Origin of the sequence: Psychroserpens sp. AS72 (assembly GCF_038900375.1) — a bacterium.
Classification (GTDB): Bacteria; Bacteroidota; Bacteroidia; order Flavobacteriales; family Flavobacteriaceae; genus Psychroserpens.
This window is the reverse complement of sequence record NZ_JBBMRC010000003.1, coordinates 346029-461371: the sequence shown is the minus strand read 5'-3', so window position 1 is coordinate 461371 and position 115343 is coordinate 346029. Positions and strand designations below refer to the sequence as shown.

Below are 115343 nucleotides of genomic sequence, written 5' to 3'. Positions count from 1 at the left end.
AGATGATGATTTGTTTTTTGTTATTGAAAATGATGAGGAAAAAAAATATGCTATTCAAGGCTTAGATAGTTTTAATGAAGCCCTAGAAATTCCACTTGGAGTTTTAATATCAGATGGTGGTACTCACCAAATAATGTTAGATGGTGTTGAGAATTTTGAACATACAGTTTATTTAAAAGATAATGAATTAAATAGCATTCATAACTTAACCGATTCTAACTTCAATGTGAATTTACCTATAGGTAATCATTTAAATAGATATTCAATTGTTTTTGCACCTCAGGAAACTTTAGCAATCAATGATGAATCTGCTTCAGGGATGGATATTTTCTATAACGGTAATAAACAAATTATTATAAATAACTCTAAACGACTTGAAATTAATAACATTAAAATATATAATGTTTTAGGACAAGAAATTTTACGATTGAATTCAGAATTAAACCATCAGGATAGATTGCAAATTCCTTTTAATAATACTGAAGGTATCTACTTGATACAAGTAGAAACAAATAACCTCAAATTAACTAATAAAATTCTAAACTACTAATTATGAAAAATTTAAAACTACGATTGACAATATTAACTTTAGTAATCTTTACTAGCTTTAATTATAGCGCCTTATCACAAGTTGGTATAGGAACAGAACCTGATGATTCAGCAATGTTGGATATAAGTTCTACGGAAAAAGGACTGTTAACACCAAGAATGACTTCAGCACAAAAAGTCGCGATTTCAAGTCCTGCTGTTGGTTTAATAGTATTCGATACAGATGAAAGTGCTTTTTATTTCTATGATGGAAGTAACTGGAAGAAATTAGTTGATGATAATAGCTCAAATGATTATACAGGATGGGCAGATTATATTGATGGAACATATACTTCTGTAAGTCCATTATTGTTAATCGCTAATACTAAGGTGATTTTGCCTAATGATGCAAATACGATTAGAGATAGTCAAAAACCTGTAGATATAGCATCATTTTATGATCCAACAACTTCTAAAATAATAGGCAGAGATGGCGATGGTTTAAATATAATGATAGAATTTAAAGTAAGACCTACTGCTAATACAGATACAAAAATAACGGTAACAATAGATATTGGATCGCCTGTTGGTGAAATATATACAAGAGACTTTATTACGTCAAAAGGTGTTGGTGTAGAACATTTTTATTTGAGTTCTTTTAATGCATATACCTTAAATACTTGGGCAACAAATGGAGGAATAGTTAAAATTGAAAGTGATTACCCAGCAGATGTTTACGATATAAGATATGTATTCACAAGAACTCACAAAGCAAGATAATTATTTAAAATCTATTTGTCAATTAACAAATTGGATGTGTTTCTAGAAAACTTGAAAGGAATACATTAATAAAATTTATAAAAACAAACTTAACCTACTTATTATGAAAATTAAAAAACTACGATTAACAATATTAAGTTTAACAGTTTTTGCTAGCTTAAATTACAGCGCTTTATCACAAGCAGGAGTTGAAGACCCTCAGCTTACTTGGAATGGCTCAATATCATCAGATTGGGACAACCCAAATAACTGGACGCCAAATGAAACACCATCAGAATGGTCAGAAATAACGATACCATCAACAGCTAATGATCCTTTAATTACTGGAGTGAAAACTGTAGAAGATATAACTATTAGTAGTGGTTCTAGTATGACAATACCAGTTGGTGCTACACTAAATGTAAATGGTGATGTAAATATGTATTCTCAATCAAATTCATATGCAAGTTTAATTGTAAATGGAACAATTAGTATTTCAGGTACAGCAAAATACCATCGTTTTACTAATTCACAATCTAATAATAACGATTTAATTGCACCACCATTATCTGGACAAACGTGGTCTTCTTTTTTAACTAGTGATACTAATTATAATGAAGGCTTAATTTTTAATAACGGTGTACAGCCAATGACAACTTATCTTTTTGGACCTTTTGAAAAAGGGATTACAGATGATTATTTGTTATATAATGATAATAGTTCAGAAGTATTAGTCTCAGGTAAAGGCTATAGAACAGCATCAAATACAGTAAATGGTGACGCACTAATCTTTACAGGAACTATTGTAACAGGAGCAGTAACTACTACAATTGTAAATGATTTGACAGGTGCATATTCAGAATGGAATTTGATAGGAAATCCTTATCCTGCATATATCGAAGTTGAAGCTTTTTTGAATCATGTAGGCTCTGTTACAGGAGTAACTAATTTGAGTTTATTGAATGCATCATCAGCTGCTATTTATGGATACAGTGCCAACACAACAGGTACTGGAGACAGTTGGACGATTGTGAACTTAGCTACAGGTTCAACCCTTATAGCTCCTGGTCAAGGCTTTTTTGTAACGTCTAATTTACCAGTTGCTGATCTTGAGTTCACACCTGATATGCAAGTTGCAGGAAATGTTGATGATTTTATTCAAGGAAGATCATCAGATCCAATTAATTTTGTAAACTTAAAAATGCGTACAGCTACTAATAGCGCTTTAACATCTGTCTATTTTAACGATAATGCAAGTAATGGATTAGACGTGGGTTATGATGCTGTTATTTTTGGAGGTCAGGCTTCAAATTTCGGATTATATTCTCATTTGGTTCAAGACAATGAAGGTTTACCATTGAAGGTGCAGACTTTAAATTCTAACGTAGCTAATAATGTGATTATTCCATTAGGTATTAATGCGAATCAAGGTCAGCAAGTTACTTTTAGTTTAGAGGATTTTTATGTGCCAGCTTCTGTAGAAATCTATCTTGAAGATAATTTGAATGGTACATTTACTTTGTTGAATGAGTCAGATTATACATTTACAACAAATACAACTATTAATGGAACAGGACGATTCTTCTTGCACTTTGAAACTGATACATTGTCATTAGAAGATAATAGTTTAAATGCCTTACAGATTTTTACTAATCAAATCGATCGAACTATTGAAATCGAAGGAGTTTTATTGGGGGAAACAGAAGCTTCAATTTATAATTTACTTGGCAATAAGGTCATACAGCATGAGTTAGATTCTGCTGTCACTAAACAGGTTATAAATGCGAACAGATTAAGTTCTGGAGTATATCTCGTTCATATACAAAACGGAACTCAGAAGATTACCAAAAAAATCATCTTGAAGTAGTTGATTTGTGTTCTAAAAGAGGAATAATTTAAATCCTTTTAAAAAACGTATTAAAGATCCAATACGACTAAAATATTTTAGTCATATTGGATTTTTTTTATACCATATTTATTCAGTTAGAAAAGAAACTCTTATTATTTTAATGAATCACTTTCAAAATAGGTAAGTAACTGTATCCAAATATATTTATATAATATTTAGTATTAAAGTGAAGTGTTTTGTTTTTCTTTTTCTTTTTAATTATAATGATGTAATACCTCACTCAAAAACTACTTGTACTAGTGCACTTAAAAAGGCTTCATTGTACATGCTTCCAAGTTCAGTATCTTGTAAAACGATTCCAATATTAGTAGCTGTATTATTTTGTTGTTTTTTTTAATAAAACCAATAATGCTTAAATAAATTGATGATAGGAGTATCACAAAATAAGTTAATTGTACAATAGGACAAATCCCGTATTTATAGTTCAATATTAATTCGTGTGCTTTGATATGATTTATTTTTTTTATTAACTTTGAGAGTATGGCACTTAATTTAAAAGAATTTTTCCTTTCGAAACCTCATTTTAACAAACTGGTTAGTGATGACTATATGTTTGTAGAGTTTAATTGCCCAATTGAAATGGAAAATTTTAAGCTATGGACAGAAATACCTTTCTTAACCTATGTTGTGAGTGGTAAAAAAGACTACACTGCTTTAGATAAAACCTATAACGCAAAAGAAGGAGATGCACTTTTTATTAGAAAAGGTGTTTATAATACCAAACAATACTTTGAAGAAGATTATTGTAGTTTGCTGTTTTTTATAACAGATGATTTTGTTCGTCGATTTTGTAAAGAATATAAAGAATCAATTCCTAAAGTCTCTGTAGATTTTCTTAAAAATCAAATTTATGAGATTGATGTTAACGACCCATTACGTTCTCTTTTCTTAACAGTTTTTAATTATTTGAAAGTAGGGAAGGATATACCTAGAGGTTTAGTAGAAATGAAATTTAAAGAACTTCTTTTTAATATTTCATTAAACCCTTCAAATAAAGAGTTGATTGGTCTTTTTAATTCTATTCAACACGTTGAGAAAACAAACCTTATTGACGTAATGATGAAAAACTTTCAAAGTGATTTGAATTTGGAAGACTACGCACGATTGTCAGGAAGAAGCCTCTCTACCTTTAAAAGAGATTTTCAGAATCACTTTAAAGAAACACCAGGCAAATGGTTAAATAATAAGCGTCTTGAATATGCCAAATTACTACTTCAAAACGAAGAGCTGAATATTAACGATATCTGTTGGGAAAGCGGTTTTAAAAACACTTCACACTTCAATAATAGTTTTAAAGAAAAGTACCAACTTCCACCAAATCAGTACAGAAAGCAGTATTTTCAATAGTATATTCTATAGATTTTTTACACTTGAACTTTTTACCAAATTAATTGAACTTTAAAGAAAATCCAACACTTTAAAGTCAAGATACATTTGTCCTGTAATTAAAACTTAAAATTATGGACAGTGTATTTACTTTCATTCAAACCTACTATTTGAGCATTCTAAAAGTAGTATTTGCTATTTCTTTTATAGCAACATTCAGCTACGTGTTTTTTCAATATCTCATCATGAAAGCTTTAATAAAGTATATACAAAATATGCTGTAAGTACGTCATTATTAAAAATCAATAACACTATATAATGAAAAAAAATAATTCAAATTGGTCAAAAACAGATATAAAAACATACTTATTACTATTCTGTATAAATACCGATTTTACAAAATCAATACAAAATATAGACTATAATACATTTGAAATTAGGAAACCTATATTTGATAAAATCTATAATGAGTTTACTATGGATAATGATTATCAAAGCATTCAAAAAATTCGTTTAGCTTTAGAAAACAAAGCATATTCTAAAGAAGAATTACATACCTTATTTCTAGAAATTAAAACAATATTCTCATTGTCAAAAAAAAGGAATAACTTGATTATTAATTCTATTTTCACAAACCTAGAACGCATTTTAGATAGTGCAGCATAACTATTACATTGAAAAATAATCCGAATACTATGGAAAAGCATAGAAAAGCACCATTAGAAATATCATCAAAAGAATTTAAATCTTTAGGTTACAAATTAATCGAAAGTATTTCTGAGTTTAATGAAACTATAGCGAATAAACCTGTAACAACAGGCGAAAAACCAAAGCAATTACAAGGTCTGTTAGGTAATAAATCATTTCCTGAAAGTGGCATGTCTAATCAAACTTTATTAGGTCAAGCAACTGATTTATTGTTTAACCATTCCTTATTTAATGGTCATCCAAAATTTATGGGTTACATCACAGGTTCTGCTGCTCCAATTGGTGCTTTAGGTGATATGCTGGCAGCAACCGTAAACCCAAATGTTGGCGCATTTGCTTTGGGTCCAATGGCTACTGAAATTGAAAAACAAACCATACAATGGTTAGCTGAGTTTGTAGGTGTCTCTTCAGATTATGGAGGTGTGTTAGTCAGTGGTGGAAATATGGCAAACTTCACCGCATTTCTTGCTGCAAGAACAGCAAAAGCTCCATCTGATATAAAAGAAAATGGAATTAATTCTAATTCAAAAAAATTAATAATGTATTGTTCTAAATCTACGCATACATGGATTGATAAAGCAGCCATTCTGTTCGGTCATGGAACAAATGCCATTAGATGGATTGAAACAGATGCCGATAATAAAATGAATTTGGAAGCTTTAGAATTAGCCATCACTTCAGATATTAAAGATGGTCATGACCCCTTTTTTGTAGTAGGAACAGCTGGAGATGTAAGTACAGGTACTGTGGATGATTTAGAAGGTATTGCATCGATTTGTAAATTATATGACCTTTGGTTTCATGTCGATGGAGCTTATGGAGTTCCAGCAAATATTCTTCCAGAATTAGAAATGACATTTAAAGGGATTAAAGACGCAGATTCTATTGCTATCGATCCTCATAAATGGTTATATAGTCCGTTAGAAGCAGGTTGCACCTTGGTGAAAAATCCAAAACATTTAGTAGATGCTTATAGTTCACATCCTGAATATTATAATTTTGCGACCGAAAATGCGGAACAGAATTTTTATGAATACGGACTTCAGAATTCACGCGGATTTAGAGCTTTGAAAATATGGTTAATGCTTCAGCAAGTAGGAAGAAACGGCTATAGAGAAATGATTAGTGAAGATATTGAATTATCAAAACTATTATTTAATTTGTCTCATAGCCATTCAGAATTAGAAGCCGTAACACAAAATTTAAGTATCACAACATTTAGATATATACCTACAGAACTAGCGAAAGACATTAAAGATCAAGAAGCATATCTTAACAAATTAAATGAAACCTTAGTAAATAATTTGCAACAAGGCGGAAAAGTTTTTGTGTCTAATGCTATTGTTCATAATGCCTATTGTTTAAGGAGTTGTATCGTAAACTTTAGAACTTCTAAAAAAGACATTGAGGAAATCGTTGATATTGTAGTCGCTGAAGGACGAAAATTACATAAAGAATTACTATCAAAATAAGTCATTATAAAAACTTAAACCAACTGAAAACCAAGATCATCTGTAAAAAGATGGTCTTTTTTTTGCTTTGAACTTTTCACCAAACAATTTGAACTTTAGAGTAAATTCTACGCTTTGAAATCACAATACATTTGTACCAAACAAATATTAATAATTTAAATTTTTAAAACAATGATTACAACAGCAAACATTAAAAACGGAGTAAACGTGGATCAATTAGTTGAAACTATTGGTGCAGTACAAACCAACCCAGAATTGGCAAAATTCCAGTTCAGAGCAAAAAACAATTGGATAGATGGTGGACATTGTGTGTCTAATATCAAAGGATTCTATGGTGTAGGAGCAGAAGACGAATCTCGTCAAGAAACATTCTCCTTAGAATGTAGCCATCCTCAAGTATTATTAGGACAAGATGAAGCACCAACACCTCCAGAAGTAGTATTACATGCTTTAAGTTCTTGTTTAACTGGAGCGATGGTTTATCACGCAGCTGCCAACGGAATTGATATTGAAAGCGCTGAATCTAACATTAAAGGTGGAGTAGATTTACATGGCTTTTTAGGATTAGATCCTGAAGTACGTATGGGATTTGATGGTATCAAGTTTACATTAAAAGTGAAATCGGATGCATCTGCAGAGCAATTAGAGCAATTAGCAAAATTCTCACCAGTATTCGATATGATTACTAATCCAACACCAGTTTCTATTGAAATTGTAAAAGAGTAATTAAGGCACTCCTATTCTAAAAAAGGCTGCTCATTTTGTAGCAGCCTTTTTAATTCAATCAAAAACAAGTCAAAATTAACAATGAAAACACCAATTTATCATATAGTGAATGCAAATCAGGCGGTTGCAAAAATAGCGTATAAAACCAATGAGGTTTGTCCTATTTATCCAATTACGCCAGCATCTGAAATGAGTGAGTTGGTGGAACAATGGAGTGCCGAAAAACGACGAAATATTTTTGGTAGTATACCAACAACCTTCGAAATGCAAAGTGAAGCAGGAGTAGCAGGAGTCATGCATGGAGCTTTGCAAACGGGTTCATTATCAACAACGTTCACAGCATCACAAGGTTTATTGTTAATGTTGCCAAACATGTATAAAATTGCAGGCGAATTAACATCAAATGTCATTCATGTTGCTACCAGAAGTATTGCTACGCATGCACTTTCTGTATTTGGTGACCATAGTGATATTATGGCAGTTCGTCAATCTGGTTACGCCATGTTAGGTAGTGCTTCAGTACAAGAAGCGCAAGATTTTGCTTTAATTTCTCAAGCAGCGACCTTGCAATCTAAAGTGCCTTTTGTGCATTTTTTTGATGGCTTTAGAACGTCCCACGAAATCTCTAAAATTGAAATAATTCCTGATCGTATTATTCAATTTATGATGAATAATAAAGATATAAAATCACATAGAGAACGCGCCCTTAATCCTAATAATCCTGTAATTAGAGGAACTTCACAAGGACCAGATGTGTTTTTTCAAAGTAGAGAAGCCATCAATCCTTTTTATGATGTTTGTCCAGATATCGTACAAGATAAAATGAACGCTTTCGCGGAATTAACAGGAAGACAGTACAAGCTTTTCGATTATGTTGGTCATCCTGAAGCCCAACAAATTATTATTTCTATGGCATCTTCAACGGAAACGATTGAAGAAACCATCACCTTTTTAAATTCTAAAGGAGCAAAATACGGACTCATAAAAGTGCGCTTGTTTAGACCGTTTAGTACAAAACATTTAATCAAAGCGTTACCAAAAACAGTACAATCAATTGCTGTTCTAGATAGAACTAAAGAAGCTGGTTCAACAGGTGAACCATTGTATTTAGATATTATTCAGTCTGTGTCAGAAGCTTTTCAAACAAAAGAAATTCTAACGTTTCCAAGAATAGTTGGAGGACGATATGGTTTATCGTCAAAAGAATTTACACCAAATATGGTTGCAGCCATTTTTCCTAATTTGAAACAGGAGCAGCCAAAAAACAATTTCACAATTGGTATAAATGACGATGTGAAAAACACAAGTCTTGATTATTCGAGTAATATTCAATTAGATACAGTAATGTATCAAGCCATTTTTCATCAACAAAAATCTACTCAAGACATTTCAGAATTAGCTAAACTTATAGGTAGCCAAGATGATAATTTTGTGCAATCGTATTCAGAATGCGATTATAAAAAATCAAACTCCAAACAAAGTTCACATTTACGAATCGCATCATCACCAATAAAGGCACCATATTTAATTAATAGTGCCAATTTTATTGCGCTACAACATGTCAATTTCATTAATAGTGCCACAATCCTAAATAACATACAACCAAACGGCACACTTTTGGTTAATTCTTCATTAGCGTCTAACACATTTTGGCACGCACTTTCCGCAGAAATACAAGAAAAAATAATTGATAAAAACATCTCGTTATATATTATAAACTCAACTATTTTAAAGTCCGATTATGTCGTTAGAGATTATTCGATTTCTGCATTACAAGCCGCGTTTTTGGCATTGTATAATGAATTTATTTCTGAAGAATTACCTGAAGAAATCATTCAAAATATCATAAAAGTTGATACCGAAAATCAAACCAATTATAATGCTAGTGCTATTAAAAATCACAATGGCTTTTCCAGCACTATGTTAGGAAAGTTATTAGAGAACCAAGGCGATGATATTCCTGTAAGTGGTTTACCTAGTGATGGTACTTTTGCTAGTGATACCTCTAAATTTAATTCCATACAATTATCAGAATACATACCAATTTGGGATGCTGAAGCATGTACGCAATGTGGAGCATGCAGTATGGTTTGTCCGCAAGCAGCATTGCGAATCAAAGTGTTTGATGATGGTTTTTTAGAAACTGTTCCTCGTAATTTCAAGTACACCAGTTCTACTGAATTTGATTTATTAAACTACACCATTCAGATTAATTCAGAACATTGTAATAGCTGTCATAATTGTATAGATGCTTGTTCTGTTAATGCTCTTCATTTTAAAGAAAAACAGGTACATGATATTGATAACTGGAATTATTTTGAAACGATTCCAGAATTTGATAGAATAAAAATAGACGTCACAAAAGTAAGTCAACAACAACTGCAAAGACCATTATTTAAGTATTCAAATGGAGTAGAAGGTTGTGGAGAAGCACCATATTTAAAATTGCTATCGCAATTGTTTGGAGATAGGCTTTTGGTTGCAAATGCAACGGGATCAAGTTCAATTTTTGGTGGAGCATTGCCCACAACACCTTGGTCAAAAAACAATAAAGGTCAAGGTCCTGCATGGTCAAATTCACTTTTTGAAGATAATGCTGAGTTCGGACTAGGTTTTCGGTTATCAAATAATCAACAGGAAGCACAGGCAAGAGAGCTATTAAAAAAACTGAGTTCTAAACTAGATTTCGATTTGATTACTAATATTCTAAAAGCGTCTCAACAAACTGAAATTGAAATAAGTGATCAACGAGATCGAATAGGACTTTTAAAAGAACAGTTAAAAAACAGGACTGCTTTTGAAGCGAAACAATTATTACAAGTTGCTGATAGTTTAGTTAAAAAAAGTGTTTGGATTGTCGGTGGAGATGGTTGGGCTTATGATATAGGTTTTGGTGGATTAGACCACGTTATGGCTTCTGGAGAAAACGTAAATATTCTTGTTTTAGATAACGAAGTCTATGATAATACAGGAGGACAAACATCGAAATCGACACCATTTGGAGCCGAAGCAAAATTTTCATTTGATGGTAAACAAAAGCTGAAGAAAGATTTAGGATTCATGCTTATGAATTACGACAATGTTTATGTGGCTTCTGTGGCGATTGGTGCTGATCAAGAACAAACTTTGAAAGCCTTTAACGACGCTGAAAGTTTTAATGGACCATCTATTATAATGGCTTATTGCCATAGTGAATCTCATGGTATCGATATGAAAAATCCAAGTCAGTATCACAAAGCTGCAGTGGCTTCTGGACAGTGGTTATTGTATCGAAATGATCCTAGATTACTGAAGCCTTTTCAACTAGATTCTAAGCTTCCAACACTAAACATTGAAGCCTATTTAAAGCTAGAAAAGCGATTTGCGAAGTGTTTAACATCAGAAGATGTATCACATGATTTATTAGTCAATCAATTGCAAAAAAATGTAGACAAGCGTTTTAAAATACACCAATATTTGACAGAGTGATGAAAAAAGGATGTAATTCCATAGAAATGGATGACATGTATGTTGTAAATGAAGACATTACTAAAGTGTCTGAAAGAATTGTAACGCATTATTTAAATGCATTATACGAGAATGATATAGATGCAATGATGTCCAATTACACAAATAAATCAATACTTATTACCCTTGTTAAAACGTATAAAGGTCTCAAAGAAATTAGAGAATTTATGAGCGAATTAGCAAAACACTTTTCACACGACAATACTGTTTTAATCCTTGACAAAATGATTTTTGAAAACGAGGTCGCTTATATCGTTTGGCATGCACATTCACCAATATTTAGTATCTCAATGGCATCAGAGACGTTTTTTATTAAAGAAGAAAAAATTATAAAGCATACCTTTATTGGTCAATTAAGTAATGATAGCTTCGTAGTGTAAATTTTTATTGTCTGAAGGTGAGAGTTTATAAATACCTGTATGTTACTTTCTGTATTGGCAAGTAACTAGTTCATACGGCATCAAACTTTAGTAATAAAACTTACTGAAATCATGTATCTAAATTTGAATGTTTAGGTTTTATGGGCTATGACTATCTATATCTGATTCAAGAATAACCATTATAATGTAAAGCATTACATATCAATCAAAAAATCTGGACAGTAAATAGGGATAATAAAGAACACGAATACTAGAAATAAAATAGCCCAAAGTACCCACATTAAGAGAGGGAAAGTGATTAACTCTCCTTTTGATTTCGGACTTAGGGAATGTGCTATTAATCCATGAATTCCAAAGCTAAGGATCAAAAAATCAATACTTGAAATTACAATTAAATAACTTTTGGAAAATGATTCTTTTGAAATAAAAAGATAAATTCCTATAGCAATTGCTACTAAAATAACGATTCTAAATAGTCTTCTGGACATTTTATTACAGGTTTAAGTTGTTAATTTTATAAATGAAATATGCCATAATTCTTAGCGTTAAAGCTCATCAATGGAATTCTACCATAAGATTCCATTTTTTTAACTAAATCTCTATGAAATATTTTTGAAAACCCACCATTGTCTTCACATTCTAGCATGGCAATGATATCAGCATTTGCTTTTCCAAAGTATATTTTGAGATCCTCAAAAACAGCATCTGAATATATAATGTCTAACTCTATATTAGAGTATGTAATATATTTATGGATTTTATCTTCTATCTCTTTCTTTTCTTCTATTCCTACTTGTGATTTTTTTAATGAAGACACATGGACTATTTTAATCTTAGCATTAAGAGGTTCGGCAATTTCGGTTAGTTTATTTATGGCTCCTAAGTCTTCTTCTTCAAAAGCAGTAGCATAAATAATAGTTTCAATTTTTGTACGACTTGTATCTTCAGGAATAGAGAGAATTGGGCAAGGTGATTTTTCAAGTAGATGCATGGTTGTGTTACCCATGATAATTTCTCGCAATACGCTTCCGCCTTTTACTCCCATTATAATTAATAAGGGTTTTATTTTGTTAGCTTTTGAGATGATTCCGTTAACTACAGATTTATCTTCAATAGCTTCAACTGTGACATTCAGTTTCTCTAAATCTGTACCTAAATGTTCTTTGCAAAAATTATTTAGTTTTAAGTTATGTTTTCTAAAAGCATCACCTTCAATGTCTGGAAATGGATCTTGAGCCTTTAAGCTTAATTCATCTAATAATGTTGGATAATCAAAAATATGAATCACTTTTAATTGAGCTCCAATAGCTTTACTTAATGAATAAGCATATTTTAATGCAGCTACTGAGCGTTCAGAATAATCGGTGGCGTTTAGTATCGTTTTCATTGTGTCCTGAGTTGTTTATTTTAAAAGATCTAAATTATAACCTATTGAAGTACAAACAAATGATACATATCAGTTTATGTTTTTTTTATACTGATATAAGTCATTTCCTTTAAAGAACTTCAGGATTACCTTTGTGTTCTTAATTTTTCATTGAAACAATTTTAAAAATCAATAATATGAACGATTTTAGAAACAGACCAAAAGACAATTATATTCAAGAAGCAGATTGGGAAAAACTATATGTGCTTACAGAACATTGGAAGTCAGATCTTTTATTTTTTAGAGATGATTTAAGATTTTTACATCAACTTATTGATAAATATTTTTTGTGGATATCTAAAAAAGAAAATATAGATAAAGTTCGAGAGATTGAAGTCAATCTACTTGAAATAGATAAACAATGTGATTCATTATTAGAAAAAACAAATAAACATTTGCATCATCTAGCTGAGTTGATAGATGATCCGTTTACATATGTCTCAGATAAATTTAGAGACGAACATGAAATACTTGAAAATGAACTTGCTCAATTTGTAAAGGATTTCAGAAAAAATAGAAAAGAAGTCTTCACCATTACCGAACATATAATCGAAGGAGAGACTTTAGTGCGTCAACTTAATCGTCGTTCTAAATAGTTTGTTTAAAATTTAGTTTCACCAATCGCAGTAATCATGATATATGGAATTTAATTATTGCGATTTTTTATATGTTAAATCTCTGTACTGATTAATATCATTAAATCTTTGAATACTTCAAAGTAATTTTACTGTCATAAAACTATTATAAAAATGAAAAAGTACAAATGGTTAATTATCATCTTAATTATTGTGGTTGCTGTGGTAGGCTATTTCTATTTAAAACCAAAATTGGGATCTAAAACATTAAACTATACCTATACGACTCTACAAAAAGGAGATATAGAGTCTGATGTGTCGAGTACAGGTACATTAGAAGCGATTAATACTGTAGATGTAGGAACACAAATATCTGGTACAATTTCAAAAATTTATGTGGATTATAACGATAGAGTACAAGCTGGACAATTACTTGCTGTAATGGATATGAAAATGTTAAATACGTCCTTAGAATCCGCAAAAGCTAATTTAGCTGTTAGTCAAGCGCAATTAAATCAAGTTGAAGATCAATATAAAAGAAATCAAATATTGTTTGAAAAAGAGGTTATTTCTCAACAGGAATATAACACGTCAAAATTTAGTTATGAGCAAGCTGTAAGCTCCAAAAAAGCAGCACAAGCATCTTTAACAAACGCTCGCGTTAATATTGGGTATGCTAAAATTATGTCACCTATCAATGGAATTATTATTGAAAAAACTGTTGATGAAGGACAAACAGTTGCTGCTAGCTTCTCTACACCAACCATGTTTATTATTGCTGAAGATTTATCTAAAATGCAAATTTTAGCAGATGTTGATGAAAGTGATATTGGTTATATCAAAGATAGTATGCAGGTTCGTTTTACCATACAAACTTATCCTGAAAAAGAATTTTTCGGAAAAGTAAGTCAAATCAGATTACAGCCTATAGAAATCAATAATGTGGTTAATTACCAAGTTGTTATTGATATCGATAATGAAGGAGGCTTATTAATTCCTGGTATGACGGCAAATATTGAGTTTATTACTGCTAAAGCAAAAAATGTATGGCTCATTAATAATTCTGCTTTACGTTTTAGACCAACTGAAGATATGCTCTTAGACATTAAACCCATATTAGAAGAGCGATCTAAAACAATGCTGCCAGATTCGCTTCAAGTCAAATTTAATGATGACATTAACAATGAAGAGTTGTTTACACCCACTAATTTTAAGAAAAATTTGCCCAATAATATTAATGGTTTCTTTTTTAAAAATGACAATGGTGCCTTAGATTTTAAGTTTATAGAAACTGGAATTAAAACGGGTTTGCAATCTGAAATAATACGGTTTCTAGATGGTTCTGAAATATCAGAAAACATCAAAGCAATCAACGGAATTAAAGCAAAAAAATAAATGATATGCCCTTAAAAAAAGTCATAGAGACCAAAAAGCTAAGTCGCGTATTCAAAAACGGTGAGATTGAAGTGCATGCACTTACAGATATCGATATGGTTATTGAAGAAGGTGAATTTGTTGCAATTATGGGAGCTTCAGGTTCAGGTAAGTCCACGTTATTGCATATCATTGGTTGTTTGGATAGAGCAACGTCTGGAGAATATGATTTAGATGGTGTACGTGTAAATTCATTAAACAAAAATCAATTGGCAGATGTGCGAAACCAAAAAATAGGTTTCATTTTTCAAAGTTATAATCTATTGTCTAGAACCACTGCTTTAGAAAATGTAGAATTGCCTCTTATTTATGATAGAACAGGTCAATTTTCTAACTCAAAAGAACTTGCTAAAAAGGCATTAGAACAAGTTGGTTTGGCAGATCGAATTTATCATAAAACCAATGAGCTTTCTGGTGGTCAGCAACAGCGTGTTGCTATTGCCAGAGCTTTAGTTAATAATCCAGCGCTTATTTTGGCAGACGAACCTACAGGGAATTTAGATAGTAAAGCCAGTATCGATATTGCAGACCTTTTTGTTCAATTGAATAATGAAGGAAAGACGATTGTAATGATTACACACGAACCAGAAATTGCTCAATTTGCTAAACGCATGCTTTATTTAAGAGATGGACGTATTATATCTGATAAAATTATTGAAAACAGAAGCACCAAAGCATTTGCAATGAAAGAATTAGAAAAACCTGTAAGTCCTTAAAAACAAAACTATGAGAAGGTTTTTTAAAATATTCAAAGTGGCTTTTAAATCCATAAATAAGAACCGAACACGGAGTTTATTAACCATGCTCGGAATTATTATAGGAGTTGCTGCAGTTATTATGACTATTTCCGCAGGAGAAGGAGCCACATTGCAGGTTGAAAATCAGATTTCTGGGTTAGGAACTAATTTATTGATGATCCAGACCAAGTCGGAACATAAAGCTGGAATAAATGTGAGAATGGGACGACCTATAGATGAGAAAGATTTTGATATGCTTCAAAAAAATTCTGTTTGGATGCCTCAATTATCGCCTTTGGTCGCTATTGGTGCACAAGCTATTGGACCAAGTGGCTATAAATCTACGATGGTTTATGGTGTGTCTTATGATTATTTTTATATTACCAGTAGAGCGATTCAATCAGGAAGTTTTTTTACTGAAGATGATGTACGAACCGCAAAAAAGTATTGTGTTATCGGACAGACCATTCGAGAAGAACTTTTTCCTGGAGAAGATCCTATTGGTCAACAAATACGCATTGATAAAGTGCCTTTTACTGTCATAGGCTTGTTAACAGAAGAAGGTTCAGGAGGTATGCAAGATATGGATGATATTATAATAGCGCCTTATACCACTGTGCAAAATAGACTGTATGGTCACCAAAGAGGTTATACCATGATTATGGCAAGCGCGTTGAGTGAAGACCATATTGCTGATGCCGAAATGGAAGCTACTGAATTGTTACGAGAATCTCATAAAATAAAAGATGAAGATGAAGACGATTTTGAGATTATGACGCAAATCGAACTTCAGGAAATTACAGGAAATATTACAGGGATTTTAACCATTTTATTAGGAGCAGTTGCTAGTATATCATTGCTTGTTGGAGGCATTGGTATTATGAATATTATGTTGGTTTCCGTTACTGAACGAACACGTGAAATAGGAACAAGACTTGCCATTGGTGCAAGGGAAAGTGATATTCTTACTCAATTTTTAATAGAAGCTATTGTATTAAGTTTGGTTGGTGGTTTTTTAGGTGTTTTATTTGGAATTATTGGAAATCAAATTATTTATAAAGCAACCAGTTTTTATATTCCAACAGCCATGTATTCTATATTGATTGGCTTTGGCTTTGCAGCACTTGTTGGTATTACTTTTGGATACTTTCCTGCAAGAAAAGCAGCAAAATTAAACCCTATTGATGCCTTGCGTTATGAGTAAAACATATTATTAACTTAATAATTAAAACTTTTGATAATGAAAGATTTACACAATATTCTTACAGAAATTACACAGCTTACAACATCTATTGAAACCGATTATCCAGAGCTTTATCGGTCTTTAGATGAAAATCCACTGACATTGCCTGTAAGTAAACATCCACATATGGATAAAAAGGTAATGACCGAATATCTAGAAAGTTTAAAGCAAGTATTAGGTCATTATATAGCGGAAGAGAAAATTAAAAACAAAAAATCTAAATAGTATAACTATGGGAGAGATTGCAACATCAAATAGACAGATAACATTGTATTACAGTTCCAAATCTGTAAGAGCTAAACAAACTTTGGTTTATGCAAAAGCTGAAGGATTAGCCATTCAAGAGGTCGATATCTTAAAAACCAAATTAACAGGCACACAAATAGTAGAACTTGCTGATAGATTACATTTGCAAGTTGCAGATCTTGTTAACCAAGACCATCCAGCTTATGAAACTAAATTTGAGCACCACAATCTGTCTACAGATGACTGGATAAAGATGATACAACACAATCCGGAAATTATGAAACAACCTATTGCGTTACGAGGCGATAAGACAATTTTGGTCGAAACTCCTACTGATATTATTAAGATTTAATATCGTAACTCATAGTTCCTAAATAGAAAGTTATTTATGTCCCTTTTTTATACTAAAATCATACAAGAATGACATAAGTCATTTTATATCTTTTAGTAATTAATCACCTTTGATTAATAGAATAAAAATCAATTTTAAAATTTATACAATCATGGAAAAAGAAGTATTATACAATTCAAATATGCATTTTGAGCACGTACAATGGAAAGGAGAACTTGCCTTTTGGGAAGACGAACTAAAATTTTTTAATAATCGATTGAGTGAACTTGTAACACGATGGACAGATAAAGATGTACTTAAGCAATTAGAACATTATCAAAATGAATTTATCCTTCATGGAGGTGTCATAGACGATTTACAAGAATCTATTGAAGAACATGAAGAACGTATCGCTGGTCAAAGTATAACAGGTGAGGACGCAATTGATGTACCATTAGCTAAAGGACATGTGGAGTTTAGAAATCGCATGGAAACTCAAAGAGAAATTTACGCTAATCTTAAAAAAGAGTTTTTTAGGTTTCTTGAAAAGTATATGTAAAATCAATAGTATTTATGGGTAGTTTAAAACTTCCAAACAAAAGAGAAATTATAAGATATAATACCCTTTTTAGCGCGCTCACAAAGTACGGTTTTGAAGATGTCATGGCTAGTAGTAAACTTAAGAGATTAGTTCCAAATAGCTATCTTAAAAGTCATCCTGAGACTCAAAAACTATTGTCATTTACAACGTATGAGCGCATAAGAATGGTTTTGGAAGAATTAGGCCCAACCTACGTTAAACTTGGACAGATATTTAGCAATAGGGATGATATGTTGCCGCCAGGCTTAATTAAAGAACTGGAAAAATTACAGGATCATGTGCCGACACTAAAAAACTTCAACGTCAATGACGTTGTTGAAAAAGAATTGGGCATTACTAATTCAGAGCATTTTCAATCTATAAATCCTGAACCTCTTGCAGCAGCATCACTAGCACAAGTGCACAAAGCACAATTACTTACAGGTGAACACGTAGCTCTTAAAATTCAACGACCAGATATTAAAAGCATCATTGAAGCAGATATTTTGGTCATGAAACAAGTGGCTAAGAACCTGCAAAAGTATAGTGCTAAAGCCAAAGCTTTAGAACCTTTACGAATTGTAGATGCGTTTGAAAAAAGTATCAAAGAGGAACTTCAGTTTTTGCGAGAGGTTGGTAATATGGAACGCTTTGCTAAAGATTTTGAAGGTAATAATGCTATTTATGTCCCCAAAGCATATCGCAAGTTATGTACAGATCAACTTATTTGTATGGAATTTATTGATGGTATTAAAGTTTCAGAAATTGAAAAACTAAATACCTTAGGCATCAATCCTACTCAAGTGGCTAAAGTTGGTGTCGACTTATATTTAGAACAAGTTTTAGAACACGGCTTTTTTCACGCAGATCCACACCCTGGAAATATCTTTGTCATACCAGAAACTGAACAAGTTTGTTTTATCGATTTCGGTATGATGGGAACTATTATGCCAAATGATCAAGAAACACTAAGCGATCTTTTACTGTACTTTCTTCAAAAGAATGTCAAGAAAATTATTCCATTATTAGAGAAGGTAGCCGTAAAAGTAGAAATTCCAGATTATAAAAAGTTAGAGTACGATTTATATGAGTTAATTGAGGATGTGAGTAATACTGCACTTCAGAATATTAAATTAAGCAGCATTCTCGATCAATTTAAAACAGTTTTATACGAAAATAAAATAACCTTACCTCATTATTTATATATGCTTATAAGGGCTTTGGTTATTATTGAAGGTGTAGGTCTCAAACTAGATCCTGCATTTAATATGACAGATAATCTGCAACCATATACGTCTAAAGTTACAAAAAAACGCTTTAGCCTTAAACGGTTATTTAAAAGAAATCTCAACCGTTTTCAAGATATTAATGAACTTGTAGATACACTGCCTGATGATATAAATACCATCTTAAAAAAAATTAAAGAAGGTAAATTAGTCATTGTTCATGAGCATAAAGGACTTAAAGAATTACAAGAGGCATCGAGTAAAGCTGTTAACCGTTTGGTATTTGCAATTATAATTGCCGCTTTATCCATTGGATCTTCAATATTGGTCATTGCAAAAATGCCACCTTTAATTAATGGTATTCCTTTATTGGGAGCCATCGGATTTGTATTATCTGGACTATTGGGCTTTTATATTGTTATCTCTATTTTTAGAAATAATCAATTTTAATAATTGATTTATGGACGCATTTCATAGCATAACTGAATTTATAGACACCTACATTCTAGGAGTGCTCATCAGTATGGGAATTGGTCTAATCATTGGTCTAGAACGAGAATACGACAAACTTAAAGAAGAAAAAGGAATTGCAGGTATTCGAACCTTTCCTATAGTTACTATTCTTGGTTTTTCATTAGGCAATCTTACAGAGCTATTTTCACCTTGGTTATTGATTGTAAGTCTAGCTGCATTTATTATGTTTTTAGCAGCTAATCAGTTTTCTCAAAAACAAGAGGAATATGGACACGGACTTACAACCAACTTAGCCTTAATCGCAACCTTTATATTAGGCGTAATGGTGTCGGTCGAATATTACAGAGATGCCGTCGCAACAGCAGTTATCATCGTAACTTTACTATCTCTTAAAACACGATTCCGTTCGGTTATTAGTAATATTACTTCCGAAGAACTTTTTGCATTCATTAAGTTTTCAATAGTCGCTTTGTTAATTCTACCGTTTCTTCCAAATAAAACCTATGGTCCAGATAACCTATTGAATCCTTTTGAAATTGGTTCCATAATAGTCATCGTTTCTTTCTTAAATTTTATCGGTTATTTTCTAGTCAAATTTATAGGCTCAAAAAAAGGAATCATACTCACTGCGATACTTGGCGGACTTATATCAAGTACTGCTGTAGCTTGGAATTATGCCTCAAGGAGTAAAGAATCTCCAGAACTTTCAAAAAAATATAGCGCAGGAATCATCGTTGCATCAGCCATTATGTTTCCACGATTGGCTTTGTTAGCTTACATTTTTAACCATAAAATACTCATTAATTTAGTGCTTCCTTTTGGGTTATTGACAGCCATTTGTGTAATAGCTACATTGCTATTAATGCGTAGAGACGACCCAAAACCAGACACCAATATTAAACTTGGCAATCCCTTAAATATGTTAAATGCCATAAAATTTGGAGCAGTTTATGTCATCATTAGTTTTGCCGTGTTTTATAGCAATCAGTTTTTTGGAGAAAGTGGTTTGTATTATTCCGCTTTAATCGCAGGTCTGGCAGATACAGATGCCATTACCATTAGCATGTCAAAATTCTCTCTAGATGGCAATAAATTAACGCTCGCCTCCTCTGTAATCATTGCGGCTACTATCAGTAATATGTTAGTAAAATTGGGCATAACCGCTTTTAAAGGTTCCAAAACAGCAGGCAAATTTGTTGGTTATGCTTTTGGTAGCGTCATCCTTGTTGGAATCATTTATATACTTGTTATTAAAAGCTAGTTTCATTTTAATATTTAAAAGTAGGGCGTGACCACAAGGGTCAGGCTTTTCGTTACAATTCCTCGCATCTCCTGCGTCGAGCTGTGGGATTTCCACTGCAATCCTTCACGCAAATACCGAAACTTGATAGTCATAATTAAAATCAACTTTTTTTCATCATGCTGACCTAGGTCAGTGCTAGTCTTCATTCAGAAAAGTAATTTTATACTGTAAATATTGATAGTGACTTTATGGGTTTTCTGTCAAATAAATGGTAATACAATGAAAAAATTAAATGCACAAGAAGCAAAAGAGATCGGCAATAATTTGGGTATTAATTGGAATGACATCCCAATAGATCAATTCACCAAAGGCATAAATGTCGAATTTGAACATGGGACAAGATATCCAGAAACTAATATTACAAATGATGATAAAGCCTTAACAGGAAAAATAGCTTGGGCTCATTTAAAAGAGTTTCCAGATTACTATACACGCTTAGAAAAAATGGAAAACGAAGCTGAAGCCTTTTGGAACGTAAAAGAGACCAGTTAACTTATTAGGGAATAAAGAATTAAGAAAAAAAAACAATATTTTAAAACAATAAAAATGGCAAATATTATCGTCGTTTCTTTTAAGGAAGAAACAAAAGCTATAGATGCTTTGCACAAAATTAAAGAATTGGATGCTTATGGAGATATTACACTCTATGAACATATGATGATTCGTAAAAAAGACAATAACCAATATGAAGTTTTAAACGATCAAACAGATGGAGAAGGCTGGAGAACATTTACAGGAATGGCTTTTGGTGGTCTTATAGGAGCATTTGCAGGACCTTTAGGATTAGTTATCGGATTGTATACAGGTACAGTTGCTGGTGCTATTTGGGATTTTAGTCGCTATGATTTTGAAGAAGACTTTATTAAAAAAGTCAGTAATAAAATGAATGTAGGCACAATTGCTATTATTGCTGAAGTTGCAGAAGATAGTTCAGTGTTTGTAGATGACGCTCTTATAGGATTAAGTTCAGAAATTATTAGAAGTGAAGCAGGATTAGAATTTGATGATTATGTAGATGATCAAATTGAAGATTTAGAAGAAGCCATTGAAGATGAACGCGAAAAACTTAAAAAAGCAACTGCAGAAGAAAAAGCAAAAATTAAATCAAAAATTGCCAACCTAAAAGCGAAGCGTAAGGCTGAAATAGCTGAGTTGGAAGTAAAACGAAAATCTGCTTTAAAAGACATTAAAAACGAGACAAAAGCTCGAATTAACAAATTAGAAGCACGTCTTGAAGGGTATAAAGATGCTATTTCAGAATCCTATAGTAACGCAAGAAAGAATAGACTAAAAAAGCGTATCAAAAGAGAAGAAGAAAAACTATACCAATTGCATAGCGCGTTGGGAGAAGATTCTGTTGATTAATTATTGACGAATTGATATGCATCATAACTCTAAAATTTAATTAAAATGGGAAAGCTAATACTAGTAAGACACGGAAAAAGCTTTTGGAACATAAAGAACATCTTTACGGGTTGGACAGATATTGATTTGGCACCTGAAGGCATTGTTGAAGCTAGATTAGCAGGAGAAATTATTAGAAGTCAAAATATAGCGATTGATATTTGTTTTTCATCCTATCTAAAAAGAGCAATACGAACAGCCACAATTATTTTAGAAAATGCTGATATGATGCATATTGATGTCTTGAAAAGTTGGAAACTCAACGAGCGAAATTATGGTGCATGGCAAGGCAGGAACAAAGACGAAGTAAGAAAAGATGTTGGAGAAGATTTGTTTTGGGCAATTAGAAGAGGTTATAGTACACCACCTCCTAGTTTATCAGTGGATGATGAAAGACATCCAAAATTTGATCGTAGATATCAAAACCTTAGCATAGGCGATTTACCAATAGGAGAGTCCTTGGAACAAACAAAACAAAGAGCTGTTCAATACTATTTTGAAGCCATTGTTCCAGAATTGGTAAAAGGAAAGACTGTTTTGGTTTCGGCACATGGCAATTCTATTAGAGCATTAATTGGACATATAGAAAACATGGCTCCAAAAGAATATCCTAAAGTAGAAGTCCTTACAGGAGTACTAAATGTATTTGAGTTTGATAATGCTATGAAACTAAAGGATAAATATGCGTTAACCCAGGATAGTCTAGTTGCCATTTAACTAATGAGTTATGAAAACAAATATGTTATCCTCATTGGTAATAGTAATTATGATAGGAATCATATCAATAGGCTGTGGATCTACCTCAACTGAAAAGTCAAAATTAACTAAAGAAAACACAGAGGACGCAAATGCGAACTTAAATCAAGTAAAAAAAGAGTCTCAAGAAGAATTTAAAGTAAAAGCAAAAGTAGATTGGAAAACATTTAATAAAGCATCTCAAAAGGCAATTAAAAAACAAGAAATTCAAATTGAAAAAATAAAACTAAAAATTTCAAAAGTCAATAAAGAAGAAGCGCAAAAGTTCTCTTCAGCATTGGATACATTAGAACAAAAAAAGAATAGTCTCAAACAACGATTGGCTCAAATTAATAAAAAAATTAAGACAAATATGAAGCACATTAATGAATCTGATGAAGTTATAAAAAGAGCTTTTGAAAAATCATTTGTTAATGATATGAATGAGCTTATAATTGGAATTAGAGATTTTTGGAAAACAAATAGTATTAATAAATAAAATTTAAAACAATTAATTATGAAAAAAAATATTTTATCCTTAATCATAATAGCATTTATGACAGGAACAGTTTTAACAAGTTGTGGTGAGACATCTAAAAAAGATGCAAAAACAGTCAAAGAAGATGTGAAAACACTCAATAAAGATCTAAAAAAAGGCGCAAAAGACACAAGTGAAGAAATTAAAACTGCAGTAAAATCAGATTGGCAAAAGTTTAAAACATCATCTGAAACTGCAATTGAAAACACAGAAAAACAGATTGAAATCTTAAGAGGTGAAATTGCTAAAGCGAGTAAAACTGAAAAAGAAAAATTGACAAAAAGTTTAGACAAGCTAGAACAAAAAAATAAAGAACTTAAAGAGAAATTAGCGAAAAGAGGTGAGGAGTTTAAACAAGACATGATTACTTTTAATGCAAAGGCTAAATCTGATGAACAAAAATTTGAACGTGAGTTTACGCACGATATGGATGAACTAGGAAGAGCTTTGAAAGATCTTTTTAAAAATAATGTAGAGTAACTAAAATCATATAATTATGGCAACTACGATTTTAAGTTCAGCACAATCTGCAGTAAAAAATTGGTGGATATCTCTTTTAATAGGTATTCTATACATTATTGCTGGAGTCTGGGTGTTTCAAACACCTTTAGCAAGTTATGTGTCATTAAGCATTATTTTTAGTGTGTTTATCTTTGTGTCAGGCATATCTCAAATTGCATTTTCCGTTTCTAATAGAAACGAGATAAATAATTGGGGTTGGTATCTAGCTGGAGGTATTCTAGATATTATTATAGGTTTATTACTCATTACACATCCATTAATGACGATGGCAATTCTTCCTTTTTATGTTGGTTTTTGGTTATTGTTTCAAGGATTTATGGACATTGGATTATCATTTCAGTTTAAGTCTGCTGATGTTCCAAATTGGGGCTGGTTACTGTTTTTAGGATTTCTTACTTTAATATTTTCATTTCTATTATTAGCTAATCCAGTTTTTGCAGGTTTAAGTATTGTGTATATGACTGCTATGGCATTTCTAACTGCAGGTGTTTTTAGAATATTTCTGGCATTTGGTTTGAAAAAAATTAAGAAGGATTTCAGTTCATAATCCAAAAAGATTATTAACAGCTGTGAAATCTATTAGCAGCAAACTTAGTAGTTTAGAAATCAAGAGTTTCTATTGTGTATATTTGTGAAATGAAATTAAGAAACACTGCTATTACTGTAATTGGAGATAAGCTTTTTTGGTTAGGTTTGTTGTTTTTATTGGTGTGGATTAATACTCTAATTGGCACTACAGACATTAACAATTGGCTTATAGAAAATACCTTAACAGTAATAGCACTGCTTTTTTTAATTCTTACCTACTCGAAATATCGTTTTAACAATATTAGCTATGTCTTAATTTGTGTTTTTTTATGTCTGCATGTGTATGGATCAAAATACACCTATGCAGAGAATCTATTTGGCTATTGGTTAGAAGATGTATTTCATTCTACAAGAAATCACTATGACAGATTGGTGCATTTTAGTTTTGGATTACTATTGTATTATCCGTTGCAAGAATGTTTTTCAAAATGGATTAAAATTCCGAAGAATTTAGCATTAAAACTACCTGTTTTAATCATTCTATCTACAAGCGCTCTATATGAAATTATTGAATGGTTAGTAGCAGACGTGTTTTTTGTAGAAGAAGGCATTTCCTATTTAGGCACTCAAGGTGATGTCTGGGATTCACAAAAAGATATGGCAGTCGCCTTTTTAGGTGTTATACTAGCTGCTTTGATCTACCATGGATATTTCAGTATTAAAAAAACTCAAGAAAATAGTCTAGACTGACCTAAGTCATCATAATTGGTTATTACATCCAATACCTTTATGTGATTATTAATTTAAAATCATATAAAATGAAAAAGCCAAACATCGGAATTTCAGCAGAAAACAGACAAGCTATAACAGACCACTTATCAAAGATATTAGCAGACGAATTTGTATTGTATTCAAAAACTTTAAATTTCCATTGGAATATTGAAGGTCCAGATTTTCATGCTGTACATGTTTATTTGGAAACCTTATACGAAGAACAACAAGACGTTGTTGATACTGTAGCAGAAAAAATACGAATGATAGGTCATTACGTACCTGCAACTCTAGAAAAATATTCACAATTAACACATCTTACCGAAAAAACTAAGGGTAAAAATGATAGTCAAAGTATCTTCGCAGAATTGCTAGAAGATCACGAAAGTATTATTATGTTCCTTAGAGAAGAAATAAAACCTATTGCAGATAAATGGCAAGCTGATGGTATTAGTGACTACCTTACTGGACTTATGGAACAGCACGAAAAGACAGCTTGGATGTTGAGATCACATTTAAAGTAAGCATTATAAATTTATAAATGCATCTTATTTAAAAATCCAGACGGTATGTATACTGTTTGGGTTTTTTAATTAAAAAAATAGTAATCCATAAAATAGTCCACTGTGTTAAAATTATCAGAAAAAATAATTAGACTGATTTGGGTCAGTGTTGGTACTTTACATTCATGATATCTTTGATGTATAATTATTGTTTAATTTAAATCATAAAAATTATGAGAACAGATTTAAGTATTAAAGAAGACATCTTAGACGAATTAGAATGGCAACCAAGTATTGATGAAACTCAAATTGGTGTTGTTGTAAAAGATGGCATTGTAACACTAACAGGGACTGTAGATAGTTATGTTAAAAAGCGTGAAGCAGAAAAAGCAGCTAAAAGTGTCGTAGGTGTAAAGGCTGTAGCCGAAGAGATTGAAGTACAGTATGGTACTTCTTCACACAAATCAGATGCAGAAATAGCCGAAGCTGCAGTTAACGCCTTAAAATGGAACATTTCTGTACCTTCAAACAAAATTGACGTTAAAGTTGAAGATGGTTGGGTTTATCTTTCTGGAGAAGTGATGTGGGATTTTGAAAAAAATGCTTCTAAAAAAGCGGTTGAAAACTTACCAGGTGTAAAATATGTATTAAATAATATTACACTAAAAAACACAGTGGAAGCCCAAGACATTAAAGACAAAATTAAAAAAGCATTCGAACGTTCTGCAGATATTGATTCTAAAGGCATTACTGTACAGACTGAAGGTCATAACGTTAAATTGACAGGTAAAGTTCATTCGCTAAAAGAAAAAGATGATGCAAGACGAACAGCTTATTATGCACCAGGAGTATGGAGTGTTGATAATGAGTTGGAAGTTGTGTATTAATTTTTTAGAATTTATAAGACACAAAATTAATGTTGTCTTATAGAAAATCACCCTAATGCATTTTATGTGCTAGGGTGATTTTTTTTGACACTGACTTGGGTCAGTAAATATTATAATTTACTGCAGTAATTTTATATTGAATTAAGAATTACACAATTTAAAATGTATGAATTATGAAAACGGATTTAGAAATCAAAAATGACGTTTTAGACGAATTATCGTGGCAACCCAATATCGATGAAACCCAAATAGGTGTAGTTGTAAATGATGGTATTGTAACACTCTCCGGAATTGTAAGTGACTTACCAAAAAAGATTAGTATTGAAAATGCAGTTAAACATGTAGCTGGAGTAAAAGCCGTTGCTGAAGAAATTAAAGTAAAATATACAGATAGCGATAAATACTCTGATGTAGAAATTGCGAAAGCAGCAATAAGTGCTTTAGAATGGAATGCTTCTGTACCATCTGAACAAATTATTGTTGAGGTTGAAGACGGTAAAATCTATTTAACAGGAGAATTAGAATGGGCTTATCAAAAGGATTTTGCAAAAAGAACCATTGAACATTTATATGGTGTAAAAGAAGTCATCAACAACATTCAATTAAAACCAAAAGCAACTCCTGAAAACGTAGAACACCAAATTAAAAAAGCATTTGAGCGCTCAGCAAATATTGATGCTAAAAATATTAAAGTTACCATCAATAATCAGGAATTAACACTAAGTGGAACAGTACATTCTGTAAAGGAAAAAGATGATGCAGAAATTGCAGCATATAATGCACCAGGAATAACTAATGTTATCAATCAATTGGAAGTTGACTATTACCCAATCTATTTATAAAAACAAATAAAATTTATTAAAATGAATTATAAAAATGTAACCATAGCAGGAAGTGGTGTTTTAGGATATCAAATCGCCTTTCAAACCGCATTTCATGGATTTAATGTAACCGTTTATGATATTAATGATGCTGTTTTGGAAAAAGCAAAAGCAAAATTTAATGCCATGTGTGAAGCTTTTAAAAAAGATTTAAATGCAACACAAGAACAGCTAGATAAAACGCGTCAAAACTTAAGCTATACGTCTAATTTAGCTGAAGCAGTAAAAGATGCAGATTTACTAATTGAAGCGGTTCCAGAAAACCCAAAAATAAAAATAGAATTTTACAATAAATTAGCTAAAGTAGCTCCGGAAAAAACAGTGTTTGCAACAAATTCTTCAACACTTTTACCGAGTCAATTTGCAGAAGCAACAGGACGTTCTCACAAATTTTTAGCCTTACATTTTGCTAATACCATTTGGATTCACAACACAGCAGAAATTATGGGTCATGATACTACAGATCCAAAAGTTTTTAAAGATGTCGTCGCTTTTGCTAAAGCTATTGGTATGTTGGCTTTACCGCTGCATAAAGAGCAACCAGGATATATTCTTAACTCTTTATTAGTACCTTTACTAAGTGCTGCTACTAACTTATTAGTAAATGAAGTTGCAGATGTGCAGACTATAGATAAAACGTGGATGAAGGCAACTGGAGCACCTGTAGGACCTTTCGCAATCCTTGATGTTGTTGGTATTACTACAGCTTATAATATTGATAAAATGGCAGCAGAGAAAACTAATGATACCTTAAAAATTAAAACAGTACAATACCTAAAAGAAAATTTTATAGATAAAAATAAATTGGGTGTTTCAACAGGAGAAGGTTTTTATTCATACCCAAATCCAGCATTTAAGGATCCAGATTTTTTGAAATAAGACGACATTCACTTTAATTACTACTTAAAAAAAGCGGATATTATATTTATGTAAAGGTCTTTATGAAAACACATAAAAAACTAAGTGAATTAGCAGCAACTGCCATTTGTGGAAACGATATCAGTTCATCTGTGTTATATGTGTCTGCATTGGCTATCGCTTTTGCTGGCCAATATGCATGGATTACTTTACTTATTGTGTCTTTGGTGCTTTTTTTATTTAGAAAAATTTATGGAGAAGTCGTCGGTGCATTACCATTAAATGGTGGTGCTTATAATGCGTTATTAAACACAACAAGTAAATTTATGGCGTCTTTTGCAGCCACATTAACGTTGTTGTCTTATATGGCTACTGCAGTTATTTCAGCTAACGAAGCCATTCATTATTTGCATCATTTAATTCCTGGGATTTCTATAATAATTGCAACCATAAGTCTACTTAGTTTTTTTGGAGTGCTAACAATTATAGGCGTTTCAGAATCCTCTAAAGTGGCTATCGGAATTTTTCTATTTCACTTATTCTCTTTTGCGGTATTAAGTGGTTTTATTTTTTTCTTCTTGATTAATAATGGCATTGGCTTATTTTTTGAGAATTGGCATTTTCCAACGACTTCCGGAAGTATAACTAAAGCCATTTTTCTTGGTTTTGCTGCGTCCATGTTAGGGGTTTCTGGATTTGAAAGCTCAGCCAATTTTGTTGAAGAACAAGAAAAAGGTGTGTTTCCTAAAACACTAAAAAATATGTGGATTGTAGTTAGCGTATTAAATCCGTTGACTGCATTATTTGCACTGTCATTATTTGCAATTCCATTATTACAAAGTGATGCGTATCAAAATACACTGTTAATAGAAATGGCATCTCATGTTGGAGGCAATTGGCTGGCTATTTTAATAAGTATAGATGCCTTTTTGGTGCTTAGTGGAGCAGTATTAACAAGTTTTGTTGGCGTTTCTGGGTTGTTAGAACGTATGGCTTTAGACCGAATTTTGCCACAGTTTTTTTTAAAGAAAAATAAAAGCGGAAGTTCTTATCGTATTATACTTGTTTTCTTAATCTTAACCATTTCTGTTTTATTGATTACTAAAGGTGATGTAAAACTCTTGGCTGGTGTTTATACCATTTCTTTTTTATCAGTAATGACATTATTCGGAATAGGGAATGTACTTCTTAAAGTGAAACGAAACAGTTTACCACGTCCTGAAAAAGCAAGTTGGATGGCAATACTTGTAGCTATTACTGCTGTAATTATTGCATTGATAGGTAATATTGTGATGCCACCAATAGAAGGTGGTGCAAGTAATGTAACCGTCTTTTTAGATTATTTTATTCCTGCCATTATTTTTACAACGATAATGCTGAATAGAACTCTTTTATTAAAAGTGCTCCTAAAAATAATCCATACAGTTTTTGATCCGGTTCGTAGTTTTGTAATGAAAACAGATAGTAAAATATTGAAGGTAATTGATACTATTAATTCTCAGGAGTTTGTTTATTTTACTAAAGATGATGATGTAGAAACACTAAATAAAGTGCTCCTGTATATTCAAAAAAATGAACACACAAAAAGATTGAAAGTTGTGACTGCGACAAAAAATGGTAACCTGATTACAGAGCAATTTAGGAACGATATAGATGTTGTGGATAGAGAATATCCATTAATTAAAATCGAGTTTATAGAATTAGATGCTAATTTCGGTCCAGAATTAATCACCAAATTATCAAAAGAATGGAGCATTCCAATCAATTTTATGTTTATAGGTTCTCCTGGAGATCATTTTCCTTATAAAATTGAAGAATTGGGTGGTGTACGATTAATCATTTGATTGAAGGTTTAGTATGAGAATATCTAAAATTTAAAAACTAATGTATTAAATTTCAAGAAAATCACTATTCCATAATTTTTAATGCAAACAAATAATTTTAATATAACAGGGTTGACCAATAAAGAAGTGCTGGAGGCACGTTCAAAGTATGGTTATAACAAATTGGAGGCTAAAAAAGAGTATTACTATTTTGAAGCTATTAAAAGTTTAGTAAAAGAGCCTATGGTTATTTTACTATTGGTTGCATCCACCATTTACTTTATTAGTGGAAATTTTGGAGATGGTATTTTCCTTACCTCAGCGACAATACTTGTCGCTGCTATTTCTTTATACCAAGATTCTAGAAGCCGAAATGCTTTAGAAAAACTAAAAACTTTTTCAGAGCCTAAATGTAAAGTCATTCGTAATGGCAAAACCGAAGACATAACAAGTGAATTATTAGTTGTTGGAGATAGTCTTATCGTGGAAGAAGGAGGTACTGTCGCTGCAGATGGTATTATTGTACACTCTAATGATTTTTCAGTAAATGAATCTATTCTAACTGGAGAATCTTTATCCGTTTATAAAGACAAAACTAAAGCAGATCATCAAGTGTATCAAGGCACATTGGTTTCAGGCGGATTGGCAATTGTTACGGTTACTGCTATAGGAAATGAAACGCAATTAGGTAAAATAGGAAAAAGCCTAGAAGGAATACAAAAAGAAAAAACACCTTTAGAATTACAGATTAACAATTTTGTAAAAAAAATGGCTATCGTTGGAGCTGTTGTTTTTATAATTGTTTGGGCAATAAATTATTTTCATTCTTATAATATATTAGATAGTTTACTTAAATCTTTAACCTTGGCGATGAGTATTTTACCAGAGGAAATTCCAGTAGCTTTTACCACGTTTATGGCTTTGGGATCATGGAGATTGATGAAATTGGGAGTTATTGTTAAACAAATAAAAACAGTTGAAACTTTAGGTAGTGCTACTGTTATTTGTACTGATAAAACGGGTACTATTACAGAAAATAGAATGAGTCTCGCTAGACTTTATACGGTATCTTCTGATAAAGTATTCAAAATTGATGAAAATTTAGGTGCTATAGAAAAGGAACTGATTAGAGTATCCATGTGGGCAAGTGAACCTATTCCTTTTGATCCTATGGAAATAGCGTTGCATAGCGCTTATAAAAACACTAGCCAAATAGATGAACGTTCCCAATTCAAGCTTGTGCATGAATATCCTTTAGGAGGAAAACCGCCTATGATGACACATGTGTTTGAAAATAATCAAGGAAAAAGAATCATTGCAGCAAAAGGAGCACCAGAAGCCTTAATTGCGATTTCAAATCTTTCAACTATTGAAAAGGAACATATAAATGAGGCTATTAAAACAATAACAGCTGAAGGGTATCGTGTGCTGGGTGTCGCTGAAACTCATTTTAAAGGAGATAATTATCCGGAGAAACAGCAAGATTTTGATTTTGAATTTAAGGGAATCGTTGCTTTTTACGATCCTCCAAAGAAAAATATAGCATCAGTACTAGAAGATTTTAGTTTGGCTGGAATAAAGGTTAAAATTATTACTGGTGATAATGCATTAACCACTAAAGCCATTGCCAAAGAAATTGGGTTTAAAGGTTTTGATAAAAGTATATCTGGTGACGAATTAATGCTACTTAATGAAACTGAATTACAGCAAAAGGTAGAAGACACCACAATATTTACAAGAATGTTTCCGCAAGCGAAACTAAAAATTATCAATGCCTTAAAAGCCAATAATGAAATTGTAGCCATGACTGGCGATGGTGTTAATGATGGACCTGCTTTAAAAGCAGCGCATATTGGAATTGCTATGGGTAAAAAAGGTACCGAAATTGCCAAACAAGCAGCATCTTTAATTTTATTAGACGATGATCTGTCAAAAATGGTTGATGCTATTGCAATGGGAAGACGAATTTATGCCAATCTAAAAAAAGCAATTCAATATATTATATCTATTCATATCCCTATTATTTTAACTGTTTTTATTCCTTTAGCCTTGGGTTGGGCGTATCCAAATATATTTTCTCCAATCCATATTATTTTTTTAGAATTGATTATGGGTCCAACTTGTTCTATTATTTATGAAAATGAGCCGATAGAAAAAAATACGATGCTTCAAAAACCTCGTCCGTTTACAGTTACGTTTTTTAACGGAAAAGAGTTAGTGACTAGTATCGTGCAAGGTCTAATGATTACCTTGGGAGTACTTATTGTATATCAATATGCCATCCAAAATAATTATAGCGAGTCACTTACGCGCAGCATGGTTTTTACTACTTTAATTGCTGCTAATATATTTTTAACTTTGGTTAACCGATCTTTTTATTATTCAATTTTGACTACCTTGAAATATAAAAATAAGTTAGTCCCATTGATTATTGGCATCACCATTATTATTACAGCATCATTACTTTTTATAGCACCATTGACAAAATTCTTTAAATTTGAAACTTTAAACCTTGCTCAACTATTAATTAGTGTGGTAACAGGTTTTTTAGCTGTAATTTGGTATGAAGTAGTTAAATGGAACAAACGAAAAAAAACAGAAAACAGTACTAAGATCTAGAGATATAGAAGCAATTGATTGAGATATTCAATTCAAATTTTATAAGTGTTTTCAGAAAATAGACAAATAGATTATTAGAGCTGTTTTAGAAAAATTAGAGAGAGATACTTCAGTTTTAGAAATAAATTGTTAAAGATTTAAAATTTCCGAAGATATTGAAAAAGAAGGAGTTAGTGTTGGTGTTTTTATAAGTGCGGTAAAATTAAATGAAAAATTATAATCTCTAAAAGAAAAGGAAATGGCTCAGAAAACTGTTTGTTTTTGACGTTGAATTTATAGCGTAGAAAATGAATTAGAAGTTGTTGATTGAGTCTTAATAAATATACGATATGAAAATTGTGTCTTGGAATGTAAATGGTATAAGAGCCATAGTGAAAAAGGATTTTTTTGAATCTTTAGAAAAATTAAATCCAGATATTTTGTGTTTACAAGAAACTAAAGCTCAAGATAATGAGGTAGAAAAAGCCTTATTACCAATAAGTGGTTATAAACAGTATTATAATTCCGCAGAAAAAAAAGGATATTCTGGAACAGCTATTTTGAGTAAAACTAAACCGCTATCTGTTATCAATGATATTAATATTTCAGAGCATGATGCTGAAGGAAGAATACAGTGTGCAGAATATGACGGTTTTTATTTAGTAAATGTTTATGTGCCTAATTCTGGGCAAAAATTAGATCGTTTAGACTATAGACAACAATGGGATGCTGATTTTTTGAAGTATTTAAAAAATTTGGAGAAAAATAAACCTGTTATTGTTTGTGGTGATTTTAATGTAGCGCATCAACCAATGGATTTAAAAAATGATAAATCTAATTACAATAAAACAGCAGGTTATACTCAAACTGAAATTGATGGAATGGATAATTTTATCAATTCGGGATTTGTAGATAGTTATAGATTGTTACATCCTGATACAGTTGCGTATACCTTTTGGAGCTATCGTTTTAAATCTAGAGAACGTAATACAGGGTGGAGGATTGATTATTTTTTGGTAAGTAATTCTCTAGTGGGTAACATAAAATCAACACAAATACTACCGGAATACTATGGATCAGATCATTGTCCAATTAGTCTCGAAATCACTTTGTAAAGCACTTGATTATTTAATGTAACTCATTAAGGAATTCTTTTAAAACATCTACTTGAAAGTTTCCTACAAGTGGTGAGTTTTTATCTGCATTCATTATTACCAAACCATAACCTAAATGCGATAGTTTACAATCTTGAATAATTTCTTCATTTATTCCACTATATACTGGCATAAAATGTTTGTTTGTCTCAATCCCAGAAGTTTTTGCGATTTTAATGGCTGTTGCTACTGCATCTGTAATTTGGTCAGGAGATAATCCTTTATTTAAAAGATCACTGGCTAAATGTGTCATATGTAGACTGTGATACATGTCCATAAAATTATGAATCGCATCAGCCTCATTATATGTTTTAGTATATATTAATAATTCCATAGTAGTTATGTTTTTCTATTTTAAAAAATAACTACTGAAGAAATTGCGATTAATCTAGAATGCATTTCTTCAGTAGTAGGATTAGTTATAGACCTTTTGCATAGTCAAAAACAATTCTTTTAAAAGATTTAAAATCATTTGTAAACGTGTTCATTCTTGATAAAAGATGACGGTGTTTTTCTCTGTAATCATTATCAGATAATCCTTTTTCTCCCAATTCAATTTTTGATAATAATTGCTCGTGTTCAACAATGCTCTCTCTTAAATCATTAAACAAATCTGTGTGGATTTTATCTAAGTTTTTTAGCATGCTTTCATATTCTGAATTGTTTTTTTCTGAAGCTTCTTTTTTCTTTAATAAATCATTAAAAAATCTAATCTCATCTTTCCAGAAATCTATGGTATCTAGCCATTCTCTGCTTTCAAAGTGTAAAACATCTAGTCCTGCACCTAATAAATATTGCGTTTTTGGATTTGAAGTTGCTGTATTCATAATGGTATATTTTAATTAATTATTTCTAATTTATTTACTAATAGCGATTATTCATTTGTAGAATATCTATTAAAAAGACTTAGTTGTAAAGCTTTTTTAGCATCCTTTAAAAGTTGTTCAACTTCGTCTACAGTATTATTTCTTATTTGTGCAATTTCTTCTAGACTTAATTCTTGATTTGTTGCTAATTCAAAAACATTTCGCATGGCATTTGGTAAATTATGTAATACCATAGCAATATGATTTTTAACGTTTTCGTCCTTTAAGTTTTTATCTATTTTTTTAACCAAATCCTTTTCGTCATCTTCAATAAATACATGGTTTAAAGTGTAATCATTATGATTGTAAGACATGTCTTCTAATTCTTCAATCAATAGTAAATCTCCACCACCATCTGTACTATACTTTTCTTCCATTGCATCCCATTCTGGTTTAGAATAGTCGTCAATATTTTTAAAGAATAAATCATCAAACTCTTCTTCACTACTAATGTCATCTAATAATGAATTGGTTGTTTTAAATAACCATAAATAAAAATCTTTTTCATGTTTAACCTCTTCTATATGATCATAAATTTCAATAAAGAGCTGATCTATGATATCATCTGCCTTATACTTGTTTTTTGAGAAATGACCTTTTCTAATAGCAGTATTCAATTGTGTATTCACATACTGTCTTATTTGAGGCATTATTTTTAATACTAATGCATTAAAAGATGTTTGATCACCTTCTTTTTTTAGTTTAATAAGATCAGGAAATGAGTTTGTTACGAATACACGGAACTCCTTTTTGTTTTGGTAATAAGAAATATTTGTTTGCATGATATATTGTCTTAATTATGTTATATGTAAAGGTGTGAACTTAACGCTTGGTATGAAATGATTTAAATCAGTTTAGACTAAAATAAAGTTCTGATTTTATGTTTTTTCAAAATGTCTTCTAATTGTTTTAGTTCATTTTCGAAACCTCTAACTATTATTAAATAGTTACCATGATGTAATGACTTCAAATAAAATGTAGTGCTCTCTTGATCTATCCCTAAACCTCGAAAAATGCCGTAAGGACCAGTTAACATCGTACCAATTTTTTTGAGTTCTATTTCTTGTAAAAACATAGACACAAGAAATCCAGTGATGAAAATGATTCCAATTTCAGGGTTTGAAAGTATTCCAAAATCAATTGGATGCGTAAACATAGCTTTGCATTGGGTTTCCATATCATCTTCTACAGCCGCAAGTTCTTTTGCATCACTCAGATTTTCTTCATTAAACTTACCAATTATAGATACTTGTAGGTTACTATTCTCAGATAATTTAAGAGCTTTAACAACTTTTTCTATGTGCCAAAATTTTGGGTATGATTTTAAGAAAACACGCTTTTGGTTTGTTTCTTGACTTTTAGATTTCATTATAATTTAAAATTGGTACAATAATTTCTTCTGTAACACTAAATTAATATGAACTAAATTGAAAAGTAATGATGTACATCACTATTGATGATTTTTTGTAATCAGCTATCCAAATTCGGAAATTTGTTTTAGACTTTCTTTATCTAATAAAACAAGTCTTCTGTTTGTTTCTACATCAATTAAACCTTCATGTTTAAATTCTGTTAACATTCGTATAGCAGTTTCTGTAGCCGTACCAATTAATCCAGCAAAATCTTCTCTAGGAATACTAATACCTGTATGTTCACTATCTTTAATTAGTCCTTTCTGATCTAATTCTAACAATGCTTTGGCAGTTCTTTTTCGTACAGTAGAGTAGGCCATATCTACCAAGTGCTCTTGCATGTCTATTAAATTGTTAGAGATAATATCTATAAATTTATTAGAAACCTCTTTATTACCATACAAGAGTTTGGTAAAATCTGCTTTTGGGATTCCGCAAATCTCAGCATCTTCCAATACACTTGCTGTTTCTATGTATAAACCTTTATCACCAAGTAGCGATAACTGACCTATAAAATCTCCAGGACCATATAAGCCTGTAACAAATTCTTTTCCAGATTCGGTCGTTCTATATGTTTTTACATTTCCGCTTTGAATAAAATATAATTGATGTGCTGCAGTACCTTCTGTAAAAATGTAGTCTTTCGTTTTATATGTTTCAAGATTACGATCTTTAGACAGTTCTTCTAGTTTTAAGTAATCTGAAGCTTCGTTGATAAACTCGCTTATACCTTCAATATTTTTGGAGAATTCTTTCTTTAAAAAATCACTCTTTTTTATACGACATACGATAGCATCTAATAATTCATCCTCTTCAAATGGTTTGGTTAGATAATCATCTACACCAATATTCATTCCTTTTCTTATATCTTTTTTTTCCGATTTAGCCGTTAGAAAAATAAAAGGAATACTTGCTGTTTTATGGTTTTTACTTAAGCTTTCAAAAACACCATAGCCATCTAAAATTGGCATCATAATATCGCAAAGAATAAGATCAGGAGCATGTTTTATAGCTTTTTCTACACCTATTTTTCCGTTTTCCGCAGTAATGACCGTATAATTCTCTAACTCAAGAATATCTGCTGTATTTTCTCGTACGTCTTGATTGTCTTCAATTAATAGTATTGTATTCATCTTTATTTTTCATTTAAAGGAAAGGTTATATAAAATGTGGACCCTTTATTTAGTTCACTTTTAAAATTAATAGTGCCATCCATTAATTCGGTATATTGCTTTACAATATTTAGTCCTAATCCAGTGCCTTGAATATTGGAAGCATTATTTGCACGATAAAAACGTTGAAACAGATGATTTTGGTCTTCTGCAGGAATACCAATACCTTGATCTTTTATCTCTAAATGTACTAACTGGTTTTTAACTTCTATTGTAATGGTGATTTCTTGATGTTCTTCGGAATACTTTATGGCATTTGATATTAAATTGTAAAGGATATGTTTTAATAATTTAGCATCTAAAAACACGTTAATAACAGAATCTTCATATTGTAAATTAATAATCTGACCTTCTTTTTTGATGCCATCAATGTCTTCAATTAATGACTTAGAAAAATCAATTAGGTTGAATGATTCCGAATGCGAAGTTACTTTGCCTTCTTGTAACTTGCTTAATGAAAGGAAGTCGTTAAGTATAATGACCAGACTTTTTACATTAGATCTAATTTTAGTGACATATCCAATCCTTTTTTCTTCTTTTCCTGGCTCGTTTTGTTTTTCAATGAGTATTGCTGAAGACAGAATAGCACTTAAAGGCGTTCTGAATTCATGCGAAGCCATAGAGATGAACCTCGATTTTAGTTCGCTTAATTCACGTTCCTTTTTTAAAGTATTGAAAATTTCAAGTTCTGCTCTTTTTTGTAAGGTGATGTTATTATGGACTAACAATACACGTTCAATTTTGTTCTCTTTGTTAAATAAAGGAGTTGTGTTAACTAGGTAATATCTGTCTTGGAATGTGATTTCAAAAGAGAGATGTTCGCCTTTAAACGTCTTTTTAATGTTCTCCTTAACTATTGACTTTACATCTTCAGGAATTTCAGTAATTGTGTTAAATGGCGTTGATTTATTCACCAAATTTTCAAATCCTAACTCTTCCAGTTCTTCACCTTCAATAAATACAAGTGAAAAGGTGGAATCTATAACTGCTACAAACCCTCTTGGAAAATTATGAGAAATATCATTAAGCAATTGCATACTACTCAAAGCTTTGTTTTCAGCCTCTTTAGTTTCATTTATTTGGTCTTCAAGACTTAAGTTAGATTCTACTAATTTTTGAACAACTGTAGTCAATTCTTTGGTTCGTTCTGCTACTTTTTCTTCTAATTCTAGAGTGTAATTTCGTAGCTTTTCTTTACTCTCTTTTAATTTTTCTTCTGCTTTTTCACTCTCAGTAATATCTCGTATAATGCATAAAAAATTATTGTTGGTTGTTTTAACTATTCGAGATTCAAAATGTTTCAACTTGCCCATAATGGTAAGAGCGTATTCAACAATTTGATATTCATTGGTTTTTTCGCAATCGGTAAACCCCTTTCTTATTTTCTCGCAAACTTCCATAGGAAGGATTTTATCAATATTATTACCTATGTGTTTGTCGTATGGAACAATAAGTTGAAAGTCTTCAGGCGCATGAATCTCCAAGTGGTTTCCTTGTTTATCATAAAGTATCATGACGTCAGGTAAAGCTTCTAGTATGGCTTCGGTTTTTTCTTTACTACTCTTTAATTTTAATTCAATGTCTTTATGCCTTGTAATATCTTGGATGCTACCATATAGTTCTTTTGGGTTGCCTTCTGTATCGTATATAATTTCACCTTTTGCTAGAATGTGTCTTACAGTACCATCTGGTCTAACAATTCTTTGTTTGTGTTTATAAGGTGTTTTATTTTTTATAGCGTCGTTTATTGCTTGTATTGTGTTTTTTCTATCCTCTGGATGAATAAAACCTCTTACAGATTGGGAATTCAGCTTGTTATCTCCAGGAGTAAGACCAAGGATTCTGTAAAATTCGTCAGACCAACTTCTATCGTTAGTTTTTATATTCCAATACCAATCTCCTACATGTGCAAGGCGCTGGGCTTCTGCCATTCTGCTTTCACTAGCTAGTAAGGCTTGTTTTGCAGACATACGCTCTGTAATATCTATAATAAAAGCAATGACATACTGTTTATTATCAATTTCTGTAGGACTTAAACTTATTTCTAACGGAAATTGTGAACCATCTTTTTTTAAACCCCATAAATCTAAACCCATTCCCATGCTTCTTGTTTTTGGCTTTTTAGAATATTTGGTTCTATGGGATTCGTGGTTTTTTCTGAATTTATTCGGAATAAGATTTTCTACTGTTGTATTAATTAATTCTTGTGTGTTGTAACCAAACATCTGTTCGCTTGCAGGATTGGCTTTAATAATAACACCAGCATTATCAATAACCATTATACCTTCAACTGAAGACTGAAAAACACTTTTAAATAAGACGTTATCTTTTAATTCATCAATCATTTTTTATATTTTAAATACTTCCATTTGTCTTAATTTAGGTAAACACGCAGGATAGTTTTCTTGTATAAAACCTATTAATTGTTCTCGTAGTTCACAACGCATAGTCCAAGTGTCTGAAGCATTTTTTGCACTAAATGTTGCTCGTAGTTCTATTGTTTTTTCATTACTGTTTGTAACCAAAAGTGCTCCAGGTTTTTTATCCCATAAAGGATGCACTTTTAAAATAGCCATAAGTTTTGTTCTTAAAACAGAAACAGGAAAGGTATAATCTACATAGAGAAAAATAGAGCCAATTAATTCGGTAGAATTAAAGGTCCAGTTTACAAAAGAATGATCATTAAAATAATTAAGAGGCAAAACTAATCGTCTTTGATCCCAAGTTTTAATAACCACATAGGTTAGCGTTATATCTTCAACGGTTCCGTATTCTCCTTCTATAGCAACTTCGTCGTCTATTTTAATAGGTTGTGTAAAAGCGATTTGAAATCCGGTTATTAGATTAGCAATTGATTTTTGAGCAGCGACACCTGCTATAATTCCTATAACACCTGCAGATGTTAGTATAGTAGTGCCTAGTTTTCTTACACCAGGAATATTCCATAAAATAGCAGCTATAGCAAGTGTGAAAATAATAACAATAGAAAGACTTTTCATGAAGCGTAATTGCGTCAATACTTTTCGATCTTTAGTTTTATGGCTTCCATTAATAGTGAATTTTTTATTAACCACTTCCTCTAAAGCATTTAATAATGCAATTAATATCCAAGAGAAATTAATAATAATAAGACTTTCAATAATTTTATGCCAAAAGGAGTTTAACTCTAGAAAAGAAAGTGAACTGTAAATAAATATAATAGGAAGAAGAAATATTGCAGGTGCCTTTAAATGCTTTAATAGCTGAGCTTTTAAAACGTTTGGTTTTCTTTTGTTAGAGAATTTAATAAGTGAAAATAAAACCCATCGTAACAAAAGACCTATTACGATACAGCTTAAGATTACTAAACTATATGTGATCCAAGATTCTAGATTGAGTGTTGTTTTTATGTTGGTTATAGTCATTTGATTATGTGAAATAGGCTAGTGTTCTTTCATTTAAAAAGACTTAGATTATCATTACTTTTCTAATATATGTTTGTTTTCTTCTAAAACTTTTTTTGTAGCGATATAGCCCAAATTGAAAATAGCTTCTACACTGTTCATATCAAAAGTGCCATAATTAATTAATTCTTCAGGAGAAATAATCAAATCACAGATTGGAAACTTCAACATAGATTCTGAAGCGACTTTAATTTTATAAGCTCTTTCTACAACGCTATAAGAATGCTTTAAATCTTTAATGCTAATTTTTTTTAAAGGATTAACATATACACCAATTATTTTATCACAGTCTTTTTGTAAGGGTTCTACAGGAAAATTATTTAAAGTACCACCATCAATATAGAATTTACCATTAATCTCGGTTGGCGTAAAAACACCTGGAAAAGAAGCAGAAGCTATAATAGGTTTTATAAGTTGTCCTTTACTAAATACTTTTAGCGAGCCATCAATGACATTTGCTGCAGTTATAAATAGCGTTTTTTTTAAATCTTCAAAATTATCATTTGGAAGATAGGCTTTGAGATCATCATAAAATTTTTCTGAATTTATAAATCCAGGTTTATTACGTGCATATCTAGTAGTTTGGAATATGGATATGGTTTTGAAAAAACTCAGCATGTCAGACCAACTCACACCTGCAGCATATAAAGCTCCAATAATCGCTCCTGCACTTGTTCCTGAAATATGAGTTGGCGAAATACCAAACTCTTCTAAAGCTTTTATAACTCCTATATGTGCAGCTCCTCGAGCTCCTCCACCAGAAAGTACTAATCCTGTATTCATCTATAAGTTGTATTGGTTATCGTAAAGGTATTGAGCTTGTTGTAAATAAATAATGATTATTATCAGTTGCTTATAAAACAGGACTAAATACTTTGGCTAGACCTTCTTTTAAACGATCTGTTTTTGGTCTTTTAAGATGCTGTTGGTAGTCCATTTGGCTACTTTTATTGCAATCTTTTAGAAAATCATTCTTTAGCGCTGTGGTGATGTCTTTGTCGTAGATGAGCGCATTTACTTCGTAGTTTTGTTCAAAACTTCTAATGTCTAGATTCGCTGTGCCAATGGAAGTTAGGGCATCATCAGAGATAATGACTTTACTATGTAAAAATCCATCTGGATATAAATAGATTTTAACTCCTGATGCTAACAAATCTTCAAAATAAGAACGTACATTCCATTTGACTAGAAAGCTATCTGAATTAGTTGACAGTAATACTCTAATGTCAATACCACTCATGGCTGCTACCTGTAATGCTTGTAGTAAAGCTTCTCCTGGAATTATATATGGATTTGTGATGTAAACATAGTCTTTTGCGTTATTAATTATTGAAAAATAAAGTTGTTGTATTGAAGAAAAATCGGAATCAGGACCACTAGCAACAATTTGCGCTACTGATGTTCCTAGTGTTGCATGTTTTAATATGTATTTGGTGTTTAGTAAATGGTCTGTACCACTTGCAAAACTCCAATCCATTGTAAAAACAGCTTGTAAGCTATTGACTACTGTACCTTTTAATTGCAGGTGCATATCGTACCATTTTCCTAAAACTGGATCGCCAGATATATATTTGTCAGATACATTAATTCCGCCTGTAAAAGCCACAAGACCATCAACAATAACAATTTTTCGATGATTTCTATAATTAATAGAAGAGAGTAGTCTACCAAGTTTCATTGGTAAAAAACTGTATACTTCTATGCCTTCTGCTTTAAGACTATTTATGTATGAGTTGCTTAATGTTCTACTGCCTAATGCATCGTAAAGAAAACGGATTTCTACACCTTCTTTAGCCTTTCTTAATAATATAGATTTAAATGTTTCAGCTAAATCACCTTCTTCAAAAATATAATATTGAATATGAATAAACTTTTCAGCTTGCTCTAATGCTGAAAAAATAGCTTTGAAATTCGCCTTTCCATTTTTTAGTGGAATTAACTCATTTCCATCACTAGGTAAAAACTTCGATCCTTTTGTGATTAATTTAGCTAACTTAATGTGCTCTTTAATAGCCTTTGGAATGTTACTGTGTTTGTGGTTATCTAATTTACTGTAATACTCCTCGACATTAGCATAGTATTCTGAGATCTCTTTTGTTTTTTTAAGCGTATAAAATTTGTTTTTTCTTCTATTACGTCCAAGAATAAAATAAAAAAGCATGCCTCCAACAGGAACTGTGAAAATGGCCAATAGCCAAGCCAAGGTTTTAGTTGGTCTCACGCCATAAAGCAATAACCTTCCCATTAAAACAAATGCCAAAAGGAAATATAATATAATTGCTATTATCATAGTTTAGTGTTTGTTGCTCGCAACGATTTCAAATGTAATGAGACCAACATCAATGGTTGCTTTTTTCAAAACACCCATGTCGTAGTAGTAGATGTTTTCATTTCCCTTTGAGTTTATTTTTTTATAAGTATGGTTTCCCAATTCAATTATGGTATTAAAGCTACCATTTTGTTCCGAATAACAGGTATTAATGTTTACAGGTTCATTAAAAAACATCTGTACAGTAGAGTAGGAGATGGAATCATTTATGCGGTTTTCATACTTCCCGTTTTTAATAACTTGATAACTATTGTCTTCCCATTCTGTTTCTGTTTTAGCGTGTGGATTTTCATTAACAGTAATATTTACATCTGACTTCTCTAACAATTGAGCTTCAAAAGTCACGTCGTATTTATAATTGACACGAATCTCTTTCATAATTCTGGTGTTGATTGTTGTAGAACTTTGATAATGGATTTTAGAATCTGTGATTGTTCTAGAGGCTTTTAAGTTGCCGATTACTTTTTTTTTATGAACGATGTCAAAATAGATGTTGTCTTCTGAACGCTTTGTGTCGCTCCAAAAGTTTAACAAAACGATAAGGAGTATTAAGTTCTTAAGCATAAATTTTTACAATGGTTTTTAAGTAAAATATCCAATGTGCAAATTACCATATTAAAAAAGAAGAAAAGCTGATCTATATCATTTCAATACGCAACTCCTAGTCCTATTTTAGCTTATTAATACTTATTACTGCATTGGAGAATGTTGAATTACATTCTTGAAATTAATCTTATATTTTTATTATGAAACAATTATTTAAAAACACAACTTATTTGGTTTTATGTCTATTGGTTTTTTCATGTAATACTTCGAAAAAAGATAAAACAGAAACTGGTGATACTACGGAAGATGTAATGCTTCAAGACAAGCAACTGTATAGTATAGATACTGCTGGTGTTTCAGTTTTATGGACAGCTTATAAGTTTACAGATAAACTTGGTGTTAGCGGCAAGTTTGAAGACTTTAAATTTTCGGGAGTACATAAAGCTACATCTATTGATAATTTACTGAAGCAATCTAAAATATCAATCGTTACGGCATCTGTAAATTCTAATTCTGAAATAAGAGATCCGAAATTAAGAACTTCTTTTTTTAAAGTGTTTAATACGAGTACAATAGAAGGTGTAGTTTTAGAGGCAAATCAAGGTAAAGGAATTGTAAGTTTAAAGATGAATACGATGACACAACCTTTAGATTACACGTATGTTTATAAAAATGACACATTAGTAATGACTGCTAAAATTGATTTAAACACATGGCATGGAGAAGAGGCAATTCAATCTTTGAACAAAGCATGTTATGATCTCCATACAGGAACCGATGGAATTTCAAAACTTTGGCCTGATGTAGATGTACAAATAAAGCTTCCAGTTAAAACAAGATAGTGTTTCAATTTGTATAGTTATTGAAGACTTAAGCTATAGAAACAAAAAAGGAGGAGATGAATCATTTCATCTCCTCCTTTTTTATAGAAATTGTGATTAAGCAATTTCTATTTTCTTTGGCTTATGATTTTTAGCTTCCTCTTTTTTAACAAGATTGAAACTAAGAACACCATCTTTGTATTTGGCTTTTACATCTTCTTCTTTTACTGAATCTGGAAGTTGAAGCTTTTTCTGAAAAGAATTATAGCTAAACTCTTTACGTGTGTAGTTGTCTTCTTTTTCTTCTTTAGAGTTTGAGCTTTCAGCTGAAATGTTTAAGCAACCATTATCAACGGTAACATCAAAGTCTTTTTTAGCAAACCCAGGAGCTGCTAATTCAACTTCAAATGCATCTTTAGTTTCCTTAATGTTTAATGCAGGTTCATCGAGTTTCTTATTCCATAAACGGTTGTTGAAGACATCGTTGTTGTCAAAAAAATCTGATGTAATAAGATTTTCTAAAGGGTTTCTTTTAAATTTTACTAGTGACATAATTTTAAGATTTAAATTAAACAATAATTATAGTGCTAAATTATATCTAAAACAGAGTATATCAAATGATCTAGATCAGTGGAATGGTCTAATTATGAATGTTTAATATTTTTTTACTGTATAAATATTTAACCATGAATAGATGGGAACCTAACTATCATATTAATACTCAAATTTTGATTTATGTTACGGTATATTGGTTAAAATATTTGGATCAATTAAAGTATGAAATAGATGCTTATTACAGCTTATAGATGTCAATATGAGCTTTTTTATTGTTGTTTTTGTAAAACAACTTTCTGTATTATTGAAAAGTAACACAATATGCATGCTCTATTACAAGTGCTATGATGTATATTTACAAAAAAAATAATTCTAACAGATTTGTAATTATTGATAGGTTATTTTTTATCGTCATTAATATAAAGTTATTCTCTACATAACTTATTTTCATCAATAAAATATTTATATAAATAATACATGGATTTTACTAACCCTTTAGTTTACGGAGTTCCTTGTTTTTTAGGTTTTATCGCCTTAGAATTATCATATAGTAAAGTTTTTGATGATAAGAAACTTTATAATTGGAGAGATTTAATATCAAGTGTCTCACTTGGTGTAGGATCTGTAATACTTGGTGCTCTTATTAAAACAGTGTCTGTTATTTTTGTGCTTAATTTTGCTTATGACATTTTTAATCCAATGGTAAATGGCATTCGTACAAATATCATGGGATGGGAATCTTTTGGTTATGCTTGGTATATTTGGGTTATTTGTATGTTATTAGATGATTTTACCTATTATTGGTTCCATCGCCAAAATCATATGGTAAGGTTTTTATGGGCTGCACATATTGTACATCATTCTTCAGATAATTTTAATTTGGGTACTGCTGTTCGTAACGGTTGGTTTACTATTTTTTATAAGCCGTTTTTTTATGTTTGGATTGTTATTATTGGTTTTCCTCCAGAGATGCTTGTAGTATGTTTAGGAATTGAGGCTCTATGGCAATTTCAACTGCATACTAAGTATATTAAGAAAATGGGCTTTATAGAAAAGATACTTAATACCCATACCATGCACCAAGTTCATCACGCTAGAAATATTGAGTACATGGATAAAAACCATGGTGGTTTTCTCAATGTTTTCGATAGAATCTTCGGAACTTGGAAAGAACTTGACGAGACTATTGATATTGAATATGGAGTTTCTGTACCTCCAAACTCTTATAATCTCTATGTTATTTTAACGCATGAGTACAAAAATATTTGGGAGGATATGAAAAAATCGAAAAATTGGTATCACAAGTTTATGTATGTTTTTGGACCTCCAGGTTGGAGTCATGATGGGAGCACATTGACTATTAAACAAATGAGATTGGAGTTATCTAATTCTTCTAAAATATAAGAATTAGAATGACTTATGTCTAATTAATATTTAATGTTAGAATGATTAGTAGGACAGAGAGAAAGGTTACTTAATTACCAAGAACCTCAAAGTATAGTGCTATTCAGTTAAGTATTTGTAATAGATGAATTAAAATAGTTTAGGAAAAAAAAATTAACAACGTATTTAAGTTCTTTTTTGACTTCACTTAATTCGTATCTATATCTTTTAATTAATAAACAGGTATGAAAAGATTTTTCATAAAAAAGACACCAGAATTTTTGACTAACACTTAAAAATTTTCTGATGCCTAATTTTGAAAAAATAATGTTTATCTATTGAGCACTCCAACCGCCATCTAAAACAAAGGATGATCCTGTTATTGTTGTAGAGCTTTCTTTTGCAAGCAGAGTTGCCATATCTGCAATAGCTTCTAAAGGAACAAATTGTTTTACAGCCTGTTTTTTAAGCATCACCTTTTCAACAACTTCGTCTTCGGTCATATTGTGTGCTTTAGCTTGGTCTTTTATTTGACCTTCAACTAAAGGTGTTTTAACATAACCAGGACAAATAGCATTACATGTTATATTAAAAGGAGCTCCTTCTAAGGCTAATACTTTGGTCATACCAATTACACCATGTTTTGCAGTAACGTAAGCAGATTTAAACTCTGAGGCTCTTATACCATGTACAGAAGAGACATTGATTATTCTACCAAATTTCTGTGTCTTCATTTGTTTCCAAACCGCTTTTGACGCATAAAACACAGCGTTCATGTTTATTGCTATTATGTTTTCATATTTATTATTTGGAAACTCTTCAATTGGAGACACAAATTGGATTCCTGCATTATTTACTAAAACATGAAGCTCTCCAAATGTTTTTATGGTTTCAAAAACTAATTCTTCAATAGCTTCAGATTGTAATAAATTGGCATTAGAAAAAGCGACTTTAACTCTGTATTTATTACCAACTTTGTTAGCAATTTTTGCTCCATTGGCTTCTAAGCCGTGAAACATAATATTATAACCTTCTTTGGCAAATTGATGTGCGATGCCTAATCCAATTCCGCTCGTGCTTCCTGTAATAAGAACTGTTTTATTCATGCTTTAAAAATTTTTCAAGTTCTACATTGAATGCATCTGGTTGATCTATTACTACTCCATGTCTTGAGTTTTTAATAACTGCTAAAGTGGCATTTGGTAGTTTTTTGACATAGTCTTCTTTAAACGATACTGGTGTATAATCCATATCTGACGCAACTACAAGTGTTCTAGTTTTTATGTCTTTTAATTTGTCACCTAAACCCCAAGCCATTAACGTGGTAAAAGATTTATAGTAAGAATTGTAGTCATTATTCTTGCATCGCAATTCAAATTCGTTTCTTAAATCAATTTGATGCGTTTCTGGAAACATATTAAATGAAATCTCTTTGGCTAAAGGAGCTAGTCCTTTTGTTTCTAAAAATTCAGTTCTATTTTTTAAAAGATCTTCACCAATTTTCCCCATGTCATTAAAATCTGGACCACTATTTACAATCACCAGATTTTCTAAGTATTCAGGATGCTTAGAAGCCATTTCAAAAGCTACAGCTCCTCCCATTGAGAAACCAACAATTGTTGCTTTTTTTATATTTTTTTGATCTAGAAATTGCTTAACATCTTCAGTCATTAATTCTACACCATAATCATGTAATGGTTTTGTAGAATTACCATGACCTCTTAGATCCAATGTAATAACACGATGTGTTTTAGAAAAGAAAGGGACTTGTGCGTCCCAATCTTTTTTTGTTGATCCTAATCCATGAAGTAGAAGGAGTACGTTTCCATTTCCATAATCTTCATAATCAAGTTCTATAGTATTAACTTGTATTTTTGACATGATTTAGAAACTTAGTTATTACTTGATGATTTCTTATTAAAGAAATTCATTGTGTATTTTAATTCAAAAGATACTAGTGTTTCAATTACTGGAGAAGCAACAAACTCTCTAATGTCTGCATTAAATAAATTTGTTATACTTAAACCAAAAGATAGGTTGTCGTTAAAGTTATAACCTGCATTAGCATCTACTGTGAAACCTCCTAATTGTCCATAGTTCCATGTTCTTCCTACCTGTGCGTTTTCAACAATTTCATTTACTCCATCACCATCTTGATCTTGTGTTTCTGCTGCAACATTTATACCTGAGAAGAAATCATATTTTTGAACATATCTACCATACATTGCACCATAAAACTTGCCTTTATTGTAGTGAACTCCTAAACTGAATTTGTGATTAGGTGTGTTTATTGGTAATTCACTTTCTAAAACTTGACCATCTAAATTTCCGTCATTAGCTAGATCATTTTTATCTAAATCACGACCAAAATAAGAGTAGTTAAAAGACGATCTAAAATTATCATTAAAATAGTAGTTTAATCCAACGTCTAATCCATAAGTGTCAACATGGCCAAAGTTTAGATAAGTTAACACAAAAGAACCAGTAGAACCTTCAATAACATCTCCAATTGGTTGGTCGCCAATATGTGTTACATTATTACCATTTGCAGCATCTGCAATGTTTCGTAACGGACTAATAAAATTATCAGATTGATTGTAATATGCATTCGTATCAATAAATAATTTTTCAGTTAGTTTTCCTTTGTATCCAATTTCATATGAATTGATAGTTTCTACATCTAATTTTTGAATTTTAGTTCCGTCTGTTAAAGTAAATCCTTCACCATTTCCTAAAACGAGTCCTCCAAATAAGTTTCCTTTAAGGTTTAGAATAGAAGGTACAGCGATTCCTTTTCCGTAGGTAATTCTAAAAGTACCATTTTTAACTTTTTTAGTTATTGCTGCTTTTGGGATAAAGTTAGAACCATATAACTTATGGTTGTCTATTCTTCCTCCTAATAAAAATCCCCAACCAGAATCGGCTAATTTATATTCTAATTGTGTATAAATTCCTGTTTGGTCTAAATCTATTCCACCTTCATCTAAAAGGTAAGTACCTCTAGAATCTGCCATGTCTAATTGGTATTGTGCTCCAGCAGTTAAATAGAATTTATCCCAATTATTATTGTACTGTGCTTCTGCATTAAAACGTTTAGAAGCATCTTTAAAAACTGCACCACGATCTAGTGCAACACCTTCACCAAAATTGGCACCTGTTTGAAACCATTGTTCTGTAAATGAACGTTCACGAGCTTCTGTATCACTAAACCCATTTTCAATAAATGACACATAATTTTGTGTGCGTTGATTCATCGCATAGGTTTCATCTGTATTACTCCATGTGTAGTATGTATTAGCAAAAAAGTTTTTTGATACAAATTTTAATTGAGCTACATCGATACTCCAATCTTTTATTTGGTTTCGTCCAGCATTTGTAACACCAATGTTGTTGCTATTACTGTGTCCATAATAGGCAGATAACTCAGAGCTACTTGTAGGATTATAAAATAATGTAGCACCATATTTTTGACTATCAAAATCACGATCCAAGTCTAGTTCTTTGTATGCTGTTGTACCAACATAAACACTATCTACATAATCAAATTCTGTTCCTTGAGATCTTTCAAAGTGAACCTTATAAGCAAATTTATCATTGATTACTTGAGCGTGTCTCAATCTTGCCGTTAAGACACTTTGATTTCCACCACCAACAGCAATTGTTGTTCCTTCAGATTGTCTTGGGTTTTTAGTGATGGTACTTACAAGCCCATTATGAGCATTTGGACCATAAAGTGTTCCGTTAGGTCCAAGAAGAATTTCAACACGAGCAATATCATCTTTAGTTACTGTAGAAAAAGAACCCATTGGTAATCCTGTAGCAATTAGCGTAGATAGTCTATCATCTGTAACTTGTAAATTTTTAGAATTAAAAGCAGAGTTAAATCCTCTTATATTGATTCCTGTTCCTAAAACACCACTTCTTACAAAATCAACACCTTTTTGTCTTGCAGCTAATTCGCCAATATTAAAACTTGGAAATTCTGCTATATCTCTAGCACTAATCACATTTACTGTAGCTGGTACATCTGTGATTTTTTGCGGTTGTTTATTTGCAGTTAAAATGACTTCATCTAAAACACTATTAGATTCGTTTAATTTTACGTCTAATTTGGTTGCGTTTCCTGAAGTTACAGTAACACTTTGTTCTAAAGTTGCATAACCAATATAAGAAACAGACACATCATAAGTCCCTACTTCTATGTTTTCAATGGCGAAATTACCATCAAAATCGGTCATGGCTCCTTTATTTAAAACTTTAATTGAAACAGATGCTCCAGCTAAAGGTATTCCATTTGCATCTGTAATCAATCCTTTGATTGTTCCTGTTTCTTGAGCGGAAACAATAAAAGAACTAATGAGGGTAAATAATAAAAATAGTTTTTTCATAATACAAAAATGTTGATAAAGTTAGTTTAGTTGGCAATCTATTATGAAAAAGAAAATAAACACTTTCAAAAGTTCAAGGTTTTATGTGTGACTTTTTTAGCTGAAATAGAAATTATTTGAAGTTTGTGTCGTAAAAGGGTTATTTTTACTGTAAAAATTTAAATATGTGACTTTAACTCTAAAAATGCTTCAGGTAAATTATTTGAAAGCCTATCAATGACCTTTATCATCAATTGTTTTTGATTTTTTGTTGGAAGAATATTAATTAAAGGCGCTTTGATTTCTTCTAATAACCGTGAAGAATTTATTTTACCTTCCATGTATCTTGAAAGTGAAATACTCCAAGAGATGTTAGGTACATAATTACTTTGTTTTTGTCGTTCACTTTCTTTTTCAATAAGGTTAAATTTTGAAGATAGTTTTAGAACATCATCATATTTTTCTAAAATAATTAAGACATTAAAATAAGATGTAAAAAAATGATGCCAACGATGGTTTAAGACTTCATTTTTATATTGTTTTAAAAACGTTTTTGCAGTAGATTCTGCAAGATTATTTTTCTGAAGTTCAGAAAGCACACGTATTTGATAGGAGCAATAACCAATCTTTTGATGGTAATTATGTGTTTCTTTATATAAATCTTGGTGTTTTTCTAATAGAGTAAAAGCTTTTTCAGGTTTATTGTTTCGTAATAAAATAGCCACCAAATTATTCAAATACATTAAAGCGTCATTATTATTTTGTCTTATAGATAAATAGCCATAGAATTCTGCTTCTTTAAACTCATCTTGTTTAGAATGTAGTAAAACTCGACTCGCATAATAATTAGATAATAAACGTCTAGAGTACATTTCGCCTTGACTAAAGTAATAATCAATTTGATCAAAAATCACTTTTAACTTATCATTCTCATTATAATTGGTGTACATAAAAGCAAGTAAAACAAATGCTTGATATCTATTTTTTCCATCTATCTTTTCAGAATTAAAAACCTTTAAGAGCCACTTTTCTAAATGTTTAGTTTCATTTTTGTTAAGTGTATATTGATTTGTTATTTCTGCAGTAGCTTCGTAAAGTTTCTCTTTAGTAACAGTAGCTTCAAGGTAATTGTTTTTAAAATTATGTAAAAAATCTGCAACTATTTTATGGTCTTTGTAGCGCATTCTTACTAAAAGGTATGATTTGTACTCTTTAGCAAGCTCGTATAAATTTTGAAAATTAAATTCAATATTTTTATAGGCAGAAATATAATAAAGAAACTCTTTTTCTTCGTTTGAAGTTATTGCATCTGTAAGAATCTTTTTATTTAAAGACATCACCCAAGCAATTGTAGTATCAACATCTATGCTTGCTAACTTCTTTTCAATCCAGTCTTTTATATAGGAATATTTACGCTTATTAATTTCAGCATTAAATTCTACAGGTTTATTTTGAGATAGCGCGTTTGTAATGACTAATGAAATTATGTTGCGTTTTTCTATGTCAGTAAACTGATATCTCGATTCCAGATATTTAGCTTCATTAGGTAAAATAGTCTTGCTAAAGGCTGTGAATTTTTTAAGCTTTGTTTTCATTTCTCACTTACAAATTGTTGAATGAGTGAGTTTACTTCTTTTGGCTTTTCGTATTGTACAAAGTGACCAGCATCTTTTATATAGTTTACTTGTACAGATTTGATATGTTCTGAAGCAATTTTTCCAACATCTTCAATTGTCAAATTTGGATTAAAATACCGATTAGGAATCAGCGCATCCTTATCTCCAAATACAACAAGAGTGGGTTGGGAGATGTTTTCTAAATCTTTTAAAACAGGTTCATCTAACATGCCTGAAATACTATTAACAATCGCTTGGCAATGTGCATCAAAATCTGAAGCTTCCTTTATTAGTTTTCGGTCTTTTACCATTTTAGAAACGTCTTCTGGTTGTTCATGAAAATTGAGTGCGTAATTTTTTTCAATTTGAGAATCAGGTGTGTTTTTAACTGTTTCTTGTGTAAAATAAGATTTCATAAACGTAGCATTTACATCTGTAAATTGCTCTAATCCAGCAGGTGCTACTAAAATTAATTTTTCAATAGCATCAGGATATGCAGTTGCAAATTTAATACTGGCTTGTCCACCCATGGAATGACCAACTAGAATGATATTTTTAAGTTCAAGTTTTTCTATAAATTTATGTAAGATTTCAGCAAAATAACTAGGTGTGTAATCTGCTTTTGGTTTAGACGATTTTCCGTAACCAGGTAAATCTATCGCAATGCAAGTATACTCTTTGCTTAATGTTGCAATGTTTTTTGCCCAAGCATCAGAATTGCTGCTTAAACCATGTACAAATAATAGTGTTTTATCACCTTTTCCCTCTTTAATAAAACTGATATCTAAACTATCTATGGTAGTAATATGGGTTTTAAAATTATATTCTGAAAGTATATCTTTCATAAGCTTTTTTGAGTTTTGAGAAAATAAAGTGGTGTTAAACAATAGTATTAAAAGTAAAGTGCCAAATCGTTTCATTGTTGAGTTTTAATTTCGTTAAAATATTTAAAAAGTTTTTTTCTAGACACTTTTCCTAAACTGGTTAGCGGAATTTCATCTAAAATAAAGATATACTTAGGATGTTTAAAAGCAACTAGGTTTTTGTTAAGCTCCTCTCTAATTTTTATTACCGTAAGGTCGTCGTTAACTAATGTTACAAATGCCATTCCACATTCTCCCCATTTTTTATCTTTTATGCTTAAAACAACTGCTTTTTTAATGTCTTTAATGAGTTCTAATTGTACCTCAATTTCTTGTGGGTAAATATTTTCGCCACCAGAAATATACATGTCATTTTTGCGACCTTTCATATACAAAAAACCTTCGTCATCAGTGCAAGCAAAATCACCTGTGAATAACCAGCCTTTTTTAATTTTGTTACTTGTTTTGACTGAGTTGTTCCAATAGCCTGGTGTTACAATATCTCCTTTAATGCAAAGTTCCCCAACTTCATTTGGTTTTACTATTTCTCCTTTCTTATCTACTATTTTTACATCCAAATAAAAGTTAGGTTTACCGATAGAATTAGGTTTGAGTTGTGCCATTTTATGGTGTAAGGATGTAATGCTTGGTCCAGCTTCTGTTAATCCATAACCTGGTCTGATGTAGATGTTTTTTTCTGTTTTCCAAAAAGAAACAAGTTCTGAAGGTACTTTTTCGCCTCCAGAAATGATATATCGTAATTTTTTTAGGTTGACGTCTTTAAAAACAGGTGTTTTCTGCATCATGAGTAACATGGTAGGTAAAGCCATGAATAATGTTGTTTTATTAAGTTCTAAAAGACATAATATTTTTTCTGCGTCAAATTTTTCGAGCATACCAATATGAGCACCTTTGTGTAATAATGGTGTAACAAAAACATTCCATCCAGAGGTGTGGTAAGGTGGTAAAGTATTTATAGTAGAATCCCTAAACGTAATTCCTAATTGCATTGACGTGTTCAGACTATTCCAAAATAGCATTTTGTTTGTATAGATAACACCTTTAGGTAATCCTGTTGTGCCAGACGTATAGAAAATAAATAGTGGATTATCTTCTTTGATTTGGTAGCTTTTGATAGTAGAATCAATCGGGTTTTGATAATAATCTGCTAATTCGTCAAAAGTTAATAGGTTTAAATTTTGAATTGGTAATTGCTCTGCTTTATCCTTATGGTTGTTGTTATAAATAAATAAACTAGGAGTGCAGTCGGTTATGAGTTTCGTTATTTCAATTAGAGATAAACGATAGTTTAATGGCACAATGATTAATCCCATGCGTTGGCAAGCCACAAAAAGCACCATGTATTCTAAACCGTGATCTGCTAAAACTGCAATTCGATCACCTTCTTCGAGATTGAGTTCAGTGAATTTATGGATTAAGCGATTGGCATAAGTATTTAATTCGCTATACGTATAACTTTTGTTTAGGTCATACGATGTTATAGCAATTTTTTCTGGCGTGTAATCTGCCCATTTAGCTGTCCAATCTAGTCTGTCCAATTTCTATTTTTTTTGAATCTATTTTAAAAATTATATAACCAACAACAAGAGATGTTATTATGCCTATAGCTGCCGAAACTCCTGGATTATTTACAGGCTCTTGCATGTAAGGTGTTAGTCTTCCGTAATAAATGCCAAAATGCACAACAATCGCAGTAATACTAGCAATAAAAACTGATCTTGTGGATACGCTCTTTAAAAATGTGCCAAACAAAACTGGCACAAAAGCAGCAGCAAAGTAAGCATAGACACCATTTTGAGCAAAAATTGCCACACTCACATCTGGATTTTTTATTTGTTGCCAACTTAGTAAAAAGCTCACAATACCCAAAATGATAATTACCACTTTGTTTATAGTTATGGTTTTCTCGGTAAATTTATCTTTAAATAATGGATTAATAATATCTGTAGTAATAGTTATAGATAATGATTGGATTAAACTTTCTAAAGTAGATAATCCTGCAGAAATTAAACCAACAACAATTACCAATCCAACACCAACTGAAAATTTAGTAACCACGTAAGTTGGTATAATTTCATCCATTCTTAATTTTTTATCACCTACCATTAAATCTGGAAAGCTAATTCTTGCATATAATCCAACAATGACCACTAAAAAGAATACAACCATAAATGCAATACCACTAAATAAATAGGAGTTAATTTTACTTGAATCTTTTAATAACAATGATTTTGTTATAATATGAGGCTGACAAACAATAGCAACTCCAATGACAATTTGAGCTACAATGATTTCAAAATAATCTCGAAAAAGAAAACTAGATGTGTTTGTTGGTTCTGTTAGATTTGGATCAATAGCATTTAATTTATCAAAGAAACCAGTAACACCATCTGCAAAATAGTCGTATCCAGAACCAATTAAAATAATAGCAACAATAAACATTATAATTGCTTGAATAGTATTGGTGTAAACCATAGAGTTTGCTCCACCAAACATCATATAACCAAAAACAAATGCTGTAATTCCCATGAGTACATAAAAAGGCTCTGCATTAAGCGATTTAGAGATGACTTGAGTTAATCCAACATTAATAAGTACAATAAATGTTATGAGTAGTAGTGCAATTATTCCGAAGAAAAACGCATAGCTTTTACTGTTATAACGTTTACCAATCCATTGTGCCATGGTTGTAGCTTTAACTGCGTTGCCTTGTTTAATAAAGCCTTTTGTAAAAACAATTAATGAAATAAATGCAGCAATTGGTAATACGATAGCAAATGATATAACTCCAGAAATACCATAAAGAGCAATAAACCCTGGATTAATTATAAAGGTTGCAGCACTTGTCATTGATGCTGCTAACGATAAACCAACAACCCAAGAAGGAAATCCAATATTACCAACGGCATAATCTTTTATATTTGTGTTTTTACGAGCGCCTCTTACGACGAAAAATAAGATTACTGCAGCATAAACTGCTAGTAAAATCCACATATAGGTAACTAATTTGTCTGATGCTATCATTTTCAATTTTGTCTTTAAAACAAATAAAAAACTTTAATTAATTTTAGGTTTCATTATTTGCATTTATAAAGGTGCGACTTTAATATATTAAAACAATATTATTTGATATATAATAAATATATAGGCTTAGTTGCATGGTGTGACTTTTGTAATTTTATAAAACATTTATATATTGTCACAAACTAATTTTATAACTTTTTAGTGTTAATATACTTAAAAAGGTGTCATATAAATCATTACTTTTTCCATACATTTATCAGTGATTAGAAGGTCTTTGAATATATGAAGGTTTTTAAAGTAATCTATGTAAATCAATCGTTTTCATTCTTTTTAAACATTATAGATATGTTCAATTGTAAACGCTTAAAATTAACTTAATGAGTACTACCGAACAAGCCTTAAAAGAACGTATAAAAGAACTGACTTGCCTTTACGAGGTGTCATCTATTATCGTAAATGCAGATATTGATTTTATAGAAAACACATTAAATGCAATCGCATTTAGTTTAAAAAAAGCATTTCAATTTGAAACTGAAACTGAAATTTTTATTACTACAGAAACTCTAAAAATCGCTACAAATTCAATTGGCAACGATTCGGTTTTTCTTTCTTCGGAAATTAAACTCTTCAACCAAACTAAAGGCAAAATTGAAGCACATATGAGCGCTTCAAAATATAGCAAGAATGATTTTTTAAAGGAAGAGCAGTTATTATTAAATAGTATAACACTTAAAGTTGGTAGTTTATTAGAACGATTTGAAATTCAAAACAATGAAACTTCTCTAAAACGCCAAATGGAGCGTGCAGACCGTTTAGGTATTTTAGGAGAAATTACAGCAGGAATTGCTCATGAGCTCAATACACCTTTAGCTAATATTTTGGGCTTTGCAGAATTATTGAAAGATGATTTAGATCAAAAAAGTAAATCATTTGAAGATGTAGATAAGATCATTAAAAATGCAATTTTCTCAAGGGAAGTAGTTAAGAAACTGATGTTCTTTGCCTGTGAAATGCCACAGGAAATGAAACGTGTAAATTTAGTACCTCATATAAAAAATGCAATTAATTTATTAGATGCTACATTTAGAAAAGAGCAAGTTAAGTATATTGTAAAGATAGAAGAGGAAGAGTTGTGGTTAAAGGCAGATCCAATTCAATTAACTCAAATTATTTTCAATTTATTAATAAATGCCATTTATTTTACTCCTATAAACGGTTTGGTAACCATTGAAGCTAAACAAAACACAAAGGAAATTATTCTAAAAATTTGTGATGAAGGTATAGGGTTTAAAATAGAGGATTTAGATAAAATATTTGAACCTTTTTTTACAACCAAACCCATAGGTGATGGTTCGGGATTGGGTTTAAGTGTTGTTCATGGGATTGTAGCTTCTCATAAAGGCTCCATTTCCGCAGAAAATAATAAAAATAAAGGTGCTATTTTTACAGTAATACTTCCTAAAGAATAAATGAAGACATGCAATTACGCAAAGAAAATATACTTATAGTTGATGATGACGTAAATATTTTAGAATTATTACAGCGTCATTTGCAATCATGGAATTATCACGTTTTTAAAGCTATATCTGTTAAAGAAGCAGTTACTATTTTAAGAGACACACAGATAGATTTATTAATTACCGATTTAAAAATGCCAGAAGTAGATGGCTCTGAGCTCATAAAATTTGTGTCTGAGCATTATCCAAAATTGCCAAAATTGGTGGTTACTGGTTATCCATCTGTTCAAGATTCATTAGTAGCTATCAAATCTGGTGTGGTAGATTATTTGACTAAACCATTTACTAAAGAGGAATTGAAATCTGCACTGGATAAATCTATAATGACTTCGGAAGGAAAAGTAAAGCCATCAACAAAATCTTCCGAAGAAAAAAGCAAAGCTTACGGAGAAATTATAGGTAATTCTGAAAAAATAAATGATGTTATTCAGATTATTGAACGCGTAAAAGATAACAAAGCCACTATTTTTATTAAAGGAGAAAGTGGTACAGGAAAAGAATTAGTTGCGAGAGCAATTCACTATCAAGGTCAATTTTCTAGAGCGCCTTTTATCGCAGTAAATTGTGGAGCAATCCCAGAAAACTTATTGGAAGCTGAGTTGTTTGGTTACTTAAAAGGCGCGTTTACAGGAGCAGAAACCAATAGAGAAGGGTTTTTTCAAGCAGCAAATGGAGGTACTATTTTTTTAGATGAAATTGGAAATGCTTCACTTGCAGTACAATCTCGTTTATTACGCGTATTACAAGAAAAAGAAGTGGTTAAAGTTGGCGCTACAAAAGCTGAGAAAATTGATGTTAGAATTATTGCAGCGACCAATAGTGATTTAAAAGAGATGATTGAAAAGCAAACCTTTAGAGAAGATTTATTTTACAGACTTACAGTTGTTGAAATTGAAGTAGCACCATTGCGAGAACGAAAAGAAGATATTACCTTACTAGTTGATAAATTTCTTTTTAAATATGGAGTTGAGTATAAAGATAGATTTATAAAAATTACACCTGAAGCACTTACTCTTTTAGAGCGTTATGATTGGCCTGGAAATATTAGGGAATTAGAAAATGTCATTCAACGTGCGGTCATTATGTGCGATAAAATAATAGATGTTTCCCATTTACCAGAACATTTAAAATACAGTTTAAGTTTTTCTTCGGAAACGTTACAACCTTTAAAAGTCATCGAAAAACAATACATTGAAAAAGTACTTAGAGTAACCGGAAACAATAAAACTAAAGCAGCAGAAATTCTTCAAATAGACAGAAAAACCATTCGTCAAAAACTTTCAGAATAACGCTTTTTAACTGATACTTTTTTACCCAACTGGGTAATTATGTCTCAGTTTAATGTGTAGTACAATTTTATTATTAATATTTAAAACCCTTTGTTTATAAGGGTTTTTGTCGTTTTTGACCTTTTCTAAAAATATTATGGCATAAGCATTGCCTTTTGGTATGCAATAACATTAATTAGTTTTAATATGAATCACTTTAATATTTGTCCGACTTGCATGCATAGCAATTCATGTGTGTTAACAACACAAAAAGATAAAGTTTGGTCTTGTAGTGAGTTTGATGAAATTGGACCACCACAAGTTAATTTGAAGGATATGCAACAACCAGAACGTGCACTAGAATTAGTTTAATAAAAATAAAAATAAATAAAGAAAATGATTTTTAACGCATTTAAATCAGCAATGACAACTCGAAATTCAATAGAAAAAAAAGCGAATACTAGAGCTTGTAAAAGTAAATACATCACAGAAAAATACAACGAAAGATCTATAACTAATAGATATTTTAAATAGAAGATATTAAAAAAAATCATATGGCAACATTAACAGCAAATTTGAAAAAAACAAATAAAAAAGTACCTGTTAGAGGTATGATGGATAACGTTATGGAGCAGTTCAATAGTGCTGCAGACCAAATTAATTTACATCCAAACATTAGAAAAATTTTAAGTATTACCAATAATGAAATCATTGTAAATTTTCCAGTAAAAATGGATAATGGTGATGTAGAAATTTTTCAAGGTTATCGTGTACAACATAACAATGCATTAGGACCTTATAAAGGTGGTTTGCGTTACCATCCAACAGTAGATATTGATGCTGCAAGAGCATTAGCTATGTGGATGACTTGGAAAACCTCATTAGCAGGTTTGCCTTATGGTGGAGGAAAAGGTGGCATTAAAATAGACCCTTCTAAATATTCTCTATCTGAACTAGAACGAATTACAAGACGTTTTACGTTTGCTTTAGCCGATAATATTGGACCAGAACATGATATTCCAGCTCCAGATGTGAATACAAGCAGTCAAACAATGGCTTGGATTGCTGATACTTATATGAGTACGCGTCCACCAGCAGAACGTACAGCGAACCAACACGTCGTAACAGGAAAACCAGATGGAAGTGGTGGTTTAGAAGGTCGTGATAGAGCTACAGGATATGGTGTGTATTTATCAATTAAATTTTGGGCAGAAAAAAATGAAATGAACCTAAAAGGTAAAACATTTATTGTTCAAGGTTTTGGTAATGTTGGCTATTGGGCTGCACATTTTTTAGAAAAAGATGGCGCAAAATTAGTTGGTGTACAAGATGCTTTTGGTAGTATACAAAACCCAAAAGGAATTACAGTTGAGGATCTTTTCAATTATACTAAAATAAACGACGGAAGCATTGTAGATTTTCCAAATGCTAAGACTTTAGATAAAAATAAATTTTTCAATTTAAACTGTGATATCTGTATTCCTGCAGCATTAGGAAACCAGATTACTAAAGAAAATGCACCAAAAATTAAAGCAAAACTTATTGCAGAAGGTGCAAATGGTCCTACAAATGTTGAAGGAGAGAAAATTCTATTAGAAAGAGGTGTGACTATTATACCAGACATTTTATGTAATTCTGGAGGCGTTGTAGGTAGTTATTTTGAATGGTTACAAAACCGAAATGGAGAGATTTGGCAATTAGAGGAAGTAATAGCTAAACTAGATAAAAAGATGAAAGAATCTTTTAACAAAGTTTACGATTATGCTAATAATGAAGGTGTAGATATGCGTACTGCAGCATTTTGTATTGCTATTCAGCGTATTGAAAAAGCCTACATACAGAGAGGGATTTTTCCTTGATAATTAAAAATTAAAGACATGAAGTACGGAAGTTTAATATTAGAGAAAAAGGAATATGTGTATTTAAAACGAATACTAAATATTTCGGGATATGCCGAGGATCATGAGGTTCAAAAATCACTTATAAAACTATCAGAAGAACTTAAAACCGCTCACATAGTAGATAATGAAAGTATGCCTGATGATGTCATAAGGTTTAATAGCCTGGTCACAATTGTATTTGAAAATGGCATAGAAAAAAAAGTACAGCTTGTTATCCCTATTGATAAAAACGTAAAAGAGAATAAAATCTCTGTGCTTACTCCAATGGGAGCTGCATTGATAGGTTATGCTAAAGATGATAAGATTGATTGGGATTTTCCAGGTGGAAAACATCAAATAAAAATTAAAGATGTTAGTCGGCAAGAAACTTTAAATGGGATTGATTTAGTAATTTAAAAACAATAAGAGATGACAACTTTTAATACCGAAATATATGATCATGATAATGATTTAGATGTGACTCATAAAATCAACACAATTGAACTTGATAATTGGATCAATCATTTAAAATATATTAGAAAAGAATTGGTTAATCTTATCAATTTGTGTAGTAATGATTTAAATAAAAAACTGGATAATGATAGTGTGTTTGTACGATTTCAGAAGAAAGAAATAGAAAATGAAAATTTATTTAATGCACTTACTAAATATGCTGCTTCACGAAGTAACATAAGTGAGTGTGAAGATACACAATGTGATATGGTTTATATAACAGAGCATGAGTCATATCGAAGAAGTTATTTGTATCACTTAGATAAATATCAAAGACTTAAGGGCGAGTTTTTTGAAAAAGTTCAAGGAAAGTTTACGCTTTTAAATTTAATAGGTAGTTAATCTAAATTATTTGAATACAATTTCAGCATATAAAATAGATGTACATAGAAGATTATGTATACAAAAAGACTTGAGTGAATTGAGCTCTTGGATACATACTTTAGAGTGTTTTAATATAGAATTAGATCATCATAAGATTATCGAAAAACAGCTTATTAAAAACACATCTGTTTCAAGTAGTATTCAAGCTATTCGTAGAAAAAACATCTTAAATATGGCGAGTTTGTGTAAATACGAACAAGAGCTTAAAAAAGAATTTGAATATGGAAAACTTGAATATGATGCAGAAAGCTCTAAAAGACATAATCAAAAACGTGAAAACTATTTGAAATTTATAGAGGAGTGTAACATGTTTAAAAATCAATTCTATGTGTTACTTCACAAATATCATCGTAAATAGTAACTTAAAAGTAAAAGAATCCTATGATAAGAGGTAATTACGCAAAACTGTGATTGGTTAGTAATCAATAAAGGTTTTTGTTGGTTTTGTGTATTAACAACCGTGAAAGCGATTGCTTTCACGGTTATCCTTAAATAAATAACATTTAAAATTAATTTAAGATGAAGTCAATATTAATACCCACTGATTTTTCAGCAACAAGCTATCAAACCATCGATTATGTAATTGAGCTCTTTAAAAATGATAGATGTGAATTTTATTTTCTCAATGCATATACTTTAGATATTGCAGGTTTAAATGCCATAGAAATGCTTCAAGCAGATGATGATTGGTATGAAGAACCCAAACAAGAATCTTTAAATAAATTAGGGGAATTAGTAGAACGACATACTTTAAAATCTAATAATTTGAAACATGAGTTCAATGCAGTTTCAGAATGTGTAAAATTAGTTGACAGCATAAAAAATAATATTGATAAATTAAATATAGACTTAGTTATTCTATCTAGTAGTGGAGAAAAAACGATGACTATTACAAATCAAAATATTTTAGCAAAAATAAGATCTTGCCCTATTTTAATAGTGCCACCTCAAGCTTCTGTTTGTAAAGGATTGCAACTTACTATTGCATCAAATTTCAAACAAAAAATTAATACTAGTGATATTGATAGGTTTTGTGAGTTGTTAACCAATACCAATTTTAAAATAGAAATCTTAGTATTAGAAAATCAAAACACATTGTCTAAAGAGGTTGCCTCTAATTTAGAAACTTTAATTATTCATTTAAAAAAATATATAATTACTCCAATTGAATTGCAATATGCAAACTCACCTCAGGAGCTTAAAAAATATGCGCAATCTCACCAAGAAACGGTTATGTGTGTTGTTGATAAAAAACCAGATGTATTCAGGAAAATAGGGTTTTTAAAGTCTAAAGTAATTTCTACTATGAACCAGATGCGTACAAATGCAGTATTAACTATTCATCAATAAATTCTAGCTTTATGAGTAATAGGAAATTTTATAAACTAGCTATCGTAGTTGGACTAATAGCAATTGCTTTATTATCTTGGTTAGTGCCTGCGCCAATATTTTAAAATTAAAAATGTGTCTGTTTATTTTATAAATTTATGAGCAGTTAGTCTCCATTTTCACTTTTAAAGTTGATTAAAAAATCTATTTATCACAATAGATTTTTTTTTATAGTAATAACTAAATTCTTCTTTCCTTTAAATTAATTAACTATAATTCTAATAACATCGTTCTCTATCAAGTCTGCTTAATTATCAAAAAAGAATTGTAATTTGTAGGCGATGTAAAATTTTAAGATTATGAGTAAAAAAGCAGATCAAACAGCGTCGTTTATGGTTCGTTTTAATCAAATTATTTTTGAGGAAGATGGAGAATCTAAAGTGCAATGGCGAGGCAAAGTATCACATGTTCAAGGTGGTGAAGATCAAAGCTTTTCAGATTTTAATGATGCTGTAAAGTTTATCCAAGAACGACTGGCAGATTTAACTTTAGAAGCGACCAAGCATAAATCACCAGAGCAACAAGATTCTCTGTTGAAAAAAAGTTTCTCTTTATGGAAAACTATGGCGAAAGAAGGTCCTAAAGTAATCATGGAAACAATTAAAGATCCAAGAAAGCAAGTCGCTAATCTTCAGGATCAAATAACAGATTTTGGTGAGGACTTAATGGAAAAAGTACCTATAGATCAATGGAGAAATGCATCAAGATCAGATTTCAATTCTATTAAAGACTCCATTTCGCAATTGGCAGATGAGATGAAAAAACTAAATGCTAAAGTGGATGCAATGAGCTTACCTGTGAAAACAACACGCACTTCAAAAACAACAAAAAAGCCAGCCAAAAAAACAACTCCTGCTAAAAAGAAGTAAATCTTAAATGAGTCATCTCAAAGACAAACTACAAGAACTTAAACACTTTCAAGAGGATGCGACTATTCGCATACAAACCTTGGGACAGTTTAATTTGTGGCGTAACAATGAGAAAGTAGATTCTAAACAATTTGGAAGAGATAAAACGGTTCAATTATTACAGTATTTAATTTCTAATAGGCGACGTCATGCGCTTCACAAAGAAAAAATTATGGATCATCTTTGGGAAGAAGGTGATGATCGTGATTTTAAAGTTGCTTTACATGGTGTAAATAAAGTGTTGGAGCCAGAAAGACCATCAAGAACAGAAGCTAGTTTTGTGATTAGACAAGGTGTTAGTTACCAATTAGATTTAGAGAAAATTTGGATTGACGTAGAGGCTTTGGAGCAATATATTATTATTGGTAACGAAGCTTTAGGTAAAGATCTCGCAGTCACTAAATCGGCTTATAAATCAGCAATAGCATTGTATCAAGGAGTGTATTTACCCAATCGTATTTTTGAAGATTGGTCTTCCGAAGAACGTGAAAAAACTCAAATCCTAATTCTAGGAGCTTATGTGATTCTTGCTGAAATTTTATTACAAGAAAATCCGTTAGAAAGCATCAGATTAGCCCAATGTGCAATCGCAATAGATAAAACTTGGGAAGATGCTTACAGACTTCAAATGCAAGCTTATATTATTAAAGGTAATAGACCTCAAGCCATCAAAGCCTATCAAAAATGTGCAGATGTTTTAGATCAGGAATATGGCATTGATCCACTTCCTGCGACTAAAAAGTTACTTCAGGAGATCGAGAGTATTTAGTTTTTAGTCCAGTTATTTATATATTTTATTTCCATACTCATCCGCACTTAGCTTTGCGTCTTTGCGCATTTGCGAGAGAATTTTAGATGTTGTCTCCAATAATAAAATAAATTTTAAAATAATTTATAGTTTAAAAACTCTTGAAACACTCGTTATTACTGTGTTTTATTCTTCGGAAATATCTAATCTTCATATTTAATTCCTTTCCATGCTATAATTGCAACTCATTTGTAACTACCTGATTGTACGTTTGTACCATAAAATAAAACAACACATTAATACACTATAATACTATGGCTACTAAAAAGCACACAACAATTATCGATACAACAGCTAACAAAGCATTAGGATTAGTTACTAAAGTAAATGATTTAGCAATAAGTACTACTGAAAAAGTAGCGATGAAATCTATTGGTTTAACCGAAAAAGGATTAGGGCTTTCTACTAAAATTGTAAAAAAAGGAATTAAAGCTTCAGCAAAAAATCAGGAGTTAGTATTCAATACATTAGAAACTGTAAAAGGTAAAGCTGTAAAGTTTTTACCAAAATTTAAATAATTTCAGAATAAAAAAAAGGACACATACTCAAGTGCAACTCATTTGTAACTCTCTGATTGTATGTTTGTACCAAATTAAAATAATAACAACACAATAACAATATATATTATGGCAACTAAAACAAAAACAGTAGCAAAAAAAGCAACTAAAAAAGTAAACAAACCTAGTGTTGCAAAAAAAGTAAATTCAAGTTTAGTTAATGCATCATTATCTGCAATTAACACAACTATAGATAATGGAGAAAAATGGCAAAAATTAGCTTCTAAGTTAATTAAGAAGTCAGAGAAAGTAAGAGAACAACAAATCAATATGATTTTTGATACAGCAGAAGCTGTAAAAGGACAAGTGATGGTTGGTGCTGATAGAATGAAAGATTTAGTTGGTATTGATGATGAGTTGATTGAAAAAGCTAAAAATAAAGTTATCAATAACCCAGTTAGTAGAAAAGTTGTTGGGATCGTAGAAGATATTACAGAAAAAGTATCTGAAAACCCAATGGTTCAGAAAGCAGAAAAAGCAACTGAAGACATGAAGGTTAAAGGTATGGCGAAATTCAACGAATTAAAAGGCGATGTGTTAAAGCAAGCTTACAACGTTGTCAACACTGCTGAAAACAAACTTGAAGATGCTAGAAAAGATCTTAAAAAGGAAGTAAATAAAGCAACTAAAGCTTCTAAAAGTACAGCTACTAAAGCAAAAGCTTCAAAAGCAACTAAAGTTGTTGCTAAAAAAGCACCAAAGAAAACTGTAGCAAAAAAAGCAACGACTACTAAAGCAAAAACAACTAAAGTAGCAAAGAAAGTAGCACCTAAAGCAAAAGTAACAGTAGCTAAGAAAACTACTGCAGTTAAAAAGGCAACAGTTGCAAAAGCAACTGAGGCTAAAAAAGAAGTAACTAAAGTTGAAGAAGTAAAAACTGAGGTTAACGAAACAATCAAAACATCTGCAAAAGATGATTTAAAGTTAATTTATGGTATTGGACCAAAAACAGAATTGGCTTTAAACAACAATGGAGTTAACACGTATGCAGAATTCGCAAAACTTGAAACTGCAGAAGTAGAAGCAATTCTTGAAAAAGAAACAGTTTCATTCGCAAATACAGATTTGAAAGATTGGAAAAAACAAGCTGAAGTAGCTGTGAAAGATGGTGCTGAAGGTTTAGTTAAATGGGTAGAAAGATATAGAACTGCCTAATCGTTCTTCTGTATAATTAATATAAAAATCATTTATAATGAAAAATAAAAAATCAATACTAGATGCTCCAAAGACAATGGTTTTTAAAGCACTAGACAAAACAAAAAAAGTGGTAACTAATGCAAATGGTTATGCGCTTAACACAACAGAAGATTTAGTTTCTGAAGGAATCCTAGTAGCAGAACAGTGGCAAACTGTTGGTAGCAAAGCTTTAAAAGGTGGTTTATCATTAGCTGCAAAAAATCAAGACATCGTTTTTGATGCCTTAACAGGTGTGAAAAAACACATGATTTTAAGTAAAAAAAGATGGTCTAAGCTTATCGCATAGGTTATAAGAATTAGTTTAGTTGATTGATAAAAGCCAAGTTACATGTTATATGTAGCTTGGTTTTTTTTTGTTTTTAGTTGGTAGTTAAACCAAGATCATTTCGTATTTTTAAGGTAAAATTGGGTTAATGGTTAAGAAACACAAAATTTCAGATTCAGAAATTATTACATTCTACATGGAGTTCGTGGTAGAACATCAAATTAAGCCAGACTCGGTTGAAGATTTTTGCCAATTATATCAATTTGATGATGCCATTTTTTATGAATATTTCAGATCATTTAAAGATCTAGAAAAAACGATTTATAACCTGCTTTTTCAAAATTCATTACTTACATTAAAGCAAACTCCAGAATACCATAGTTTTAGTAAAAAAGATAAGTTATTGAGTTTGTACTACACGTTTTTTGAAAATTTGGCTCTCAATCAAGAGTTTGTTAAACTGAATTTGAAAGGGTTTGAAAATCAATTAAAAGCGCTTTCTGTATTTTCTAGGTTTAAGAGAAGTTTTACAAGCTTTATTGATGAGTTGGATATAGAAACTATTAGCTTAAATGTAGAAACTATTGAAACTATTCAGAAAAAAACCATCAAAGAATCTGCTTGGATTCAGCTTTTATTTACGATGAAATTTTGGTTGGATGATAGTTCCGAAGATTTTGAAAAAACAGATATTTTTATCGAAAAATCCATCAATACAAGCATGGAGTTAATAGATACCAAATCACTACATAATATTATTGATCTTGCAAAGTTCTTGTATAAAGAGAAAGTGAAATAGAAAACCTATGAAGACAGTTAAAAATATTCCAATTTCAAAAATACAACGTGCCTCAAAATTGGTGCAAACAGGAGCAAAAGTAGGTGTGAATTACCTAAAATATTATGGTGATAAAATGATAAATTCTGAAGCTGACGCAAAAGAACGCCTAGATGAATCAAATGCCACAGATATTTATGACAGCTTAAAAGATTTAAAGGGAAGTGCACTAAAATTAGCGCAAATGTTAAGCATGGAGAAAAACATTTTACCTCAAGCTTATGTCGAAAAATTTTCGTTATCTCAATTTTCTGTTCCGCCATTATCTGCTCCTTTAGTAATGAAAACCTTTAAAAAATCTTTTGGTAAATTCCCGAATGAGATTTTTGATAGCTTTAATCCCGAAGCTATAAATGCTGCAAGTATTGGTCAAGTGCACAGAGCAGAAAAAGACGGAAAAACGTTAGCCGTAAAAATTCAATATCCTGGAGTTGCAGATAGTATTTTATCAGATTTAGCAATGGTAAAACCAATTGCTATGAAAATGTTTAATATCAAAGGTGAACATTCTGATGTGTATTTTAAAGAAGTAGAAGGGAAGCTCATTGAGGAAACCAATTATTTATTAGAAATTGAGCAAAGCAAAGAAGTTGTTGCTGCTTGTGAGCATATTCCTAATTTACTATTTCCGAAGTATTACAAAGAGCTATCCTCTCAACAAATTATTACAATGGATTGGATGGAAGGTATTCACCTTTCAGAATTTGCTAAAATAAACACCAATCAAGACGTGGCTAATTCAATAGGGCAAGCGCTTTGGGATTTTTATATGTACCAAATGCATACGCTCAAAAAAGTGCATGCAGATCCGCATCCTGGTAATTTTTTAGTGTCTGAAAACGGACAACTCATAGCCATAGATTTTGGATGTATGAAAATAATTCCTGAAGATTTTTATGACCCTTATTTTGAGTTATTTGATAAAAATGTTTTAGATGATTCTAAACTATTTCACAATAAATTATTAGAATTAGAAATCTTAAGGGAGGACGATACCGAAGAAGAAATCCTCTTTTTTACCAATATGTTTCATGATGTTTTAAGTTTCTTTACTCAACCTTTTCGTGAGGAAATTTTCAATTTTTCAGACCCAGAGTTTTTTGATAAAATTGCAGCCATAGGTGAACGTTATTTTAAAGACACAAGAACAAGAAAGATGAATGCTAACAGAGGCTCGCGACATTTTATTTATATGAATAGAACGTTTTTTGGCTTGTTTAATTTGATGTTTGATTTAAAAGCTGAACGTATAATAATAGAAAATTATAAAACTTTTTAAGTGTTGTCGTTTTAGATGCAAGTTTGCAATAAATTAAAAAGTACTATGCGTGCATAGTATTTATGAAAATTGTGTATCTTGCAAATGCCCAAAAAGTAGATGATATTTTGATACATGTTTTGATGAAAATTGATTACATTTTCAAAACATAAAAGTGAGACGCAACGGTTTTAAAAAGAACAGCTTAATACAAATATATTAATGGCAAAAAAAATAGATTTGAAGGACATTATGCAAGATGCATTTGATGCTTCAATCCAACAGATTTCTGGTTACGATGCTGGATTTTTGTATGCAGAATCTCCTACCAGTCCAATGCACATTGCAACTTTAAATATTGTTGAAGGTTCATTAAAATATGAAGACTTTAAAGCAATAGTTGCATCCAAATTGCATTTGATTCCTAAATTTAGACAACGTTTACTTAATGTGCCAATGAATTTGGATTATCCATATTGGGTAGATGATCCAAATTTTGATATTGATCTACATTTAAATCGTATTAAATTGCCAGATCCATCAAACTGGAGAACGTTACGAGATTTAACGTCAAAATTATTTAGTTCACCTTTAGATTTGAGACGACCACTGTGGTCTGTTCATTTTATTGAAGGTATCGATGAAATTGCCCAAGTGCCAAAAGGATCTGTAGCCATTGTTACAAAGGTACATCATGTTATGATTGATGGTAAATCAGGAGTTGGACTACTTGGTGTTTTATATGATAGTGATGAAAACGGAAAAGAAAAAAAGCGTTCAAAACCAAAGCCATTTAATCCAGAACCTCTACCAGACGAACTTAGTTTATTATTAAAAAGTGGTTACGAGTTTTTTAAAAACCCGTTTAAAATTCCAAAAACTGTTGCAGAAACAACTTTTAGTTTTATAAAGAGTAAAGCTGCCAGTAAATTGAGTATTCAAAAGGAATTTAGCTCGTCAAAATTTCCTGTTCCTATTACGATTTTCAATGGTAAAATTTCAGCAAAAAGAACTTGGGGAACAGCAATTTTATCTTTTGAACGTATCAATGCGCTCAGAAAAGTAATGGGTGGAAGTATAAATGATATTATTCTTGCTATTTGTGCTGGAGCAATTCGTCGTTATTTAGTTGAAAAAGAAAAATTACCGTTACATCCTTTAGTAGCAAATGTTCCAATTTCTATTAGAACAGAGAATAGCACTAAAATGAATAACCAGATTGCTAATATGATGATTCAATTAGCAACACATATTGAAGATCCTTTGGAGCGTCTAGAATATATCCAAGAACAAACCATGTTAGGGAAATCTAGACACAATACAATGGGAGCAAAAACATTAGCTAAAATGGCAGATGTAGTGCCTTTTGGTTTAGCAAATTTAGCAGCTGGATTGTATAGTAAATACAATATTAAAGATTTGCACAGACCACCTTTTAATGTCACAATTACTAATGTTCCAGGTCCAAGAGGACTCTTATATTTAAATGGTCATAAAGTGGTTTCTATTTTTGGATTAACACCAGTTGTAGATGGTTTTGGGCTAATAATTGCTGCTTTTAGTTATAATGGACAAGTGAGTATTACGACGACTTCCGATGCTAAAACAATGCCAGATGCAGATGTGTTTTCAAGATATATAAGAGAATCTGCAAATGAGTTAGAAGAACTTATCAAAAATTTAGGAAAAAGCAAATCAACAAGCAAAGTAGCTACAAAATTAAAAAGTAAAAGTGCTCCATTTTTTACAGCTCTAAAAAAGTATTTGAAAGAGAACCCGAAAGTAGTAAAAGCAAACAAAGGGATATATCATATGCAAGTGGGTTTAGGAGATAAAACTGATGGCTATGAAATAGATCTCACCAAAGCAACAGCTGTTATTAAGAAAAAGAAGAATTTAGAGCCTAAAGTATTGATTGAAATAGAAGATGAAAATCTTTTTGCCTTATATAAAGGCAAGTTGTTTTTAGAAGAATTGAAAATACAAGGACGAATTAAAATAACAGGAACAGCATCGGGTAAAACAAAATTTATGAGGTTGCTAACTGCGTTTTTAGAAAGATAATTCATGCATTATAAAACAAATATATTAACGTCTACAGATGGAGAATCCATTTGTTACTATAGGTGGAAAGCTAATCCAAATGTTCCTTATAAAGGTTTAGTGCAAATTGCACATGGTCTTGGAGAACATGCTGGCAGATACGACCATATAGCACATCTTTTACAGGAAGAAGGCTATTCGGTGTATGCTAATGATCATCGTGCTCATGGTAAAACTGCGGAAATGAAACGTTTATTTGGGTTTTATGATGGTAGTGACTATTTTGAGGATTGTGTAGAAGATATGCATGCGTTGTCTAACTTAATGAAAATTGAATATCCTGAATCTAAATTTATCTTATTCGGACATAGTATGGGTTCATTGTTAAGCAGAAAATACGTTACCAAATACGGAAATGAATTAGATGCCTTAATCTTATCTGGAACGGCAAGTTTTATAAAAGGATTAGGGAATATTGGTTTAGTTACAGCAACAACAGTTACTGCTTTTCGAGGAAGAGCAAGAGGAAATGAATTTTTGAAATCTTTCTTTTTTGGAGAATTCAATAAAAAATTCAAACCCAACAGAACAAAATTAGATTGGATTAGTAGCGATGAAAAACAAGTAGATTTATTTGAAGAAGATCCTTATCGTGTTGAAGATTTCTCACTTGGAGTATTTTTAGATATTATTAAAAATTCTAAAACATTAAATAAGCCTGAAGCTTTTAAATCCACACCAAAAGATTTACCAATTCTAATGTTCTCTGGTGATAAAGATCCAGTTGGAGAAATGGGTAAAGGTGTAAAACGCGTTGCCAAACAATATGAAAAAAGAGGCATGGATGATTTTACTTTTAATTTATATGAAGGAGGAAGACATGAAATGTTAAACGAAACTAATGCCGAAGCTGTAGAACAAGAACTTTTAGTTTGGTTAAAAGCTCGTACATAAGTCTAAAAAACAATAATGGAAGAAACCCAAATTTTATATAGAATTTTCACCCGTTTTGCAACTGCTTTAGGTGTTTTAAATGGTTTGTCATTAAAAGATTCTAAAAAGCTAACTAGTGTTCAGTTTAAAGAACATTCTCTTGTAGATGACGTAAAAGCGCTTATCAAAAAAATAGATAATGATGAGCATGATAAAATTGAACAACTATTAGATGAAACGATCTTGGTTTGTGATGAATTAGGTCCAAATAGAGATTATATTACTCTAGTGAAAATCATGCAAAACATTGGTGATTCAATTTCTGAAGGTCATGATCAAAATGAATATAAATACACCAATTCACTCATAGAGCGGTTTGAAAAAGAAATCTCACTCGTTAATAAAAAAATACCTTCTCCACCATTGTTTAACATGGTTATGGAGAGTCGATCTTTATTAGAGTGGTCATCTATCTATTGTTTGTATCCATTTATTCCAAAACGTATTAAAGGAAACGGAAAACCAGTGTTGTTAATTCCGCCCTATTTAGGTGATGATAATTCAACATCATTTGTGAGAAAGTATCTAACCTCTTTAGGTTTTAAAACTTATAAATGGGAATTAGGATTTAATATGGTGAAGTCGCATTACATTCCTAGATTAGAAGAGAAATTAGCAGATATTTATCAGCAACATCAAGAAAAAGTGAGTATTGTAGGATGGAGTGGTGGTGGTATTTTTGCTAAAATAATGGCTAATAGACATCCAAATCAAGTTGAGCAAATTTTGACGATTGGCTCACCAATTTGGGGAGTTATGGACATGAAAACGCCTGTTTATGGTTTGATGGAATTTTTCCGAGGAAAATCATTAAAAGAACGAAACGAACGCTTTTTAGCAGAGTTAGAACCCATTCCAAAAGTTCCTGTAACTTGTATTTATACCAAAACAGATGGTTTAGTGCCATGGAAACATTGTTTAGAAGCAGCAACATTTAGAAAGGATATTAAAAATATTGAAGTGTATGGTAGCCATTCAGGAATGGGAGCAAATGCAAGCGTTTTATTAGTGACAGCCAATATGCTAAGTGCAAATATTCAAGGCAAAAAAATAAGAGATGTAGGTTCTAATCTGGAGCGTTATTTATATCCTAACTTTTGGAATAAAGCCAGAAAAGCATTCAAAACAAAAAAGACAATTACCCAAAGCGTAAAATAATACCTTATGGATCATATTATTGAACATCATAAATTTCAGGAAGCTTTAAAGCAAATTGCTGTGGAGCAAAAATTAGATCTTGAAGATGTAAAAAAGCAAGGTGCAAATTGTATTAAAGAGTTGTATGCACTACAACACCCTATGGCAAAATTGGTGTCTGTAAAAGGCTTTGATTATATTTTATCACGAGCGTATAATGATAAAATAGATGTTGATCCAAAAGGAATAAAAAAGTTGATGAAATTGATGCAGAAAAACTCTGTAGCTTTTATCATGACTCATAAAACGTATTTAGATACTTTAGTTTTAATTTCAACATTAGCACGTTACGGAATGCCTATTCCTTATTCTTTTGGAGGAAGTAATTTGGCTTTTCCAGGATTAAAACAACTAGGAAATAATGCTGGACTTATTTTTATTCGTCGCAGTTTTAAAGATGATTTAATCTATAAAGCAGCATTACGACATTATATTTCTACCATCATTGATAAAGGTGATCACTTAACTTGGAATATTGAAGGCACACGCTCAAGAACAGGTAAAATTATTTACCCAAAAATGGGGATTTTAAAATATATTAAAGAAGGCGAAGCACAAAGCTCAAGATCTATAAAATATGTGCCAGTTTCTATTGTTTACGATTTGATTCCTGATGTCAAAGAAATGACCGAAGAAGGAAAAGGACAAGCTAAAAAGTCTGAAAACGTAAAAGAAGCACTCAACTATATTAAAAAATTAGGAAATGATTATGGTCGAGCAGCCATTCGTTTTGGAGAACCAGTAGAGGGAGAAGAAGATCAACAAGCCATCATTCCAGATATGGAAGAAGATAGTTATGCAGACAAAAACACCTTGCCACGATTTGCGTTTGAGTTGATTCATAAAACAAATGCTATTACACCTGTAACAGCAGTGTCTTTAGTGTGTCATACACTTTTAAATGATTTTGCCTTAACCAAAAAAGAAATTGAATTTAAGGTCAATCGTCTCATGACTTATATTGGTCAAAAGCAAGAAGACGTCCTTATAGATCGTGGAAATAAAATTGGTGTTACCATACAAAAGGCGTTAAATTTATTACAAGGCGCAAGAATTATTCAAAAAAGTAGAGCAGGACAAAGAGCACAATATAGTTTGGTTTCTACGGAATATCTACCAGCCACCTATTATGCAAATATGGCTTCAGGTCATTTGTACCACCAAGCGTTTATTGAAATGGCTTTGGTGAAAATAAAAGACGATACATCTGCAAACCGAATCACTAATTTCTGGAACGAAATTATGGAACTTCGTAATTTATTTAAATTCGAATTTTTCTACACTAACAAACCAAAATTTAGTAGTGAAATCGAAGCAGAATTATTACGATTTGATAAAAACTGGAGAGCAATAATTGTAGATCCTAAAGGAGATATTTCAGGACTATTTAAAAGACAAGATGTATTTGTATCTAGAGCTATTCTATTATCTTATTTAGAAGCAGATAAAGTGGTTTGTCATACATTGAATAGTTGGGATACTGATGATGAGTTTTCAGATGATGAATTTATCGAATTAGCAATGTTTAAAGGTAAAGAATTGCATTGGCAATCTAAGATTACGCGTCTAGATAGTGTCTCCAAACCATTTTTAATTAATGCACTTCGTTTTGCTAAAAATGCTAATTTAACTCCTGTAGATAGAACATTAGATTATGAAGGTTTAGAGATTTGGAAAAATCAATTAGAAGATTTATCAGAACGTTTATTTTATTTAAAGCAAATTGAGAATGTTCTAGATAAAAAAGGATTACTCCAAGAACCTTCCGAAGAAAATATAGTGCCAGATTCTGGTAATGATGACGATCATCATACAACTGTCATAGAGGAAGGTCCACATATCACTGCATTTTTTGATATGGACAAAACGTTAATCAATGATTTTTCGGCTAAAAAATTCATGACGACACGTTTATTCAGCGGTAAAACAACAGCTAAAGAATATTTAACTCAATTTGCTACAGCCTTAATTTTTGCTGCAGGAAACAGAGATTTTGAAGTGTTGACTAAAATTGCAGCACTTGGTGTAAAAGGTATTGCAGAATCTGCTTTTGCAGAATTAGGAGAGCATGTTTTTGAAGAGTTTTTAGAAGAAACTATTTATCAAGAATCACGTGATTTAATACAGAAACATTTAGAAAAAGGGCATAAAGTTGTCATCATTTCGGCTGCGACAACTTATCAAATTGAACCTATCGCAAAAGCATTAGGGATAAAAGATATCTACGCAACAGAAATGGAATTACGTAACGGTAAATTTACTGGTCGTGTTTCAGAGATGTGTTGGGGAGAAGGTAAAGCCAGAGCAGCACGTAAATTTGCTAAGAAGAATAAAACAGATTTATCAAAAAGTTATTTTTATACAGATAGTATTGAAGACTTACCATTATTGAAATTAGTTGGAAATCCTGTAGCTACTAATCCAGATCAGCGACTATCACAAATGGCTTTTGAAAATAATTGGCCAATTTTAAGATTTGAAGAACCTGTTGAAAAGCCAATTGTAAATGGATTTAGAACAGGATTAGCTGCAGCGAGTATTTATCCATCTGCATTAAAAGGAGTCTTAAAAGGAGCATTGACATTGTCTCGACAAGAAGCAGCAAATACAACATTTTCAAGTATTGGAGATTTAGGTTCTAAAATGGCTGGACTTGATATTGCTGTAAAAGGAAAACATAATTTAGAAGATATTCGTCCAGCAGTGTTTTGTTTTAACCATCAAAGTGCTGCAGATTTCTTTATAGTAATGAAATTGATACGACATGATTTTACAGGAGTTGCAAAGAAAGAATTAGAGCGCACACCAGTTGGACCAATTTTTAAAGCTTTAGGAGCCATATTTGTAGATCGTGCCAATAAAGAAAAAGCTATTGAAGCAATGAAACCTGCTGTTGAAGCTCTAAAGAGTGGAATTTCTGTTGCTATTGCACCAGAAGGTACTCGAAGCGGAAGCAAAACTTTAGGAACATTTAAAAAAGGCGCTTTTCACTTAGCAATGCAAGCAGGAGTTCCAATAATTCCTATCGTTATCAAAAACGCTTATATGGCAATGCCAAAAGGTACAAGTATGTTTAAACCTACTCATATTGAGGTTGTTGTGTTAGAACCTGTAGATACGTCGCTTTGGAAATTAAAAAACCTCAATAAACATATTGAAGACGTAAGAAATTTATATCTTAATGAACTAGAAAATTAATCTGATGAAACATCCACAACTGATTTATCGATAACTCGATATATAATTATTTGGATGTTCCATGCGACTATAGTAACACAATAAAAATATACGCATGAAACTGAACGTAGGAATTTTAGGTGGTGGATCTTGGGGAACAACCGTTGCATCCTTAACAGCAAAAAACAATGACACCATTTTATGGGCAAGAAATGAAAAAGCGGTTAACGAAATAAATGAAAAACATACCAACACTAAATATCTACCAGGAGCACAATTAAATAAAAATTTAAAAGCTTCAACGTCAATTGAAGACACGGTTAAAAATGCAGATGTGATTGTTATGGGAATTCCTTCTCAGCATTTTAGAGAAGTATTACGTGTAGCAAAAGCATATATTAGACCATGGGTTCCCATTGTGAGTTTATCTAAAGGATTAGAACTCAAGACAAAAATGCGCATGACGCAAATTATTGAAGAAGAACTTCCTGGTCATCCAGCTGGTGTTTTAACTGGTCCTAATTTAGCTAAAGAAATTCATTCAGGACAAGCAGCAGCTGCAGTAATTGCTATGGTTGATAAAACCATTGCTAAAGAATTACAACAAGTGTTTAGCACAGGATTGTTTCGAGTGTATACAAATAATGATGTCATTGGTTGTGAACTTGGAGGTGCTTTAAAAAATATTATGGCAATTGCCACAGGAATGGGTGATGGAGCAAATGCAGGAGACAACACTAGAGCAGCTTTAATTACTAGAGGTTTATCTGAGTTAACTAGATTAGGAATTGCAATGGGAGGAAAGCGTAGAACGTTCTCTGGATTGGCAGGTATGGGAGATTTAGTAGCAACTTGCTCAAGTTCTAAAAGTAGAAATCATCACGTAGGATTTGAAATAGGACGTGGTAAAAGTTTAGAGCAGATTATTGATGAAATGAATGAAGTGGCAGAAGGTGTAAAAACCGCAAAAGTAGTCATGGAATTAGCTAAAGATTATAAAGTAGATATGCCAATTTCTAGAGAGGTTTACAAAGTACTATACGAAGGCAATACTGTTAATGATGCTTTTAAAGGTTTGCTTAAAATTGAAAGTGGTTCAGAAAAAGAGCCAGGATAAATATAATTAATCATTCTTCGGAAATTGCTCATGAAATTAATTGTCAACGCCTTAATTATATTTTTTTCTCTTTCATCGTTTTCGCAATCTGTGGAAACACATGTGTATGCTATTAAAACTATTGACTCTCTTAAACTTGATGTCTATACACCAGAAAAACTATCAGATAGCACAAAACTTCCGGTTGTAATTTGGATGCATGGAGGCGGTTTTTCAGGAGGTTCAAGAGATGGTGTTGAAGAGCAACAATTGATGAAGTACTTAACTGAAAATGGATTTATTGGTGTTTCAATATCTTATAGATTACTTAGAAATGGTGCTATAACAGGATTTGGTTGTCAATGCTCTAAAGAAGAGAAATTATTCACGTTTGCTAAGGCGGCAGAAGATTTTTTAGATGCGACAAATTACCTTATTCAAAACAGTGATTCTTTACATGTAAATCCTAAAAAAATAATAGCTGGAGGCAGTAGTGCAGGAGCAGAGGCTGTATTGAGTGCCGTTTATATGAAAGATTTTTTCATAGAAGATACAAGTGATTATGAGAATATCAAATATGCTGGATTGATTTCATTTGCTGGTGCAATGGTTGATGAAAATTATATCACAAAAGAAAATGCGGTACCTACAGTTTTGTTTCATGGCACAAATGATAATATGGTACCATACTTAAAAGCATCCCATCATTTGTGTAATCGTAATGAGATAGGTTATCTTATTTTAAATGGATCTGGAGTCATTGTTACAAGGTTAGAAAAAATAAATATGCCTTACTATTTATTTAGAGTAGAAGGAGCACAACATGAAGTTTCATCAATTAACTTTAAAGAACTAGACAATATCAAGCAATTTATAAACAATACAGTTTTAGATTCTAAAGTAATTCAAACCAAACGTTTAGAGTTTAAGCGTTAAGTCTTATTATTACTAGTGTCCTGATTGTTTTGTTTTTGGTTATTTAAGTGTTATTTTGTACATTCATAACATCATAATACCTATACAAATGCGAATTGCTATGTTTTCTTCGGAAATTAAACGACTTGAATTATTAGTAGCAATAATTTGTTTTGTAATTACATTATCAATCCAAGCACAAGAGTTACCACCAATTCAAAATTTTACTTCTGAAGATTATGGTGCGCAAAATCAAAATTGGTCTATTTCTCAAAATTTAGATAAGTACATTTACATAGCCAATAATTTAGGGTTGTTAGAATATAATGGTTCAAAATGGCAATTGTATGAATCTCCTAATAGAACTATTTTGCGATCTGTAAAAGCCGTTGATAATAGAATTTACACAGGTTGTTATATGGAGTTTGGGTATTGGGAACGCAATCCTGTAGGTACTTTAGAATATAATTCTCTATCTCAAAAACTCAATATAGATTTAATTGAAGATGAGCAGATTTGGAACATTATCACACTTGATGATTGGATTATCTTCCAATCTTTAAAACGAATATATATAATCAACTCTCTAGATTTATCGGTTAATATTATTAATTCTCAAACAGAGTTATCAAAAATGTTAATTAATAATGGGACTATATATTTTCAGAAAAAAGGAATAGGACTTTTTAAGATTTTAAACGGAAAAGAATCACTTGTTTCTGACCATGAGATATTGAAAACTAAGAGGGTCGTAAATGTTTTTCAACATGTAGATAAATTTCTTATTCAAACCCAAGAACAAGGTTTTTTTGTTTTTACTTCCGAAGATATTAAACAATGGGATATACCAGCAAATGAGATGTTATTTAAGACGAGTGTTTTTAATAGTCTGCAATTAAATGATGGTACGTTTGTATTGGGAACGATATCAAGTGGAGCTATTCTCATGTCTTCCGAAGGAAAAATTAAATATCAAATAAATCAGGATAACGGTTTAATAAATAATACTGTGCTTTCTCTTTTTCAAGATGTAGATGAGAATGTTTGGTTGGGACTTGATAATGGAATTAGCTTTATTAATTTGACTTCACCTTATCATATATTTAAAGATGATAGTGGTAATTTGGGTACTGTGTACACCTCTTTAACTGTAGATGATATGCTTTATCTTGGTACTAATCAAGGCTTATTTTATAAAAATAGAAATGACTCTGGAGATTTCAATTTTATGAATGGTACCAATGGTCAAGTTTGGGTTTTACGTCAAATTGATGATAAAATATTTTGTGGTCATAATAAAGGGACCATGATTATTGAGAACAATGAAGTTGTTAATACTATTACAGATGCTTTAGGGACTTGGGATTTTAAACGCATTCCTAATACCAATAATCTTATATTACAAGGTAATTATAATGGGTTTACTGTTTTAGAAAAAATTAATGATAACTGGAGTTTTAGAAATAAAATTGAAGGTATTGATATTTCTGTTAGATTTTTTGAATTTTTTAATGATAAAATTTATGTTAATCATGAATTAAAAGGCTTATATACTTTAACATTGGGTCCTGATTTTCAGAAAGTTGTTGTTAATAAACAGATGGACCATATATATAAAGGTACTGGATCAAATATTATAAATTATAATGGAGAATTGATATATGCTTCTTCAGAAGGTGTATTTAAACAAAATGAAGTTTCTGAGTTTGTTCTAGATACAACGTTTACTAGTTTATTTTATCCATTTAAAAATAAGACTACATTATTACCAATAAATGGAGATAAAACCATGTTATGGAGATTTACAGATGATAATATTGCATTTATTTCTTCGGGTAGTTTGAGTAATAGCCCAAGTTTAAGATTATTTCCAGTTTCAAATTCTATTAAAAATGTTGTTACAGGTTTTGAAAATCTAACTAAAATTAGCAGCAACGAATTTTTAATAGGACAATCAAACGGTTATCTAGTATTTAATGAAGATATACCTCTTCCTCAAAAAGACCTTGAAATAGCCATAAATAAGGTAGAAATTCATAAAATAGATGAACCCAAAATACAAATAGATCCCAAAGTTGAAATGACTTTTAAGAATAAACAAAACAATATAAGTTTTGAGACTAGTTTTGCGAATTATGGAAAAATTGTTGAAAATAAATATCAATATCAATTAATAGGTTTGTCTGATAATTGGTCTGATTGGACTGATGAATCTTCTCAAACATTTGAAAATTTACCATTTGGATCTTACACATTTAATGTTAGAGGTAAAGTAGGTAATAATGTGACTAATAACATCGCGTCTTATGATTTTACGATTAAAAGACCTTTGTTATTATCTAATATTGCAATTGCCTTATATATATTATCATTGATTATACTATTACTCGTAATACATTATTATTACAGAAGATATTATAGAACACAACAAGATAAAGTCATTAAAAATGCCAAACGAGAATTAGAACTTCAAGAATTAGAGAATTCTCAAGAGCTTATGTCTGTTAGAAATGAGCAACTACAGCAAGATATAGATAATAAAAACAGAGAGCTTGCTATCTCAACAATGAGTATTATAAAGAAAAACGAGTTTCTTAGCAATATAAAAGATGAACTTAAAAATGCAAACGAAGCAAAAGGTGTTGCTCCAATTATTAAGATTATTGATAAGAATTTAAATAATACAGATGATTGGAAACTTTTTGAAGAGGCATTTAACAATGCAGATAAAGACTTTTTAAAGAAGGTAAAAGCCAAACATGCATCTTTAACACCAAATGATTTAAGACTATGTGCTTATTTGAGATTAAACTTATCTTCAAAAGAAATAGCTCCTCTGCTCAATATCTCTCCTAAAAGTGTAGAAGTTAAACGTTATCGTTTGCGTAAAAAAATGGAATTATCTCATGAAACTAGCTTAACAAATTATATTCTTGAATTATAAGAACTATACAGCTTGGTTTTTTACCTATACATTACCAATACATGTTGTTTTTTTTAAAATCTACAACGATGTAATTGTAAAATTTAACACTTCTCTAAGACCTTGTTAAATCTAGTTAAATTAGGGATATCGTAAAAAAAACTGAATTTTATTGCGATGTATATTTATTGTATTGGTGTTTTTTATTGATTTAGTAGTTGTGTGTTATAAATTTGACTTATAACAACTATATAATATGACAACAAAACTTTTATCCTTATTGTTTTTCGTTTTTACTTGTTTTGCTTTTGGGCAAGAAGTAACAATAAAAGGAACAGTTACAGACCAAGTTTCTGGACAACCTTTACCTGGAGTAAATATATTAGTAAAGAATACTGCTAAAGGTGGTTCTTCTGATTTTGATGGAAATTTCGAAATCAAAAATATTGAAGTAAATTCTATTTTAGTATTTTCCTATTTAGGTTACCAAGATCAAGAAGTAGTAGTAAAAAATGGAAATGCTCTAACTGTAGTACTTATTGAAGATTCAGAGTCACTTGATGAAGTGGTAGTAATTGGTTATGGTTCGCAACGAAAAGAATTAGTTACTGGTGCTTATTCAAGTATCGATGCTGAAAAAATTGTTGAAACTAACCCAACAAGAATTGAAGAAGCCTTAAGAGGAAGTGCAGCAGGTGTTCAAGTTAATGCAAACTCTGGTTCTCCAGGTGCATCTCTCAATATTAGAATTAGAGGTATTACCACAAATGGTGATAACTCTCCATTAGTTATTGTTGATGGTGTTAACATTGGTAGTGACTTGAGTATTATAGATCCTAATGATATCGAAAAGATGGATGTCATTAAAGATGCGAGTTCTGCAATTTATGGTGTACAAGGTGCCAATGGAGTTATATTGATAACAACAAAATCTGGTAAGAAAAACAGAAAAACAAAATTCTCTTACAACACGTATTATACTATACAAGAAGCAGATAATCAAATTGATGTTTTTAATAATAAGGAATATGCAATATATGTTAATGAAACAGAAGCTGCAGATGGTAATCCATTACCATATCCTAACTTGCAAAATTTGGATACAAACACAGATTGGCAAGATGAGTTATTTGAAAGAGCGGCAATGTTTAATCATAACTTAAGTATAACTGGTGGCTCAGAAACTACAACTTATGGTTTTAGCGCTAGTTATTTTGATCAAGATGGAATAATAGCAAGTGATAAATCTAATTATCAAAGATGGACCATTAAGAACAATTTAGGAGTTGATGTTTCTAAAAAATTAAAATTAAATACATTTTTATTATATACTAACATTAGAAGTAAAGGAATCCCTGAAGGAGGAAGAGGTTCAGCCTTGTACTATGGATTGAATGCTTCGCCTTTAACTCCGGTTTTTGATGATTCTACACCATCAAATATTTCTGGAGGATATGCATATATAGGACCAGAACAGGGTAATGAAATTATAAACCCACTTGCACTTATAAATAATACATTTAATGAAGGTTATGCTGATCGATTTACAGGTAAAATTGAATTAGAATATAATGTGCTAGATAATTTTAAAGCAACATCAAGACTTAATTTTAATTATTCAAACTTTGGTGGAAGATCATTTTCTCCGCTTGCTTACTATGGAGCAGGAAAAGTTGTGAATAATGTTCAATTAGATGTTAATAATCCAGAAGCTTTCAATACAGATACTAATAATAACGGTTCTCGAGATCTTTTTGGTACAGTTACAGAAAACACTCAACATTCTTTTGATTACACATGGGAGAATTTTATTGACTACAGTAAGTCTTTCAATGATAAACACAATTTTAATGTGTTATTAGGTTCTTCTATTAGAAGTGAAACATATAAAGGATTTTTTGGAGGAGGACCTTTAAATAGTGGCCCTGAAGTTTGGGGTAATGCTTATTTAGGTAATTCAAATTCAATTATTGAATTAGAAGACAATGTTATAACTTCAAGTTTGGTGTATTCGGCCGATGGAAGAAATGAGAATAGATGGTATTCGTTTTTTGGACGTTTGCAATATGATTTTGAAGGTAAGTATATATTGTCTGCCATGGTAAGACAAGATGCTTCCACAAAATTTGGGCCTAATAATAGAATTGGTAATTTTCCATCTGTATCAGCAGGTTGGGTAGTAACTAATGAAGATTTTTTCAATGTAGATTTTATAAACAAACTAAAAGTTAGAGGAAGTTGGGGAATTACAGGTAATGATAAAATTGGTAACTATAGATGGTTAGGTCTATTACAAGGAACTACTGGAGAAGCTACTTATCCTTTTAATGATTTATTAACTTTTGGAAATGCAGTTGGTGCATTAGCTAATCCAGATTTAAGATGGGAAACTAATAAACAAACAAATATTGGTGTTGATTTAGGTTTATTTAATGGTAAACTTAATGTAACGGTTGATTATTATAAAAAAACTACCGAAGATTTATTATTAGTACCTGAGGTTTCTGGACTTTTAGGTTCAGTGGCAGGAGGAAGTTCAGCACCATTTGTAAACGCAGGAACAATAGAAAATAAAGGTATTGATTTAAGTCTTAATTTTAGTCATGACCTTAGTGACGACTTAAATGTTAGTGTTGGTTATACATTAACAAGTATTAAAAATAAAGCACTGCAAGTGAATAATGCAGCAGGTTTTATTCCAGGAGGACTTTTCGGTTTAGGTCAAACAACATCTCGATTCCAAACTGGATTACCAATTGGTGTCTTCTTCGGACTTCAAACTGATGGGATTTACCAAAACCAAGCAGAGATTGACGCATTAAATACAGATACAAATAATGATGGAACCATTGATGGTTTAGATGCTCCATTCCAAGCAGGTGCGAGTCCTGGAGATATTAGATATGTTGATGTTGATGGCGACGGTATTATAGAGTATGGAAGTAGCGATGACCAAACCGTTATTGGTAATCCAATACCAGATGTCACAATGGGATTCAATTTTAATGTGAATTACAAACAATTTGATTTTGGGACTTCATTATATGCATCCATAGGAAATGATATAGCTCGTAGTTATGAGCGTTTCCTTACTTACAGTAACAAACCAAGTTTTTATGCAGATAGATGGACAGGTGAAGGAACATCAAATACAGTTCCTAGAGCTTCTAATACAGCGTCTAATAATTATTTGTTTTCTTCATTTTTCGTTGAAGATGGTTCTTATTTAAGAATTCAGAATGTTCAATTAGGATATTCACTTCCACCTACAGTTTCAGAAAAACTTAATTTAGATACTTTCCGTATATCTTTTGCAGTTAATAATTTATTCACGTTTACTAAGTATAGAGGTTATAATCCAGATGTATCAAACGCAAGTCCTTTAGGAGCTGGTGTTGATTTAGGACAATATCCTCAAACAAGAACGTTTACAACAACTGTTAATATTTCATTTTAAATCTAAGACTTATGAATTTTAAAAAAATAGCAACGATAGTACTAATCATAACATGCTTTTCATGTTCAGATTATGTAGATATTTTACCAGAAGGTCAACAGAACTCTGAAAGTTATTTCAACTCTCAGTCAGATTATGAAGATGCACTCGTAGGAGTTTACGATTTATTGACAACAACGTATCTTAATAATATTTTAGGAGAAATAGCATCAGATAATAGTTTGTGTGGTGGAGAATCGCCAACAGATGTTTTAGAATGGCAACAAATTGATGATATGATACATACACCAGATAATGGTGCATTAAGAAGTATATTTCAATTTATGTATGCAGGAATTAGTCGTGCTAATTATATAGTTGAATTTCAAAATAATATTGATTTTGAAGGTAAAGATCAATTACTTGCAGAAAATTTATTCTTGAGATCTTACTACTATTCTGAATTGGTTAAGTTTTTCGGAGATGTTCCTTTATATGTTGACGGTAGAATATCTATTGATGCTACACAGTCAATTGATAGAACGCCAAAAGCAGAAGTATATGCGCAATTAGAAGCAGATTTACTAATAGCAATAGAGAGTCTGCCTTGGCAACAAAGTCAAAACGGAAGAGCAACCAAAGGAGCAGCTTTAGCTTTATTGGGGAAAATATATTTGTATCAAGATAAGTTTCCTGAAGCAGCTAGTACTTTAGATCAAATAGTAATTTCAGGTCAATATCAATTAGTAGATGATTTTGCAACAATATTTTTAAACTCTAATGAAAACAATGTAGAATCAGTTTTCGAAGTTCAACATTTTGGTGGTGAAGGTGGAAGTTTTGATTGTTTTCAATGTGTTGAAGGTAACGTTGCAGTTGGGTTCATGGGACCAAGATTTACAGGTGGTAACTTTGGGCCATTTACGAAAGGTTTTGCTTTTAATCCTCCAACAACAGAGGTCTATAATGCTTTTTCTTCGGAAGATTTGAGAAGAGATGCTTCAATATTGAATATGGAGGCTTTTGTTGCTGAAAGACCTAACGTTACTTTTAGTTTAGGTAATGAGGTTGATTATACAGGGTTTTACAACAAAAAGTATATTCCATATGCTGAAGCAAATGCTGGTGATACTAATTTAACACACAGTAATAACTATAGAGTAATTCGATATTCAGACGTGTTATTAATGGCTGCTGAAGCTTTCAATAGAAGCGGTCTTAATGATGTAAAGGCAAGAAACTATCTTAACCTCGTAAGAGATAGAGCAGGATTAGAAGATGTTGAAACGTCTGGAACTAATTTGACTCAAGATATACTATTAGAAAGACGTTTAGAATTAGTTGGTGAAGGTCATCGCTTTTTTGACCAAGTTAGAACAGGTCAAACTAATTCAATACCAGGATTTACAGATAGGAATACACTATTCCCTCTGCCTAGAATAGAAATCGAATTAGCAGGAAACCGTTGGCCTCAAAATCCAGGATATTAAAAAATAAAAATTGAAAAATATGAAAATTATAAAGTATGTATTAAGTATTTGCCTTTTGGTATTAGCTATTTATGGCTGTGCACAAGATGATGACAACAATGATTTTGTTGATAGCATTGAGGCACCAACTAATATCTCTGCAAACGTAGTAGTAACTCAAGATAATACTGGATTAGTGACAATTACACCATTAGGTGAGGGTGTTACTAATTTTAGCGTTGGGTTTGGAGACGGATCAGACGATGCAAGTGGTATTCAAGCAGGTAATGGCATAGACCATATTTACGAAGAAGGTACTTATGAGGCAACGATTACTGGAAATGGATTAAATGGTTTATCAACTTCTGTGACTCAACAAATAGTGGTGTCATTTCAAGCACCAGAAAATTTGATGGTGACTATAGAAAATGATGCAGCAATATCTAGACAAGTAAATGTAACGCCTTCAGCAGATTTTGCAATCTCACATGAAGTAGATTTTGGTGAAATAGGATCTACTCCAATGATGGTAAACAACGAAGATACTGTATCATTTATATATCAAGAAGCTGGCACATATACAATTACTGTAACAGCATTTAGTGCAGCAGTTGAAACTACAACATACACAGAAGAATTTGTAGTTACAGAAATATTAGCTCCTTTAACCGCAGCACCAAATCCTCCTTCTAGAGATGCTGGAGATGTTGTTTCTATTTTTAGTGATGCATATACAAATGTTACACTAAACGAATTACCAACATCATGGTCGAGTACTAATTTTAATGCAACTACAGTAGATGGAAATAATGCATGGCAACTCACAAATCTAGACTTCTTGGGAATTGTATCAAATTATGATACTGGTATTAATGTGTCTTCTATGGAAATGTTACACATTGATTATTGGGTGCCTTCAGGAGCGACAAATGAACTACTAGTTAAAATAGTAAACACAATCGATGGTGGAGAAGCAGAGCAATCTTTAGGAACTACAGTAGCAGGTTCTTGGCAAAGTATAAACCTTGATATGACAGGTTTTGACGCTGGGAGTTTAGCGAATACAAATCAAATCACTCAATTACTTATAGATTCAGATGGCGTTTCAGATGTCGTTTTTATTGATAATTTTTATTTCTATAAAGCACCAAGTAACGTTCCTGAAGGTTTAGAAGGAACATGGAAAATGGCTCCAATTGAAGGATCATTAGGTGTTGGACCAGCAGTTGGAGATACTCAGTGGTTTGCTTGTGATGCAGATTGTGTGACTTTAAGAGATTGTTATTATGATGATGAATATGTTTTTGGTTCTGATGGAACTTTTACCAATGTTTTAGGAACAGAAAGTTGGATAGAGCCTTGGCAAGGAGGTGGAGATGCTTGTGGAGCACCAGTAGCACCACATGACGGATCAAATGCGGCAACTTATGTATACAACGATGGAGCAGGTACTGTAACCTTAAACGGTGCTGGAGCTTATTTAGGTTTAGCTAAAGCAAATAATCAAGGAGAATTACCAAATGTAGCTGTACCAAGTTCTATAACTTACAATGTAACATTTACAGGACCTAATTCAATTGATGTTTTTATTGAGTCGGGAGCTGGAGTATTCTGGCAATATAAGATGGTTAGAGAGTCTTCTACGTCTAATCCTTTAACTGGAACTTGGTTAATGGCATCTGAATCAGGATCACTTGGAGTTGGACCAGCAGTAGGTGATATTAGTTGGTTCTCTTGTGACGACGGATGTGTTGCAGAAAGAGCATGTTATTTTGATGATACATATGTGTTTGGAGCAGACGGTAGTTTCTCAAATAACTTAGGAGCAGAAAGTTGGATAGAACCTTGGCAAGGTGGAGGAGATGCTTGTGGAGTTCCTGTAGCGCCACATGATGGTTCTAATGCTGCAACTTTTACTTATGATGAAGCAGGAGGTACTATTACCTTAAATGGTACAGGAGCATACCTAGGACTATCTAAAGCCAATAACCAAGGTGAATTACCAAACGTAGCAGTGCCTAGTTCAATTACATATAACGTTTCGTTTGCAGATGCAAATACAATAAACGTATATATTGAAGCAGGAGCAGGCGTTTTCTGGCAATACAAACTTGTAAAACAATAGAAAAAAAATTAATATGAAAAATATAATAAAAGTAATAACCTTAATTTTAACAATGGCATTTTTTGTGAATTGCCAAGAAGATGAAGGAGACATTGGAGATATTATAGCACCTTCAAATTTGGTCGTAACAGCCGAAGTGGTTGGAACAGATATTGAAAATCCATTTGGTGATGGTAGTGGTTTAGTTAATTTTACTGCTACAGCAGATAATGCATTGAGTTATAGTTTTGTTTACGGAGATGGAGAAAGCGGAGTAGCTTCCTCTGGAGCTGCTGGACATGCTTACACTCAAAATGTAGGTGTTTTTACCTACACTGCAATTATTTCTGCTATTGGAACGGGAGGAGTCTCCACAACAACATCCATCGAAATTGAAGTCTTTAATTCTTTCAATGATTTAGAAGCTAAAATATTGCTAAGTGGAGGAGTAGGTAATTCTAAAACGTGGTATCCTAAATTAGACGAAGATGGCCATTTAGGTGTAGGACCAACACTAGCTCAAGATAATGGTGATGATGGTGCTCTTAATGGACATTGGTTTCCTCAATATGACTCTACTGCTGCCTTTGGTAAATGTGGAGATAGTAATTCAGATTGCTTTTGTGATTTTTCATTCTCATTCTCATTAAATGCTGATGAAAACCTTTCATATAGTCAAAATAATAATGGTACAACATTTTTCAATTGGGCAAGTGGTTCTGCTGTTGGGCAAACGTTTGATGAATTTGCAGATACGTGTTTTGAATTTGATACTTCTGGAGAAAGTCAAGTTTCTTTAGCACCATCTACTACTGATTGGTCACAAGTTGCTGATCCTGATTTCCCAGAACCTAGAGGTACAGTAATGAATTTTACCAATGATGCTTTCATGGGTTATTATACGGGTGTTTCTTCTTATGAAATTTTAGCAATAGAGAATGATTATTTATATGTGAGATTTTATGATAATGCAAATCCTGTATTAGCCTGGTATCAAAAATTTACAACAACATTACCTTCTGAAGAATTTAATACAAACTATAACAATTTAGTTTGGGATGATGAGTTCGATGTAAATGGTGCACCAGTTGCTACAAAATGGACTTACGACCTAGGTAATGGAGATAATGGCTGGGGAAATGGAGAAGAACAGGATTATACAAGTAATGCTGAAAATGTAATTGTAGAAGATGGTTTCTTAAAAATTACAGCTAAGGCAGATGGAGGAGGATATACTTCTGCAAGAATAAAATCTGAAGGTTTATATGATTTTACATACGGAAGAGTAGAAGTAAGAGCCAAACTACCTGTTTCAATAGGTACATGGCCTGCAATTTGGACTCTAGGAGCAGATTACGAAACAAATACATGGCCTGGTTGTGGTGAAATGGATATTATGGAACAAACAGGACAGGATAAAAACAGAGTTTTATCTACTGTTCATCATCCTGCAGTTTCACCTGGAGCTGGTGATTCATCAAGTATTCAATTGACAACATCAACAACCGAGTTTCATAATTACATCATGGAATGGAGGCCAGATACAATTATATTTTTAGTTGATGACACCATAATTCATACGGTTGCTAATACACCAGATTTACCTTTTAATAACGACTTTTTCTTTATTCTGAATGTCGCTATGGGTGGATCGTTAGGTGGAGATATTGATCCAGCGTTTACTGAAGATACAATGGAAATTGATTATGTAAGAGTGTATCAATAATCAATAGTTTATAAAAAGAAATTAAATAATATTAAAATAATAATTCATTGAGTTGTCCAAAATGAGGAATCATTTGAAAGAGGTTGAGTGAGTTGCTCAGCCTTTTTCAAATACATTGAAAACACTAAACCATTAGGTTAAATATTAATAATCTAGATCTTTTAGTTTTAATTATTCCTGAAACAGTAACTCAAAACATAAGTGCAAAGCCATCAACTAAATCAATGAATGATCACCCAATATATATAGGAAATAAACTAGCTTCTTTTCATGAGAATGAAGTTAAGGGAGACATAGTGAATTTTGATAATGAAGTGTATTACAAAATTTCTAACAGTGATAAAATGAGACCATTTTTTATGAGTCTTGTTAGTAATTCTAATCACTGGATGTTTATATCTAGTAATGGAGCTTTAACTGCAGGAAGAAAAGATGCAAATAATGCATTGTTTCCATATTATACAGATGATAAAATAACTGAATCATTAGAAACTACTGGTAGCAAAACCATAATCCAAGTTCATAGAGAAGGTAAAATATTTTTATGGGAACCGTTTTCAAATAGGTATCAAGGCGTGTATTCCATAAAAAGAAATTTGTACAAGAATAACTACGGAAACAAAGTGTTTTTTGAAGAAATAAATGAAGATTTAAAACTCACATTTAGATACCAATGGAGCACAAGTGATCAATTTGGTTTTGTTAGGAAAGCTAATATTATAAATAATTCAAATCAAAAAGTTGATGTCACTATTTTAGACGGAATTCAAAATATTCTGCCTTATGGATTGGCTTCAGATTTTCAAAATGCAACAAGTAACTTAATTGATGCATATAAAAAGTGCGAATTAGAAACAGATTCTGGAATAGGTATCTTCGCCTTAAGTGCAATTATAGTTGACAAAGCAGAACCCAGTGAAGCGTTAAAAGCTAATACAGTTTGGTTTTCAGGATTAGATCATCCTACACACTTAATATCGTCTTTGCAACTTGAAAATTTCCGAAAAGGAAAAACAATACATCAAGAAAAAGATATCAAAGCAGAAAAAGGGGCTTATTTTATTTCTAAGGATTTAAGTCTTGCGCCTAATAGTGAAAGTAATTGGATGTTTGTAGCAAACGTTAATCAAACCATAAGCGCTATTAATTCTATTTCAGAAAAAATAAAAAGTAAAATTAATCTCGAAGCACTTGTACAAAAGGATATAGATGCTGGTACTAAGAACCTTTTAGAATTGGTTGGAGCTTCAGATGGTATTCAACTAGGAGATGACAAATTAATTAATACAAGACATTTTGCAAACACGCTTTTCAATATTATGAGAGGTGGGATTTTTGATGATGATTATAACATTGAAAAACAAGATTTTGTGAAATATATGGCTAAAGCCAATAAAAAAGTATCAAAAAGTAAAGAAGACATTTTAGATAATTTACCAGAATTATTTAATGTAGATTTCATTAAAAACATAGCAGATCAGGATGAAGATAAAAATTTTAAAAGATTGTGTTATGAATATTTACCATTAAAATTTAGTAGACGACATGGAGACCCAAGTAGACCTTGGAATAAGTTTTCTATTAATACACGCAGTGAAGTTGATGGTTCTAAAATTTTAGATTACGAAGGTAATTGGAGAGATATTTTTCAAAACTGGGAAACACTTGCACATTCATATCCTGCTTTTATGGAAGGTATGATTCATAAGTTTTTAAACGCAACGACCTTTGAAGGTTACAATCCTTATAGAGTAACAAAAGATGGATTTGATTGGGAAGCTATAGAAGAAGATGATCCATGGTCATACATTGGATATTGGGGAGATCACCAAATCATATACTTACTTAAGTTTTTAGAGTTTATTGAGAAGCATTATCCTAAAAAATTATCTGCTAGTTTTACACAAGATGTGTTTGTATATGCAAACGTGCCTTACAAAATTAAGAGTTATCAAGACACCTTAAAAAATCCTAAAGATACGATTGATTTTGATTACGAATTACACGATAAAATTAATCTCGTAAAAGAAAGGTTAGGTGCAGATGGTGCTTTATTAAGAGACAAAAACTACTTCATTCATAAAGTCAACTTAATAGAAAAACTACTAGCTACGGTTTTAGCTAAAGTATCTAACTTTATTCCCGAAGGCGGAATTTGGTTAAATACCCAACGACCAGAATGGAATGATGCTAACAACGCTTTAGTTGGTAATGGTGTCTCAATGGTCACCTTGTATTATCTCAGACGATTTATCAATTTCTTTGAAGGCATTGTTGTGAATTCAACAGAAACTGAATACAATCTTTCAATAGAGTTAAAAACATTCTTTGAAGGAGTGGTTTCAACCTTAAATGATAATGTAAACGTATTATTTGGTAAAGTGTCAAACACAGACAGGAAAACCATTTTAGATGGTCTTGGAACAGCAGGTAGTAATTATAGACTAAAGATTTATGAAGTTGGTTTTACAAGTGATAAAGGAGCCATTTCTAAAGACAGTTTATTAGATTTTTTCAACCTATTGAAACAATATTTAGATCATACAATTTCAGCAAATAAAAGAGATGATAATTTATATCATGCCTACAATTTAATGACTGTTGAAAATGATAAAGAAGTTTCTATTTCCTATTTATCAGAAATGTTAGAAGGACAAGTTGCTGTCTTAAGTTCAGGATATTTAGAGCCAAAAGAAGCGTTAAGTCTATTGGATGCTTTAAAATCTAGTGCACTTTTTAGAGAGGATCAATACAGTTATATTTTATATCCAAATAAAGAATTATCTCGCTTTGCAGATAAAAATAATATTCCATCAGCATCTGTTGAAAAATCAAAATTATTACAACAACTTATCGCAGATGGTAATACGCAAATTATAGAAAGAGATGTCATAGGTCAATATCATTTTAATGGTAATTTTAATAATGCGGAAAGTTTAAAACTAGCATTAACTCAACTTCCTCAAGAAACATATAGCGATTTAATTGAACAAGACAGACACGTGCTCTTGGCTATTTTTGAAGAGCTATTTGACCATAAATCATTTACTGGAAGATCAGGAACATTCTTTGGATATGAAGGTTTAGGGTCAATTTATTGGCACATGGTTTCTAAACTGCTTTTAGCGGTTCAAGAAAACTGTTTATTAGCACAAGCTAAAAACGAATCTGAAGAAATTATTGGAAGATTGCTAGAACACTATTACGAAATTAACGAAGGTATTGGTGTACACAAATCACCAGAGTTGTATGGTGCTTTCCCTACAGATCCATATTCTCACACACCAGCAGGTAAAGGAGCGCAACAACCAGGAATGACAGGACAAGTTAAAGAAGATGTGCTTTGTAGATTTGGAGAATTAGGTGTTTTTGTTAAAAACGGAGTTTTACTATTTAATCCTAGATTATTAAGGACAAATGAATTTTTATCAACATCGCAAGACTTTACTTATACAGATATAAATAATGAAATTAAGACCTTACAATTAGAAAAAGGTTCGCTTTGTTTCACGTATTGCCAAGTACCAGTTATTTATAAAATTTCAGACGAAAACAAAATTAGTGTTGAGTTTAATACCGATGACTCGATAGAATTTAACACATTAAAATTAGACCAAAAAACAACACGTAAACTGTTTGATAGAACAGGTGAAATTAATCATATTATTGTTGAATTAAAGAGGTAAGTAAGTATGAAAATCATGAAAAAAAAGATGAAAATTGTAGTATATGTTTTTGCTTTAATGCTTGTGGTTTCATGTAACAATACCCCTAAAAAAGAAAATAATTCATCAACTCTAAAAGAACAACCAAATTTGAGCGCAAAAGATATATTAGGAAATCCAGATTATCCAGCAATTTCATATGGAGGCTATAGAGCTAAAAGTAGAGATGTACAACCTACAATTTCTGAATTGAAAGATGATATGAAGTTATTGCATGCCATGGGAATTAGAATGATTAGAACCTATAATGTTCAGCCCAATTTACCTCATGCTTCCAATATATTAATAGCGATTACTGAATTAAAAAAAGAAGACCCAAATTTTGAAATGTACGTCATGCTTGGTGCTTGGATAGATTGTTTAAATGCTTGGACAGATGAAACTCCTAATCACGATGTAGAAAGCGCCCAAAATGAAGGTGAGATTACTAGAGCAGTAGCCTTAGCAAATAAATATCCAGATATTGTAAAGGTTGTTGCAGTAGGAAACGAAGCTATGATTAGATGGGCAACCAGTTATTTTGTTAGACCAAATGTGATATTAAAATGGGTCAATCATTTACAAAATCTTAAAAAGTCTGGAGAATTACCTAAAGATTTATGGATAACATGTTCAGATGATTATGCGTCTTGGGGTGGAGGAGACCCGAGTTATCGGGTTAAAGATTTAGAAGATCTTATTAAGGCTGTTGATTATGTGTCTATGCATACGTATGCCTATCATAACTCTCATTACAATCCAGGGTTTTGGAAAGTAGCAGACAATGAACAAAGTTTATCAGATATTGAGAAGGTAGATGCTGCAATGTTGCGTGCATTAGACTTTGCTAAAACACAATATAAAAATGTTTCAGAGTATGTGAAAAGTGTAGATTCTACAAAAACAATTCACATTGGTGAAACCGGTTGGGCTAGCATTTCTAATGGTCACTACGGAATAAATGGATCTCGAGCAACAGACCAATACAAGCAAGGAGCATATTATAATCATTTAAGAAAATGGACTAAAAAAGAAGGTATATCATGTTTCTATTTTGAAGCTTTTGATGAACAATGGAAAGATGCAGAAAACCCAGAAGGCTCAGAAAATCATTTTGGATTAATCAATTTAAAAGGTGAAGCAAAATATCCCCTTTGGAATATGGTTGATAACGGTGTTTTTAAAGGTTTAACAAGAAATGGAAAACCAATTACCAAAACTTATAATGGAAATATAAATACTTTATTAAAAGATGTTTTAGTGCCAAATACAGATTATAAAAGATAAATAGAATGTTGAAAAAATATATTATGAAGTTGTTTACACGATTACTTTTTGTGATTTCTATTAGTGTTTTAATAAGCTGTGGATACGCTTCTAATAGTAATGAAATGAAAATTTCTAATAGGACCTTGGTAGTAAACAATCAACCTTATATTATCAAAGGAATTTGCTATCATCCAGTACCAAAAGGAAGTCCAAACAAAAGGAGTTTTGCTACACTTACTCAAGATTTAGCTTTAATGACAGAAGCTGGTATTAATACGATTAGAGTATATGCTCCTATAGATGATGTTCAGGTTTTAGATGAAATTAGCCAAGCAGGAATTAAAGTAATCATTGGTTTTGGATATAATCAAAGTGGCAAATTTGATATTAAATCTGGAACATTTATCAACTATGTCAACACCTACAAAAATCACAGTGCAATCTTAATGTGGGAATTAGGTAACGAATATAATTACCATCCACAATGGTTTGATGATGATATTAAAAATTGGTATAAATTGATGAATAATGCTGCAGCTTTAATACATGCAAATGACCCTAATCATCCAACAACAACAGCTCATGGAGATTTGCCAGATGCTTTAGCATTATCTATGAGTCCAAATATTGATGTTTGGGGAATGAATGTCTACAGATGGGATAAACCAAAATCCGTTTTTGAAGCATGGGAAGCTATAAGTAATAAACCGATGTACTTATCAGAGACTGGAGGAGATAGCTATATGCAAATTTCTAAAGCTGGTTATGAACAAGGAGAAAATCAAAAAGCTCAAGCAGATGCCGCAAATAATATTTTAAAAGAAGTTTTTGATAATCAAGCAATTTGTTCAGGTGTTACGCTATTTTCTTTTACAGATGGTTGGTGGAAAGCTGGAAATAATGATCGACAAGATATTGGTGGTTTTGCGCCAAATAGTACTGGGATTCCTTATGACGGAACACCTAATGAAGAATATTGGGGAATAGTTGACATTGATAGAAGTAAGAAAGAAGTTTTTAATGTTGTTAAAGAGACGTATTTAAATGTAAGTAAAACGAATAATTAGAAAGCATATGAAAAAAGCTAAAAATAGTTTATATCTAATCTTAGTATTCACGATCATGAGCTGTTCAAAAAAACAAGAACCCTTAAAGGTTGAAGTTTATGAAACATCTGCAAGCGGAAACCAATTGACTCAAATTACAAAATTTCCTTCCATAGAAAATTCAGATACTATAAAAATAATTCCTTCGGAAACGTTCCAGAAAATTACAGGAATAGGAGGTTCATTTACCGAATCTTCTGCATCATTATTAAACCGATTAAGTAAAGAAAATAAAGATAAAATTATTGAAGCTTACTTTGGAGAGTCTGGTGCTCGTTATTCACTAACAAGAACTCACATTGCGTCTTGTGATTTTTCTCTAACAAATTATACATATGCTCCAGATGAAGGAGATACCGAATTAAAAAATTTCTCAATAGATGAAGATCGAGATGATTTAATACCAATGATTAAAGACGCGATGGCTGTTTCTAAAGAGGGTTTTGGTATTGTGGCTTCTCCTTGGACATCACCACCTTGGATGAAAGATAATAAAGCGTATGTCGGCGGAAAATTGCTACCAGAATACTATGAGTCTTTTGCATTATACTTCTCTAAATACTTAGATGCTTACAAAGCTGAAGGTATTGATATTTGGGGATTAACACCAGTTAATGAACCACACGGAAATGGTAATAACTGGGAAAGCATGCACTTTACTCCAGAAGAAGAAACAGATTTTGTACAAAATCATTTAGGTCCAAAATTAGAAGCTGATGGATATAGTAATGTAAATATTTTGGGATATGACCAAAATAGAGCAGGTATAAAAGAATGGGTAGATGAAATGTATAAAGATGAAGCCTCTTCAAAATATTTTGCTGGTTTAGCTGTGCATTGGTATGAGAGTACGTATGATTATTTCCCAGAAGATTTACAATATGCACACAATAAAGCACCAAACAAATATTTAATAGAAACCGAAGGTTGTGTCGATTCAGAAATCCCAAAATGGAAAGACGATGCTTGGTATTGGTCTAAAGAATCTACAGATTGGGGTTGGGATTGGGCTTCAGAAAAAGATAAACACTTACACCCAAAATATGCACCTGTAAACCGTTATGCTAGAGATATTATAGGTTGCTTAAATAATTGGGTAGATGGTTGGATTGATTGGAATATGGTTTTAGATAAACAAGGTGGCCCAAACTGGTTTAAAAATTGGTGTGTAGCTCCAGTAATTGTGGATCCAGATAATGACGAGGTCTATTTTACGCCAATATACTATACCATGGCACATTTCAGTAGATATATTCGACCTAATGCAATGATAATTGGTGTAGAAAAAACTGATGATTCATTAATGGTCACTGCTGCTAAAAATCCTGATGGTTCTATTGCTGTAGTTGTATTTAATGAAGGTGTTATAGCTAAAGAATTTGTGTTAAACTTAGGAGATAATTCTATAAACATTAAAATTAGTGAACAAGCGATTCAAACGATAGTAATACCAACTAACTAGATTACAAAAACGAATAAAATTATGTCCAACTTAACAAAGACTTCTAAAGTCCCTATGGGTCAAAAAATAGCATTTGGTGTTGGTATGTTTGCCAACCAAATGTTTCCTGCAATTATGGGAATATTCATGGTGGTTTTAGTTCAAGATTTGGGATTTCCTGGTTGGATGTGGGGCGTTATTTTCTTTGCACCAAGAATATTTGATTCAATTACAGATCCAATTATGGGTTTTATATCTGATAACACTAAATCTAAATGGGGACGAAGACGTCAGTATGTCCTAGCAGGTGGAGTAGTTATGGGGATTTCTTATATTATAATGTGGCAACTTTTTAAGGAAAATTCATTACAATTTAATTTCTGGTATTTCTTTTTATGGTCTCTTGTTTTTTATTTAGGACTCACATTATTTAGTGTACCCTATGTTGCAATGGGATATGAAATGAGTGACGATTTTCATGAACGTACTAATATTATGGCTATTGCACAATTTATTGGGCAATGGGCTTGGGTTATTGCACCTTGGTTTTGGGTGATTATGTATGACCCAGAATGGTTTCCATCTGCAGAAGAAGCTGTTAGAGAATTATCTATTTGGGTTGCTATTCCTTGCGCAATTTGTGCCATGGTACCAGCATTATTTATAAAAAGTGAATCAACACTTAATGAAGATTATGAACCTTTAAACATCGCAAATATTGGAAGTAGTTTAACGAAAATTTATTACAGTTTTATTGAAGCGTTTAAAATTAAAGAATTTAGAAAAATATGTGCCGCTACATTTTTAATTTTTAATGCATTTAATACGGTTGCAGCACTTACGTTTTTCGTAATTGTCTTTAAATTATTTAATGGTGATGCAGCAGCTAGTGGAATTTGGGTTTCTTTATTTGGATGTCTAGGAGCTTTAGGTACAACATTTATTGTTATACCAGTTGTGACTTGGTTATCTAAAGTTTTTGGTAAGAAAAAAGCATTCTTAATTGCCCAAGGCATTTCAATTTTAGGATATATACTATTATGGTTTTTGTTTGTTCCTGGAAAACCATGGATGTACATTATAGCACTACCTTTCTTTTCATTTGGAATAGGTAGCTTATTTACAATAATGATGTCTATGACAGCAGATATTATTGATGTTGATCAACTCAATACTGGTAAGCGTAGAGAAGGAATCTTTGGCGCTATTTACTGGTGGATGGTTAAAGTTGGTTTTGCTATTGCTGGAGCATTAAGTGGAGTTATTATTGGTTTTGTTGGTTTCAATCCAGATTTAGCTACTACAGATCAACAATCTGCAGTAGATGGACTACATGCATTCTTTTGTTTCTTCCCAGTGGCTGGTACTCTTTTAGCAATGTATATCATGCGTAATTATGGTATTACCGAAGAACGAGCAGGTGAAACCAGAAAAGAATTAGATAAGCGTAAAGCAGAAAATAAAATTTAAAAGATCTATAGAAGTATAATTTATGTCAGTTAGAGCAGGAAAGATAATGGCATTAGCAGGAGACAAACTTGCTAAGAAATCCAAAAATGAATTGCAAGGTTTATTCAAAAATATTTTGAACGACGGAATACATGGTTTATGCTTTAGTCCTTATGTTGAAGGACAATCTGCTGGTGATCAAATTTCCGAAGAACAAATCCGTAGACGTATTGAAATTATAAAACCATATGCGAAATGGATTCGTACCTTTTCGTGTACAGATGGTAATGAGATTATTCCTAGAATAGCACATGAATATGGCATTAAAACATTAGTTGGTGCTTGGTTAGGTGATGATGAAGAGATTAATAAACGTGAAATTGCTGGTCTTATCAAATTAGCAAATGAAGGCTATGTTGACATTGCAGCAGTTGGTAACGAAGTGATGTATCGTGGTGATCTTACCGAAGATGAATTGCTAGATTTTATGCAACAAGTAAAACAAGCAATCCCAAATGTACCAATGGGTTATGTTGATGCGTATTATGAATTTACTGAAAGACCTAGAATTACAGAAGCTTGTGATGTTATTCTTGCAAATTGTTACCCGTTTTGGGAAGGCTGCCCATTAGAATATTCTTTGCTATACATGAAAGAAATGTTTGCACAAGCTACAACTGCAGCTAATGGAAAAAAAGTTATTATTACAGAATCAGGATGGCCAAATCAAGGCACCAATTTTGAAGGCTCATTCCCGTCACGTGAGAATGCCATGAAATACTTTATAAATGCTCAACAATGGTCTAAAGAGGATGATATAGATATGTTCTATTTTTCATCTTTTGATGAATCATGGAAAGTTGGTGCGGAAGGCGATGTTGGTGCATATTGGGGACTTTGGGACAAAAATGAAATACTGAAGTTTTAAAAGCATATTCTATATTTTTAATGCTTTGAGCTTGGGTTTAGTTTCTGTAATTCTATACCTTTATTAAATTGAATTAATATAAAATTAAGATGAATATCACAAAAATTCAATCTATAGTTACCCTACTAATTTGTAGCATATTATTTACTTGCAACAAATCACCCCAAAGAGATTTATATCCCGAAACTTTAGTTGGTGGTTTTGAATTATTATCTGCTGAAAAAACTGGAATAGATTTTAACAATGTTATTAAAGAATCTGAAAAAGTAAATCATTTATACTATAACCAGTTATATAGTGGAGCTGGTGTAGCCATTGGTGATATAAATAATGATGGTCTTCCTGATGTGTTTTTCTGCGGAAATCAAGTCATTGATAGATTATACCTAAACAAGGGAGATTTAAAGTTTGAAGATATTACTAAAAAATCTAGAGTTGCAAAAAATTCGGGTTGGTCTTGGGGAGTGACAATGGCTGATGTTAATAATGATGGGTATTTAGATATTTATGTGAGTAGAAATGGGGAATCTATGAAACCCGAAGACCGTAAAAACCAACTATACATAAATAACCAAGACCTTACTTTTACAGAATCTGCTATGTTATACGGACTAGCAGATGCTGGATTTTCTTCCCAAGCTGTATTTTTTGATATGGATAATGATGGTGATTTAGATATGTATCAAGTAAATCAACTTCCAGATGCAAGGTTATTTAAACGGTATTCAAACATTCCTAAAAAGCGTGAAGTGTTCTATAAAGACAAATTGTATAGAAATGATGATGGGAAGTATAAAGATGTTTCCGAAGAAGTTGGAATTTCTAGAGACATGACTTATGGGTTAAGTGTTAGTGCTTCTGATTTTAATAATGATGGTTGGATAGATTTATATATTGCTAATGATTATGATAAACCAGATGTCTTGTATTATAATAATGGAGACGGAACGTTTAAAAATGTAATTAATGAAAACCTAAAACATATATCCCAATTTAGTATGGGAACAGATACTGGCGATATCAATAATGATGGTTTGATGGATATCATTACATTAGATATGGCTTCCGATGATCATTATCGTTCTAAAACTAACATGGGATCCATGAGTTCTGAAAAATTTAATGAGATGGTAAATTCTGGAAACCATTATCAATATATGGCAAATACGTTGCAAATAAATAATGGAAGAAATAGTTTTTCAGATATTGCTAATGTTGCAGGTATTGCAAAAACCGATTGGAGTTGGGCTGGATTATTAGTTGATTTAGATAATGATGGACTTAAAGATATTATCATATCAAACGGAGTTAAGAAAGATGTTAGAAACAATGATTTTTTAACAGGTTTGTATGAAAAACTTAAAACCGATTCTCAGGATTTTTATGACATGACTAAATCGGCACCTTCTGTACCATTATCTAACCATGCTTTTAAAAATACAGGTCATTTAAAATTTGAAAAAGTTGAAGATGAATGGGGTTTTAATACACCAAGCTTTTCGAGTGGTATGTCTTATGGGGATTTAGATAATGATGGCGATTTAGATGTAATTGTTAACAATATGGAAGCATCGGCATTTGTTTATGAAAATAAAACAAATGGTAATTTTCTTAAAGTTAAATTAAATGGGTCTGAATTTAACAAATTTGGTTATGGTGCAAAGGCTATTATTCATCATAATGGAAAAACACAAACTGCCGAAAACACTGTAACTCGTGGTTATTTATCATCTGTAGAACCTGGTTTGTTTTTCGGATTAGGAAAAGATACAGAAATGAGTAAAGTAGAAGTTATTTGGCCAGATGGTAAAATCAATGTGTTTGAAAATGTAAGTGCTAATATAGAATTAACAGCGAAATATTCCAAAGCTAAAACTATTTCAAAAACACCTACCGCTAAAGAAACAATATTTAAGCAAGCTAAGGCAGCAGATTTAGGTATTTCATTTATGCATCAAGAAAATGATTACAATGAATTTAAAGAAGAAGTTTTACTGCCACATAATATTTCACAAAATGGTCCTTTTACAGTTATAGCAGATGTTAACAATGATGGTTTAGAAGATTTATTTATTGGTGGAGCAGCTGGTCAAGGAGGAGTTCTTTATATACAAAATCAAAATGAGAGTTTCGTAGAAAGTTCATCTCAACCATGGCAACAAGATAAAGACTCAGAAGATCTAGGTGCATTATTTTTAGATGTTGATGGAGACAATGATTTAGATTTATACGTCACTAGTGGTGGTAGCGAATATGCTCAAGGAAATATCTTGTTAAAAGATAGATTATATATCAATGATGGTTTGGGGCAATTCACTAAGAATGAAAAAGCGCTTCCTAATATTTATGAAAGTACAATATGTGCGAAGTCATCAGATATTGATAATGATGGCGATTTAGATTTATTTATTGGAACTAGACTTATATCTAAAAAATATGGGTTTCCAGCAAGTAGTTATATGCTTATTAATGATAAAGGGAATTATACTTTAGCTCCAGAAAAAGTAGCTGTTGATTTGGATAATATTGGTATGGTTACAGATGCTGTTTTTACAGATATTGATAAAGATGGTGATGATGATTTAATGATTGTTGGTGAGTGGATGGAAATAGTAATGTTAGAAAATAACAATGGAACATTTGTAAATAGTTCTGATAAATATGATTTAAATAATACAAGAGGTATGTGGTGGTCTATAAATGCTGATGACATAGATGGTGATGGAGATGATGATTACATCATTGGAAATCTTGGGTTAAATAACAAATTCAAAGCAACAAAAGAGCACCCATTTAAAGCTTACGTGAATGACTTTGATAACAATGGAACTAATGATATTGTACTTGCAAAATTTTATAAAGATGATTATGTGCCTTTAAGAGGAAGAGAGTGTACTAGTCAGCAAATGCCTTATGTTGCTGAAAAATTTAAAGATTATCACAGTTTTGCATCTTCTAAACTAATAGATATACTTCCAGAAGATAAAGTAGAAGAAGGTGTTGTTTATGAAATACAAAGTTTTGAAAGTATTGTTTTAATTAACGAAGACGGTCAACTTATTAGAAAATCATTACCTATACAAACACAATTGACTCCTATAAAATCTTCACTAGTTAAAGACTTTAATAATGATGGTTATAAAGACATTTTAACTGTTGGAAATCATTATGGAGTAGAAGTAGAAACCACTCGTTATGATGCTGGTATTGGTAATGTTCTATTAAATGATGGACACAATAATTTCACAAATTCACCTTCTTTAGAAAGCGGTTTGCACCTTCCATTTGATAGTAGAGATGTTAAGATTATAAAACAAAGCAATAGAAATCTGTTGATTATCACTAACAATAATGATTCAGTTTCAGTCTTTAGTTTTAATTAATAGTTCCTTTTTCTTATTTGTTTTGTTGTAGCTTTAATAAACAGTATTCAAAAAATAACACTGTTTTTAAATCTTCTATTTCTTTACAAGTGCCTAAATGTGAGATAACACATGAAATCATGAGATTATTCTATTTACTCAACTACTACAAGTAAATATTCTAACACAACATCACCCATACAAAGTTCTTTCTTTAAATTAATAGCTAACTACTTTTAATTTAAAGAAATACTTTTATAGTCCATTTTCATTGAGGTAATTGATAATTTCTTAATAAAATTGAAGTTTTATTGCGATGTATGCTTTTTGTAGCGTCATTTATTTAGGATTTCGTAGTATATCATCTTACTTTTCAAATATTCAAATTATAGTTATTATGATAGTTTGTTAAAAACTAACGATGAACTTTAATTTCGAATTAATAATTAATTAAAACTTAATATTATGATGAAAAAAATTACTTTAATGTTTACCCTCATGACAATTACATTTGGGTACTCACAATCTTTACCTTTTGACTTTAGCGACCCAATTCAATTGATGGCTGGCCAAGAAGGAACAACAGCAAGCATAATTGATGATGCTGGTAACGATGTTATGGAGGTTGTTGGTGGTACAGCAGATTGGGATCACGTATCAATTACTTTTGCTGAGAATGTAGATCTTTCTGACGATGCTAACAACACAATGACCCTCAGAATTAAACCAACTACAGACTTAGGAACTAGAAACCACATTTTAAAGTTTGAAGGAGGTGTTGGTGGAGATGCTGCAACAGAGCAACCGTTTACTACGACAGGTGCAGGATGGCAAGATATTACTTTAGATATGCCAGCTGGTGCAGGAAATTATTCAAGTATGATTATTTTTACAGATGCAGGAGGAGGAACAGCGACAGGTACATATTTAATTGATGACGTCGCTTGTACATGTGGTAATATTGCACCACCACCACCACCTGAAGCTTTTTTGCCTATAGATTTTAGTGATAATTATGAGTTGTTTTCTGGAGAAGGAGCTGTTACAAGTTTAACAACAGATCCTGATGATGCAACAGATGATGTTATGCAAGTTACTAGCGGAGGAGGAGATTGGGATAATGCGCAAATAGTTTTTGCACAAAACGTGAATCTTTCAGATGATGCTAATAACACAATTTCTTTTAGAATTAATCCACTTAATGGAACTGGTAGTAACAACCACCTATTAAAGTTTGAACTTGGTACAACTGGAGATACAGAGGTTGCATTTAATACAACTGGAACGGGATGGCAAAATATAAGCTTAGATTTTCCTGCTGGTTTAGGAAACTATGCTAAAATGATTCTTTTTACAGATGCTGGTTCTACAGGTCAAGATACTTATTTAGTTGATGATTTTGCAGGAGCTACAAATGTAGTACCTGTTGAAGATCCAGAAGCTGCGCCTATACCAAATACACCAAATGGTGAAACTTACAGTATATATAACGATACGAATGGTTATACGACTAATTTTCCTGTTCAGTATAGTTTTGGTACATTAGATGCTGAACCAGATTTAGATCCAGGGACAGAAGTAAATAAAGCATTGAAATTTAATTTTAGTTTTGCAGGATGGGGACAAGGAGAAGGTGGACCAGATGATGTTTCTGCTTATAACTATGTTAATTTTATGTATTGGGCACAACCTGGTGTACCAGGTTTTCAATTTAATATGATAAGTAATAATGGAGGTGTTACAGAACACACTTATGAAATTGGAACACAAGAAGCTGTTGTTACTGGTCAATGGACTCAGGTATCAATACCAATGTCATATTTTACAAATATAGGATTTGCAAGTACTCACTTTTTTCAATGGAAATGTGATGCATTCATGCAAGTAGTAACAGATCCTGGTACTGTGTTTTTTGATAATTTAATATTAACTCAAAATCCATTATCTGTTAATGAATTTGATACAGCTCAATTTAGTGCTTATCCTAATCCTACAAATGATAATTGGAATATCTCTAGCAGCATAAGTATAAACACTGTAGTAGTATATGATATTTTAGGTAAGAAAGTAATGTCTTTAACACCTAATCAAAATGAAATAGTAATTGATGCATCTAAATTAAATTCTGGAATGTATTTTGCTAAAATTGCAAGTGATAATGGTTCTAAAACTATTAGACTTATTAAAGAATAAATAGATTTTAATATCTATAAAAATATTAAAGCGTGTTTATTTTTTATAGACACGCTTTTTTTATTAATTAAATTTAGATGAACTAACTTTACATGGTCAATTATTAATTAAAACAATATGTTTAAAAATTTAGTCTTTTCGATATTCTTGTCAGGTTTGATGCTTAGTTGTTCACAAAAGAACAATTCAGTAGTTGAAACTAAAGAAAAGACTGAACAAGCTAACGACTTAATAAAAGAGACTAGTCCGTATTTACTTCAACATGCCTATAATCCAGTAGATTGGAAAGCATGGAATACTAAATCATTACAATTAGCAAAAGATCAAAATAAGCTCATAGTTATTTCTGTAGGTTATTCTGCTTGTCATTGGTGTCATGTTATGGAGGAAGAGAGTTTTGAAAATGATTCGGTGGCTAAACTAATGAATGAAAATTTTATTAGTATTAAAGTAGATCGAGAAGAACGACCAGATGTTGATCAAATTTATATGAATGCGGTTCAATTAATGACAGGAAGTGGAGGATGGCCTTTAAACTGTATCACATTGCCAGATGGAAGACCTGTTTTTGGAGGTACATATTTTACAAAAAAACAGTGGACTAAAATTTTAGAAGACATGTCTGCTTTATATAAAAATGATCCAGATAAAGTTATAGCGTTTGCAGAACAACTTACAGAAGGTGTTAAAAACTCAGACCTTATTACAATTAATAAAGAAAATGTAGAATTTAATTCTGATGCTTTAGAATCCTTAGTGAACGTTTGGGAATCATCCTTAGATTTTCAAAATGGAGGGCAAAAACTAGCGCCTAAATTTCCAATGCCTAGCAATTTAGATTTTTTGTTACGTTATAGTTTTCAGTATGAAAATAAAAAACTTGAAAAATTTGTAATGACTACTTTGGATAAAATGTCAAATGGTGGAATTTATGACCAAGTTGGAGGTGGTTTTTCTAGATATTCGGTAGATGATAGATGGCATGTTCCGCATTTCGAAAAAATGTTATATGATAATGCACAATTAGTAAGTTTATATGCTAATGCGTATCAACGCACCAAAAACGAATCTTATAAAACTGTTGTCATTGAGACATTAGAATTTATTGAAAGAGAATTAACTCAAGAGGATGGAGCATTTTACTCTTCTTTAGATGCAGATAGCAAAACAAAAGATGGAGAATTAGAAGAAGGTGCTTTTTATGTTTGGACGAAAGAGGAGTTGTATACTGAATTAGGAGACGATTTCGAACTATTTAAATATTACTACAATGTTAATGCTACTGGCAAATGGGAGAAAGACAATTATATATTATACAAAACGAAAACCAACAGCGAGTTTTTAATATCGAATAACATTTCCGAAGAAGAATTAAATAAAAAACTACACAATTGGAAAACAAAACTTTTTAAAGTAAGAAGTAAACGACAAAGACCAAGAACAGACGATAAAGTCCTTACATCTTGGAATGCTCTAATGTTAAAATCTTATGTTGATGCCTACCGCGTTTTTGGTGATAAAGCATATTTAAATTCTGCAATAAAAAACGCAAAGTTCATAAAAGAGAATCAAATTAATGAAGATGGTTCTTTGTTTCATAACAATAAAAACGGAAAAAGTACAATTGAAGGTTTTTCTGAAGATTATGCGCATACAATTTCAGCATATATAGAATTGTATCAAGTCACTTTAGATGAAAGTTGGTTACATACAGCCAAAGATCTTATGGATTATAGCATAGTTCATTTTATAGATAAAGAAAGTGGTATGTTTTATTTTACATCAGATGCAGAGACAAATTTAATCACTAGAAAGATAGAATATGTTGATAATGTCATTCCGTCTTCTAATTCTGTTTTAGCAGAAAGCCTATTCAAATTAAGCCATTATTATTCTAATAATGAATACAAAAACATGGCTAAACAGATGTTAAGCAATATCAATAACCAATTTGAAAGCTCTCCATCTGCTTATTCAAATTGGCTTTCATTATATTTGAATTATTCTAATCCATATTATGAAGTTGCAATTTCAGGAACAGATGCTTTAGACAAATTAAATGAAGTTACTAATTACTATTTGCCTAATATATTAATTGCTGGATCAACTACTGAAAGCAGTTTACCAATTATGGAAAATAGATTTATAGAAGACGACACATATATTTATGTTTGTGTCAATGGCGCTTGTAAATTACCTGTTGTAAACAGTAAAAAAGCTATAGATCAATTATTAAAATAAAAGTGATGTAATAGCACTAATTGTAAACCCTATTTATAAAAAAAATGGTCACATTAAAACACTTAGCAGAACAACTCAACGTTTCAATATCAACGGTTTCTAAAGCGCTTCATGATAGTGATGAAATTAGTCCAGATACTATAGAACGTGTAAAGGCTTTAGCCAAGTTTTTAAATTACAAACCAAACCGTTTAGCTGTAAGTTTAAAAAGCAGTAAGACCAATACGATTGGTGTTATTATACCAGATATTTTAAATCATTTTTTTGCTAAAGCTTTGTTTGCAATTGAGCAAGAAGCTGCTAAGCAAGGGTATCAAATTATTACATGCTTGTCTAATGAACTCCAATCTAAAGAAAATGATAGTCTTCAATTATTATCAAACGGAAGTGTTGATGGGTTTATCATGTCTATTGCAGAAGAGACACAAGTGGCCAACAAAGTAGATCACATCAATTCAATTTTGCGTCAAAATATCCCAATTGTTTTATTTGATAGAGTGTCAGATGATATTGATTGCGGTAAAGTTATTATTGATGATTCTGGTGCAGCTTACAATGCCACAAAGCATCTCCTTTCCGAAGGTAGAAAACACATCGTTCTCATTAGTCGTATTGATGATCTAAGCGTAGGCAAATTAAGAGTTAAAGGCTATTTGAGAGCTCTTGAAGAAGATTCTAAATACAAAGAAAAACCTAGTTGCATTGTAATTTCTCATAACGAATCTATAGAAGATAAAATCGAAGAATTATTATCTAAAAATCGAAAAATTGACGGTATTGTTGGTATTGATAATACAACTGGTGTTATTGCATTACAAAAAGCTTTGAAACTCAATATCAATGTTCCAAAAGACTTGTCTATTATTGGGTTTTCAGATGAGAATGTGCTTCAGTTTACAGACCCTAAGCTATCAACCATTTCTCAACATACCTTAGATATAGGTAAGGCTTCGGTGGAAATGTTAATTAATAAACTAAACGATAAAACGTTTGCACAAAATACAACTAAAACGATTAAAGCAAAACTCATTTTAAGAGGTACTACCAAGTAGTTTTTCTTTGGAAATGTTACTGTTCATATAAATCGTGATATCATAAAGTTAATTTGAAGTTTTGTGTTTAATCATTTTTAGCTTAGAGTTGTTTTTGTTTGTTATACTTTTACCGATAATCAATAATATATCAGATATTGGATAAGCTAAAGCGAAAATTATACCAGCTAAACCTAAGAGTATTTTTCCATCTGGTAAAAAAACAGTTATTGAAAACAACAAAATAAATAAGCAAAGAGGGTCGGAGAAGAATCCTAGTTAGAATCTTATTAAAAGACCATTCTTTAATATTTTCATTCTTTAATTCTACTATTGGCTTTTTTGAAAGTTCAGGATTAATATGTTGTTCAATACGATTAATTGACTCTTTCAGTTCTTCAGTCAAATTTTTTATTTCAAATTTTCTGCTATTCGGAAAAACTAAATTTAATAATCCGATTACAGAAATTCCGATAATTCCAATAAAAGATTTCTTAAAATCAATTGATAGTAATAAAACTAAAAAAAGACTAATTAAAAATCCGATTGTTATTATATTCAACAGTTTGGGATAAGGATTTCTTACCGTTTTGATTCCATTTAGTTTTTTGTTCTTGTCAAAAGTCAGATGGAAAATTGGATAAAATCCTCTTAAAAAATGGGATGATATCCAAATTAGGATTTCATTCTTTTTTATTTCTCCGCTATTTTTTATTGTGTTATATAAAAATGCATCGTTCCAATGATTTTTTAGATTACTTATTTTATTCTGAATTATCTATTTTTAGATATCATTTTTTCTTATCATGATGGTTTTTAAATCACTGCAATATTTTCGTGTTTAATTAGTTATACTTGTCTTTTAGTAGATAGGTAGACTAAAGCTAAGTTGACAAAAGATAATGAACCAAAGTGAAATCTATAGGATTTTCCGAGTTTGCACAAAACGAGTAATTAATTATATTTGTTGTTGTGCTTTAATTATTTTTTTGATTTCAAACTATTCGGTTAAATTCCATTTTCCACTTTTAATATATTGGTTGAATTCAAAGTAAGTGTTTCATTTTTTAATATTTTACTACTCCTCAAACTCACACAAAATTCCATACTATTTTAATTCAATATTTGAGTGATAATGCGATACTATTCATTCACTACATTTCTTATCAAAAATCAGAATGTTTTCCAATTCTTGTGAGTTTGATAAAGAAGAATTCATGTTTTTTTAGATTTATAGAATCTGTAAACTCATCGCAATAAGCTGTTTTGATTTTAAAGAAAAGTTTCTGAATATGTTTTATGATAACCGTTAGTAAGTGAGACGAAGCCACCTGAAGTATATTTTTATTTTAATAGTAATCCTTATTTCAACCATTTACTTGTCTCTACCACTTCAAAATATGGATTTCCTTTAAATAAATTCTTAATTATAGGAACATGATCCGCACCTATTAATAAGAAAATCGCGCTTTCATTGTAATCTAATTGATTAATGATTTTACTATAAATCATTATGTTTCTTCTATACCAATCTGCTGTGAGTTCAGCTCCAATTAATGTGTCATCATCATCATAATTGTAATAATAGTTGCTACCGATTTGAGGGAAATTAGTGTTATAAAAGGAATGTGAAGTGTTCATTACCTCTGGGCTATTTATCCATTGTAAATATTTAAAGAGTGTATTGTTATTCATAATTGAATCCTCATTAACTGTGCTTTCGTATCTCATCACACTTCCTATACTTTTACCTTCTAAAATATCTGTTTGATTATTCTTTTCTGCGTATTCCATGACTGCCATATTTAGTGTGCCATATTGACCTGGATGATCGCATTGATACACTTTTTCGTGTCCTAATTTTTTAGCAGTTCTAAAACCAACTTGAAAAATTTCATTCTTTGTTTTTAATGGTCTAGACATTTTTATATAAATTTTATAGAGAGAATCTATTTTATTTTGGAATTCAAATTCAGGTTGTCTTTCGGTAAATATTTTGTTGGGATTATTTTTGGCAATAATTTCTGATAGATATTCGATGCTTTTCTGTTTATCACTATCCAATACGTTGTAAGTTGAATCTGTTTGAGCAAAATGAAAAGTTCCTAATAAATACACTTTTATTTTTTCTGTTTTTTCCGTCTCGACGGTTTGGGTATATATTTGTTGATTACAACTGATAATTGATAAAATTCCGATTAGATACAATAGATTTTTCATACTTTGAGTTTATTAAAAGGTTCTTATAATCTAAGTGTGTTACACTTTTTTATTCTGTTTCAATATGGTTTCATTTGAATGACCAAAAGCCAAAATGCTAATTCCAATGGTTTTAGACTTTTTAGTTTTTAATTCCACCCAATTGCTTTGGCTACTCTGTCTATAATAGGTTGGGAATGGTTTAGCTTTGGATTTAAAATTGGCAAGAAAATATAAAGCACCATCCTTGAGCTGTTTGTAATTCTCTATTGTAATCAAAAAGTCTGAATTTAGTTCAATATTATAGGCTGTTAAATCAATTACTGGGAAATTTATAGCTTTCTCTTTAGTTAATGAGATATAAATAGGCTTGGTGAGAATGTTCTTTATTATTTCATTTTTGATAGCATATACATTTAGTCTTATTTCAAAATTATCAAGATTACACTCCGCAAAGTTTAATTGAATACTATCTAAACTCATGGTTTTTGTATTAGTGAATCGTGTACCAATCTCGTGTCGATACCCTTTTTGAGGGAAAACTACTTTGGTTTGAATACCTTTATATAAGGGTATAGGGTAGCTGTATTTCTTTTTTAATCCAAGTTTAATAGGTTCTAGTTTCTCGTTGCTTATAACTACTTCTTTGAGTTGAACAATCTTCTCATCCATAAGAATAGTGTTAGAAAATTCAGAAGCTCGTAAGTCGCCTATATTATAATTTATAGTTTTATAAGCGATTATGGAAATTTTTATACTATCTATATCGTACGCATTTGTTAGTGAAAGCTGAAAATTGCCCAAAGAATCTGAAACCGTTCCTATGTTTTTACCGACAATCCCAATATTGACATACTGAATAGGTAACTGTGTTTTTGAATCTTTTATTTGAGCAGAAAGATCTTGACCTAATATAGAAGTCAAAGGGATTAAAAGGGTTATTATTAGTATTAAATATTTCATTTTTCTAGTCTTTAATTACTGTAAATTCTTCTGTTTTTGTATCAATAATCAAGGTGCTTTCATTAAAAGGTTGATTCCCTAACCAGCCACCAATTTTTGTGAATGGTGTAATTAATGGTTGTAATGTAGTGTACATGTCTACATAACTAACCCGTTTTAGTTTTAAGTTGGCATTGCCAATACTAACTAGTTTATCAGTTTTTTTACTTCGTATTGGAATACTGCTTTTCCAACTTTTAGCATCATAATTTACTTCTTTGGTATTCCCGTTAGTATATTTATCAAAACGGTTTTTTGTAGTGATTAATCCAAAAGCACTGCAACCAGAATCATAAAGAAATTCATAGTCTTTATTGTCTACGGTTACAGGCAACATGATACGTCTCCCGGTAAAATCAAATGGTTTAAATTTTGGTAAACTTGTCATCCATTTGGGTCGGTTATCAAATAACTGTATCTTTTGGTGTTTAAAATCAATAGCAGTAATGCGGTTCCCTATAAAATCACTGCCAATGGTTCCTATTCCTATTCTACCGATGCTATCGTTTTTATCAAAGGTATGTCCATAATTCTGTAGGATTTTAATCATGGACGCTTTTATATGATTACCATCTAAAACAAAATCAAAGTGTTCTACATAACGTGCATCATCTTTTATGACTTCGTTAATGTCCATCCCAATTGAGCGAAGAGAATTTAAGTCTTTTTCATAGATAAAGGAGTGAGGTGACCCAGTATCAAATTGCATATAGAAGTGATGTGCCAAACCTTCAATTTTTAAAGGAATTATTATAGCAACTTGAGGTTCATAAAAACCTCCTATGGTATCACCAGTCCATTCAAAATATATAGGTTTTGATTCAAAACTATATTCTAAATGGTTGGGTTTCTCTTTAAATAAGGCAGTATTGAATTTTCTAACGCCTATAAAGCCAATTATGATAAGAATAGATAGAATAATAAGTAATGTGTAACCTATTTTTTTTTTCATGATTGTGAAGTTTTGATTGATGAAAGTCTATGAGTATTTGGAAAACGCAGACATACAAATAAAAACTAAAACAACTTGAAAAGCAGGTATTTTGTACCGCCAATTTTACGACAATTTCCTAATTTCAATATTAAATGAAGCGAAGAGGAATGTTTAAGACATTAAAATTGTTGCGGTGTAATTTAATGGCGGTATTGCAAACAATAATTATATTAACAGCGTATGCCAGAAACAAAACAATAAAGATTACTGATGTGTTTGAAAAAATATAACGACCAATAAAAGGAGAAATGCAAAGCAGTATAGAAAGCACGGCCGAGAATATAATTTGAAAGTTAATAATCCGCCTTCCCATTTCGTCAACAAATTTAGATGTACGATTTTTACGCCATAGGATAAATGGTAAAATGATGTTTCCAAATGGAATACCTAAAAATGATAAAACAGACAAATTAATAAGCCGAATGGAAGTAGCCTCTGACGCTTTACTTTGCTTAACATTTTTAAATTTCTCCTGAAGTGCGGAAGGCTCCATCCCAAAAACTTCAGAAAGTACAGTTAGTGTATATCCTTTAGGCTCTTGGTTTTTAGATTCTAAACGTTGAATCGTTCTTAAGGACAAACCCGACTTTTTGGCTAACTCAAATTGAGTATAACCAGATTTTTCTCTTATTTTTTTAATAAGACTCATATGCTCTTGTAACGTCTAATTACTTTGTCATTATGTTTAAAATTATGTAGCCTTTATTCAGGACGGGTCAAAATTAAGCACAATGTATTCACGTATGGTTAGTTGCGTTGGAAGTAACTAAGTTAGTAAAAGAAAACGAACCAAAGGGAAATCTGTAGGGTTTTCTGATTACACACAAACTATCAATTAATTATACAGGTTATTATGCTGTCGTTATTTTTTTAATAATTTTCTATTCGTTATACGACCATTCTTACCAAGAATTTTAATAATATAAGTTCCTGAGTTTATGTTTTCAATATTTATTTTATTGTAAGTGAATATATCTGCTTCGAAAACAAGTCTTCCTTTTAAATCATAGATTTTAATTTGATTAATATCATCTGGCCTATTAAAGGAAATGAATTCAGATGTAGGGTTTGGAAAAACTTGAAACTCTTCAATTTCTTTAATTGAATTTACACTTAGACTATTAGTGTCAAATTTCCATAGTTGATTATCTTTAGAATAATACAGGGCATTATTAAAGCTTATTTTTCGATCAATTCGCGGAACTATATTATCCAATGCTTCAACATGATTTAAAGTTGAAGAAACTTCATCTAAAATCCATCCTTTTTTTTGTGAAACCTCAGTAGGTGAGCTAATAAAAAAAAGATTACCATCTATATTATCCAAGGATAATACTGAATAAATTTCGAAAAAGTAATTTGGTTCATGTGCTGTTGGGTCTATTTCAATAATTTCTGTGACTGAATTAGTAGTATTATTTAAATAAAAAAGTGAAGTACCGTTATTAGAATTTATAGAAGAAAAAATTAAATTATCACCAGATGTATTTAAATATGAAGGGTAGAAATATTGACTACTGGTTACTGTGTAAATTTCTGAAGTACCAGAAGATGTGCCATCAGATTTATAAATAGATAATTTTTTTAAATCTTTAGAGAAAAACGAAAAATATATTTTACCGTTTAGCTCAATTGAATCACCAAAATCTACTAAGTTATTCTGAGCATTCCATACACTTGTAATATTGTTAGTTCCACTAGTTGTTCCATTAGTTTCATATAAAGAATAACGAGTAATAAAGTACAATTTGTTGTTGAATTTTATATACTGACTTAAATCAGAAGTGCCACCAGCAGCAGAACCATTACCATCTAGTTCTCCAGTTAGTGCATAAGTTCCAGCATTAGTTCCATCACTTCTCCATACTTTAGAATTATTAGTCGATGGTACTTGAATAGTAAAAATAAAAAGATCATTCACACTTCCTATAAATGAAGGTGTATTCCATAAAGCAATATTATCTTTAACCAATACAGTTCCACTAGGTGTTCCGTCTGATTTCCATATTTGAATGCTGTATTCGCTAGTTTTTATAGTAAAATAAATTTGATT

The 115343-nt window shown here is 31.3% G+C and carries 95 protein-coding genes (2 of these 95 cut by a window edge); 70 read left to right on the top strand and 25 right to left on the bottom strand.

Annotated features, from left to right (window positions below):
* From WNY78_RS08240 to WNY78_RS08200, 9 genes are all read left to right on the top strand, one after another.
* A protein-coding gene (locus tag WNY78_RS08240; protein ID WP_342872724.1) for a T9SS type A sorting domain-containing protein crosses the window boundary here: on the top strand, positions 1-550 show its 3' end. Its footprint begins 1394 nt before the window's first position; 550 of the gene's 1944 nt are visible here — the last part of the coding sequence; its start codon lies off the left edge, out of view; its stop codon occupies positions 548-550.
* A gap of 2 nt (positions 551-552) precedes the next feature.
* Positions 553-1308 carry a hypothetical protein gene (locus WNY78_RS08235; protein ID WP_342872723.1) on the top strand — a complete coding sequence of 252 codons (756 nt, stop codon included), beginning with the start codon at positions 553-555 and terminating at the stop codon, positions 1306-1308.
* A 103-nt stretch (positions 1309-1411) separates the two neighbouring features.
* Positions 1412-3154, top strand: coding sequence for a T9SS type A sorting domain-containing protein (locus WNY78_RS08230; protein WP_342872722.1), 1743 nt, complete (start codon positions 1412-1414; stop codon positions 3152-3154).
* A gap of 522 nt (positions 3155-3676) precedes the next feature.
* On the top strand, positions 3677-4543 hold the full coding sequence (locus WNY78_RS08225) for an AraC family transcriptional regulator (protein WP_342872721.1): 867 nt from the start codon (positions 3677-3679) through the stop codon (positions 4541-4543).
* Between the two features lie 297 nt (positions 4544-4840).
* Positions 4841-5188 carry a hypothetical protein gene (locus WNY78_RS08220; RefSeq protein ID WP_342872720.1) on the top strand — a complete coding sequence of 116 codons (348 nt, stop codon included), beginning with the start codon at positions 4841-4843 and terminating at the stop codon, positions 5186-5188.
* A 29-nt stretch (positions 5189-5217) separates the two neighbouring features.
* Positions 5218-6702 carry an aminotransferase class V-fold PLP-dependent enzyme gene (locus WNY78_RS08215; RefSeq protein WP_342872719.1) on the top strand — a complete coding sequence of 495 codons (1485 nt, stop codon included), beginning with the start codon at positions 5218-5220 and terminating at the stop codon, positions 6700-6702.
* Positions 6703-6873: 171 nt separating this feature from the next.
* Complete coding sequence (locus tag WNY78_RS08210) at positions 6874-7428, top strand: OsmC family protein (protein WP_044632389.1); 555 nt, start codon at positions 6874-6876, stop codon at positions 7426-7428.
* Positions 7429-7509: 81 nt separating this feature from the next.
* Positions 7510-10896 (top strand): thiamine pyrophosphate-dependent enzyme, encoded by a 3387-nt coding sequence (locus WNY78_RS08205; protein ID WP_342872718.1) that lies wholly within the window; start codon positions 7510-7512, stop codon positions 10894-10896.
* Positions 10896-11315 carry a nuclear transport factor 2 family protein gene (locus WNY78_RS08200; protein ID WP_342872717.1) on the top strand — a complete coding sequence of 140 codons (420 nt, stop codon included), beginning with the start codon at positions 10896-10898 and terminating at the stop codon, positions 11313-11315. Before WNY78_RS08205 ends, WNY78_RS08200 begins: the two co-directional genes overlap by 1 nt.
* A gap of 194 nt (positions 11316-11509) precedes the next feature.
* On the opposite strand, the gene WNY78_RS08195 is transcribed toward WNY78_RS08200, so the two are convergent.
* Both WNY78_RS08195 and WNY78_RS08190 read right to left on the bottom strand, forming a co-directional pair.
* Positions 11510-11803, bottom strand: a complete 294-nt coding sequence (locus WNY78_RS08195) for a hypothetical protein (RefSeq protein WP_342872716.1) — start codon at positions 11801-11803, stop codon at positions 11510-11512.
* Between the two features lie 26 nt (positions 11804-11829).
* Positions 11830-12702 carry a universal stress protein gene (locus tag WNY78_RS08190; RefSeq protein WP_342872715.1) on the bottom strand — a complete coding sequence of 291 codons (873 nt, stop codon included), beginning with the start codon at positions 12700-12702 and terminating at the stop codon, positions 11830-11832.
* A 176-nt stretch (positions 12703-12878) separates the two neighbouring features.
* On the opposite strand from WNY78_RS08190, the gene WNY78_RS08185 reads away from it, so the two are divergent.
* The 23 genes from WNY78_RS08185 (at position 12879) to WNY78_RS08075 (ending at position 34053) form a co-directional block, all read left to right on the top strand.
* On the top strand, positions 12879-13337 hold the full coding sequence (locus WNY78_RS08185; protein WP_342872714.1) for a hypothetical protein: 459 nt from the start codon (positions 12879-12881) through the stop codon (positions 13335-13337).
* Between the two features lie 153 nt (positions 13338-13490).
* Positions 13491-14711: an efflux RND transporter periplasmic adaptor subunit gene (locus WNY78_RS08180; RefSeq protein ID WP_342872713.1), complete on the top strand. Its 1221-nt coding sequence runs from the start codon at positions 13491-13493 to the stop codon at positions 14709-14711.
* Positions 14712-14716: 5 nt separating this feature from the next.
* On the top strand, positions 14717-15466 hold the full coding sequence (locus tag WNY78_RS08175) for an ABC transporter ATP-binding protein (protein ID WP_342872712.1): 750 nt from the start codon (positions 14717-14719) through the stop codon (positions 15464-15466).
* An 85-nt stretch (positions 15467-15551) separates the two neighbouring features.
* Positions 15552-16691, top strand: a complete 1140-nt coding sequence (locus tag WNY78_RS08170; RefSeq protein ID WP_342872711.1) for an ABC transporter permease — start codon at positions 15552-15554, stop codon at positions 16689-16691.
* A 36-nt stretch (positions 16692-16727) separates the two neighbouring features.
* The gene (locus tag WNY78_RS08165) at positions 16728-16955 is read left to right on the top strand and encodes a hypothetical protein (RefSeq protein WP_342872710.1); all 228 of its coding nucleotides are present in this window, start codon (positions 16728-16730) and stop codon (positions 16953-16955) included.
* Between the two features lie 7 nt (positions 16956-16962).
* Entirely contained in the window at positions 16963-17328 is a 366-nt protein-coding gene (locus WNY78_RS08160; RefSeq protein ID WP_342872709.1) for a hypothetical protein, read from the top strand.
* Positions 17329-17479: 151 nt separating this feature from the next.
* The gene (locus WNY78_RS08155) at positions 17480-17866 is read left to right on the top strand and encodes a hypothetical protein (RefSeq protein ID WP_342872708.1); all 387 of its coding nucleotides are present in this window, start codon (positions 17480-17482) and stop codon (positions 17864-17866) included.
* Between the two features lie 14 nt (positions 17867-17880).
* A complete protein-coding gene (locus tag WNY78_RS08150) occupies positions 17881-19563 on the top strand; it encodes an AarF/ABC1/UbiB kinase family protein (RefSeq protein WP_342872707.1) in 1683 nt (560 codons plus the stop codon).
* Positions 19564-19573: 10 nt separating this feature from the next.
* On the top strand, positions 19574-20848 hold the full coding sequence (locus tag WNY78_RS08145; protein WP_342872706.1) for an MgtC/SapB family protein: 1275 nt from the start codon (positions 19574-19576) through the stop codon (positions 20846-20848).
* A 261-nt stretch (positions 20849-21109) separates the two neighbouring features.
* Positions 21110-21382: a DUF5661 family protein gene (locus WNY78_RS08140; RefSeq protein WP_342872705.1), complete on the top strand. Its 273-nt coding sequence runs from the start codon at positions 21110-21112 to the stop codon at positions 21380-21382.
* Positions 21383-21436: 54 nt separating this feature from the next.
* Positions 21437-22255: a DUF1269 domain-containing protein gene (locus tag WNY78_RS08135; protein ID WP_342872704.1), complete on the top strand. Its 819-nt coding sequence runs from the start codon at positions 21437-21439 to the stop codon at positions 22253-22255.
* Positions 22256-22300: 45 nt separating this feature from the next.
* Positions 22301-23011, top strand: coding sequence for a 2,3-diphosphoglycerate-dependent phosphoglycerate mutase (locus WNY78_RS08130; RefSeq protein ID WP_342872703.1), 711 nt, complete (start codon positions 22301-22303; stop codon positions 23009-23011).
* A gap of 10 nt (positions 23012-23021) precedes the next feature.
* The gene (locus WNY78_RS08125; protein ID WP_342872702.1) at positions 23022-23528 is read left to right on the top strand and encodes a hypothetical protein; all 507 of its coding nucleotides are present in this window, start codon (positions 23022-23024) and stop codon (positions 23526-23528) included.
* 18 nt (positions 23529-23546) lie between these two features.
* Complete coding sequence (locus tag WNY78_RS08120) at positions 23547-24047, top strand: hypothetical protein (RefSeq protein ID WP_342872701.1); 501 nt, start codon at positions 23547-23549, stop codon at positions 24045-24047.
* A 16-nt stretch (positions 24048-24063) separates the two neighbouring features.
* Positions 24064-24636 (top strand): DUF308 domain-containing protein, encoded by a 573-nt coding sequence (locus tag WNY78_RS08115; RefSeq protein WP_342872700.1) that lies wholly within the window; start codon positions 24064-24066, stop codon positions 24634-24636.
* An 89-nt stretch (positions 24637-24725) separates the two neighbouring features.
* A complete protein-coding gene (locus WNY78_RS08110; protein ID WP_342872699.1) occupies positions 24726-25367 on the top strand; it encodes a DUF2238 domain-containing protein in 642 nt (213 codons plus the stop codon).
* 68 nt (positions 25368-25435) lie between these two features.
* Complete coding sequence (locus WNY78_RS08105) at positions 25436-25912, top strand: DNA starvation/stationary phase protection protein (RefSeq protein ID WP_342872698.1); 477 nt, start codon at positions 25436-25438, stop codon at positions 25910-25912.
* Between the two features lie 212 nt (positions 25913-26124).
* Complete coding sequence (locus tag WNY78_RS08100) at positions 26125-26778, top strand: BON domain-containing protein (RefSeq protein ID WP_342872697.1); 654 nt, start codon at positions 26125-26127, stop codon at positions 26776-26778.
* A gap of 173 nt (positions 26779-26951) precedes the next feature.
* The gene (locus WNY78_RS08095) at positions 26952-27620 is read left to right on the top strand and encodes a BON domain-containing protein (RefSeq protein ID WP_342872696.1); all 669 of its coding nucleotides are present in this window, start codon (positions 26952-26954) and stop codon (positions 27618-27620) included.
* Between the two features lie 21 nt (positions 27621-27641).
* Positions 27642-28538, top strand: coding sequence for a 3-hydroxyacyl-CoA dehydrogenase (locus tag WNY78_RS08090; protein WP_342872695.1), 897 nt, complete (start codon positions 27642-27644; stop codon positions 28536-28538).
* Positions 28539-28600: 62 nt separating this feature from the next.
* Complete coding sequence (locus WNY78_RS08085; RefSeq protein WP_342872694.1) at positions 28601-30361, top strand: APC family permease; 1761 nt, start codon at positions 28601-28603, stop codon at positions 30359-30361.
* A gap of 81 nt (positions 30362-30442) precedes the next feature.
* Positions 30443-32959: a cation-translocating P-type ATPase gene (locus tag WNY78_RS08080; RefSeq protein ID WP_342872693.1), complete on the top strand. Its 2517-nt coding sequence runs from the start codon at positions 30443-30445 to the stop codon at positions 32957-32959.
* Positions 32960-33288: 329 nt separating this feature from the next.
* Entirely contained in the window at positions 33289-34053 is a 765-nt protein-coding gene (locus WNY78_RS08075; protein WP_342872692.1) for an exodeoxyribonuclease III, read from the top strand.
* A gap of 13 nt (positions 34054-34066) precedes the next feature.
* On the opposite strand, the gene WNY78_RS08070 is transcribed toward WNY78_RS08075, so the two are convergent.
* From WNY78_RS08070 to WNY78_RS08025, 10 genes are all read right to left on the bottom strand, one after another.
* Positions 34067-34426 carry a hypothetical protein gene (locus WNY78_RS08070; protein WP_342872691.1) on the bottom strand — a complete coding sequence of 120 codons (360 nt, stop codon included), beginning with the start codon at positions 34424-34426 and terminating at the stop codon, positions 34067-34069.
* Positions 34427-34511: 85 nt separating this feature from the next.
* Entirely contained in the window at positions 34512-34919 is a 408-nt protein-coding gene (locus WNY78_RS08065) for a hypothetical protein (RefSeq protein WP_342872690.1), read from the bottom strand.
* Positions 34920-34966: 47 nt separating this feature from the next.
* On the bottom strand, positions 34967-35740 hold the full coding sequence (locus tag WNY78_RS08060; protein ID WP_342872689.1) for a sigma-70 family RNA polymerase sigma factor: 774 nt from the start codon (positions 35738-35740) through the stop codon (positions 34967-34969).
* A 77-nt stretch (positions 35741-35817) separates the two neighbouring features.
* Entirely contained in the window at positions 35818-36327 is a 510-nt protein-coding gene (locus WNY78_RS08055) for a hypothetical protein (protein WP_342872688.1), read from the bottom strand.
* Between the two features lie 105 nt (positions 36328-36432).
* Positions 36433-37503 (bottom strand): response regulator, encoded by a 1071-nt coding sequence (locus WNY78_RS08050; RefSeq protein ID WP_342872687.1) that lies wholly within the window; start codon positions 37501-37503, stop codon positions 36433-36435.
* Positions 37504-37505: 2 nt separating this feature from the next.
* A complete protein-coding gene (locus tag WNY78_RS08045) occupies positions 37506-39887 on the bottom strand; it encodes a PAS domain S-box protein (RefSeq protein WP_342872686.1) in 2382 nt (793 codons plus the stop codon).
* A gap of 3 nt (positions 39888-39890) precedes the next feature.
* Entirely contained in the window at positions 39891-40946 is a 1056-nt protein-coding gene (locus tag WNY78_RS08040) for a mechanosensitive ion channel domain-containing protein (RefSeq protein ID WP_342872685.1), read from the bottom strand.
* A 54-nt stretch (positions 40947-41000) separates the two neighbouring features.
* Positions 41001-41768: a patatin-like phospholipase family protein gene (locus WNY78_RS08035; RefSeq protein WP_342872684.1), complete on the bottom strand. Its 768-nt coding sequence runs from the start codon at positions 41766-41768 to the stop codon at positions 41001-41003.
* Positions 41769-41838: 70 nt separating this feature from the next.
* Positions 41839-43275 carry a cardiolipin synthase gene (gene cls, locus WNY78_RS08030; protein ID WP_342872683.1) on the bottom strand — a complete coding sequence of 479 codons (1437 nt, stop codon included), beginning with the start codon at positions 43273-43275 and terminating at the stop codon, positions 41839-41841.
* A gap of 3 nt (positions 43276-43278) precedes the next feature.
* Complete coding sequence (locus WNY78_RS08025; RefSeq protein ID WP_342872682.1) at positions 43279-43878, bottom strand: DUF6134 family protein; 600 nt, start codon at positions 43876-43878, stop codon at positions 43279-43281.
* Between the two features lie 182 nt (positions 43879-44060).
* On the opposite strand from WNY78_RS08025, the gene WNY78_RS08020 reads away from it, so the two are divergent.
* On the top strand, positions 44061-44702 hold the full coding sequence (locus WNY78_RS08020) for a YceI family protein (protein WP_342872681.1): 642 nt from the start codon (positions 44061-44063) through the stop codon (positions 44700-44702).
* A 96-nt stretch (positions 44703-44798) separates the two neighbouring features.
* On the opposite strand, the gene WNY78_RS08015 is transcribed toward WNY78_RS08020, so the two are convergent.
* Positions 44799-45233, bottom strand: a complete 435-nt coding sequence (locus tag WNY78_RS08015) for an Hsp20/alpha crystallin family protein (RefSeq protein WP_342872680.1) — start codon at positions 45231-45233, stop codon at positions 44799-44801.
* Between the two features lie 480 nt (positions 45234-45713).
* On the opposite strand from WNY78_RS08015, the gene WNY78_RS08010 reads away from it, so the two are divergent.
* Entirely contained in the window at positions 45714-46640 is a 927-nt protein-coding gene (locus tag WNY78_RS08010; protein WP_342872679.1) for a sterol desaturase family protein, read from the top strand.
* Positions 46641-46954: 314 nt separating this feature from the next.
* Here WNY78_RS08010 and WNY78_RS08005 read toward each other — a convergent pair whose 3' ends face one another.
* From WNY78_RS08005 to WNY78_RS07975, 7 genes are all read right to left on the bottom strand, one after another.
* Complete coding sequence (locus tag WNY78_RS08005) at positions 46955-47725, bottom strand: 3-hydroxybutyrate dehydrogenase (protein ID WP_342872678.1); 771 nt, start codon at positions 47723-47725, stop codon at positions 46955-46957.
* Positions 47718-48500, bottom strand: coding sequence for an alpha/beta hydrolase (locus tag WNY78_RS08000; protein ID WP_342872677.1), 783 nt, complete (start codon positions 48498-48500; stop codon positions 47718-47720). Before WNY78_RS08000 ends, WNY78_RS08005 begins: the two co-directional genes overlap by 8 nt.
* An 11-nt stretch (positions 48501-48511) precedes the next feature.
* Positions 48512-51007 (bottom strand): TonB-dependent receptor, encoded by a 2496-nt coding sequence (locus tag WNY78_RS07995; protein WP_342872676.1) that lies wholly within the window; start codon positions 51005-51007, stop codon positions 48512-48514.
* A gap of 158 nt (positions 51008-51165) precedes the next feature.
* Entirely contained in the window at positions 51166-52581 is a 1416-nt protein-coding gene (locus tag WNY78_RS07990) for a hypothetical protein (protein WP_342872675.1), read from the bottom strand.
* Positions 52578-53447 carry an alpha/beta hydrolase gene (locus WNY78_RS07985; RefSeq protein WP_342872674.1) on the bottom strand — a complete coding sequence of 290 codons (870 nt, stop codon included), beginning with the start codon at positions 53445-53447 and terminating at the stop codon, positions 52578-52580. The genes WNY78_RS07990 and WNY78_RS07985 overlap by 4 nt, the downstream gene beginning before the upstream one ends.
* A gap of 71 nt (positions 53448-53518) precedes the next feature.
* Positions 53519-55024 (bottom strand): class I adenylate-forming enzyme family protein, encoded by a 1506-nt coding sequence (locus WNY78_RS07980; protein ID WP_342872673.1) that lies wholly within the window; start codon positions 55022-55024, stop codon positions 53519-53521.
* Positions 54999-56510: a sodium:solute symporter gene (locus WNY78_RS07975; RefSeq protein ID WP_342872672.1), complete on the bottom strand. Its 1512-nt coding sequence runs from the start codon at positions 56508-56510 to the stop codon at positions 54999-55001. Before WNY78_RS07975 ends, WNY78_RS07980 begins: the two co-directional genes overlap by 26 nt.
* Before the next feature lie 377 nt (positions 56511-56887).
* Between WNY78_RS07975 and WNY78_RS07970 the strand changes: the two genes are divergently transcribed.
* The 36 genes from WNY78_RS07970 to WNY78_RS07795 all read left to right on the top strand — a co-directional run bounded on the left by WNY78_RS07970 (position 56888) and on the right by WNY78_RS07795 (position 109116).
* Positions 56888-57979, top strand: a complete 1092-nt coding sequence (locus tag WNY78_RS07970) for a HAMP domain-containing sensor histidine kinase (protein WP_342872671.1) — start codon at positions 56888-56890, stop codon at positions 57977-57979.
* 8 nt (positions 57980-57987) lie between these two features.
* The gene (locus tag WNY78_RS07965) at positions 57988-59316 is read left to right on the top strand and encodes a sigma-54 dependent transcriptional regulator (RefSeq protein ID WP_342872670.1); all 1329 of its coding nucleotides are present in this window, start codon (positions 57988-57990) and stop codon (positions 59314-59316) included.
* A gap of 186 nt (positions 59317-59502) precedes the next feature.
* The gene (locus WNY78_RS07960) at positions 59503-59667 is read left to right on the top strand and encodes a hypothetical protein (RefSeq protein WP_342872669.1); all 165 of its coding nucleotides are present in this window, start codon (positions 59503-59505) and stop codon (positions 59665-59667) included.
* Positions 59668-59849: 182 nt separating this feature from the next.
* Positions 59850-61154 (top strand): Glu/Leu/Phe/Val dehydrogenase, encoded by a 1305-nt coding sequence (locus WNY78_RS07955; RefSeq protein ID WP_342872668.1) that lies wholly within the window; start codon positions 59850-59852, stop codon positions 61152-61154.
* Positions 61155-61172: 18 nt separating this feature from the next.
* Positions 61173-61592, top strand: a complete 420-nt coding sequence (locus tag WNY78_RS07950) for a GreA/GreB family elongation factor (protein WP_342872667.1) — start codon at positions 61173-61175, stop codon at positions 61590-61592.
* A gap of 12 nt (positions 61593-61604) precedes the next feature.
* On the top strand, positions 61605-62030 hold the full coding sequence (locus WNY78_RS07945; RefSeq protein WP_342872666.1) for a hypothetical protein: 426 nt from the start codon (positions 61605-61607) through the stop codon (positions 62028-62030).
* Positions 62031-62040: 10 nt separating this feature from the next.
* On the top strand, positions 62041-62430 hold the full coding sequence (locus WNY78_RS07940) for a hypothetical protein (protein ID WP_342872665.1): 390 nt from the start codon (positions 62041-62043) through the stop codon (positions 62428-62430).
* Between the two features lie 161 nt (positions 62431-62591).
* Positions 62592-63422 (top strand): universal stress protein, encoded by an 831-nt coding sequence (locus WNY78_RS07935; protein ID WP_342872664.1) that lies wholly within the window; start codon positions 62592-62594, stop codon positions 63420-63422.
* 338 nt (positions 63423-63760) lie between these two features.
* The gene (locus WNY78_RS07930) at positions 63761-64330 is read left to right on the top strand and encodes a hypothetical protein (protein ID WP_342872663.1); all 570 of its coding nucleotides are present in this window, start codon (positions 63761-63763) and stop codon (positions 64328-64330) included.
* A 7-nt stretch (positions 64331-64337) separates the two neighbouring features.
* Entirely contained in the window at positions 64338-65138 is an 801-nt protein-coding gene (locus tag WNY78_RS07925) for a bacterial transcriptional activator domain-containing protein (RefSeq protein ID WP_342872662.1), read from the top strand.
* 293 nt (positions 65139-65431) lie between these two features.
* The gene (locus tag WNY78_RS07920) at positions 65432-65695 is read left to right on the top strand and encodes a hypothetical protein (RefSeq protein WP_342872661.1); all 264 of its coding nucleotides are present in this window, start codon (positions 65432-65434) and stop codon (positions 65693-65695) included.
* A 108-nt stretch (positions 65696-65803) separates the two neighbouring features.
* A complete protein-coding gene (locus tag WNY78_RS07915) occupies positions 65804-66889 on the top strand; it encodes a hypothetical protein (protein ID WP_342872660.1) in 1086 nt (361 codons plus the stop codon).
* Between the two features lie 37 nt (positions 66890-66926).
* The gene (locus WNY78_RS07910; RefSeq protein WP_342872659.1) at positions 66927-67217 is read left to right on the top strand and encodes a hypothetical protein; all 291 of its coding nucleotides are present in this window, start codon (positions 66927-66929) and stop codon (positions 67215-67217) included.
* A 127-nt stretch (positions 67218-67344) separates the two neighbouring features.
* A complete protein-coding gene (locus WNY78_RS07905) occupies positions 67345-67995 on the top strand; it encodes a TetR family transcriptional regulator C-terminal domain-containing protein (protein WP_342872658.1) in 651 nt (216 codons plus the stop codon).
* A gap of 7 nt (positions 67996-68002) precedes the next feature.
* Positions 68003-69313: an AarF/ABC1/UbiB kinase family protein gene (locus tag WNY78_RS07900; RefSeq protein ID WP_342872657.1), complete on the top strand. Its 1311-nt coding sequence runs from the start codon at positions 68003-68005 to the stop codon at positions 69311-69313.
* A 201-nt stretch (positions 69314-69514) separates the two neighbouring features.
* Entirely contained in the window at positions 69515-71356 is a 1842-nt protein-coding gene (locus WNY78_RS07895; protein WP_342872656.1) for a wax ester/triacylglycerol synthase family O-acyltransferase, read from the top strand.
* A 3-nt stretch (positions 71357-71359) separates the two neighbouring features.
* Positions 71360-72289 (top strand): lysophospholipase, encoded by a 930-nt coding sequence (locus WNY78_RS07890; protein ID WP_342872655.1) that lies wholly within the window; start codon positions 71360-71362, stop codon positions 72287-72289.
* A gap of 15 nt (positions 72290-72304) precedes the next feature.
* Positions 72305-73486: an alpha/beta hydrolase gene (locus WNY78_RS07885; protein ID WP_342872654.1), complete on the top strand. Its 1182-nt coding sequence runs from the start codon at positions 72305-72307 to the stop codon at positions 73484-73486.
* 6 nt (positions 73487-73492) lie between these two features.
* On the top strand, positions 73493-76723 hold the full coding sequence (locus WNY78_RS07880) for an HAD-IB family hydrolase (RefSeq protein ID WP_342872653.1): 3231 nt from the start codon (positions 73493-73495) through the stop codon (positions 76721-76723).
* A 94-nt stretch (positions 76724-76817) separates the two neighbouring features.
* Positions 76818-77819 carry an NAD(P)H-dependent glycerol-3-phosphate dehydrogenase gene (locus WNY78_RS07875; RefSeq protein ID WP_342872652.1) on the top strand — a complete coding sequence of 334 codons (1002 nt, stop codon included), beginning with the start codon at positions 76818-76820 and terminating at the stop codon, positions 77817-77819.
* 30 nt (positions 77820-77849) lie between these two features.
* On the top strand, positions 77850-78734 hold the full coding sequence (locus WNY78_RS07870) for an alpha/beta hydrolase (RefSeq protein ID WP_342872651.1): 885 nt from the start codon (positions 77850-77852) through the stop codon (positions 78732-78734).
* Between the two features lie 88 nt (positions 78735-78822).
* Positions 78823-81657 (top strand): triple tyrosine motif-containing protein, encoded by a 2835-nt coding sequence (locus WNY78_RS07865; protein ID WP_342872650.1) that lies wholly within the window; start codon positions 78823-78825, stop codon positions 81655-81657.
* Positions 81658-81892: 235 nt separating this feature from the next.
* Positions 81893-85093: a TonB-dependent receptor gene (locus WNY78_RS07860; RefSeq protein WP_342872649.1), complete on the top strand. Its 3201-nt coding sequence runs from the start codon at positions 81893-81895 to the stop codon at positions 85091-85093.
* Positions 85094-85104: 11 nt separating this feature from the next.
* Positions 85105-86562: a RagB/SusD family nutrient uptake outer membrane protein gene (locus tag WNY78_RS07855; RefSeq protein WP_342872648.1), complete on the top strand. Its 1458-nt coding sequence runs from the start codon at positions 85105-85107 to the stop codon at positions 86560-86562.
* Positions 86563-86581: 19 nt separating this feature from the next.
* A complete protein-coding gene (locus tag WNY78_RS07850; protein WP_342872647.1) occupies positions 86582-88666 on the top strand; it encodes a hypothetical protein in 2085 nt (694 codons plus the stop codon).
* 13 nt (positions 88667-88679) lie between these two features.
* Positions 88680-90371 (top strand): glycoside hydrolase family 16 protein, encoded by a 1692-nt coding sequence (locus WNY78_RS07845; protein WP_342872646.1) that lies wholly within the window; start codon positions 88680-88682, stop codon positions 90369-90371.
* A 224-nt stretch (positions 90372-90595) separates the two neighbouring features.
* A complete protein-coding gene (locus WNY78_RS07840; protein WP_342872645.1) occupies positions 90596-94057 on the top strand; it encodes a hypothetical protein in 3462 nt (1153 codons plus the stop codon).
* Positions 94058-94072: 15 nt separating this feature from the next.
* On the top strand, positions 94073-95362 hold the full coding sequence (locus WNY78_RS07835) for a glycosyl hydrolase family 17 protein (protein WP_342872644.1): 1290 nt from the start codon (positions 94073-94075) through the stop codon (positions 95360-95362).
* A gap of 23 nt (positions 95363-95385) precedes the next feature.
* Positions 95386-96411 carry a hypothetical protein gene (locus WNY78_RS07830; protein WP_342872643.1) on the top strand — a complete coding sequence of 342 codons (1026 nt, stop codon included), beginning with the start codon at positions 95386-95388 and terminating at the stop codon, positions 96409-96411.
* 7 nt (positions 96412-96418) lie between these two features.
* Positions 96419-97912, top strand: a complete 1494-nt coding sequence (locus tag WNY78_RS07825; protein WP_342872642.1) for a glycoside hydrolase family 30 protein — start codon at positions 96419-96421, stop codon at positions 97910-97912.
* A 21-nt stretch (positions 97913-97933) separates the two neighbouring features.
* Positions 97934-99361, top strand: a complete 1428-nt coding sequence (locus tag WNY78_RS07820; RefSeq protein WP_342872641.1) for an MFS transporter — start codon at positions 97934-97936, stop codon at positions 99359-99361.
* 22 nt (positions 99362-99383) lie between these two features.
* On the top strand, positions 99384-100268 hold the full coding sequence (locus WNY78_RS07815; protein ID WP_342872640.1) for a glycosyl hydrolase family 17 protein: 885 nt from the start codon (positions 99384-99386) through the stop codon (positions 100266-100268).
* An 89-nt stretch (positions 100269-100357) separates the two neighbouring features.
* On the top strand, positions 100358-103651 hold the full coding sequence (locus tag WNY78_RS07810; protein ID WP_342872639.1) for a VCBS repeat-containing protein: 3294 nt from the start codon (positions 100358-100360) through the stop codon (positions 103649-103651).
* Between the two features lie 444 nt (positions 103652-104095).
* Positions 104096-105823, top strand: a complete 1728-nt coding sequence (locus tag WNY78_RS07805) for a T9SS type A sorting domain-containing protein (RefSeq protein WP_342872638.1) — start codon at positions 104096-104098, stop codon at positions 105821-105823.
* Between the two features lie 117 nt (positions 105824-105940).
* Entirely contained in the window at positions 105941-108064 is a 2124-nt protein-coding gene (locus tag WNY78_RS07800) for a thioredoxin domain-containing protein (RefSeq protein WP_342872637.1), read from the top strand.
* Between the two features lie 44 nt (positions 108065-108108).
* On the top strand, positions 108109-109116 hold the full coding sequence (locus tag WNY78_RS07795; RefSeq protein ID WP_342872636.1) for a LacI family DNA-binding transcriptional regulator: 1008 nt from the start codon (positions 108109-108111) through the stop codon (positions 109114-109116).
* A gap of 1341 nt (positions 109117-110457) precedes the next feature.
* On the opposite strand, the gene WNY78_RS07790 is transcribed toward WNY78_RS07795, so the two are convergent.
* The 5 genes from WNY78_RS07790 to WNY78_RS07770 form a co-directional block, all read right to left on the bottom strand.
* On the bottom strand, positions 110458-111315 hold the full coding sequence (locus WNY78_RS07790) for a DUF5694 domain-containing protein (protein ID WP_342872635.1): 858 nt from the start codon (positions 111313-111315) through the stop codon (positions 110458-110460).
* 39 nt (positions 111316-111354) lie between these two features.
* Positions 111355-112257 carry a carboxypeptidase-like regulatory domain-containing protein gene (locus WNY78_RS07785; protein WP_342872634.1) on the bottom strand — a complete coding sequence of 301 codons (903 nt, stop codon included), beginning with the start codon at positions 112255-112257 and terminating at the stop codon, positions 111355-111357.
* A 4-nt stretch (positions 112258-112261) separates the two neighbouring features.
* On the bottom strand, positions 112262-113248 hold the full coding sequence (locus tag WNY78_RS07780) for a hypothetical protein (protein WP_342872633.1): 987 nt from the start codon (positions 113246-113248) through the stop codon (positions 112262-112264).
* A gap of 130 nt (positions 113249-113378) precedes the next feature.
* A complete protein-coding gene (locus tag WNY78_RS07775; RefSeq protein ID WP_342872632.1) occupies positions 113379-113939 on the bottom strand; it encodes a helix-turn-helix domain-containing protein in 561 nt (186 codons plus the stop codon).
* 213 nt (positions 113940-114152) lie between these two features.
* A protein-coding gene (locus WNY78_RS07770) for a T9SS type A sorting domain-containing protein (protein WP_342872631.1) crosses the window boundary here: on the bottom strand, positions 114153-115343 show its 3' portion. It continues 411 nt past the right edge of the window; 1191 of the gene's 1602 nt are visible here — the last part of the coding sequence; the start codon falls outside the window, past its right edge — the gene reads right to left on this strand; its stop codon occupies positions 114153-114155.

Coding starts and splice junctions, on each gene's coding strand:
- WNY78_RS08000 (WP_342872677.1), bottom strand. CDS start 48,500: ATGTCAAAAATACAAGTTAATACTATAGAACTTGATTATGAAGATTAT.
- WNY78_RS08150 (WP_342872707.1), top strand. CDS start 17,881: ATGGGTAGTTTAAAACTTCCAAACAAAAGAGAAATTATAAGATATAAT.
- WNY78_RS07830 (WP_342872643.1), top strand. CDS start 95,386: ATGAAGTTGTTTACACGATTACTTTTTGTGATTTCTATTAGTGTTTTA.
- WNY78_RS07965 (WP_342872670.1), top strand. CDS start 57,988: ATGCAATTACGCAAAGAAAATATACTTATAGTTGATGATGACGTAAAT.
- WNY78_RS07935 (WP_342872664.1), top strand. CDS start 62,592: ATGAAGTCAATATTAATACCCACTGATTTTTCAGCAACAAGCTATCAA.
- WNY78_RS07990 (WP_342872675.1), bottom strand. CDS start 52,581: ATGAAAACAAAGCTTAAAAAATTCACAGCCTTTAGCAAGACTATTTTA.
- WNY78_RS07890 (WP_342872655.1), top strand. CDS start 71,360: ATGCATTATAAAACAAATATATTAACGTCTACAGATGGAGAATCCATT.
- WNY78_RS07785 (WP_342872634.1), bottom strand. CDS start 112,257: ATGAAATATTTAATACTAATAATAACCCTTTTAATCCCTTTGACTTCT.
- WNY78_RS07985 (WP_342872674.1), bottom strand. CDS start 53,447: ATGAAAGATATACTTTCAGAATATAATTTTAAAACCCATATTACTACC.
- WNY78_RS08235 (WP_342872723.1), top strand. CDS start 553: ATGAAAAATTTAAAACTACGATTGACAATATTAACTTTAGTAATCTTT.
- WNY78_RS07960 (WP_342872669.1), top strand. CDS start 59,503: ATGAATCACTTTAATATTTGTCCGACTTGCATGCATAGCAATTCATGT.
- WNY78_RS08075 (WP_342872692.1), top strand. CDS start 33,289: ATGAAAATTGTGTCTTGGAATGTAAATGGTATAAGAGCCATAGTGAAA.
- WNY78_RS08100 (WP_342872697.1), top strand. CDS start 26,125: ATGAGAACAGATTTAAGTATTAAAGAAGACATCTTAGACGAATTAGAA.
- WNY78_RS07815 (WP_342872640.1), top strand. CDS start 99,384: ATGTCAGTTAGAGCAGGAAAGATAATGGCATTAGCAGGAGACAAACTT.
- WNY78_RS07840 (WP_342872645.1), top strand. CDS start 90,596: ATGAATGATCACCCAATATATATAGGAAATAAACTAGCTTCTTTTCAT.
- WNY78_RS08055 (WP_342872688.1), bottom strand. CDS start 36,327: ATGAAATCTAAAAGTCAAGAAACAAACCAAAAGCGTGTTTTCTTAAAA.
- WNY78_RS08230 (WP_342872722.1), top strand. CDS start 1,412: ATGAAAATTAAAAAACTACGATTAACAATATTAAGTTTAACAGTTTTT.
- WNY78_RS07900 (WP_342872657.1), top strand. CDS start 68,003: ATGAAGACAGTTAAAAATATTCCAATTTCAAAAATACAACGTGCCTCA.
- WNY78_RS08130 (WP_342872703.1), top strand. CDS start 22,301: ATGGGAAAGCTAATACTAGTAAGACACGGAAAAAGCTTTTGGAACATA.
- WNY78_RS08225 (WP_342872721.1), top strand. CDS start 3,677: ATGGCACTTAATTTAAAAGAATTTTTCCTTTCGAAACCTCATTTTAAC.
- WNY78_RS08115 (WP_342872700.1), top strand. CDS start 24,064: ATGGCAACTACGATTTTAAGTTCAGCACAATCTGCAGTAAAAAATTGG.
- WNY78_RS07995 (WP_342872676.1), bottom strand. CDS start 51,007: ATGAAAAAACTATTTTTATTATTTACCCTCATTAGTTCTTTTATTGTT.
- WNY78_RS07950 (WP_342872667.1), top strand. CDS start 61,173: ATGAAGTACGGAAGTTTAATATTAGAGAAAAAGGAATATGTGTATTTA.
- WNY78_RS08180 (WP_342872713.1), top strand. CDS start 13,491: ATGAAAAAGTACAAATGGTTAATTATCATCTTAATTATTGTGGTTGCT.
- WNY78_RS07925 (WP_342872662.1), top strand. CDS start 64,338: ATGAGTCATCTCAAAGACAAACTACAAGAACTTAAACACTTTCAAGAG.
- WNY78_RS08050 (WP_342872687.1), bottom strand. CDS start 37,503: ATGAATACAATACTATTAATTGAAGACAATCAAGACGTACGAGAAAAT.
- WNY78_RS07820 (WP_342872641.1), top strand. CDS start 97,934: ATGTCCAACTTAACAAAGACTTCTAAAGTCCCTATGGGTCAAAAAATA.
- WNY78_RS07895 (WP_342872656.1), top strand. CDS start 69,515: ATGGCAAAAAAAATAGATTTGAAGGACATTATGCAAGATGCATTTGAT.
- WNY78_RS08170 (WP_342872711.1), top strand. CDS start 15,552: ATGCTCGGAATTATTATAGGAGTTGCTGCAGTTATTATGACTATTTCC.
- WNY78_RS07870 (WP_342872651.1), top strand. CDS start 77,850: ATGAAATTAATTGTCAACGCCTTAATTATATTTTTTTCTCTTTCATCG.
- WNY78_RS08195 (WP_342872716.1), bottom strand. CDS start 11,803: ATGTCCAGAAGACTATTTAGAATCGTTATTTTAGTAGCAATTGCTATA.
- WNY78_RS08210 (WP_044632389.1), top strand. CDS start 6,874: ATGATTACAACAGCAAACATTAAAAACGGAGTAAACGTGGATCAATTA.
- WNY78_RS08215 (WP_342872719.1), top strand. CDS start 5,218: ATGGAAAAGCATAGAAAAGCACCATTAGAAATATCATCAAAAGAATTT.
- WNY78_RS07835 (WP_342872644.1), top strand. CDS start 94,073: ATGAAAAAAAAGATGAAAATTGTAGTATATGTTTTTGCTTTAATGCTT.
- WNY78_RS08145 (WP_342872706.1), top strand. CDS start 19,574: ATGGACGCATTTCATAGCATAACTGAATTTATAGACACCTACATTCTA.
- WNY78_RS07850 (WP_342872647.1), top strand. CDS start 86,582: ATGAAAATTATAAAGTATGTATTAAGTATTTGCCTTTTGGTATTAGCT.
- WNY78_RS08110 (WP_342872699.1), top strand. CDS start 24,726: ATGAAATTAAGAAACACTGCTATTACTGTAATTGGAGATAAGCTTTTT.
- WNY78_RS08095 (WP_342872696.1), top strand. CDS start 26,952: ATGAAAACGGATTTAGAAATCAAAAATGACGTTTTAGACGAATTATCG.
- WNY78_RS08220 (WP_342872720.1), top strand. CDS start 4,841: ATGAAAAAAAATAATTCAAATTGGTCAAAAACAGATATAAAAACATAC.
- WNY78_RS08010 (WP_342872679.1), top strand. CDS start 45,714: ATGGATTTTACTAACCCTTTAGTTTACGGAGTTCCTTGTTTTTTAGGT.
- WNY78_RS07945 (WP_342872666.1), top strand. CDS start 61,605: ATGACAACTTTTAATACCGAAATATATGATCATGATAATGATTTAGAT.
- WNY78_RS08045 (WP_342872686.1), bottom strand. CDS start 39,887: ATGATTGATGAATTAAAAGATAACGTCTTATTTAAAAGTGTTTTTCAG.
- WNY78_RS08105 (WP_342872698.1), top strand. CDS start 25,436: ATGAAAAAGCCAAACATCGGAATTTCAGCAGAAAACAGACAAGCTATA.
- WNY78_RS08070 (WP_342872691.1), bottom strand. CDS start 34,426: ATGGAATTATTAATATATACTAAAACATATAATGAGGCTGATGCGATT.
- WNY78_RS08140 (WP_342872705.1), top strand. CDS start 21,110: ATGAAAAAATTAAATGCACAAGAAGCAAAAGAGATCGGCAATAATTTG.
- WNY78_RS08120 (WP_342872701.1), top strand. CDS start 23,547: ATGAAAAAAAATATTTTATCCTTAATCATAATAGCATTTATGACAGGA.
- WNY78_RS08155 (WP_342872708.1), top strand. CDS start 17,480: ATGGAAAAAGAAGTATTATACAATTCAAATATGCATTTTGAGCACGTA.
- WNY78_RS08005 (WP_342872678.1), bottom strand. CDS start 47,725: ATGAATAAAACAGTTCTTATTACAGGAAGCACGAGCGGAATTGGATTA.
- WNY78_RS08015 (WP_342872680.1), bottom strand. CDS start 45,233: ATGTCACTAGTAAAATTTAAAAGAAACCCTTTAGAAAATCTTATTACA.
- WNY78_RS08200 (WP_342872717.1), top strand. CDS start 10,896: ATGAAAAAAGGATGTAATTCCATAGAAATGGATGACATGTATGTTGTA.
- WNY78_RS07955 (WP_342872668.1), top strand. CDS start 59,850: ATGGCAACATTAACAGCAAATTTGAAAAAAACAAATAAAAAAGTACCT.
- WNY78_RS08065 (WP_342872690.1), bottom strand. CDS start 34,919: ATGAATACAGCAACTTCAAATCCAAAAACGCAATATTTATTAGGTGCA.
- WNY78_RS07780 (WP_342872633.1), bottom strand. CDS start 113,248: ATGAAAAAAAAAATAGGTTACACATTACTTATTATTCTATCTATTCTT.
- WNY78_RS08125 (WP_342872702.1), top strand. CDS start 23,022: ATGAAAACAAATATGTTATCCTCATTGGTAATAGTAATTATGATAGGA.
- WNY78_RS07805 (WP_342872638.1), top strand. CDS start 104,096: ATGATGAAAAAAATTACTTTAATGTTTACCCTCATGACAATTACATTT.
- WNY78_RS07905 (WP_342872658.1), top strand. CDS start 67,345: ATGGTTAAGAAACACAAAATTTCAGATTCAGAAATTATTACATTCTAC.
- WNY78_RS08090 (WP_342872695.1), top strand. CDS start 27,642: ATGAATTATAAAAATGTAACCATAGCAGGAAGTGGTGTTTTAGGATAT.
- WNY78_RS07795 (WP_342872636.1), top strand. CDS start 108,109: ATGGTCACATTAAAACACTTAGCAGAACAACTCAACGTTTCAATATCA.
- WNY78_RS08060 (WP_342872689.1), bottom strand. CDS start 35,740: ATGCAAACAAATATTTCTTATTACCAAAACAAAAAGGAGTTCCGTGTA.
- cls (WP_342872683.1), bottom strand. CDS start 43,275: ATGATAATAGCAATTATATTATATTTCCTTTTGGCATTTGTTTTAATG.
- WNY78_RS07880 (WP_342872653.1), top strand. CDS start 73,493: ATGGATCATATTATTGAACATCATAAATTTCAGGAAGCTTTAAAGCAA.
- WNY78_RS08025 (WP_342872682.1), bottom strand. CDS start 43,878: ATGCTTAAGAACTTAATACTCCTTATCGTTTTGTTAAACTTTTGGAGC.
- WNY78_RS08160 (WP_342872709.1), top strand. CDS start 16,963: ATGGGAGAGATTGCAACATCAAATAGACAGATAACATTGTATTACAGT.
- WNY78_RS07790 (WP_342872635.1), bottom strand. CDS start 111,315: ATGAAAAATCTATTGTATCTAATCGGAATTTTATCAATTATCAGTTGT.
- WNY78_RS07930 (WP_342872663.1), top strand. CDS start 63,761: ATGAGTAAAAAAGCAGATCAAACAGCGTCGTTTATGGTTCGTTTTAAT.
- WNY78_RS07975 (WP_342872672.1), bottom strand. CDS start 56,510: ATGATAGCATCAGACAAATTAGTTACCTATATGTGGATTTTACTAGCA.
- WNY78_RS07810 (WP_342872639.1), top strand. CDS start 100,358: ATGAATATCACAAAAATTCAATCTATAGTTACCCTACTAATTTGTAGC.
- WNY78_RS08190 (WP_342872715.1), bottom strand. CDS start 12,702: ATGAAAACGATACTAAACGCCACCGATTATTCTGAACGCTCAGTAGCT.
- WNY78_RS08205 (WP_342872718.1), top strand. CDS start 7,510: ATGAAAACACCAATTTATCATATAGTGAATGCAAATCAGGCGGTTGCA.
- WNY78_RS07800 (WP_342872637.1), top strand. CDS start 105,941: ATGTTTAAAAATTTAGTCTTTTCGATATTCTTGTCAGGTTTGATGCTT.
- WNY78_RS07825 (WP_342872642.1), top strand. CDS start 96,419: ATGAAAAAAGCTAAAAATAGTTTATATCTAATCTTAGTATTCACGATC.
- WNY78_RS07885 (WP_342872654.1), top strand. CDS start 72,305: ATGGAAGAAACCCAAATTTTATATAGAATTTTCACCCGTTTTGCAACT.
- WNY78_RS08040 (WP_342872685.1), bottom strand. CDS start 40,946: ATGACTATAACCAACATAAAAACAACACTCAATCTAGAATCTTGGATC.
- WNY78_RS08080 (WP_342872693.1), top strand. CDS start 30,443: ATGCAAACAAATAATTTTAATATAACAGGGTTGACCAATAAAGAAGTG.
- WNY78_RS07875 (WP_342872652.1), top strand. CDS start 76,818: ATGAAACTGAACGTAGGAATTTTAGGTGGTGGATCTTGGGGAACAACC.
- WNY78_RS08185 (WP_342872714.1), top strand. CDS start 12,879: ATGAACGATTTTAGAAACAGACCAAAAGACAATTATATTCAAGAAGCA.
- WNY78_RS07920 (WP_342872661.1), top strand. CDS start 65,432: ATGGCTACTAAAAAGCACACAACAATTATCGATACAACAGCTAACAAA.
- WNY78_RS07860 (WP_342872649.1), top strand. CDS start 81,893: ATGACAACAAAACTTTTATCCTTATTGTTTTTCGTTTTTACTTGTTTT.
- WNY78_RS07855 (WP_342872648.1), top strand. CDS start 85,105: ATGAATTTTAAAAAAATAGCAACGATAGTACTAATCATAACATGCTTT.
- WNY78_RS07910 (WP_342872659.1), top strand. CDS start 66,927: ATGAAAAATAAAAAATCAATACTAGATGCTCCAAAGACAATGGTTTTT.
- WNY78_RS07865 (WP_342872650.1), top strand. CDS start 78,823: ATGCGAATTGCTATGTTTTCTTCGGAAATTAAACGACTTGAATTATTA.
- WNY78_RS08085 (WP_342872694.1), top strand. CDS start 28,601: ATGAAAACACATAAAAAACTAAGTGAATTAGCAGCAACTGCCATTTGT.
- WNY78_RS08020 (WP_342872681.1), top strand. CDS start 44,061: ATGAAACAATTATTTAAAAACACAACTTATTTGGTTTTATGTCTATTG.
- WNY78_RS07775 (WP_342872632.1), bottom strand. CDS start 113,939: ATGAGTCTTATTAAAAAAATAAGAGAAAAATCTGGTTATACTCAATTT.
- WNY78_RS08135 (WP_342872704.1), top strand. CDS start 21,437: ATGGCAAATATTATCGTCGTTTCTTTTAAGGAAGAAACAAAAGCTATA.
- WNY78_RS08175 (WP_342872712.1), top strand. CDS start 14,717: ATGCCCTTAAAAAAAGTCATAGAGACCAAAAAGCTAAGTCGCGTATTC.
- WNY78_RS08165 (WP_342872710.1), top strand. CDS start 16,728: ATGAAAGATTTACACAATATTCTTACAGAAATTACACAGCTTACAACA.
- WNY78_RS07845 (WP_342872646.1), top strand. CDS start 88,680: ATGAAAAATATAATAAAAGTAATAACCTTAATTTTAACAATGGCATTT.
- WNY78_RS08035 (WP_342872684.1), bottom strand. CDS start 41,768: ATGAATACAGGATTAGTACTTTCTGGTGGAGGAGCTCGAGGAGCTGCA.
- WNY78_RS07970 (WP_342872671.1), top strand. CDS start 56,888: ATGAGTACTACCGAACAAGCCTTAAAAGAACGTATAAAAGAACTGACT.
- WNY78_RS07915 (WP_342872660.1), top strand. CDS start 65,804: ATGGCAACTAAAACAAAAACAGTAGCAAAAAAAGCAACTAAAAAAGTA.